This is a genomic window from Flavobacterium sp. (assembly GCF_050696275.1).
Taxonomy (GTDB): domain Bacteria; phylum Bacteroidota; class Bacteroidia; order Flavobacteriales; family Flavobacteriaceae; genus Flavobacterium.
Genome location: NZ_JBOGUT010000010.1, coordinates 1 through 109,440, shown reverse-complemented (window position 1 = coordinate 109,440; position 109,440 = coordinate 1). Strand labels below are relative to the sequence as shown.

Annotated in this window: 104 protein-coding genes, 3 tRNA genes, 1 other RNA gene and 1 pseudogene; 56 read left to right on the top strand and 53 right to left on the bottom strand. The window is 34.8% G+C overall.

Annotation, left to right across the window (positions count from 1 at the left end; genetic code table 11):
- Nucleotides 1-267 precede the first annotated feature (267 nt).
- Genes ACRDEC_RS07535 through ACRDEC_RS07505 form a run of 7 tightly spaced genes read right to left on the bottom strand, consistent with a single transcriptional unit; the run spans nt 268 to nt 6,457 of the window.
- On the bottom strand, nt 268-459 hold the full coding sequence (locus ACRDEC_RS07535) for a GldL-related protein (protein ID WP_431497724.1): 192 nt from the start codon (nt 457-459) through the stop codon (nt 268-270).
- 1 nt (nt 460) lies between these two features.
- Nucleotides 461-889: an SRPBCC family protein gene (locus tag ACRDEC_RS07530; RefSeq protein ID WP_431497723.1), complete on the bottom strand. Its 429-nt coding sequence runs from the start codon at nt 887-889 to the stop codon at nt 461-463.
- 10 nt (nt 890-899) lie between these two features.
- Nucleotides 900-1,478: a TMEM175 family protein gene (locus ACRDEC_RS07525; protein WP_431497722.1), complete on the bottom strand. Its 579-nt coding sequence runs from the start codon at nt 1,476-1,478 to the stop codon at nt 900-902.
- Nucleotides 1,479-1,498: 20 nt separating this feature from the next.
- Nucleotides 1,499-1,957 (bottom strand): SRPBCC family protein, encoded by a 459-nt coding sequence (locus tag ACRDEC_RS07520; RefSeq protein WP_431497721.1) that lies wholly within the window; start codon nt 1,955-1,957, stop codon nt 1,499-1,501.
- 20 nt (nt 1,958-1,977) lie between these two features.
- Nucleotides 1,978-2,481 (bottom strand): DUF421 domain-containing protein, encoded by a 504-nt coding sequence (locus ACRDEC_RS07515; RefSeq protein ID WP_431497720.1) that lies wholly within the window; start codon nt 2,479-2,481, stop codon nt 1,978-1,980.
- 6 nt (nt 2,482-2,487) lie between these two features.
- The gene (gene rimK / locus ACRDEC_RS07510) at nt 2,488-3,852 is read right to left on the bottom strand and encodes a 30S ribosomal protein S6--L-glutamate ligase (protein WP_431497719.1); all 1,365 of its coding nucleotides are present in this window, start codon (nt 3,850-3,852) and stop codon (nt 2,488-2,490) included.
- A 58-nt stretch (nt 3,853-3,910) separates the two neighbouring features.
- Complete coding sequence (locus ACRDEC_RS07505) at nt 3,911-6,457, bottom strand: ATP-dependent Clp protease ATP-binding subunit (protein WP_431497718.1); 2,547 nt, start codon at nt 6,455-6,457, stop codon at nt 3,911-3,913.
- Between the two features lie 264 nt (nt 6,458-6,721).
- Between ACRDEC_RS07505 and gyrA the strand changes: the two genes are divergently transcribed.
- Together gyrA and ACRDEC_RS07495 are read left to right on the top strand one after the other, a co-directional pair.
- On the top strand, nt 6,722-9,259 hold the full coding sequence (gyrA, locus tag ACRDEC_RS07500) for a DNA gyrase subunit A (protein WP_431497717.1): 2,538 nt from the start codon (nt 6,722-6,724) through the stop codon (nt 9,257-9,259).
- Nucleotides 9,260-9,280: 21 nt separating this feature from the next.
- Nucleotides 9,281-10,558, top strand: coding sequence for a tetratricopeptide repeat protein (locus ACRDEC_RS07495; protein WP_431497716.1), 1,278 nt, complete (start codon nt 9,281-9,283; stop codon nt 10,556-10,558).
- Nucleotides 10,559-10,612: 54 nt separating this feature from the next.
- Here ACRDEC_RS07495 and ACRDEC_RS07490 read toward each other — a convergent pair whose 3' ends face one another.
- Nucleotides 10,613-11,374: an NlpC/P60 family protein gene (locus ACRDEC_RS07490; RefSeq protein WP_431497715.1), complete on the bottom strand. Its 762-nt coding sequence runs from the start codon at nt 11,372-11,374 to the stop codon at nt 10,613-10,615.
- A gap of 170 nt (nt 11,375-11,544) precedes the next feature.
- On the bottom strand, nt 11,545-12,720 hold the full coding sequence (locus ACRDEC_RS07485; RefSeq protein WP_431497714.1) for an acetyl-CoA C-acyltransferase: 1,176 nt from the start codon (nt 12,718-12,720) through the stop codon (nt 11,545-11,547).
- Between the two features lie 261 nt (nt 12,721-12,981).
- On the opposite strand from ACRDEC_RS07485, the gene ACRDEC_RS07480 reads away from it, so the two are divergent.
- The 4 genes from ACRDEC_RS07480 to ACRDEC_RS07465 all read left to right on the top strand — a co-directional run bounded on the left by ACRDEC_RS07480 (nt 12,982) and on the right by ACRDEC_RS07465 (nt 14,110).
- Nucleotides 12,982-13,065: transfer RNA gene (locus tag ACRDEC_RS07480), tRNA-Ser, on the top strand.
- 12 nt (nt 13,066-13,077) lie between these two features.
- Nucleotides 13,078-13,152: transfer RNA gene (locus tag ACRDEC_RS07475), tRNA-Pro, on the top strand.
- Nucleotides 13,153-13,177: 25 nt separating this feature from the next.
- Nucleotides 13,178-13,251: transfer RNA gene (locus ACRDEC_RS07470), tRNA-Arg, on the top strand.
- 187 nt (nt 13,252-13,438) lie between these two features.
- On the top strand, nt 13,439-14,110 hold the full coding sequence (locus ACRDEC_RS07465) for a M15 family metallopeptidase (protein ID WP_431497713.1): 672 nt from the start codon (nt 13,439-13,441) through the stop codon (nt 14,108-14,110).
- On the opposite strand, the gene ACRDEC_RS07460 is transcribed toward ACRDEC_RS07465, so the two are convergent.
- The 7 genes from ACRDEC_RS07460 to tsaD form a co-directional block, all read right to left on the bottom strand.
- Nucleotides 14,107-14,679, bottom strand: a complete 573-nt coding sequence (locus tag ACRDEC_RS07460) for a hypothetical protein (protein ID WP_431497712.1) — start codon at nt 14,677-14,679, stop codon at nt 14,107-14,109. The two genes, ACRDEC_RS07465 and ACRDEC_RS07460, sit on opposite strands and share 4 nt — an antisense overlap.
- Nucleotides 14,680-14,684: 5 nt before the next feature.
- Nucleotides 14,685-15,863, bottom strand: coding sequence for a THUMP-like domain-containing protein (locus tag ACRDEC_RS07455; protein WP_431497711.1), 1,179 nt, complete (start codon nt 15,861-15,863; stop codon nt 14,685-14,687).
- Between the two features lie 2 nt (nt 15,864-15,865).
- Entirely contained in the window at nt 15,866-16,954 is a 1,089-nt protein-coding gene (locus ACRDEC_RS07450; protein WP_431497710.1) for an AI-2E family transporter, read from the bottom strand.
- Nucleotides 16,955-17,030: 76 nt separating this feature from the next.
- The gene (locus ACRDEC_RS07445) at nt 17,031-17,981 is read right to left on the bottom strand and encodes a zinc metalloprotease (protein ID WP_431497709.1); all 951 of its coding nucleotides are present in this window, start codon (nt 17,979-17,981) and stop codon (nt 17,031-17,033) included.
- Nucleotides 17,982-18,149: 168 nt separating this feature from the next.
- A complete protein-coding gene (locus tag ACRDEC_RS07440) occupies nt 18,150-18,788 on the bottom strand; it encodes a DUF4159 domain-containing protein (protein WP_431497708.1) in 639 nt (212 codons plus the stop codon).
- Nucleotides 18,789-18,825: 37 nt separating this feature from the next.
- On the bottom strand, nt 18,826-19,530 hold the full coding sequence (locus tag ACRDEC_RS07435; RefSeq protein ID WP_431497707.1) for a 16S rRNA (uracil(1498)-N(3))-methyltransferase: 705 nt from the start codon (nt 19,528-19,530) through the stop codon (nt 18,826-18,828).
- Between the two features lies 1 nt (nt 19,531).
- Nucleotides 19,532-20,554, bottom strand: a complete 1,023-nt coding sequence (gene tsaD / locus ACRDEC_RS07430) for a tRNA (adenosine(37)-N6)-threonylcarbamoyltransferase complex transferase subunit TsaD (protein WP_431497725.1) — start codon at nt 20,552-20,554, stop codon at nt 19,532-19,534.
- 132 nt (nt 20,555-20,686) lie between these two features.
- Here tsaD and ACRDEC_RS07425 point away from each other — a divergent pair, with 132 nt between their 5' ends.
- The 7 genes from ACRDEC_RS07425 (at nt 20,687) to ACRDEC_RS07395 (ending at nt 29,813) form a co-directional block, all read left to right on the top strand.
- Nucleotides 20,687-25,213, top strand: coding sequence for a translocation/assembly module TamB domain-containing protein (locus tag ACRDEC_RS07425; RefSeq protein WP_431497706.1), 4,527 nt, complete (start codon nt 20,687-20,689; stop codon nt 25,211-25,213).
- A 123-nt stretch (nt 25,214-25,336) separates the two neighbouring features.
- Nucleotides 25,337-26,323 (top strand): 6-phosphofructokinase, encoded by a 987-nt coding sequence (gene pfkA / locus ACRDEC_RS07420; RefSeq protein WP_431497705.1) that lies wholly within the window; start codon nt 25,337-25,339, stop codon nt 26,321-26,323.
- Nucleotides 26,324-26,419: 96 nt separating this feature from the next.
- Nucleotides 26,420-27,421 carry a type I glyceraldehyde-3-phosphate dehydrogenase gene (gene gap, locus ACRDEC_RS07415; RefSeq protein ID WP_431497704.1) on the top strand — a complete coding sequence of 334 codons (1,002 nt, stop codon included), beginning with the start codon at nt 26,420-26,422 and terminating at the stop codon, nt 27,419-27,421.
- Between the two features lie 189 nt (nt 27,422-27,610).
- Nucleotides 27,611-28,462: an N-acetylglucosamine kinase gene (locus ACRDEC_RS07410; RefSeq protein WP_431497703.1), complete on the top strand. Its 852-nt coding sequence runs from the start codon at nt 27,611-27,613 to the stop codon at nt 28,460-28,462.
- A 1-nt stretch (nt 28,463) separates the two neighbouring features.
- Entirely contained in the window at nt 28,464-28,832 is a 369-nt protein-coding gene (locus tag ACRDEC_RS07405; protein ID WP_431497702.1) for a methylglyoxal synthase, read from the top strand.
- Nucleotides 28,833-28,870: 38 nt separating this feature from the next.
- Nucleotides 28,871-29,038, top strand: coding sequence for a hypothetical protein (locus tag ACRDEC_RS07400; RefSeq protein ID WP_431497701.1), 168 nt, complete (start codon nt 28,871-28,873; stop codon nt 29,036-29,038).
- A 166-nt stretch (nt 29,039-29,204) separates the two neighbouring features.
- Nucleotides 29,205-29,813, top strand: a complete 609-nt coding sequence (locus ACRDEC_RS07395; RefSeq protein ID WP_431497700.1) for a hypothetical protein — start codon at nt 29,205-29,207, stop codon at nt 29,811-29,813.
- Between the two features lie 36 nt (nt 29,814-29,849).
- On the opposite strand, the gene ACRDEC_RS07390 is transcribed toward ACRDEC_RS07395, so the two are convergent.
- Both ACRDEC_RS07390 and ACRDEC_RS07385 read right to left on the bottom strand, forming a co-directional pair.
- Nucleotides 29,850-30,539 (bottom strand): carboxypeptidase-like regulatory domain-containing protein, encoded by a 690-nt coding sequence (locus tag ACRDEC_RS07390; RefSeq protein ID WP_431497699.1) that lies wholly within the window; start codon nt 30,537-30,539, stop codon nt 29,850-29,852.
- 92 nt (nt 30,540-30,631) lie between these two features.
- Nucleotides 30,632-31,678 (bottom strand): glutaminyl-peptide cyclotransferase, encoded by a 1,047-nt coding sequence (locus ACRDEC_RS07385; protein ID WP_431497698.1) that lies wholly within the window; start codon nt 31,676-31,678, stop codon nt 30,632-30,634.
- Nucleotides 31,679-31,765: 87 nt separating this feature from the next.
- On the opposite strand from ACRDEC_RS07385, the gene ffs reads away from it, so the two are divergent.
- The 4 genes from ffs (at nt 31,766) to fsa (ending at nt 34,548) form a co-directional block, all read left to right on the top strand.
- Nucleotides 31,766-31,863, top strand: an RNA gene (ffs, locus tag ACRDEC_RS07380) — signal recognition particle sRNA small type.
- A 54-nt stretch (nt 31,864-31,917) separates the two neighbouring features.
- Nucleotides 31,918-32,910 (top strand): enolase C-terminal domain-like protein, encoded by a 993-nt coding sequence (locus ACRDEC_RS07375; protein ID WP_431497697.1) that lies wholly within the window; start codon nt 31,918-31,920, stop codon nt 32,908-32,910.
- A 10-nt stretch (nt 32,911-32,920) separates the two neighbouring features.
- Nucleotides 32,921-33,724, top strand: a complete 804-nt coding sequence (locus ACRDEC_RS07370) for an SDR family oxidoreductase (RefSeq protein ID WP_431497696.1) — start codon at nt 32,921-32,923, stop codon at nt 33,722-33,724.
- A gap of 167 nt (nt 33,725-33,891) precedes the next feature.
- On the top strand, nt 33,892-34,548 hold the full coding sequence (gene fsa, locus ACRDEC_RS07365) for a fructose-6-phosphate aldolase (RefSeq protein WP_431497695.1): 657 nt from the start codon (nt 33,892-33,894) through the stop codon (nt 34,546-34,548).
- A 75-nt stretch (nt 34,549-34,623) separates the two neighbouring features.
- Here fsa and ACRDEC_RS07360 read toward each other — a convergent pair whose 3' ends face one another.
- Complete coding sequence (locus tag ACRDEC_RS07360; protein WP_431497694.1) at nt 34,624-36,015, bottom strand: TlpA family protein disulfide reductase; 1,392 nt, start codon at nt 36,013-36,015, stop codon at nt 34,624-34,626.
- Between the two features lie 155 nt (nt 36,016-36,170).
- Here ACRDEC_RS07360 and ACRDEC_RS07355 point away from each other — a divergent pair, with 155 nt between their 5' ends.
- Nucleotides 36,171-37,787, top strand: a complete 1,617-nt coding sequence (locus ACRDEC_RS07355) for an ABC-F family ATP-binding cassette domain-containing protein (protein WP_431497693.1) — start codon at nt 36,171-36,173, stop codon at nt 37,785-37,787.
- 82 nt (nt 37,788-37,869) lie between these two features.
- On the opposite strand, the gene ACRDEC_RS07350 is transcribed toward ACRDEC_RS07355, so the two are convergent.
- From ACRDEC_RS07350 to ACRDEC_RS07310, 9 genes are all read right to left on the bottom strand, one after another.
- Entirely contained in the window at nt 37,870-38,211 is a 342-nt protein-coding gene (locus ACRDEC_RS07350; protein ID WP_431497692.1) for a cupin domain-containing protein, read from the bottom strand.
- Nucleotides 38,212-38,218: 7 nt separating this feature from the next.
- Nucleotides 38,219-38,911, bottom strand: coding sequence for a DJ-1/PfpI family protein (locus ACRDEC_RS07345; RefSeq protein ID WP_431497691.1), 693 nt, complete (start codon nt 38,909-38,911; stop codon nt 38,219-38,221).
- 75 nt (nt 38,912-38,986) lie between these two features.
- A complete protein-coding gene (locus tag ACRDEC_RS07340) occupies nt 38,987-39,778 on the bottom strand; it encodes a helix-turn-helix domain-containing protein (protein ID WP_431497690.1) in 792 nt (263 codons plus the stop codon).
- A 208-nt stretch (nt 39,779-39,986) separates the two neighbouring features.
- On the bottom strand, nt 39,987-40,493 hold the full coding sequence (locus ACRDEC_RS07335) for a DUF1772 domain-containing protein (protein ID WP_431497689.1): 507 nt from the start codon (nt 40,491-40,493) through the stop codon (nt 39,987-39,989).
- Between the two features lie 4 nt (nt 40,494-40,497).
- Nucleotides 40,498-40,791, bottom strand: coding sequence for a c-type cytochrome (locus ACRDEC_RS07330; protein WP_431497688.1), 294 nt, complete (start codon nt 40,789-40,791; stop codon nt 40,498-40,500).
- An 86-nt stretch (nt 40,792-40,877) separates the two neighbouring features.
- Nucleotides 40,878-41,648: a helix-turn-helix domain-containing protein gene (locus tag ACRDEC_RS07325; RefSeq protein WP_431497687.1), complete on the bottom strand. Its 771-nt coding sequence runs from the start codon at nt 41,646-41,648 to the stop codon at nt 40,878-40,880.
- A 15-nt stretch (nt 41,649-41,663) separates the two neighbouring features.
- Entirely contained in the window at nt 41,664-42,542 is an 879-nt protein-coding gene (locus tag ACRDEC_RS07320; RefSeq protein ID WP_431497686.1) for a helix-turn-helix domain-containing protein, read from the bottom strand.
- Nucleotides 42,542-42,955, bottom strand: a complete 414-nt coding sequence (locus tag ACRDEC_RS07315; protein ID WP_431497685.1) for a DUF1348 family protein — start codon at nt 42,953-42,955, stop codon at nt 42,542-42,544. The genes ACRDEC_RS07320 and ACRDEC_RS07315 overlap by 1 nt, the downstream gene beginning before the upstream one ends.
- Nucleotides 42,956-43,021: 66 nt before the next feature.
- A complete protein-coding gene (locus tag ACRDEC_RS07310) occupies nt 43,022-43,567 on the bottom strand; it encodes a carboxymuconolactone decarboxylase family protein (RefSeq protein WP_431497684.1) in 546 nt (181 codons plus the stop codon).
- A 262-nt stretch (nt 43,568-43,829) separates the two neighbouring features.
- Here ACRDEC_RS07310 and ACRDEC_RS07305 point away from each other — a divergent pair, with 262 nt between their 5' ends.
- Nucleotides 43,830-46,571 carry a fibronectin type III domain-containing protein gene (locus tag ACRDEC_RS07305; protein ID WP_431497683.1) on the top strand — a complete coding sequence of 914 codons (2,742 nt, stop codon included), beginning with the start codon at nt 43,830-43,832 and terminating at the stop codon, nt 46,569-46,571.
- 389 nt (nt 46,572-46,960) lie between these two features.
- Here the strand turns inward: ACRDEC_RS07305 and ACRDEC_RS07300 are convergent, their stop codons facing one another.
- From ACRDEC_RS07300 to pheT, 6 genes are all read right to left on the bottom strand, one after another.
- The gene (locus ACRDEC_RS07300) at nt 46,961-47,353 is read right to left on the bottom strand and encodes an OsmC family protein (RefSeq protein ID WP_431497682.1); all 393 of its coding nucleotides are present in this window, start codon (nt 47,351-47,353) and stop codon (nt 46,961-46,963) included.
- Between the two features lie 3 nt (nt 47,354-47,356).
- Nucleotides 47,357-48,238, bottom strand: a complete 882-nt coding sequence (locus ACRDEC_RS07295; RefSeq protein ID WP_431497681.1) for a pirin family protein — start codon at nt 48,236-48,238, stop codon at nt 47,357-47,359.
- A gap of 58 nt (nt 48,239-48,296) precedes the next feature.
- Nucleotides 48,297-48,608, bottom strand: coding sequence for a GNAT family N-acetyltransferase (locus tag ACRDEC_RS07290; protein ID WP_431497680.1), 312 nt, complete (start codon nt 48,606-48,608; stop codon nt 48,297-48,299).
- A gap of 82 nt (nt 48,609-48,690) precedes the next feature.
- A complete protein-coding gene (locus ACRDEC_RS07285) occupies nt 48,691-49,569 on the bottom strand; it encodes a pirin family protein (protein WP_431497679.1) in 879 nt (292 codons plus the stop codon).
- Nucleotides 49,570-49,697: 128 nt separating this feature from the next.
- Nucleotides 49,698-50,384, bottom strand: coding sequence for a hypothetical protein (locus tag ACRDEC_RS07280; RefSeq protein WP_431497678.1), 687 nt, complete (start codon nt 50,382-50,384; stop codon nt 49,698-49,700).
- Between the two features lie 135 nt (nt 50,385-50,519).
- A complete protein-coding gene (gene pheT, locus ACRDEC_RS07275; protein ID WP_431497677.1) occupies nt 50,520-52,940 on the bottom strand; it encodes a phenylalanine--tRNA ligase subunit beta in 2,421 nt (806 codons plus the stop codon).
- A 260-nt stretch (nt 52,941-53,200) separates the two neighbouring features.
- Here pheT and fabG point away from each other — a divergent pair, with 260 nt between their 5' ends.
- Together fabG and ACRDEC_RS07265 are read left to right on the top strand one after the other, a co-directional pair.
- Nucleotides 53,201-53,947: a 3-oxoacyl-[acyl-carrier-protein] reductase gene (fabG, locus tag ACRDEC_RS07270; protein ID WP_431497676.1), complete on the top strand. Its 747-nt coding sequence runs from the start codon at nt 53,201-53,203 to the stop codon at nt 53,945-53,947.
- 56 nt (nt 53,948-54,003) lie between these two features.
- Entirely contained in the window at nt 54,004-56,031 is a 2,028-nt protein-coding gene (locus ACRDEC_RS07265) for a hypothetical protein (protein ID WP_431497675.1), read from the top strand.
- 5 nt (nt 56,032-56,036) lie between these two features.
- On the opposite strand, the gene ACRDEC_RS07260 is transcribed toward ACRDEC_RS07265, so the two are convergent.
- The gene (locus ACRDEC_RS07260) at nt 56,037-58,124 is read right to left on the bottom strand and encodes an LTA synthase family protein (protein ID WP_431497674.1); all 2,088 of its coding nucleotides are present in this window, start codon (nt 58,122-58,124) and stop codon (nt 56,037-56,039) included.
- A 133-nt stretch (nt 58,125-58,257) separates the two neighbouring features.
- Between ACRDEC_RS07260 and ACRDEC_RS07255 the strand changes: the two genes are divergently transcribed.
- The 12 genes from ACRDEC_RS07255 to ACRDEC_RS07200 all read left to right on the top strand — a co-directional run bounded on the left by ACRDEC_RS07255 (nt 58,258) and on the right by ACRDEC_RS07200 (nt 68,769).
- Nucleotides 58,258-58,926, top strand: coding sequence for a response regulator transcription factor (locus tag ACRDEC_RS07255; RefSeq protein ID WP_431497673.1), 669 nt, complete (start codon nt 58,258-58,260; stop codon nt 58,924-58,926).
- Between the two features lies 1 nt (nt 58,927).
- On the top strand, nt 58,928-60,304 hold the full coding sequence (locus ACRDEC_RS07250; RefSeq protein ID WP_431497672.1) for a sensor histidine kinase: 1,377 nt from the start codon (nt 58,928-58,930) through the stop codon (nt 60,302-60,304).
- Between the two features lie 27 nt (nt 60,305-60,331).
- Nucleotides 60,332-60,817, top strand: a complete 486-nt coding sequence (locus ACRDEC_RS07245) for a hypothetical protein (protein WP_431497671.1) — start codon at nt 60,332-60,334, stop codon at nt 60,815-60,817.
- Nucleotides 60,818-61,054: 237 nt separating this feature from the next.
- Nucleotides 61,055-61,912: an ATP phosphoribosyltransferase gene (hisG, locus tag ACRDEC_RS07240; protein ID WP_431497670.1), complete on the top strand. Its 858-nt coding sequence runs from the start codon at nt 61,055-61,057 to the stop codon at nt 61,910-61,912.
- A 12-nt stretch (nt 61,913-61,924) separates the two neighbouring features.
- The gene (gene hisD / locus ACRDEC_RS07235) at nt 61,925-63,220 is read left to right on the top strand and encodes a histidinol dehydrogenase (protein ID WP_431497669.1); all 1,296 of its coding nucleotides are present in this window, start codon (nt 61,925-61,927) and stop codon (nt 63,218-63,220) included.
- A complete protein-coding gene (gene hisC / locus ACRDEC_RS07230) occupies nt 63,207-64,250 on the top strand; it encodes a histidinol-phosphate transaminase (RefSeq protein ID WP_431497668.1) in 1,044 nt (347 codons plus the stop codon). Before hisD ends, hisC begins: the two co-directional genes overlap by 14 nt.
- Nucleotides 64,243-65,379: a bifunctional histidinol-phosphatase/imidazoleglycerol-phosphate dehydratase HisB gene (gene hisB, locus ACRDEC_RS07225; protein ID WP_431497667.1), complete on the top strand. Its 1,137-nt coding sequence runs from the start codon at nt 64,243-64,245 to the stop codon at nt 65,377-65,379. Before hisC ends, hisB begins: the two co-directional genes overlap by 8 nt.
- Entirely contained in the window at nt 65,379-65,960 is a 582-nt protein-coding gene (hisH, locus tag ACRDEC_RS07220) for an imidazole glycerol phosphate synthase subunit HisH (RefSeq protein WP_431497666.1), read from the top strand. Before hisB ends, hisH begins: the two co-directional genes overlap by 1 nt.
- 4 nt (nt 65,961-65,964) lie before the next feature.
- A complete protein-coding gene (gene hisA / locus ACRDEC_RS07215; RefSeq protein WP_431497665.1) occupies nt 65,965-66,693 on the top strand; it encodes a 1-(5-phosphoribosyl)-5-[(5-phosphoribosylamino)methylideneamino]imidazole-4-carboxamide isomerase in 729 nt (242 codons plus the stop codon).
- A gap of 1 nt (nt 66,694) precedes the next feature.
- Nucleotides 66,695-67,450: an imidazole glycerol phosphate synthase subunit HisF gene (hisF, locus tag ACRDEC_RS07210; RefSeq protein WP_431497664.1), complete on the top strand. Its 756-nt coding sequence runs from the start codon at nt 66,695-66,697 to the stop codon at nt 67,448-67,450.
- An 11-nt stretch (nt 67,451-67,461) separates the two neighbouring features.
- Nucleotides 67,462-68,061, top strand: coding sequence for a bifunctional phosphoribosyl-AMP cyclohydrolase/phosphoribosyl-ATP diphosphatase HisIE (gene hisIE / locus ACRDEC_RS07205; RefSeq protein ID WP_431497663.1), 600 nt, complete (start codon nt 67,462-67,464; stop codon nt 68,059-68,061).
- A gap of 42 nt (nt 68,062-68,103) precedes the next feature.
- Nucleotides 68,104-68,769 (top strand): DUF2461 domain-containing protein, encoded by a 666-nt coding sequence (locus tag ACRDEC_RS07200; protein WP_431497662.1) that lies wholly within the window; start codon nt 68,104-68,106, stop codon nt 68,767-68,769.
- Here the strand turns inward: ACRDEC_RS07200 and ACRDEC_RS07195 are convergent.
- The gene (locus ACRDEC_RS07195; protein WP_431497661.1) at nt 68,766-69,164 is read right to left on the bottom strand and encodes a glyoxalase; all 399 of its coding nucleotides are present in this window, start codon (nt 69,162-69,164) and stop codon (nt 68,766-68,768) included. The genes ACRDEC_RS07200 and ACRDEC_RS07195 overlap by 4 nt on opposite strands.
- Before the next feature lie 120 nt (nt 69,165-69,284).
- On the opposite strand from ACRDEC_RS07195, the gene ACRDEC_RS07190 reads away from it, so the two are divergent.
- Nucleotides 69,285-69,677 carry an acyl-CoA thioesterase gene (locus tag ACRDEC_RS07190; protein ID WP_300569141.1) on the top strand — a complete coding sequence of 131 codons (393 nt, stop codon included), beginning with the start codon at nt 69,285-69,287 and terminating at the stop codon, nt 69,675-69,677.
- Here the strand turns inward: ACRDEC_RS07190 and ACRDEC_RS07185 are convergent.
- Nucleotides 69,674-70,936 carry a mechanosensitive ion channel family protein gene (locus ACRDEC_RS07185; protein WP_431497660.1) on the bottom strand — a complete coding sequence of 421 codons (1,263 nt, stop codon included), beginning with the start codon at nt 70,934-70,936 and terminating at the stop codon, nt 69,674-69,676. The two genes, ACRDEC_RS07190 and ACRDEC_RS07185, sit on opposite strands and share 4 nt — an antisense overlap.
- Nucleotides 70,929-71,213, bottom strand: coding sequence for a DUF3817 domain-containing protein (locus ACRDEC_RS07180; RefSeq protein WP_431497659.1), 285 nt, complete (start codon nt 71,211-71,213; stop codon nt 70,929-70,931). Before ACRDEC_RS07180 ends, ACRDEC_RS07185 begins: the two co-directional genes overlap by 8 nt.
- Before the next feature lie 106 nt (nt 71,214-71,319).
- Between ACRDEC_RS07180 and ACRDEC_RS07175 the strand changes: the two genes are divergently transcribed.
- From ACRDEC_RS07175 to ACRDEC_RS07160, 4 genes are all read left to right on the top strand, one after another.
- Nucleotides 71,320-71,835, top strand: coding sequence for a DUF6155 family protein (locus tag ACRDEC_RS07175; protein WP_431497658.1), 516 nt, complete (start codon nt 71,320-71,322; stop codon nt 71,833-71,835).
- 75 nt (nt 71,836-71,910) lie between these two features.
- Complete coding sequence (locus tag ACRDEC_RS07170; protein ID WP_431497657.1) at nt 71,911-73,449, top strand: DEAD/DEAH box helicase; 1,539 nt, start codon at nt 71,911-71,913, stop codon at nt 73,447-73,449.
- A 128-nt stretch (nt 73,450-73,577) separates the two neighbouring features.
- Complete coding sequence (locus tag ACRDEC_RS07165) at nt 73,578-75,494, top strand: DUF294 nucleotidyltransferase-like domain-containing protein (protein ID WP_431497656.1); 1,917 nt, start codon at nt 73,578-73,580, stop codon at nt 75,492-75,494.
- A gap of 1 nt (nt 75,495) precedes the next feature.
- The gene (locus ACRDEC_RS07160; protein ID WP_431497655.1) at nt 75,496-76,038 is read left to right on the top strand and encodes a 3'-5' exonuclease; all 543 of its coding nucleotides are present in this window, start codon (nt 75,496-75,498) and stop codon (nt 76,036-76,038) included.
- A gap of 1 nt (nt 76,039) precedes the next feature.
- Here ACRDEC_RS07160 and acs read toward each other — a convergent pair whose 3' ends face one another.
- Nucleotides 76,040-77,950 carry an acetate--CoA ligase gene (gene acs, locus ACRDEC_RS07155; protein WP_431497654.1) on the bottom strand — a complete coding sequence of 637 codons (1,911 nt, stop codon included), beginning with the start codon at nt 77,948-77,950 and terminating at the stop codon, nt 76,040-76,042.
- Nucleotides 77,951-78,058: 108 nt separating this feature from the next.
- Between acs and ACRDEC_RS07150 the strand changes: the two genes are divergently transcribed.
- The 13 genes from ACRDEC_RS07150 (at nt 78,059) to ACRDEC_RS07090 (ending at nt 91,318) form a co-directional block, all read left to right on the top strand.
- Nucleotides 78,059-78,664 carry a flavin reductase family protein gene (locus tag ACRDEC_RS07150; protein ID WP_431497653.1) on the top strand — a complete coding sequence of 202 codons (606 nt, stop codon included), beginning with the start codon at nt 78,059-78,061 and terminating at the stop codon, nt 78,662-78,664.
- Nucleotide 78,665: 1 nt separating this feature from the next.
- Complete coding sequence (locus ACRDEC_RS07145; protein ID WP_431497652.1) at nt 78,666-80,966, top strand: FAD-dependent monooxygenase; 2,301 nt, start codon at nt 78,666-78,668, stop codon at nt 80,964-80,966.
- 5 nt (nt 80,967-80,971) lie between these two features.
- Nucleotides 80,972-82,558, top strand: a complete 1,587-nt coding sequence (locus ACRDEC_RS07140) for an AMP-binding protein (protein WP_431497651.1) — start codon at nt 80,972-80,974, stop codon at nt 82,556-82,558.
- A 7-nt stretch (nt 82,559-82,565) separates the two neighbouring features.
- Nucleotides 82,566-84,149, top strand: coding sequence for an FMN-binding glutamate synthase family protein (locus tag ACRDEC_RS07135; protein WP_431497650.1), 1,584 nt, complete (start codon nt 82,566-82,568; stop codon nt 84,147-84,149).
- Nucleotides 84,150-84,235: 86 nt separating this feature from the next.
- On the top strand, nt 84,236-84,658 hold the full coding sequence (locus ACRDEC_RS07130; RefSeq protein WP_431497649.1) for an acyl-CoA thioesterase: 423 nt from the start codon (nt 84,236-84,238) through the stop codon (nt 84,656-84,658).
- A 23-nt stretch (nt 84,659-84,681) separates the two neighbouring features.
- A complete protein-coding gene (locus ACRDEC_RS07125) occupies nt 84,682-85,662 on the top strand; it encodes a carbon-nitrogen hydrolase family protein (RefSeq protein ID WP_431497648.1) in 981 nt (326 codons plus the stop codon).
- Between the two features lies 1 nt (nt 85,663).
- Nucleotides 85,664-86,773 (top strand): cupin domain-containing protein, encoded by a 1,110-nt coding sequence (locus ACRDEC_RS07120; protein WP_431497647.1) that lies wholly within the window; start codon nt 85,664-85,666, stop codon nt 86,771-86,773.
- A 93-nt stretch (nt 86,774-86,866) separates the two neighbouring features.
- Nucleotides 86,867-87,775: a fumarylacetoacetate hydrolase family protein gene (locus ACRDEC_RS07115; protein WP_431497646.1), complete on the top strand. Its 909-nt coding sequence runs from the start codon at nt 86,867-86,869 to the stop codon at nt 87,773-87,775.
- Between the two features lie 80 nt (nt 87,776-87,855).
- Nucleotides 87,856-88,605: a maleate cis-trans isomerase family protein gene (locus ACRDEC_RS07110; protein ID WP_431497645.1), complete on the top strand. Its 750-nt coding sequence runs from the start codon at nt 87,856-87,858 to the stop codon at nt 88,603-88,605.
- A gap of 3 nt (nt 88,606-88,608) precedes the next feature.
- Nucleotides 88,609-88,977, top strand: coding sequence for a VOC family protein (locus ACRDEC_RS07105; protein ID WP_431497644.1), 369 nt, complete (start codon nt 88,609-88,611; stop codon nt 88,975-88,977).
- A gap of 5 nt (nt 88,978-88,982) precedes the next feature.
- The gene (locus ACRDEC_RS07100) at nt 88,983-90,071 is read left to right on the top strand and encodes a winged helix DNA-binding domain-containing protein (RefSeq protein ID WP_431497643.1); all 1,089 of its coding nucleotides are present in this window, start codon (nt 88,983-88,985) and stop codon (nt 90,069-90,071) included.
- A 17-nt stretch (nt 90,072-90,088) separates the two neighbouring features.
- Nucleotides 90,089-90,490 carry a helix-turn-helix domain-containing protein gene (locus ACRDEC_RS07095; protein ID WP_431497642.1) on the top strand — a complete coding sequence of 134 codons (402 nt, stop codon included), beginning with the start codon at nt 90,089-90,091 and terminating at the stop codon, nt 90,488-90,490.
- Nucleotides 90,491-90,556: 66 nt separating this feature from the next.
- A complete protein-coding gene (locus ACRDEC_RS07090; RefSeq protein ID WP_431497641.1) occupies nt 90,557-91,318 on the top strand; it encodes an SDR family NAD(P)-dependent oxidoreductase in 762 nt (253 codons plus the stop codon).
- A 50-nt stretch (nt 91,319-91,368) separates the two neighbouring features.
- On the opposite strand, the gene ACRDEC_RS07085 is transcribed toward ACRDEC_RS07090, so the two are convergent.
- From ACRDEC_RS07085 to ACRDEC_RS07055, 7 genes are all read right to left on the bottom strand, one after another.
- Nucleotides 91,369-92,016 (bottom strand): hypothetical protein, encoded by a 648-nt coding sequence (locus ACRDEC_RS07085; RefSeq protein WP_431497640.1) that lies wholly within the window; start codon nt 92,014-92,016, stop codon nt 91,369-91,371.
- Nucleotide 92,017: 1 nt separating this feature from the next.
- Nucleotides 92,018-92,998 carry a D-alanine--D-alanine ligase gene (locus ACRDEC_RS07080; protein ID WP_431497639.1) on the bottom strand — a complete coding sequence of 327 codons (981 nt, stop codon included), beginning with the start codon at nt 92,996-92,998 and terminating at the stop codon, nt 92,018-92,020.
- Nucleotides 92,999-93,051: 53 nt separating this feature from the next.
- Nucleotides 93,052-93,762 (bottom strand): NRDE family protein, encoded by a 711-nt coding sequence (locus ACRDEC_RS07075; protein WP_431497638.1) that lies wholly within the window; start codon nt 93,760-93,762, stop codon nt 93,052-93,054.
- A complete protein-coding gene (locus ACRDEC_RS07070; RefSeq protein ID WP_431497637.1) occupies nt 93,750-94,238 on the bottom strand; it encodes a DinB family protein in 489 nt (162 codons plus the stop codon). The genes ACRDEC_RS07075 and ACRDEC_RS07070 overlap by 13 nt, the downstream gene beginning before the upstream one ends.
- A gap of 2 nt (nt 94,239-94,240) precedes the next feature.
- Entirely contained in the window at nt 94,241-94,621 is a 381-nt protein-coding gene (locus ACRDEC_RS07065; protein WP_431497636.1) for a DoxX family protein, read from the bottom strand.
- A gap of 6 nt (nt 94,622-94,627) precedes the next feature.
- Nucleotides 94,628-95,083, bottom strand: a complete 456-nt coding sequence (locus tag ACRDEC_RS07060) for a YHS domain-containing (seleno)protein (protein ID WP_431497635.1) — start codon at nt 95,081-95,083, stop codon at nt 94,628-94,630.
- A gap of 87 nt (nt 95,084-95,170) precedes the next feature.
- Nucleotides 95,171-95,848 carry a Crp/Fnr family transcriptional regulator gene (locus ACRDEC_RS07055; protein WP_431497634.1) on the bottom strand — a complete coding sequence of 226 codons (678 nt, stop codon included), beginning with the start codon at nt 95,846-95,848 and terminating at the stop codon, nt 95,171-95,173.
- Nucleotides 95,849-96,213: 365 nt separating this feature from the next.
- Here ACRDEC_RS07055 and ACRDEC_RS07050 point away from each other — a divergent pair, with 365 nt between their 5' ends.
- A complete protein-coding gene (locus ACRDEC_RS07050; RefSeq protein WP_431497633.1) occupies nt 96,214-96,480 on the top strand; it encodes a hypothetical protein in 267 nt (88 codons plus the stop codon).
- A 175-nt stretch (nt 96,481-96,655) separates the two neighbouring features.
- On the opposite strand, the gene ACRDEC_RS07045 is transcribed toward ACRDEC_RS07050, so the two are convergent.
- The gene (locus ACRDEC_RS07045; RefSeq protein ID WP_431497632.1) at nt 96,656-97,300 is read right to left on the bottom strand and encodes a hypothetical protein; all 645 of its coding nucleotides are present in this window, start codon (nt 97,298-97,300) and stop codon (nt 96,656-96,658) included.
- A gap of 295 nt (nt 97,301-97,595) precedes the next feature.
- Complete coding sequence (locus tag ACRDEC_RS07040; protein WP_431497631.1) at nt 97,596-98,060, bottom strand: VapA/VapB family virulence-associated protein; 465 nt, start codon at nt 98,058-98,060, stop codon at nt 97,596-97,598.
- A 484-nt stretch (nt 98,061-98,544) separates the two neighbouring features.
- Between ACRDEC_RS07040 and ACRDEC_RS07035 the strand changes: the two genes are divergently transcribed.
- Nucleotides 98,545-98,727: a hypothetical protein gene (locus ACRDEC_RS07035; RefSeq protein ID WP_431497630.1), complete on the top strand. Its 183-nt coding sequence runs from the start codon at nt 98,545-98,547 to the stop codon at nt 98,725-98,727.
- A gap of 77 nt (nt 98,728-98,804) precedes the next feature.
- Here ACRDEC_RS07035 and ACRDEC_RS07030 read toward each other — a convergent pair whose 3' ends face one another.
- Entirely contained in the window at nt 98,805-99,344 is a 540-nt protein-coding gene (locus ACRDEC_RS07030; protein WP_431497629.1) for an ExbD/TolR family protein, read from the bottom strand.
- 234 nt (nt 99,345-99,578) lie between these two features.
- Here ACRDEC_RS07030 and ACRDEC_RS07025 point away from each other — a divergent pair, with 234 nt between their 5' ends.
- Complete coding sequence (locus tag ACRDEC_RS07025; protein ID WP_431497628.1) at nt 99,579-101,036, top strand: hypothetical protein; 1,458 nt, start codon at nt 99,579-99,581, stop codon at nt 101,034-101,036.
- Nucleotides 101,037-101,072: 36 nt separating this feature from the next.
- Here ACRDEC_RS07025 and ACRDEC_RS07020 read toward each other — a convergent pair.
- Together ACRDEC_RS07020 and ACRDEC_RS07015 are read right to left on the bottom strand one after the other, a co-directional pair.
- Nucleotides 101,073-101,420: pseudogene (locus ACRDEC_RS07020) on the bottom strand (nucleotidyltransferase domain-containing protein); the annotation flags it as partial.
- A gap of 183 nt (nt 101,421-101,603) precedes the next feature.
- Complete coding sequence (locus ACRDEC_RS07015; RefSeq protein ID WP_431497627.1) at nt 101,604-103,025, bottom strand: RtcB family protein; 1,422 nt, start codon at nt 103,023-103,025, stop codon at nt 101,604-101,606.
- Nucleotides 103,026-103,351: 326 nt separating this feature from the next.
- Here ACRDEC_RS07015 and ACRDEC_RS07010 point away from each other — a divergent pair, with 326 nt between their 5' ends.
- Nucleotides 103,352-103,969: an HD domain-containing protein gene (locus ACRDEC_RS07010; protein ID WP_431497626.1), complete on the top strand. Its 618-nt coding sequence runs from the start codon at nt 103,352-103,354 to the stop codon at nt 103,967-103,969.
- A 9-nt stretch (nt 103,970-103,978) separates the two neighbouring features.
- Nucleotides 103,979-105,022 (top strand): helix-turn-helix transcriptional regulator, encoded by a 1,044-nt coding sequence (locus ACRDEC_RS07005; protein ID WP_431497625.1) that lies wholly within the window; start codon nt 103,979-103,981, stop codon nt 105,020-105,022.
- A 51-nt stretch (nt 105,023-105,073) separates the two neighbouring features.
- Here ACRDEC_RS07005 and ACRDEC_RS07000 read toward each other — a convergent pair whose 3' ends face one another.
- Both ACRDEC_RS07000 and ACRDEC_RS06995 read right to left on the bottom strand, forming a co-directional pair.
- Nucleotides 105,074-106,423 carry a T9SS type A sorting domain-containing protein gene (locus ACRDEC_RS07000; RefSeq protein WP_431497624.1) on the bottom strand — a complete coding sequence of 450 codons (1,350 nt, stop codon included), beginning with the start codon at nt 106,421-106,423 and terminating at the stop codon, nt 105,074-105,076.
- Between the two features lie 38 nt (nt 106,424-106,461).
- Nucleotides 106,462-109,032, bottom strand: a complete 2,571-nt coding sequence (locus ACRDEC_RS06995) for a ligand-binding sensor domain-containing protein (RefSeq protein WP_431497623.1) — start codon at nt 109,030-109,032, stop codon at nt 106,462-106,464.
- Nucleotides 109,033-109,440: the final 408 nt, after the last annotated feature.

Sequence of the window (109,440 nt, the reverse complement as noted above, 5' to 3'; positions counted from 1 at the left end):
TATTTTGTTTCAAGTTGAAGACTATTTGTTTCAAGTTAGAGGATGTTTATTCTAAATGGAAGCTATTTTGTTTTAAGTTGAAACTACTTTATTTCAAGTTAGAGAATGTTTATTTTAAATAGAAGCTACTTTGTTTTAAGTTGAAACGACTTCTCTGTAATATAAAGGACTTTCTTTTTAAAAGAAAAAACGTCTTGTTCCGGAAAACATTTTTTGTATTCCGGAACAAGACGTTTTTTTCACATTAAGTAATACTTCCGTATTAAATTATTTATCCAAAAAATCGTTTTTGGAAGTGGCCAGTTTAACAATCAGCATCACTCCTGAAAAGGCTTCCATCAGCATACCAACAAGTAACAGTTCAGAGGCTCCCGTCCAATGCATTATTTTTAATAACGCTCCAAGAGTTGTAATAATCGAGGCCAAAACGAAAATAATAATAATGTGTTTGTATTTCATGTTAATTTCTTTTTTCAAATGGGGTTATAGTTCCTTTTTCTAAGTATTGCTTCATTTGGCGTAACAAATTTGCCCAGCAATAACTGGTAATCCTAAATTCTTTATCGGTGTTTTGCCAATTGGTATGGTAAAATTGCACGTAAGTCTGATTTGGTTTTTCTTCGGTTAAAATAAATCCGAAGCGAGTTGGCAACCATTCTTCCATGGCCTTGGTCATCGTAAATTCAATTTGCCCGTTGTTTTTAAGTTGTGTGATTTCGGCATACCAATCATATTCTTCCGCAAAATACAAATGATAAATAGAACCCAATTCCGGCGTTCCGCTACAGCGCAATGTCCACCAATCATTTAATTTATTAGGCAGACTGACAGCTTCAAAAACTTTCTCTTTTGAAACATTAATCTGAAAATCATGTAGTATTGTGTACATCTGAATTTTTTTATTCGTTATCAATAATTTTTTCGATTCGTTTATCCGGAATAAGCCATATCAGAGCTACTAAAAGATAAATCACACCGGAAAACAGCGGACTGAAATAAGCACATCCAATTCCAGTTAAATACAGAATAGGAGAAAGCTTCCCTTTGTAATCTTTCCCAATTGCTTTTGCCAAAATGGAATTTGGACCGTGTTTTTTTATAATGATATTTTGCAGGATAAAATAGGCAATTCCGGCCATAAGAAGGTTAACACCATACAATAACATTGGAAAAGGAGCGGTATAATTTTCACCCATCCAAGCGGTTACAAACGGAATTAAGGATAACCAAAACAACAAATGCAGGTTAGCCCAAAGAATAGCCCCAGAAATCTGCTTTACGGTATGCATCATGTGATGGTGGTTGTTCCAGTAAATACCAATATAGATAAAGCTCAATATATAACTCAGGAAAATAGGGATGAGAGGTTTTAATGAGTTAAAATCTGCTCCTTCAGGCACTTTCAATTCCAGAACCATAATGGTGATAATAATGGCTAATACACCATCGCTAAAGGCTTCCAAACGAGTTTTATTCATGATTGTATTGTCTTATTTTTTTAATGAGGAAATCGATCTCCAATTAAATTAAGCTGGATATCGTGTTCTAAATAGGCCTTTAATCCGGCTAAAACTAACGTAAAACCTTCTGTAGCATCCCGAACTTGAGAAATAAGTTGGTCCGGATCTCCTTTAAAACCATTATTTACAATACTAACGAAAGTAGCAGTAGAATTAATAGGTTTAAAAGTCCATTCTACTGTTGTGGTTTCATTATAATTTCCCCATTCAGCACTGATGAATTCATTTTGCCGGACATCTTTAATAAAAACAGAGACAGTGTGGTTATACATTTCCCACGTCCAATCAATTTTAGCACCGGTTTCAACTCTTCCCGAACTTTTGGTAAACCAGAATTTACTTGTGATTTCCGGATTAACAAAGGCTCCAAATACATCAGAAACAGGTTTCCGGATAAGCATTTCGGCCATGGCAAAATTTGAATCTACTGGTTTCATGTTACAGTTTTTTATATTATCTAACTCAATGTTTTATGAATTCTTCGCTTATGATGGGTTTGTTTTAAATCATTGTCACCCGAAATAATGCTGATATTCCCATCTACTTCAAGCATGGCTAATTTTACTTCTTTATAATATTGGACACCATGTTCTCTCATAGCTTCTTCCAATTCTTCGGAAGTAATTCCCAGTCTTGCCAGTGTTTTAAATTCAATTTTACCACTATGGATTAGAATCTCAGGCCTTTCTTGAATAAAATCATTTATAATTTGTGATTTAAACATGATTTTTTTTAATACAAAACTCATCAAAAACAATGCAAATGCTGCTAATAATCCGCCAAGAAGACTGGTATTGCTTCCCACCATGGCATTCTGAACGGAATTACTTATCAGAAGAACTAAAATTACATCGGCAGTATTAAGCTGTGATAATTCCTTCTTACCAAAAAAACGCAAAGCCAGTACCATAAAAAAATATACGGCTGCACTTCTTAGAATAATCTCAAGATAAGGATTCATAGACAATTAGGTCCATTTAAAGTTTTTTTCAATTGCTTTGATCATTTCTCCGGCAATATCTTTTTGGGTAGCGCCTTCAATCCCTTCCAGACCGGGTGAAGAGTTTACTTCAAGCAATAATGGTCCTTTTGCCGAACGGATAATATCAACTCCGGCCACTTTCAAGTTCATTGCTTTAGAAGCTTTGATGGCAATTCGTTTTTCTTCGGAGGTGACTTTTACTATAGAAGCAGTTCCTCCCATGTGAATATTCGCTCTGAATTCCCCAGGTGCAGCCTCTCTTTGCATTGCGGCAACGACTTTTCCGTCAACAACAAATAGCCGCAAATCTTTTCCATTAGCTTCTTTGATGAATTCCTGAACTAAGATATTAGCATTTAAGCTTTTAAAAGCATTAATTACAGATTCGGCTGCTTTTTTGGTTTCCGCCAAAACAACTCCTTTTCCCTGTGTCCCTTCCAATAATTTTACGATTAAAGGAGAACCACCCACCATTTTAATCAAATCGTCAGTGTCTAATGGGGAATTGGCAAATCCTGTGGTCGGAATATCGACTCCGTTGTTTAGTAATAATTGCAGTGAATATAATTTGTCGCGCGATTGCGTAATGGCTGAAGCCGAATTAAGCGCAAAAACTTTCAATGATTCGAAATGTCTGGTCAGTGCACAACCATAATACGTCATGCTGGGTCTGATTCTTGGAATTACAGCGTCAAAATCATCCAAAACTCTTCCTCCACGATAATGTATTTCGGGTTTCGTAGCGTCAAGCTTCATGTAGCAATACTTCAAATTTAGAAAATGCATCTCATGACCACGCATTTCACCTGCTTCAATAATCCTTTTATTGCTGTACAGTTCAGGATTGCTGGCTAGTAAGCCAATTTTTAAACCTTTTTTATTGGTTTCAGTATAATAATGCGTTTTTAGGTTTTCTGCAGAAGGCTGACCCAATTGAAATTTTTTTTCGGGATCAACAATTAAACGTCCCAACATGGCTTCACGTCCCAAAAGCATACGGTAACCCATTGAATCACGATTAGTTAATGTGAGTTCAACGCTCCAAGTGTCATCTCCAAGGTGAAGTTCGGTTCTGATTACGTATCTTTTTTCTCTGAATCCGCTTGAGCTTTTTACAACTCGTTGATCAATAAGCTGCGCTTCACAGTGAATAACTGCTTTTTCGTTATTTTGTAAAGGATTGATATCAAATTGAATCCAATCCGTTCCGTGTTTTTGAAATATTTTTATGTTTACTGCATGTAACGCCGAAGTTTTGGCACCAGAATCCACACGAGCTTTAATAAATGGAATTTTTAGCGTAGGGAAGGAGCACCATTCTTCGCTTCCTACAATTGCTTTTTCAGACATGATAATTAAATTTCAGCATCTAAATTAGTACTTTTTTCTTTAAAAAGAAAAAACCTACTTAATTAGTAGGTTTTTCTGCTTTTATGATAGAAACTTTGAGTTCTTGTGAGTTGGAATCTAAATCCATTTCAATTTTATCGCCTTCATGTATTTTAGAAGTGATAATCTCCTCGGCGAGTATATCTTCCACATATTTCTGAATGGCTCTTTTTAATGGACGGGCTCCAAATTGCCTGTCAAAACCTTTCTCAGCAATATAAGCTTTGGCCTCATCAGATAATGAAAGTGAGTAACCTAAATCTTTCACACGAGCATATAATTTATTTAATTCGATTTCTATAATTGAATTGATATCTTCTTTTTCAAGGGCGTTAAATACAATTACATCATCAATTCTATTCAAAAATTCAGGAGCAAAAGTTTTTTTCAATGCATTTTCGATAATGCTTTTTGAATTTTCATCTGCTTGAGAAATTTTAGCGGCAGTACCAAAACCTACTCCCTGCCCGAAATCTTTCAATTGACGGGCACCCACATTAGAGGTCATGATGATAATTGTATTTCTGAAATCAATTTTACGGCCTAAACTATCGGTTAAATAACCATCATCAAGAACTTGCAGCATCATGTTGAAAACATCCGGATGTGCTTTTTCAATTTCGTCAAGAAGCACAACGCAATAAGGTTTGCGACGCACTTTTTCGGTTAATTGTCCGCCTTCTTCATAACCAACATAACCTGGAGGTGCTCCAACTAAGCGGGATATAGAGAATTTTTCCATGTATTCACTCATATCAAGACGAACTAAAGCATCTTCTGAGTCAAATAATTCTTTAGCAAGAACTTTGGCTAATTGGGTTTTACCAACACCTGTCTGACCTAAGAAAATAAACGAACCGATTGGTTTGTTAGGATCCTTTAATCCGGCACGATTACGTTGGATAGAACGAGCAATTTTAAGAACTGCTTCATTTTGCCCAATTACTTTATGTTGAATTAATTCAGGTAAATTGGCCAGTTTATTGCTTTCAGTTTGAGCAATTCGGTTAACAGGAATTCCTGTCATCATCGAAACCACATCGGCAACATTGTCTTCGGTTACCTGGATTCGGTTGTTTTTCGAATCTTCTTCCCAAAGTTCTTGAGCCATAGCCAAATCTTTCTCCAATTTTTTCTCGTCATCACGGAGTTTTGCCGCCTCTTCGTATTTCTGACGCTTAACAACCGTATTTTTTAATTCACGTACTTCTTCTAATTGACGTTCTAAATCTAAAATTTGTTTTGGAACATCAATATTGGTGATGTGTACGCGAGAACCGGCTTCGTCAAGAGCATCAATAGCTTTGTCCGGTAAAAAACGTTCAGACATATATCTGTCAGTTAATTTTACACAAGCTTCAATCGCTTCCGGAGTATAAATTACGTTATGATGATCTTCGTATTTATTTTTAATGTTATTCAAAATGGTAATCGTTTCTTCAACACTTGTTGGGTTCACAATTACTTTCTGGAAACGTCTTTCAAGCGCACCGTCTTTTTCAATATACTGACGATATTCATCAAGAGTTGTGGCTCCAATACATTGGATTTCTCCTCTTGCCAAGGCAGGTTTAAACATATTCGAAGCATCTAAGGAACCTGTTGCTCCACCGGCACCTACGATAGTGTGAATTTCATCAATAAAAAGAATGATATCGTCGTTTTTCTCTAATTCATTCATTACCGCTTTCATGCGTTCTTCAAATTGTCCTCTGTATTTAGTTCCGGCAACAAGGCTTGCTAAATCTAAAGTAACAACACGTTTTCCGTATAAAATTCGGGATACTTTCTTTTGAATGATACGCAGTGCCAATCCTTCAGCTATCGCAGATTTACCTACTCCGGGTTCCCCTATAAGTAGTGGATTGTTCTTTTTTCTGCGGCTTAAAATTTGTGAAACACGTTCAATTTCCTTTTCACGGCCTACTACAGGGTCTAATTTACCTTCTTCGGCCATTTCTGTTAAGTCTCTTCCGAAGTTGTCTAAAACCGGTGTTTTCGATTTTTTATTCGATTTGTTGGCAGGATTATTGAAGTTTCCTTCTTTTAAACTGTCATCTTGTCCTGAATCGTCATTATAAGACGATTCGTTTTTAGGAAAATTATCCTGAAAATCTTCTTCGTTTGGCATCATAGTTAAATATTGTTCTTTGGCTACATCGTAGTCGATTTTTAATTTATTAAGCAATTTTGTTGTAGGGTCATTTTCGTTGCGTAAGATACATAACAGCAAATGAGCCGTACTTATTGAAGAGCTCTGAAAAACTTTAGCTTCTAAAAAAGTTGTTTTAAGTGCCCTCTCGGCCTGTCTCGTCAGATGCAAATTTTTCTTATCGTTTCCGGCTACAGGGTTAGGATTTGCGGGACTAAGGATTTCTACTTTTCTGCGTAAATGTTCTAAATCTACAGACAGATTATTTAAAATATTAATAGCTGACCCATTTCCATCACGCAAAATACCTAACATTAAATGTTCAGTACCAATAAAATCATGGCCTAAACGCAATGCTTCTTCCTTACTGTAAGTAATAACATCTTTTACCCTTGGTGAAAAATTATCGTCCATAATAGTGTGGTTATTAATGTAAATTTAGTGATTTATGAAACCATATGCAAAAATCGTTCCTAATCTAAAAGTACTGTCAGCTAATTGACAAAAAAATATTGAAAAAGAAAAGCTAATTTATGCTTTATTTATTAACCATTATAGCGGTTTATTTTGTTAATAAATCATTAAAATATGTTCTCTTAAAAGACAATTAAAAATTCAGAAATCCGTATATTAGCACGTTTTGAAAATAAAATAAAATAAATTAATACAGAAATACTTATGTCTGACGGAGAAAAGTTAATTCCAATTAACATTGAAGACGAAATGAAATCAGCTTACATCGATTATTCGATGTCAGTTATTGTATCGCGTGCCTTACCTGACGTGAGAGATGGTTTAAAGCCTGTTCACAGAAGAGTTCTGTTTGGTATGCATGAATTAGGAGTTTATTCAAATAAAGCGCATAAAAAATCAGCGAGAATTGTCGGTGAAGTATTAGGTAAGTATCATCCGCACGGTGATACTTCGGTTTATGATGCGATGGTTCGTATGGCTCAGGAATGGAGTTTACGTTATCTTCTTGTAGACGGTCAGGGTAACTTTGGTTCTGTCGATGGAGATAGTCCTGCGGCAATGCGTTATACAGAAGCAAGAATGAAAAAAATGTCAGAAGAAATTCTGGCAGATATTGAGAAAGAAACGGTTGACTTCCAATTAAACTTTGATGATACCCTTCAAGAGCCTAAAGTAATGCCAACACGTGTTCCTAATCTTTTGATTAATGGAGCTTCCGGTATTGCAGTAGGTATGGCTACTAATATGGCACCTCATAATTTAACGGAAGTTATCGATGGAACATTGGCTTACATTGATAATAACGATATTGAAATTGATGAATTAATTACACATATTAAAGCTCCGGATTTTCCAACGGGAGGTGTAATTTATGGTATGGATGGTGTTCGTGAGGCTTTTAAAACCGGTCGTGGTCGTGTTGTAATGCGCGCTAAAGTCGGTTTTGAAGAAGTAGAAGGACGTGAATCTATTATTGTTACCGAAATTCCTTATCAAGTGAATAAGGCTAATATGATTAAACATACAGCCGATTTAGTTAATGAGAAAAAAATTGAAGGTATTGCCAATATCCGTGACGAATCGGATAGAAATGGTATGCGTATCGTTTATATTTTAAAACGTGATGCAGTTCCAAATGTGGTTTTAAATACTTTATATAAGTATACACAATTACAATCGTCTTTCAGCGTTAATAACATTGCATTAGTGAAAGGACGTCCTCAAATGCTGAATCTTAAAGATTTGATTCATTATTTTGTAGAACACCGTCATGATGTTGTAACGCGCAGAGCGCAGTTTGATTTGCGTAAAGCCGAAGAAAGAGCTCATATTTTAGAAGGTTTAATTATTGCTTCGGATAATATTGACGAAGTGATTCAATTGATCAGAGCTTCTAAAAATGCGGATGAAGCCAGAGAAAAATTAATCGAACGTTTCAAATTATCTGAGATTCAGGCTAAAGCAATTGTTGAAATGCGTCTTCGTCAGTTAACCGGACTGGAGCAGGACAAATTGCGTGCTGAGTACGAAGAAATCATGAAATTGATTAATTATTTGAAAGAATTGTTAGCAAGCAAAGAAATGAGAATGCAGGTGATTAAGGATGAGTTAGCTGAAATTAAAGATAAATACGGAGATGCTCGTCGTTCTACAATTGAATATGCCGGAGGAGATGTAAGTATTGAAGATTTAATTGCTGATGAGCAAGTAGTTATCACAATTTCGCATGCTGGTTATATTAAACGTACTTCTTTATCTGAATATAAAACTCAAAATAGAGGAGGAGTTGGTCAAAAATCTGCAGGAACAAGAGATCAGGACTTCCTAGAACACATGTTTGTGGCCACAAATCATCAATATATGATGTTTTTCACTCAGAAAGGAAAATGCTTCTGGATGCGTGTTTACGAAATACCGGAAGGATCGAAAACAGCAAAAGGAAGAGCCATCCAAAATCTTGTGAATATTGAGAATGATGATAAAGTGAAAGCATTTATATGTACTCAGGATTTAAAAGATCAGGAATACATTAATAGTCACTATTTAATTATGGTTACTAAAAAAGGCCAGGTTAAGAAGTCATCATTGGAATTGTATTCTCGTCCAAGAGTAAATGGTGTTGCTGCTATAACAATTAAGGAAGATGATGAATTACTGGAAGCAAAATTAACAAATGGCGAGAGTCAGGTGTTGGTTGCTGTAAAATCAGGAAAACTGGTTCGTTTTGAAGAAGGTAAAACACGTCCGATGGGAAGAACAGCTTCTGGAGTTCGTGGAATTACACTAGCCGATGAGAACGACGAAGTAATTGGCATGGTTTCTGTTAACGATATGGAAAGCGAAATTTTGGTTGTTTCTGAAAAAGGATATGGAAAACGTTCTTCATTAGACGATTATCGTATCACGAATCGTGGTGGAAAAGGAGTTAAAACCTTGAATATTACAGAGAAAACAGGTGCTTTGGTTTCGATAAACAATGTTACTGATGCCGATGATTTAATGATTATTAACAAATCAGGTTTAACTATCCGCATGATGGTTTCTGATTTAAGAGTCATGGGTCGTGCAACGCAAGGAGTCCGTTTAATTAACATTAAAGGAAACGATTCAATTGCGGCTGTTGCCAAAGTATTACGTGAAGACGAAGCAGAAGATGAGGAACTTACTGAAGGAATCTCAGATGACGAATCTGGTAACGATGTTTCAGACGATATTTCCGAAGAAACTGAAACTCAAGAATAATTAAATTATAAATACCTACATATGAAAATTAAAAATTTAGTAATAGCTACTTCATTAATTTTTTCTGTGTCTACATTTGCGCAGAAGGATGAATTAAAAACAGCTGAAAAAGCCTTGAAATCTGGAAATCCAGCAGAAGCAAAAACAGCTTTGACCCAAGCAGAGTCATTAATAGCAAATGCAGATGATTCTCAAAAAGCCCAATTCTATTTCTTAAAAGGAAATACCTATTTTGATCTTGCTAAGAAAAAAGTAGACGAAGATAAAAATCTGGAAGAAGCTGTTAAAGCATTCAATATGTTGCTTGAAACTGAAAGAAAATCTGGAAAATCTAAATATTCTTCTCAAGCACAGACTTCTTTAAATGAAGTTAAAAGAGAACTAACCAATAGTGCTATTGCTGACAGTAACAGCAAAAAGTTCAAAGAAAGTGCTCTTAAATTGTATCAGGTTTATCAATTAGATAAAAAAGATTCAATTATGTTGTATTATGCTGCAAGTACTGCAATTAACGCACAGGATTTTGATTTGGCTTTAGACTATTATAACAAACTGAAAGAAATTAATTATTCAGGAAAAGGGATTAATTATTCAGCAAAAAGTAAACTTAGCGATAAAGACGAAACGTTTAATTCTAAAAAAGAAAGAGACGATGCTGTAAGAATCGGAACACATACTGATCCTAAAGTGGAAGAAGTTCCGTCAAAAAGAGGGGAAATTTATAAAAACATCTCTTTAATATACATTCAGAAAAACGATGTTCCATCGGCTAAAAAAGCAATTGTTGACGCAAGAAAGACTAACCCTGAGGATGTTTCTTTAATTGTTTCTGAAGCAGATTTGTATCTTAAAACGAATGATTTTGATACCTATAAAAAACTGATTACTGAAGTAATTGCCAAAAATCCAAAGGATGCAGATTTGTTTTATAATTTGGCTGTTATTTCTTCACAGTCTAAAGATGATAATGCAAAAGCTGAAGCTGAAAAAAATTATATAAAGGCGATAGAAATTGATCCTAAATATAAAAATGCATACATCAATCTGGCAATTTTAAAACTTTCAGGAGAAAAAGAACTTGTTGATCAAATGAATAAATTAGGAACTTCGCCTGCGGATAATAAAAAATACGATGTTTTGAAAGCAAAGCGTGAAGCATTATATAAATCAGCATTACCTTATTTAGAAAAAGCAGACGAGCTTTTTGCTGGTGATAAAGATATTAAATCAACTTTGCTAAATGTTTACAATGCTTTGGATATGACTGAAAAGTACAAAGCACTTAAAGCAAGAAATTAATTTTCTACAGAATTTATAAGTAAAAAAAACGTTCGCTAATTGCGAACGTTTTTTTTATATAATCTTTTTAATAACTCTTAATTTATGAGTATGCCTGTTGAGTTCGGCATTATAAATTCCCAGATGGTCTAATCTGTCAATTCGTACTTTACCACTGGCATGAATAATATAATTATCATCCATGATGATTCCAACATGAATAATATTTCCTTCTTCATTGTCAAAAAAAGCTAAATCTCCAGGTTCGCTTTCTTCAATAAAACTCAAAGCTTCCCCTTGATTTGCTTGCTGTGAGGCATCACGCAAAAGTTTATAACCATTGAGCTTATAAACCATTTGGGTAAAACCGGAACAATCAATACCGAAAGGAGTTTTCCCGCCCCACAAATAAGGAGCATGCATATACATAAATGCTGTATTTATGAGATTTGCCTTTGGTTTTATTCCACTTGTTTTCAATCCTTCAAACGAAAAATTACCAGTATTAATGGAGTCATTATTCAAAAATGATAATGAAGCTCCCAGCGGAATAGGCATTAATAAATTATTTGGAGAAGTAATATATTCAATCAAATCGTTATTCAAGACAATACTGTCTTTCGACAACTGCTGAAATTGATTTTCAGTAATTTCCTGAAATTGTTTACTATCAATCCAACCCTCGTACTCATCATAAGCCAATTGAATTCTGGACCATTTTGGATTGTGTTCTAAAACGGTAAAATGCTCACCAAACAAGACTTGCGAAACTAACTCGCTTCGGTCACTTGGTTCTAATCGCAAAGGAATATTGGCTAAATTACAAACTCCGAACATTCAGATTATTTTAAATTTTGAATGATGAGTTTTGAACTGATTAAAATTCAAAACCCATCATTTTTATTTCTATTTGAAGCTATTCCTGCTTTACACTTCAATCTTTTTATTTTTAAGAAAAAATAAAAAGGATTTTCGTTGCAATCAGGGCTAAGGGTATTCCGGTAAAATTAGGCTCTTTCAATAACAATTGCCGAAGCGCCACCACCACCATTACAAATAGCAGCTGCACCAATTTTAGCATTGTTTTGTTCAAGAACACTCATTAAAGTTACAATAATTCTGGCTCCTGAGCAACCCAGAGGATGTCCTAATGAAACGGCACCTCCATTTACGTTCACTTTATTGTTATCTAAACCTAAAATTTGAGCATTAGCCAATCCAACAACGGAAAAAGCCTCATTAAATTCAAAGAAATCTACATCAGAAGTCGATAAACCAGCTTTCTTTAGCGCAATTGGCAATGCTTTAGCAGGAGTCGTTGTAAACCATTTTGGTTCTTGTGCTGCATCAGCATACCCTTTAATGTAAGCAAGAGGCTTAAAACCCATCTCTAAAGCTTTTTCTTCGCTCATTAATACCAAAGCCGCAGCTCCATCATTAATAGTAGAAGCATTCGCTGCTGTAACCGTTCCGTCTTTTGTAAAAACAGGATTTAATGTTGGAATCCTGTCTAATTTCACATTAGTGTATTCTTCATCTTTAGAAACAACAATCGGATCTCCTTTTCTTTGTGGTATAGTTACAGGAACGATTTCGTTATCAAATTTACCTGCTTCCCAAGCTTTGGCAGAACGCTCGTACGATTGAATAGCAAAATTATCCTGATCTTCTCTTGTGATTTTATATTCTGTTGCGCATAAATCAGCACAAACTCCCATAGCATTGTTATCGTAAGCATCGGTTAAACCGTCTTTTTGCATTCCGTCAACCATAGTTGTCGGACCAAATTTAACTCCGTTTCTTAAATGTACATAGTGAGGAATCATACTCATGTTTTCCATTCCGCCGGCAACAACAATTTCAGCGTCACCACACATAATAGCTTGAGCTCCCATCATTACTGATTTCATTCCTGAAGCACAGACTTTATTTACTGTTGTACAGGCAACCTCATTTGAAAGGCCTGCAAAAATAGCTGCTTGTCTGGCAGGAGCTTGTCCAACACCAGCCTGAACTACATTACCCATAAAAACTTCATTAACTAAAGCTGGGTCCAGATTTATCTTACTAATTGCTCCTTTTATAGCGATTGCGCCTAATTGCGGTGCAGGAACACTGGATAATGCTCCCATAAAGCTTCCTATTGGTGTACGTACAGCCGATACGATAACAACTTTTTTCATTTTGAATGATTTTCTAAAATTATTTTTTTGCGAATTTACTAATTTTAGGGAGAATTCAAATGGGTAGATTGACATTATTTAACCGTAATTTGAAATTAATTTATCATTTATTCTAAAAATAATTTTGTTGTATAATGTTGATTTTTAACACTTTTAAAAATTATATCAAAATTTACCTAAAAAAGTGGAAAAAAAAGTTGGTAGTATAGGTTTCATGCCCTACATTTGCAACCGCAAAAAAGGGTAAGTCCTTACGTAAAAGGAGAGGTGCCAGAGTGGTAATGGAGCAGATTGCTAATCTGTCGACTGGTAACGGTCGCCAGGGTTCGAGTCCCTGTCTCTCCGCTTTTTTTGTCTCGGGGTGTAGCGTAGCCCGGTTATCGCGCCTGCTTTGGGAGCAGGAGGCCGCAGGTTCGAATCCTGCCACCCCGACAATTTTTTTTAAATTGTCGTATTAGGTCCAATAGCTCAGCTGGATAGAGCAACTGCCTTCTAAGCAGTAGGTCTCAGGTTCGAATCCTGATTGGATCACAAAAAGCTTCACATTTAGTGAAGCTTTTTTTGTTTTTATTAATAGCTGGAAAACTTCAGTTAATTGTATGTTTTTGTATTTTGAAACACGACTTATTTTCAATATCCTTTCATTTGAGTTATTCAAATACGACTTGTCTTAAAACTTTTATATTTTGTACCTTTCCTGAAATATAATTGCCGCCAAATGAATTTAAAACTTTCTATTTTATTCTTTTTTATATTAAATAGCATCTTCGCTTTTACATCAATTGATTTGAGGATAGCGCAAAATAAAATTCTTCTAACAGAAAAAGACACTATTGAAATCAGCGATACCAGCTTTGTAAATATTAATGACTACAGTTCTGATTTTATCTTAGACATGAAATATGCTTCTGAGGATAATTTTCTGAAAACAAAAGTTTACGATTGTCCTTCCTGTTATTTAAGATTGAAAACGGTGAAAGCTTTAATAGATGCAAATAAAAAATTCAATAAAAAAGGATATAGAATAAAAATATTTGATTGTTACAGACCTCTCGACGTGCAAAAGAAAATGTGGAGTATCATTCCTGATGTAAATTATGTGGCAAATCCTTCCAGAGGTTCCATACATAACAGAGGTGGAGCTGTTGATATTACCCTTGTAGATGAAAACGGACAAGAATTGAATATGGGAACTCCATTTGATTTTTTTGGACCTGAATCAAGCCATGATTATGGCAATTTGCCGGAAGATGTCCTTAAGAACAGAAAACTGCTTAGAAAAATTATGCGTAGGTTCAATTTTGAATCGTATGATTCAGAATGGTGGCATTATAATTTAGTCGGCTCCAGAAAAGACAAATTATCAAATTTCACATGGAAATGTGATTAATTGGAAATGCAGGAATAATTATCAATAAAGAAATTTTCGGGTTCAAAGATTCCTTGAATTTTTTCAGCTCGAAGCTCTTTTGGTAAAACATAATCAATAGATTCTGAAGCATATTTTATCCGCATTAGGCTTATCGGGAATTTTTTCAAGTCCTCATAATCGTCTTTTTTAAACAAAAAATGAGCATTCAATAAGCGGTTGTTTAACTTTTCGGTTTCATTATAAATTAAATTATCGCATTCGTTTTCTGTTGAATTAAGCAGTGTAAATATTTTACCGTTAGATAATTGGAAGTAAATTCTGGAGTTTTTGTCAATGCATTTTGGAGTTATAAAATCAGAGCTTTTTTGGATAACCTGCAGATTTAAAACAGGCATTCCGTCATTTGAAATTAAGGATAAAAATATAAGTTGCGATGAGTTTCCAAATACTCTCTCATAAACCAAACAACTTTTTGTTTCTTTCAGAGTTCCTAATGTATCCGTTACATTTACAACGTATTCACAGGGTTTTTGAGCAAAAGTCAAAGTTTGAAACGATAAAAAAAGAAATAGTATTGTAATTCTCATGGTTCTTAAATTTTGGCGCAAATTAAAACAATTTTATTGTTATTTACATCCGTTGTTAAAAAAGTATAGCTATCACCACCATCTTTTATTTTGTATTTTTTTCGGATATTTTCCACAGTTTCAGGAAAATTCCTCGTGGTAATATTCGCTTTTGTATCCTGCAGGTTTTCTTTCATGTTTTTCTTTGTAAATTCAAATGAGTTTACAATTTTAAAAACCCGCCCGGGAAAATCGATTATTTCGTCAGATGTGTATAAATGGGAATGCTGATGCAGTTTTTCCAACATAAATGCCCTGGAGATCAAATCGAAAGCTCCCGATTTTAAAATAGCACTATTGGGCTCGTAAATGTATTTTTTTGGAAGTGAATAAGAGGGATTCTTAGGCTTTGAATTCAAATCGAATTCAAATTTCTCTTTTTTAGTTTTCCCAAAATTAATAGTTTTTATTGAAATAGCACCCACATAATCCTTTTTAATTTCCCAAAGCAATTCTTTTACTTCATTATTTAGAGCTACAATATGTATTTTTTTTACATTTCTTAATTCTGTTAAACCAGCTGTAATATCAAGTATTGGGGCTGTTTTGATAAGAATTCTTTTTGAAAAAGTGAAATAGTATTCTAGATTTTCGGGGACATTTGGTAAGCAATCCTGAAGCATAAAAACCTTACCTTTTGCATCACTTCTTCTAGAAGGGTCGATATAAATCCAATCAAATTGACGATTTAAATTTTCTAATGTTTTAAAACTGTCACCTTGTATACAAGTGATATTTTTGCAGTTTAAAATTTTAAAATTATGACTGACAATTTCAGAGAGTTCGGGTTTTAATTCACAATGTATAACGTCGTCTATTTTTTTTGAAAAATAATAATCATCAATACCGAAGCCTCCTGTTAAGTCAATCATGCTTTCCCCTGAAAGAATAGTCGTTTTATAGTCAGCAGTAACTTCTGAAGATGTTTGTTCAATGGAAATTTTGCTCGGGTAAATTATTCCCTCATTGGAAAACCAAGTAGGAAGTTTTTCTTTGGCTTTGCTTTTTGAAGCAATTTGATTTAAAATCTCGTTCCAGGGAATTTCAGGGAAAGGATTTTTTAATAAAGCTACTTTTGTAAAATTTATTTCCAAAGAGTTATTTATAAAATCCTGAACATCAGCATTTAATATTTCTGAATTCAAAGCTAAATATCTTTAGTTAACAATTGGACTATTTTATTTTCAGGTAGAAATTCTTTGCCTACAACCTTTAGAACGGTATAGACTGGAACAGCAAAAATCATCCCTATAATTCCGAATAAATACCCGCCAATTAGGATGATAAGAAAAATCTCCAGCGGATGTGATTTTACGCTATTCGAGAAAATTATTGGCTGACTCAAATTATTGTCAATTAACTGAACAACAAAAAAGCCAATCAATACATAAACTGTTGTTGGTAAGGTTTCGGAAACAAAATCACTTCCAAGATTGCTAATCATGGTTAAAATTACTGCCAGGCAGGTTCCTATTAACGGGCCAACATAAGGTATTATATTTAGGAGTGCACATAAAAAAGCAATAATAAAGGCGTTTTGCACTCCAAAAATCAATAAAACAATCAGATATAAGATAAAAACAATAAGCAATTGTAATAAGATGCCAATAAAATAGCGGGATAACAAATGGTTTGTTTTGTCAATTGAAGCCAGAATTTTGTCTTCATGTTCGTCAGGTAAAATCCACTTAAAAACAGTATTGAATTTTCTTTTGTCTTTCAGTAAAAAGAAAGTGATAAAAAATACCGAAACGATTCCAACGCCAAGACTGCTTAAGGTGCTTAAAAAAGAATTAAAAAAAGCGGTAATCATATTCACAGCTGATTTGGAATTAAGTCCTGATTTTTCATAAATCTGCTGTATATCAATTTGATGAGTGCTTAGGTAATCGTTTAATTTCAGTACCAATGAATTGTAGTCTTCTTCCATTTTTACTGTATTAAGCAATGAAAGATTTTCTCCTTGCGAAATTAAGAGAGGAACAAAAAGCAAAATAAAACCAATAATCAAAAGTGAAAATAAAAATAGAGCCATCAGGGACGCCGTCGTATTTTTAAATTTTAAACGGGATTTCAAAAACCGGACAATAGGGCCGCCTATCAGTGAAAGCACTAAAGCGACAATAATATAGGTAATCACTGTTCGAATTTGATAAATAAAAGATAAAATCAAAGCTATTCCTGTTAAAACCAGAACAGCCCGAACTATTCCATTTGCAATTATTTTTGAAGTCATTTTCGAGTATTTTAGAACGAATATAATAAAAAAACTCGCTACTAGAGCGAGTTTTAAGGGTAACTTAATTTTTTAATTATCTGAAAGAAGCTCTAGAACCACCAACAGCAAATATTGCGTTCATTCTAGTTTTTTGTCCGTTAGAGAACATGTACATACCTCTATCATCAGTATAATCCATATAGTTCATATACATTTCAAGTGGAGTTCCTGAACAAGTACTTCTGTGACCAACAGCTGGAACACCGTAGTTTGCAGTGTTGTGAACCGGAGTATCAGATACTTGGTCGTTTCCGCAAGTTGCATCACCCCAGATATGACGTAAGTTCATCCAGTGTCCAACTTCGTGAGTGGCAGTTCTTCCTAAGTTAAACGGATAAGTTGCAGTTCCTGTATTTCCTAAATATTTAGAATCAATAACAACTCCGTCAGTAGAGGAAGAACCTCCAGGGAATTGTGCATAACCTAAAATTCCACCACCAATTGTACAAACCCAAAGGTTTAATTTAGTTGTTGGAGAAACGGCAGCCATACCGCCACCAGAAGTTTTCTTCATTGCATCGTTTGTTCCCCAAGACGATTTTGTAGTTGATTTTCTGATTACCTGATCTAATACAAAATTAATTCCAACATTCGCTCTTACAGATGAATAAGGGTTATTAGGTGTATTATAATCAGAATTTAATGCATTAAAGTCTTTGTTTAATACATCAATTTGTGATTGAATTTGTGCAAGTGAAATATTTTCAGCAGCAGTTCTGTATAATACGTTTACAACAACAGGGATTTCCATTTTACCGTTTACAATACGACCAGATGCGATAGCATTGTTTGTAAAATCTTCAATTTCAGCCATTTTTTTAGCTAACCCCGGGTTTTCTTTAAGTTGTCTTTCTAAAACTTCTTGTGAAGCACAAAATCTGCCAGCTTTAGCTGATGACATTTCTGGTTGAACATCAGTTGTGTCGTCTTTTTGACAAGAAAACATAAAAAATACTACTGAAACAGACAATAAGATTTTTTTCATAATTTGTTTGGTTTAATTAATAATTTATTAGTTTTTTATTTAATTGTTTGGCAATACTATAAAAATTATTATAATTAACAAAATTATTAACTAAAAAAATTAACAAATTAAAAAGACGCTACTTTGTTAATAACTTATTGAATACAAACACAATAGGGGGAGTGGAATTTAATTTTTGAAAATGTAGCTGATGATATTTGCGCCCATCTTTAAGGCGTTCTCTCTTACGTTTTGCGGGTCATTGTGGACTTCAGGATTTTCCCATCCGTCACCTAAATCGCATTCATAAGTATAAAGTAATGCTAATTTATTGTTAATAAATATCCCAAATGCCTGTGCTCTTTTTCCATCATGCTCATGAATTTTAGGCAGTCCGTTTGGAAAAGAGAAGGGTTTTTGGAAAATTTCATGTGAAGAAGGCAATTCTACCAGATTATCATTAGGAAAGAGTTTGTTGATTTCTTTTCTAATATATTGATCCATACCGTAGTTATCATCAATATGTAAAAATCCGCCTGAATATAAATAATTTTGAAGATTTTGTATTTCCAAATCATTAAATATCACATTACCATGACCAGTCATGTGTATAAAAGGGTAGGAAAATATATCTGGGCTTCCCGGAGAAACAGTTACCGGTTTAGGATTTATCCTTGTATTGACATTTTGATTGCAGAATCTTATTAAATTAGGTAAAGCTGTTGGATTTGCATACCAGTCGCCTCCGCCTGAATATTTTAAAAGGGCAATTTCCTGAGAGAAAGCCAATGTTGAAGTAAAAAATAAAAGATATACTATTTTTTTCATTTTGAAACCTTGAATGCCTGATATGGCTTGTTACGGGTTATTCATTTGCAAAAACCACACTATGGCAAGCTACTACTGCGGCAGTTTCTGTGCGTAAACGAGTGTTTCCCAAAGATACCGGAATATAATTATTACCCAATGCTAATTGAATTTCTTTTTCGGAAAAATCACCTTCCGGACCAATCAGAATGGTGTGCTTTTCTTTTGGTTTGATGGATTCTTTTAATAGTTTTTTATCTGTTTCTTCGCAATGTGCAATGTATAAGTTGCCGGTATGCTCCTGATTGATAAAATCTTTAAATGAAACGGGTTCGTTTAGTTTTGGCAAATAAAATTGCAAAGACTGTTTCATCGCTGATTGAATAATTTTATCAAAACGTTCGGTTTTAATCACTTTTCTTTCCGAATGATCACATATAATAGGAGTGATTTCGTGAATTCCAATTTCAGTGGCTTTTTCCAAAAACCATTCAAAACGATCATTCATTTTAGTCGGAGCAACAGCCAAGTGAAGGTAAAAACCGGTCGGTTCGGAAGTCTTTACTTCAATGATTTTTACGGTACATTTTCTGTCGGAAGCCAATATGATTTCAGTGGAAAATAAATTACCTAAACCATTAGTCACATGCAATATATCACCTTCTTTTTTGCGTAATACTTTAACTATATGTTTACTTTCTTCTTTGTCAAAAGAAAATTCTTTAGCGTCTGAATAGATATCAGGAGTGTAGAATAATTGCATGTTAAAATTCAATTCTTGCTTTAGATACTACAGTAGCATCGTTAAATATTTTTTCTAAATACTTGTGATATCCAACAATTCCAATCATCGCAGCGTTATCTGTTGTGTATTCAAACTTAGGAATAAAGGTTTTCCATCCGTATTTTTTCTCACCTTCCTTTAATGTATTTCTAATTCCGGAATTGGCAGAAACTCCGCCACCAATTGCAATTTGTCTGATCCCTGTTTCAGCAACGGCCAATTTTAATTTTTCCATTAATATCTGGATAATCGTATATTGAATGGAAGCACAGATGTCATTTAAATTCTCTTGGATAAAGTTTGGATTTTCTTTTACATTTTTCTGTATAAAATATAAAATTTGCGTTTTTAATCCGCTGAAGCTGAAATTTAGTCCTTCTACCTTTGGTTTTGTAAACTGAAACGCTTTGGGATTTCCTAATTGAGCGTATTTATCAACCAGCGGGCCTCCAGGATAGGGCAGTCCCAATATTTTTGCACTTTTGTCGAAAGCTTCTCCAACAGCATCATCAGTGGTTTCTCCAATGATTTCCATACTAAAAAAGCTATTCACTTTAACAATTTGAGTATGTCCGCCCGAAATAGTCATTGCCAGAAATGGAAATTCAGGCTTATCAAAACCTTCTTCATCAATAAAATGAGCAAGGATATGTGCATGCATATGATTTACTGCCATTAAGGGTATATTCAGTGATATTGCCATTGATTTGGCAAAGGAACTTCCCACCAAAAGTGAGCCCATTAATCCCGGACCTTGTGTAAAAGCTATGCCGGAAAGCTGCGATTTATCAATATTTGCTTTTTTTAATGCAATGTCAATAACCGGAACTATATTTTGCTGATGTGCACGTGAAGCTAATTCCGGTACAACTCCTCCATATTGCTCATGTATAGCTTGTTGCGCGACAACATTTGACAAAACTTTACTGTTTTGTAAAACGGCAGCTGCTGTATCATCACATGAACTTTCGATAGCCAGAATAAAAATTGGTTTTTGATGCATAAAAGGCACGGAATTTGCGTTATATTTGATAAACCGATTAAAAATATTTAATTTTACATCGAAGCCCAAAAATAAAGATTTTTTGTCAATTGAAATCATTTTGGGGCTTTTACCTTTTGGAAAGTAATATCCTTGGAACAAAATAAAAAAAATACAGGTCTCAAAAAGTTTAAAAAAATTGCATTATATTTCCTTTTAGGACTCATTTTGCTATTGCTGACACTTGGTATTACGCTTTCATTACCTTCGGTTCAAACCAAAATTGCACAATATGTTACCGAAAAATTAAATGAAGATTTCGGTACGGATATTTCTGTTGATCAGGCTACTTTTACCATATTTGGTGGTATTAAGCTTAAAAAGGTTTTGGTCAAAGACTATAAAAAAGATACGCTTTTCCATATTAACACTCTTCAGACAAGTATTCTTGATTTTAAAAAGTTAATTGATGGTGATTTGCATTTTGGTGAAGTCCGCCTGCATGGTTTGGATTTTCACTTGGTAAATTACAAAGGAGATAAGGAGAATAATCTGGATAAATTCATTAACCTTTTTGATGATGGAAAAAAAACAGCATCGAAGAAAAAGTTTTTGCTTACGGCTAATGATATCCACGTAATTAACGGGCACTTTATTTTAATAGATGAGAATCTCAGTACTCCAAAAATCTTAGATATAAAAAAACTAAATGCACACACAAAGAGTTTTAAAATTTTCGGACCTGATGTAAAAACAGCTATCAAAGAAATGTCTTTTGTAGATCACAGAGGTTTGATTGTTGATAATCTTACTTCCGATTTCACCTATACTAAAAAGAATATTTTATTAGAAAATCTGGACCTGAAAACATCTGAATCCGATTTAAAAGGTACTATTGCATTAAACTATAAACGAGAAGATTTTTTTGATTTCAATAATAAAGTTTTATTTAACGTGAAGGTTGATAAAGCTTCTATTTCATCAAATGATCTGATTCTTTTTTATGGCGAGTTTGGAAAAAACCAAAGATTCAACTTTAGAGGTAAATTAACTGGGACGCTGAATGATTTTTCTACTAAAAACTTAAAATTAATAGATAATAATAGCTCTGAAATCATTGGAGACTTCAGGTTTAAAAATTTGTTTTCCAAAAGGAAAAATGATTTTTACATGAAAGGGAATTTTTCTAAGATTGCTTCAACATATAATGATCTGAATGCTATTTTGCCTAGGGTTTTGGGTGAAAATCTTCCAACAACGTTTAAAAAATTTGGAAAATTTACCATTTCCGGAACAACTGAAGTTACTTTAAATACCATCAAAGCTGACATTTTTTTAAATACAGCTTTGGGTAACGCTAAATCAAATTTGAGCATGACCAATATCAATAATATTGACAATGCTACTTATGTTGGAAATGTCAAACTTGAGAATTTTAATCTTGGTAAACTGTTGAGCAGAACTGATATTGGCGTCGTAAATTTGGATTTCGATGTTGATGGTAAAGGATTTACCCAAAAATACTTAAGTACAGAGCTGAAAGGAAATATACAGAGTGTTTACTATAACAATTACAATTACCGTGACATTGTAGTTGATGGAACTATGGATAAATCCATTTTTAAAGGAGAATTAGCTGTTCACGATCCAAATCTGCAAATGAGTTTTGATGGTGCTTTGGATTTAAACAACAGGGAAAATAAGTACGATTTTCATGCCAATGTAGAATATGCAAATCTGAGAAAGCTTAAATTGTATACAGCAGATTCTATTTCTGTTTTCCGTGGTGATGTTACTATGAAATTGCAAGGAAATAGTATCGATAACCTGCATGGAGAAGTGTTTATAAACCAAACATCTTATGAAAATAATAAGGATACTTATTTCTTTGATGATTTTGTGGTTAAATCCACTTTCGATGAAAATAGAGTTCGAACAATCACTATAAATTCACCGGATATTATTGAAGGTAAAGTGGAAGGGAAGTTTCAGTTCAAGCAGCTTCCAAAATTAATTGAAAATTCTCTAGGAAGTCTTTATGCCAATTATTCTCCAAATAAAGTAAGTAAAGGACAGTTTTTAAAGTTTGATTTTAATGTTTACAGCAAACTGATAGAAATATTTTTACCCGAAGTTTCTCTGGGAGAGAACACTTTCATGAAAGGCTCAATAAATTCAGACAGCAACGAGTTTAAGTTTAACTTTAAGTCACCAAGCATAACGGCATATGACAATTATTTTGACAATATTAATATTGATATTGACAATAAGAATCCTTTGTACAATGCTTTCATTGAAATGGACAGTATAAGGACAAAATATTATAAAATTTCAGATTTGAACCTGATTAACGTAACGGCTAATGATACTTTATTTTTCAGGACAGAGTTCAAAGGTGGCAAACAAGGAAAGGATTATTTCAATTTAAACTTGTATCACACCATCAATGAAGAGAATAAAAGTGTTGTGGGGATTAAAAAGTCAGAAGTCAACTTTAAAGATTACTTGTGGTTTATTAATGAGGATGAATCTAAAGACAATAAGATTGTTTTCAATAAAAAACTAACTGATTTTTCTGTCGAAAGAATCGCTATGTCCCACGAGAATCAAGTTATGGAGCTGATGGGAGTTTTGCGGGATTCAACGTATAAAGACTTGAAACTATCATTCAAGGATGTCAATCTGGATAAAATTACCCCATCCATAGACAGTTTGAAGATAAAAGGGAAAGTTAACGGAATAGTTGATTTTAAACAAAATAAATCGATTTACGAACCTTCTTCTTCTTTGGCTATAGACAGCTTGAGTATTAATGGTTTAGCTCTTGGAAAATTGGATATTGATGTAAAAGGAGATAATTCATTCAAAAACTTTAATGTACATTCTGTTTTAAGAAACGATGGATTAGAATCATTTTCAGCCGATGGAAACGTGACCGTTGAAGGTAAAACTACTCAGCTTGATTTAGATTTACGACTGGATAGTTTCAATATGGCAGTATTTAGCCCGTTGGGAGGAGATGTTATCAAAGACATTAGAGGATTTGCATCCGGATCTGCTAAATTTGAAGGAGATTTAAAAAACCCGGATATAACCGGCCGTTTGTATCTTAATAAGGCTGGGCTTAAAATACCATATTTGAACGTCGATTACAATATGGAAAACAATGCGGTGGTTGACTTGACAGAACATCAGTTTTCGTTCCGTAACATTGATTTAATCGATTCAAAATATGGAACAAAAGGAGTCTTAACCGGAGGAATCCGACATACTAAATTTGCCAATTGGTTTTTGGATTTAAACCTCTCATCAAATAGGTTTTTGGCTTTAGATACTAAAGATTCCGATGATGCGTTGTATTTTGGAACTGCTTTTATTGATGGTGAAGCCTCAATAAAAGGGCCTATAAATGATTTGGTTATTAATGTAAATGCCAAATCAGGAAAGGGGACATCTATAAAAATACCAATTAGCGATTCTGAATCAACTTCTGAAAAAGATTATATCCGATTTAAATCATCAAAAGACGTAGCTGTTGATGGTAAGAAAGCGGCAAAAGGTAAAAAATACAATGGTGTAGAACTTAAGTTTGAACTTGCGATTACTAAAGATGCTGAAATAGAAGTTCTAATTGATAGAAATGGGCATGCGCTCAAAGGTCGAGGAATGGGAGAGTTGCTTATGGAAATCAACACACTCGGTAAATTTAAGATGTGGGGAGATTTCCAGGTCTATGAAGGAGAATACAACTTCAAATATGGTGGTATCATTGACAAGAAATTTAAAGTAAAGCCGTTAGGTTTCATTTCCTGGAACGGAAATCCGTTAGACGCTACCCTGAATATGGAAGCAATTTATACGACAAAAGCAAACCCTTCTGTTTTATTGGATAATCCTTCTTTTAACAAAAAAGTAGATACCGAAGTTGTTATCAAATTAACTGATAAATTGACAAATCCAACACCGGAGATTTCTATTAATTTCCCAACATTAGGCTCTGTGCAAAAATCGGAATTGGATTATAAATTAAACGATAATGATACAAGACAAACCCAAGCCATCGCCTTGCTTTCTTCCGGAAGTTTTCTGAGTGACAAAGGAGTAGCTGAGAATGCCATAACCGGTAACTTGCTGGAAAAAGCAAATAGTTTGTTTGATGATATTTTTTCCAGTGAAGATGATAAGTTTAAATTATCACCTTATTATGAACAAAGTGACAGAAGAAGTGCAGAATTACAGGCTGATAGTAAAGTAGGGGTAACAGTTTCGACTCAAATCAGTGATAAAATTACAATTAATGGTAAATTAGGAGTTCCTGTTGGAGGCTTAAATGAGTCCGTTATTGTAGGAGATGTTGAAGTACAATTAAGGTTAAATGAAGACGGCTCACTGAAGGCTAGGGTTTTTAACCGTGAAAACGATATCAGTTTTATTGGAGAAGGGGGAATTGGTTATACACAAGGACTGGGAATCTCATATGAGGTAGATTTTAATACATTCAAAGAGATGCTTAATAAAATTTTTGCTTCACAAAAGAAGAAAAAAGACAAAGACTCAAAGAAAGAAATTCCTGCTGATTCAGAATCTTTTCCTGACTATATCCATCCGACAGATAATCGACAGAAAAAACCGGCAGAAAAGCCTAAAATGCCTCAGGATATTGCTCCTGATCCTAATTAAAAAATCTTTTTTAAGAACTTAATACCTAAAATTTTTGGAATTATAACTATTTCTTATAATTTAACATTTGTTATCCTTAAAAAAGTAATTCTTTATTAAATTTACATAACTATAATTTGATTAATGTCTAAAACAATAAAAAAAATTGGAGTTTTAACCTCTGGTGGTGACTCTCCGGGTATGAATGCCGCTATTCGTTCTGTTGTCCGAACATGTGCTTTTCACAATGTCGAATGTATAGGAATATACAGGGGTTATCAGGGAATGATAGAAGGGGATTTTAAAGAAATGGGACCGCGTTCCGTAAATAATATAGTTAATAAAGGAGGAACAGTACTTAAATCGGCCAGATCAAAAGAATTTATGACTACTGAAGGCCGTCAAAAAGCATATAATCATCTTGTAAACAATGGTATTGACGCCCTTGTTGTTATTGGAGGAGACGGGACTTTTACAGGTGCCGAGATTTTTAATAACGAATTCAATTTTCCTGTAATGGGAATTCCCGGAACAATCGATAATGATATTTTTGGTACCAGTTACACGCTGGGTTACGATACAGCTTTAAATACTGTTGTGGAAGCAATTGATAAAATAAGAGATACTGCCAGTTCGCATAACAGACTGTTTTTTGTGGAAGTAATGGGACGTGATGCCGGTCATATTGCTTTGAATGCCGGTATTGGCGCTGGTGCCGAAGAAATTCTTATTCCTGAAGAAGATTTGGGCTTAGAAAGACTACTGGAATCACTTCAAAAGAGTAAAGCTTCTGGAAAATCATCCAGCATTGTTGTCATTGCCGAAGGAGACAAAATCGGGAAAAACGTATTCGAACTCAAAGATTATGTAGAAGCAAATTTACCTGAATACGATGTCCGTGTTTCTGTTTTAGGCCACATGCAACGAGGCGGATCACCTTCTTGTTTTGACAGGGTTTTAGCATCAAGATTAGGAGTAAAAGCAGTTGAATCATTGCTGGAAGGAAAATCAAATTTTATGGTTGGACTTCTTAGCGATAAAATTAGCCTGACACCTTTAGAACAAGCCATAAAAGGCCATTCTGAAATAGACCGGGAATTATTGCGGGTCTCAGATATCATGTCAACATAATGAACGTACTTTAGCCATTAGCTCAAAGTAAAATAGAACAATTAAAATAATTACAATCGGTGTAAAGTGCAAAGCTTTGTGCCTAAAGCAAAAAAAATGAAAGTAAAATTAGGAATTAATGGTTTCGGGAGAATTGGAAGAATCGTATTTAGAGAAACCTTCAATAGAGACAATGTAGAGGTAGTAGCCATCAATGATTTATTAGATGTTGAGCATTTAGCATATTTATTAAAATACGATTCGGTTCACGGGCGTTTTAACGGAAGTGTAGAAGTAAAAGACGGAAAGCTTATCGTAAACGGTAAGCAAATCAGAGTTACTGCCGAAAAAGATCCTTCCACACTAAAATGGGATGAAGCAGGTGTAGATATCGTAGCCGAGTGCACCGGAATTTTTACCACATTAGAAACCGCTCAGGCTCATATAAAAGGCGGTGCAAAAAAAGTCGTGATTTCGGCACCATCTTCTGATGCACCTATGTATGTAATGGGCGTAAATCATGAGAAAGCAACCGCTGCAGACAATATTGTTTCAAACGCCTCATGTACTACAAATTGCCTGGCGCCTTTAGCAAAAGTCATCAATGACAATTTCGGAATTGTAGAAGGCTTAATGACCACTATTCATGCTACAACAGCAACACAATTAACCGTTGACGGACCATCAAAAAGAGATTTCCGAGGCGGACGTGCCGCTTTATTAAACGTTATTCCGGCTTCAACAGGCGCAGCAAAGGCAGTAGGGAAGGTGATTCCGGAACTTAACGGAAAATTAACCGGAATGTCAATGCGTGTGCCGGTTGCAGATGTTTCCGTAGTCGATTTAACGGTAAAATTAGCCAAAGAAACAAGTTATGAAGAGATCATGAGTGTCTTAAAAAATGCCTCAGAAACAACCATGAAAGGCATCCTTGGTTTTACCGAAGATGACGTTGTTTCACAGGATTTTATCGGCGAAACCCTAACTTCGATTGTAGATGCAAAAGCAGGAATCGGGCTCAATTCGACTTTTTTCAAAATTGTTTCCTGGTACGACAACGAATACGGTTATTCCAGTAAATTAATTGATTTATCTGTGCATATTGCCGGATTAAAATAACCTTCCAAATGAAAAATTATCCCGTATTATTGCGGGATTTTTTATTTATATTTGGAGCCATTTCCCGCTTTCGCCTTTATCTTTTTAAATTTAGGATATAGAAGCAAAAACAAGAGAATTTGCTTAAAATTTAAAAAGGATATCGTCTCAATCGGGGCTATAACCAACACACCAAATAAACTAAAAAGAATGAAATTACTCGTAGATAGCGGCTCTACAAAAGCCGACTGGATTGCTATTGACGATGCTGGAAAAGTATTGTTTACCACACAAACATTAGGGCTAAACCCTGAAGTTCTGACCAAAGAAGAATTAATTGCGCGTCTTGACGATAAGTTTGATATTTTATACAATAAAAATAACGTTTCCCATTTGTTCTTTTACGGAGCAGGTTGCGGAACAGACAGAATGAAAAATTTTTTGAGTGGTGTATTTAAGGATTATTTTTCAAAAGCTGCAGTAACGGTTCATGAGGATACTTATGCTGCGGTTTATGCTACAACACCAAAAAACGAAAAAGCAATTGTATGCATTCTCGGCACTGGATCAAACTGTAGCTATTTTGATGGAAGAGTATTACATCAAAAAGTACAGTCGTTAGGATATATTGCTATGGATGACTGTTCAGGTAACCGTTTCGGACGACATTTACTGCGAGGTTATTATTTCAACAAGATGCCTGCTGATCTGGCTCGGGAATTTGAAACTACCTATAATGTAGAACCGGATCCTGTAAAACAAAACCTGTATAAAGAACCTAATCCGAATGCCTATTTGGCCACTTTTGCAGAATTTTTGATTAAACACAAAGACACCGAATTTTGCCAGCAATACATTCAGGAAGAAATGGAAGCTTTTGTGGAATTCTATATCAAACAATTTGATAATTACAAAGAAGTACCCGTTCATTTTATCGGATCGATAGCATTTTATCTTAAAGAGGAGTTGCAAAACGTTTTGAATAAACACGGAATTACATTAGGAAATGTTCTTCGTCGTCCTATCGACGGATTAATCGAATACCACATTTTAAACAGATAACATGGAAATTGCCATCATTGCTCATGACAGAATGAAAGCTGATTTGGTTCAATTCTTAAATAAGAATGCCGAAATCCTGCATGATGAAAATATAACGTTGATTGCCACCGGAACAACCGGAAGTAAAGCTGAGAAAGCAGGTTATAAAGTAACTAAGATGCTTTCAGGGCCTATGGGAGGAGATGCGCAGATAGCTGCCAGAGTTGCTGAAGGCAAAACGAAAATGGTACTGTTTTTTAAAGACCCTAATTCGAGTCATCCCCACGAAGTAGACATCAACATGCTCATTCGCGTTTGCGATGTGCACAACGTTCCTTTGGCCACAAACGAAGCTACGGCACAATTGCTTTTAAACGCGATTTCAAAATAACCCACAATTTTACTGTAACAGTTTACAGCGCTTCTGCCATGGCTTACTTTACTACTGTAAGCCATGATTTTTGCACTGTAATTGCTTATTTTGCTTCTGTAACAGTCCATAGCACCTCTGTAATTGTCAATTTTCCTTCTGTAATTGCTTATTTTGTTACTGTGACGGCTCATTTTGCTTCTGTAACTGAGTATTTCTTTCTGTAACAGCAATTTTCTTTCTGTAATTGCGTTTTTCCTTCTGTAATTTGCCATCTTACTATTGTATTCGGTTTCAAGAGAATGTAAATGTTAAACCTGTTCCCGAACCTGATTTTTTATTTTGAAGGCTTAAATATTTTTGTATATTGGCGCAACCAAATTACCTTAAATTATGAAAAAAACCATGTTATTAGTTTTGCTTCTTTTCTGCGGAAGCATGTATTGTCAAAAAAAGAAAGCGGCTCCAAAAGTTGCTGCTCCTTCACCTGTAATTGCTAAATCCGGAAATATTTCTGCTGAAATGGTAAAAAACAACCTTTATCTTTTTACTAAAAACGGAACTAAAAAGGATACTTTATTATTGAAAAAATTTAATGAAAAGGGAACACCTACAGAATGCAAAATAACACCATTTACCGCTAAAGGAGTTGCTATGTATTTAATTACCTGGACTGAAAAAAGCATTTCGGAGACAAAACTGAAAAAAGAAGAAACTACCATTACAGAATCTCAGATCTGGAATCCTGCTACTAAAGCATTACTGATTGGTAATACACAAACTGCCATAAAAATTAAAGAAACAGTGTTTTTAGATAAACTTAAGAATGCTTCTGAAACTCAGGAACGTATGAGAAATTCAGGTTTTGCTTTCGAATTTTTAACGGATGGAGATTTCAATCTTAAAGACAAATCTTCTTCTACGAAATACACTTATAATACAACAACTTCTAAATATGAGGCTGTAAAAGGAAATGCAGCACCTCCGAAAAAGAAGAAATAAATAATAAAAAGCCCTGTTTCATCACAGGGCTTTTTATTATCTGAACAAATTACCAATCCTATAGAATATCCTTCCTAAAAAAGTTTTGCGTTTGGCATAAATCATGGGGCCTCCCAGCATGACTCTATTATCCTCCTTCATTTTAATGGCATAAAAAGACGAACTGCTAATTTGAATATTCTCCTCTTTCATTCCCAAAAAAGAAAAAACCAAAATATCTCCTTTCTTTGCTTTGATACTGAACTTCCCTTCAAAATCGGCATAAGTTGCAATAGGTGTGTTTTTTATGACAATACTACAGCCTGGTAATGGTCCTAAAGTATCGGTAACAATTCCTTTAATTTCTCTTTCTTCATTTACAGCTTCAATAACAGAATTTTGGGAAATATCTTTTTTATCAGTCTGCACCATACTAGGTTTTCCCTGTGCAATAGCTTCATTAGTACCCAAAGCCAGAAAACTCAAAACAGCTGAAGTCGTTGTAAGCCAAATAGGGTTTTTCTCTTTTGGTTTCACCAAATCCCGGTCAAGCTGCGTATTCAAAAAACGTCCACAGAGGTTGTTGTTTTGGTTATAGGCCTCAATAATCTGCCTGTCGGAAGCATTGGTGAAGTCAAATACATTCTTTTGACAGGAGCCACAGAAACGTCCTTTTTCTGTTACAGTCATGTCCTGCCAGTTTTCATGGCATGGCTTTGGAATTGATAAGTTTATTTTTTGTGCCATTTTTATGTTACAGTTACATGTTTCTATATTTCTATAGAGACGTTTTCTGTAAAAAAGGTTGGGACAGCCTGAAATTAACTTTGAAATAAAAACTAATTCACTTTTATCTCAAATGTTTTATTCCAGTTTTTGCCTGTAACAAAAATAGTTTTAGTTTTTGAGTTGTAAGCGATTCCGTTTAGCGCATCATCAGGTGTAGCCGTCGTTTTTTTACGCAAATCAGACAAATCCAGAAAAGCCTCTACAGCACCGGTTTGAGGATTTATAATTAAAACAATATCTTTTTGCCAGATGTTGGCGTATATTTTCCCGTCAATCCATTCCAATTCATTAACACTTTTAACTTTAGTGGAATTAGTATAAATATTGATAAAATCAACCATTTTCTGATTCTCAGGATTCATTTTCCAAATTTTTTCCGTTCCGTCAGACTGGTAAATAAATTGTTTATCGTTTGTCATTCCCCAACCTTCGATATTTTTATCAAATTGGAATGTTTTTTCCAGTTTAAGTGTTTTGGCATTATAAATAAATCCTGTTTTTTCCTGCCAGGTTAATTGAAATAATTTACCATTAACAACAGTAATCCCTTCTCCAAAATATTTTGGATCAAGATTTACCTGTTGCAGTACTTTGCCGGTCTTGTAATCTGTTTTTCTAAAGTTTGAAGCTCCTTTTTGACCCGTACTTTCAAATAAATCACCGTTGTAAAATTCCAAACCTTCTGTGAAAGCTGCTATATCGTGTGGAAAAGTGGCAACGATACTATAATTTAATTGTTTTGGTTCTATTTTAGAAACCAACTCTATGCGGGTTTCAGTTTCAGATTGCTCACCTCCAAAATAAACCACTGCTTTTAAATTTTGATACCCAAGTTTTTCAGTTTTTAATGCAAAATCAAATTTAGAATTTCCTTTTACAGCACCAATTTTTTTATCATTATTGAAATAAGCAACAGAGTCAATAGTTTTATCTGAAGTGTTTTTTAAAGCCAAATTTAGAGCATCATCATTGTGATACATGACCTTAAATTGAGAATCATCTATCGAAAATAAATTTTCTGCATTTTTTTTATCATCTCCACAACTTACAACAAGTGAAACTAAAGATATGATAGAGAAGAGGTTATGGTTTTTCATTTTTAAAAAATTTGTGATTACAATATACAACACGATTTTAATAAAACAATGCGCTTGCAAAAATATAAAAAGATTGTATATTTGCACCGGCAAGTCCTACACGACCAGCTCCTGCAGACTCCTCCAGGGTGGGAACGCAGCAAAGGTATGTGGTTGAGCGGTGCGATGTAGGTCGCTTGCCATTTTTTTAAATCTGACGTAGTTCAGATTTTTTTGTTTACAGCCATTCCCATTTTTTTATGAATTTATCCTGGAAAATTGCGCGATTTGAACTCAAAGAAACTTTTTCTATTTCATACGGGAATTATTCTCATAGGGAAGCGCTTGTGATAACTTTATCACAAAACGGAATTTCAGGATATGGAGAATGTACTGTAATAGATTACTACCAGATAAATTTGGCCGATTTTATTGAAAAATTAAATTCAATAAAAACTTTAATTGAAAAACACCAAATTATTCACCCTCAAGAATTTTATATTTTTTTAGAAAGCCTTAATTTACCTAGTTTCCTGCGTTCTGCTTTAGATTGTGCCTATTGGGATTTGTTTGGAAAGTTGGAAAACAAAAGCTTTTTAGAGCTAAATGAAATCAATGTAAATAAGATTCCCGAATCATCCATTACGATTAGCGTCGCTTCCGTTGAAGAACAAATTAAAAAAATTGAAGCTTCATCCTGGACTAAATTCAAAGTGAAATGCAGTCAGTTTAACAAGGAATCAATCCAAAAACTATTAAAATTGGACAGAAGCATTGCTTTAGACTCCAACGGAAGTTTTACACCGGAAGATTGTATTTGGCTGGAAAACTTTGAAGGTTCTGGAAATTTTGATTATTTGGAACAACCGATGCAACCGGGAAATTATTCGGTTTTGCATACTAATTTATATGCAAATTGGATGGCCGATGAAGATTGTCAATCCATAGTAAATTTACGTACCTTACAACCTCATTATAAAAGTGTCAATGTAAAATTAGTCAAATGTGGCGGATTGACTCCAGCATTAGATTTAATTGCAGCTGCCAAAACATTGGGACTTCAAACGATGATAGGCTGTATGACAGAATCTACCATAGGTATATCGGCAGGAGCAGCTTTAGCGGCACTGGTTGACTATACGGATTTGGACGGAGCCAATTTAATTGCCAATGATATCGCAAATGGCAGTAAGGTTACAAACGGAAAAATTCAATTGTCTGAAAAACCCGGTTTGGGAATTTCGATACTATAAAAATATAAAAATGAGCAAAGTAGTTTTAATAACAGGCGGTTCGTCAGGAATAGGGAAGTCTGTCGGGGAGTTTTTACATCAAAAAGGATTTACTGTTTATGGCACCAGCAGAAATCCGGAAAAAATTCAAAATTCAGTATTTCCGTTAGTTGGGCTGGATGTAAGAGAGGTGCATTCGATTCAAAAGGCGGTGGCTGAAATTATCGAAAAATCAGGAAGAATCGATATTGTTATTAATAACGCAGGAGTTGGAATCACAGGGCCAATCGAAGAAATTCCGACCCAAGAAATCAAGAATAATTTTGAAATCAATTTATTTGGCCCAATTGAAGTTATAAAAGCGGTACTTCCTCAAATGCGCTCGCAAAAATCAGGGCTGATTATTAATATTACCTCGATTGCCGGATATATGGGATTGCCGTATCGTGGTATTTATTCGGCATCAAAAGGTGCTTTAGAATTGATTACGGAAGCATTACGTATGGAAACCAAATCCTTTGGGATTCATATTACAAATGTAGCACCCGGTGATTTTGCTACCAACATCGCTGCGGGACGTTACCATGCGCCGGTAATACAAGGATCGGCTTATGAAACGCCATACGGAAATACGCTCAACGAAATGAATACGCATGTAGACAGCGGCAGCAATCCTAACGAAATGGCAGAAGCGATTTATACTATTATTCAGCATCCAAATCCTAAAATACATTATAAAGTAGGAGCTTTTATGCAAAAGCTTTCGATTGTTTTAAAGCGAGCTCTTCCTGATAAAGTTTACGAGAAAATGTTAATGAATCATTATAAATTGTAATTTTGCACTCGCGTAAGGGATTGCAGTGGACATCCTTTTCTTTATAATGCTAAATACTCTAAGTTTTGGGAGAAGTGCTAAAGAAAAGATGGAAACGGAAAGCCCGACCCGACTTTTTTTGGAGGGTTACGCCCAAAGGAATACACAACTTAATTAAATAAACAAACATGAAATTTTTTATCGACACTGCTAATTTAGAGCAAATTAAAGAAGCACAAGAACTTGGAGTTCTTGATGGAGTTACAACGAATCCATCGTTAATGGCAAAAGAAGGAATTACGGGGAAAAACAACATTTTAAAACATTATGTTGACATTTGTAATATTGTTGATGGAGATGTAAGTGCCGAAGTAAACGCCATGGATTTAGAAGGCATGATTAGAGAAGGTGAGGAGCTGGCTGATCTGCACGAGCAAATTGTTGTGAAATTGCCGATGACCAAAGAAGGAATCAAAGCTTGTAAATATTTTTCTGACAGAGGTATTAAAACCAATGTGACGCTTATCTTTTCTCCTGGACAAGCTTTATTAGCTGCTAAAGCCGGAGCAACGTATTGTTCTCCTTTCTTGGGAAGATTGGATGATGTTTCTACAGATGGTTTGAATTTAATTGATGAAATCCGTCAAATATATGACAACTATGGTTTTGAAACTCAGATTCTTGCTGCATCTGTACGTCACACTATGCACGTTGTTAATTGTGCAAAAATCGGGGCTGATGTAATGACAGGACCTTTGTCATCTATCTTAGGATTGTTGAAACATCCTTTAACTGATATTGGTATTGCGCAGTTTATTGCGGATTACGAAAAAGGGAATAAATAATTTATTCTTTTACACATACAAAAAAAGCGATTTCAATTGAAATCGCTTTTTTCTTTTCTTAAAAATATGTTTGGTTTATTTAAGATATTCTTCAAACTGAGCATCAAACAAGCTCACAAATCCATTTTTTATTGTTCCGTCAGCGTTGATAAGCATTACCCTGTGAATTTTGGTGATAACCCATTTTTCTTTTAAATCTTCAAAATTTGTGGCATGTAATTCAATCGTATTTTTGAAGTTGTATTTAGAAAGCGATGTTTTCCATTTTTCTGGAGTATCATCAATGTTGACAGAAACAAAATTCCAGTTAGGATGTTTTTTAAATAAATCGGCAACCAGTTTATGAACATGCTCCATATGTGACTTTGCTTCAGTAGTCCAAAAGAAAACAACGGTATTTTTAGTAAAAACGGTACTGTTATTCACCGGTTTGTCTTGTAAATCGACTAAATCAACTTCCGGTATTTTTTTGCCTTTTGCCAGGTGTTGAATGGATTCTCCGATCTTCTTGATTTCTTTTTGTTTTTCCTTATCGGTTGAAAGCTGGAAATATTTATCAAGGAACGTTTTATTGTTCGTTACATTCTGATCTTCGAGCAGATACATAAATGTAATATTGTTTAATATGGCATTTTTGATTTTAACGTTTGTAAATATTGAATCAGCAATTTCGAGTTTTTTAACGCTGTTTTCAAGCATTTTTTTGCTGTCACTTTTACAGGTTACATTGCTCAGCATTGTAGTCAGATATCTCACAAATGGAGAGAAAGTGGTCAGTTTTTCGTTATTATAATCTATATTTTTTCTGAAACTGTAATAATCTTTAGGCAAGTCTTTGCAGACACTTTTATTGGTACGATGCTTATGAACATAAGGATACATTTCCTTTTTAGTCAGGTAGTTCATATCAAGCATATTCTTTGCAAACAAATCGAAATCCTGATTCCAGCCAATTTCTGTCTGACGTCTTAAATAAAATGATTTTTTAGCAGCGTAATCCTTGTCTATTGTAGTTGAAAAAGTTTTGAAATCCTTATCAAATAAATCAAATGAATTGCTTTTGTCTTCTTCGTTTTTAAGAAAAAGTTCCATTAAAAAGTTGTTTTTTTCATCGCCACGACCACAGAATGTAAGTGAGTTATCAAATTCACTAGTGTTAAGACGAATCATCAAACTGTCATTCTTATCGAAGTATATGTATTGGTATTCAGGATCATGTTTAAAAGTATACATGCCCGGTGCAAGGGAATCGTATTTTTTCAGAAATCTGTTTTTTTCATCCAATTTAATAGTATCAATTACTTCATTGTCTTTGCAGAGAAAAACAAACTTAGAATTTGGATTGATAATTTCACCTCCAAAATATGCCGTATAACCGTCCTCTTTTAATCCCTGATTACAGGAACAAAGCAATGCAACTGAAGTTAATGGCGATAGTAGAAGTAGTTTTTTTAAATAGGCAATCATTGAAACTTATTTATGATAGAGCAAATATATTTTTATATCTCATATAACGCTGTTAATGTACAGTTAAATTAAACTTACAGATATTATAAAGTATTAGCTTCAAAACTCCACTATTTTTTCTACTTTTGCCACACTTTTTATAAAAAAATAAATCAATGTTAACAGTTTCAAATTTATCAGTACAATTTGGTAAGCGAATTTTGTTCGACGAAGTGAATGTGACCTTTACTCAAGGGAACTGCTACGGAATTATCGGAGCAAACGGTGCTGGAAAATCTACTTTTTTAAAAATACTTTCAGGTGATATCGATCCTACATCAGGACGTGTTATCCTTGAGCCAGGAAAACGTATGTCGGTTCTAAACCAAAACCACAATATGTTTGACAAATACACAGTTTTGGAGACTGTATTAATGGGAAATAAAACGTTGTTTGCCGTAAAGAAAGAGATGGATGATTTGTACGCAGATTATACAGATGATAAGGTGGACAGAATTGGAGAACTTCAGGTTCAGTTTGAAGAAATGAATGGTTGGAATGCCGATTCAGATGCTGCAACAATGCTTTCTAACTTAGGTATTTCGGCAGATTATCATTATACGCTGATGAGTGAAATGGAAGGAAAACTTAAAGTTCGTGTCCTTTTAGCACAGGCTTTATTTGGAAATCCTGACGTATTAATCATGGATGAGCCTACCAATGATCTGGATTTTGAAACCATCGGCTGGTTAGAAAATTTCCTTGCCAATTATGAGAATACAGTATTGGTTGTATCGCACGACCGTCACTTCCTTGATGCTGTTTGTACACATGTATCAGATATTGACTTTGGAAAAATAAACCATTACTCGGGAAATTATACTTTCTGGTATGAATCAAGTCAGTTAGCCGCTAAGCAAAGAGCGCAACAAAATAAGAAAGCAGAAGAGAAGAAAGCTGAATTGGAGGAGTTTATCCGTCGTTTCAGTGCGAATGTGGCTAAATCTAAACAGGCTACTTCCCGTAAAAAAATGATCGATAAATTGAATTTGGCCGATATTAAACCGTCAAGCAGAAGATATCCTGCCATCATTTTTGATACTGAACGCGAAGCCGGAGATCAGATTTTAAATGTTCAGAATTTAAGTTCTTCTGTGGAAGGTGATGTTTTATTCAAAAATGTGGATCTAAACATGGCCAAAGGGGATAAAGTAGTTGTTTTTTCTAAAGATTCACGTGCTACAAGTGCCTTTTATGAAATCCTAAACGGAAATTTGACTGCTGATTCCGGGACTTTTGATTGGGGAATTACCACTAATCAATCTTATTTACCGGGAGATAATCACAGCTTTTTCGAAAATGACTTAACGCTAGTTGACTGGTTACGTCAATGGGCTAAAACAGAAGAAGAACGTGATGAAGTATATGTTCGTGGTTTCCTTGGAAAAATGATTTTCTCAGGAGAAGAAGCATTAAAAACCGGACGCGTTTTATCTGGAGGAGAGAAAGTACGTTGTATGTTATCCCGAATGATGATGATGCGTGCTAATGTATTGATGCTGGATGAACCAACCAACCACTTGGATCTGGAATCAATTACAGCGTTCAATAATTCATTGAAAAACTTCAAAGGATCTGTATTGTTTACAACTCATGATCATGAGTTTGCGCAAACGGTTGCCAACAGAGTATTGGAAATTACACCAAATGGAGTTATTGACCGTTATATGACTTTTGATGAATATCTTGAAGATGATAAAATTCAGGAGTTAAGAAAGAAAATGTATGCCTAATACTATAAAAATCCCGTCTCGTTTTTAGAACGAGACGGGATTTTTTATTGGTTGTATCCTAGCGTTCGTTTCTAAAATATGATTATAAGATTTGAACTTCTTCAGGAACTACAAACAACACAACACATCCTTCTTTTGAATAGACTGCATGAACTGAACCTGGCGGCGTATACAAATAATCTCCTGGCTGTAAGTGATCATCATCAAATTGGATTTTGCCTTCTAAAACAAAAACTTCTTCTCCGGCAGGATGAAAGTGTCTCGAGTAGGCTGCTCCGGGCTCAAATTTCAATAAAAAAGTAGGAGGGCGGTTTGCTGCTTCATCGAAACGCAACGTTTTTACATACAGTCCTTTTGTTTTTACACCTTCCTCAATTAATGGTTTCCATTCTGTCTGACTACTTTTTGTAATTTGTATTTTCATAATTTAGTTATTTACAAAGTTTATCAATTAACAATTCCTCTTCTACATGTTTTCTGTGCTCAATTGAAATCATTTCTTCGAGTAAATCCAATGAAGCGATATAACTTACCAGATTTCCGTTAGAAGATATTATTTTTCCGTCTTTGACTACTTTTACCTTTGTATCATCCTGAACAACCAGTTTAGGATATTCTTTTTGAAGATTTTTAGAGCCTGAGCAATAGGTAACAATTTGCTTACCGTCAGCCACTCCGGATTCGCCTAGCATAAAAGCTCCGGCACAGTGGCTAGCCATATAATCAGTAGTTTTATTTTCTTGCCTGATGAAGTTAATTAGTTCGGGATCTTTTGTTTGTTTTTCAGGATTCATTGAGCTTGGCACTACCAATACATTCAATTTTGGCGTATTGTAAATGGTGTAATCCGGGTGAACATTCAAACCTTCTTCGCTCAGATACATTTTATCCTCTTTAGCAATGAGAATCACATTAAAGAGTTTTTCTCCTTTAGTATCTTTTTTTGTAAATACATCGAGTGGAGCAGTAACTTCATTCGTTAAAAAGCCTTCAAAAATAAGGATGCCAATAGTTGGCAGATTGGGGTTGATTGTTTTTTTATTCATTTCTTTTGGTTTTGAATTGTGCTGCGCAATTGCCGTTATGGTAAGCAGAAGACAGACAAATGTTACTTTTAATTTCATATTATATATTTTTATAATGCAAAACTAAAGGGAACAAAACCGGTAAAGAATAGACAATTTCCGGAAAAGAATGTACTATTTAGATAACATGGATTCTTTGTATGATTTAGGAGATATTTTAATGAATTTCTTGAAAAAATTAGAAAAATAAAACGGGTCGTTAAAACCGAGATTATAAGCGACTTCTTTTACTGCCATTTTCTCATAAGTAAAAAGACGTTTGGCTTCAGAAATGATTAGGCCATAGATCACGTTTTGAGCGGTTTTTCCTGTGTGCAGTTTGGAAAGTTCGTTCAATTTACTTTCGGTAGTGTGCAACAAGGAGGCTATCTGTCCTACAGAAAGGTTTTTGCTAAAATTTCCTCTTATTGTTTCTAGAAATTTAAGAAACAAAGCATCCGGTTTCCAAATTTCATCGCCATGGCTAATTTTTGCACGGTTAATTTCAACCAAAATCAGTTCAATTCTACTGTGAATTGTAAGTAAATATTGGTATGGTTTTTCAGTTATTTCTTTTTCAATTAAGCCTAATTCGGCCCTTATCAATGAAGCATAATCTATTGATATGACCTCATTCATTGCAAAATGACAAAACAATCCGTTATGAAAAATTAATTCTATATCATTATCATTGTTACAGAAGAAATCATATGTAAATTCGAGTATATGTCCTTTGGCTCCAGCCGAATCTTTGATATAATGATACTGTCCGGAAGTAATGGTAATGACTTGATTTTCCTGAAGTTCAAAAGTATTTTCATCAACTGCTAAGGTTAATGAGCCTTCAGCACACCAAATCAAAACGTATTTCATGACACGTCTGGGATGTTGCAGATAATTGGCTGTCAAAGGTCTTATTTCAATCATTTGGATGGAATGTTTTGGAACAAATTGTACTATTCAAATTTAATGCATCTCTCCAAATATCGCAAGTTAGTTTTTTTAAGCTGCCTTGCTTTGTTATTCTTCATACAACCTTTCCTAAATCAAAATTCACAAATTAAATAAGACAGCATTCGATACAACAATAGAGGTACTATTTCAGTTTGAAACGACAGACTTATAAATATTTTCATTAGGATTTACGGCAAACATCGTTGTTTAAACAGGCAATAATCAATAAAATAACAGTTATCAGTGAAAAAATGGTTCTAATCGTGTTCAATGAATTCCATTTGGCTTCAAAAAGTGATCTCTGGTTCTGAATGGCTTCATTTGCAGCTCCAATTACGTTAAAGTTTTCCAAGGCATCATTTAAAGGTACATTTCCAAAAACAGTGACACCGAAAACTCCTACTGCATAAGTAAATACTGCTGCCAGAAGCAACCAGGTTTTTAGCGTTGCCTGCTGATTGAAATTTAAATAAGCACTCAATGGAATTAAAATCAGTGCCCCAAAAAAGCAAGTGAAAAATATTGGGTTTTGAATTTCTCTATTAATTGATTGCATGGCTTTGATATATTCAATATCAGAGAGTTTGCCCAAACCTAAGTTAACAGAGCAGGAATAAGCGTAAAAAAGTCCGGCAATTAATGCTGAGAATGTAGTTGTAATCAGTAGAATAAAGTCTGTTGTTTTCATCGTTTTATTTTTTTAGTTCTTTTACATAGTTAATAACCTGATTTATTTGTTCTCCTGACAATCTTCTTTTCCAGGCTGGCATAATAGATTTTCCGTTAGAAATAATTTTTAGGTATTCTGCATCGGTCAATCGGCTTTTCTGAAGGTTTTTAGCCCCGAATCTGCCTCTTGCTCCGTCTTTCCCGTGGCATTTTGAACATTCATTTTCAAATATGGCTTTACCGTCACCAGGTCCTTCTGTAATATTCGAGTAACTTCCTCTGGTTACCATTAGCATCAAAAGCAATAATGTTTTCATAGTATAAATTTTTAATGGTTTATACTGCAAAGTTGGATCTTGACGGCTCTTAAAAATAGTATAAAACCGACACATGCAAAAAAAAATTATTCTTTAAGGAAAGATTTAGGAGTTTTTCCGGTAAAAGCTTTGAAGACTTTAATGAAATGAGACTGATCTGCAAATCCGTTTTCATAAACGACATCCGTTAGTTTGTCATAATCTTTTTCAGTAAGTTGTTCCAGAGAGAGCTGAAATTGGATCATTTTTGAAAATTGTTTAGGTGTAATTCCTACTTCATTAACGAACCTTCTTTCAAAAGTTCTTTCATGAAGATTTAGTTCAGCATAGACTGAATTAATGCTTATTTGTCCTTTATTGTTTAGAATAAGTTGGATTGCTTCTCTAATCTTAAAATCCAGATTTTCCTTTTTAGAACGGAAGAGTGTGTATAAAAAATCGTTTAGTATTTCTATTCTGTCAGTTGTACTGTCGGTGGTTTGCAATAGTTTAACTGTTGCTTCAATCAGAGGATTTTCCAAAGCATTGAGATCATAACAATTATCATTAATGCTTTTCGGGTCTATATTAAAAAACTGCTTGAGTACAAAAGGATACAACTGGATAATGATAAGCTTATAATTTCCTTCCATGATGAGTTCGATGGGCTTAATTGTTTGTCCATACAGAAAAAAAACAGGCATTTCTTTATCATGAGGACTCACCAGGAGGCCATTTTCTGTTTCCTGAAAGAGTAACCCGGGGTAACCATCGGCAAAAAAAGGAAGCAATGTTTTTTCAGGGTTATTAAACTCTTCGTAAATTATAACATCTCTGATAAGTAAGGAGAGAGGGTTATCTGGATTATTAACTTTCATATTATTTCCAACTGATTACATACCTTTTGCATAACCTACCGTTTCTCGATACATTTGAGGAGATACATCGGCATTTGTTTTAAAGAACCGGCTAAAATAGTATTCATCCTCGTATCCTAAATCAAAAGCGATTTCTTTAATAGGCTTATCAGTCAAATATAACTCTCTTTTTGCTTCTATAATAATTCTTTCGGAAATGAGCTGTGTCAATGTTTTATTGAAATAGCTTTTAGTGATTTTCGCCAATGCTTTCTGAGAGATATTCAATGCTTTAGCGTAGTCATTAGGAGTATGTTTTATTTTAAAATCTTTTTCTATGGAATCTTTCAAGTCTTGTAAAATGAATGGCTCTTTATTTTTAGATACTGAAAGCGAGGCGATAGGGTTTTGCTCTGCTTTTAACCGAGAAGCTGTAATCAGAAAAATTTTAAGATAAGAAACCAAAAGCTCATGTTGGGCCAGAGCAGGTTGCTGCATTTCTGTTTTCATTTGCTGTAACAACATTTGCAGAGTTGGTGCCGTAGCTTCATCTATAATGGTAAAAGGTGGCTCGTAAATATTATTAAAAAGAACGCCATTACAAGCTACTTCTTTCTGATGCATATGAATACAGTAAAAGTCAGGGTGAAAATGCAACGTAATTCCTTTCAGTTTTTCATTGGCCGAAAACATAAAAGGCTGATAGGGAGAAAAAGCAAATAACGAATTTATTTCAAAAGAATATTCAGAGAAGTCGGAGCGAACTGTTCCATTGCCTTCCAAAATCCAAATTAAAGAATAATAGTTATTACGCTGAATATGATCAAAAGCACAGTCGTCTTCAAAAGAAAATATCTTGAATGCCAGATTCCCGTTGAGCGGATTTATAAGTGTAAATACCGTATCGTTTTTCATTATAATCTTCTGTCTTTTTCCTCTATCGGTAAATCGTTGATACTGGCCATTCGCTTTCTCATGTAGCCATCTTCATCAAATTCCCAAAGTTCGTTGCCATAGCTTCGGAACCATTGTCCCGTATGATTCTGCCATTCATATTCGAATTGAACTGCCATTCTGTTTTCACGAAAACCCCAAAGCTCTTTTTTTAACTTGTAATTTAATTCTTTTTTCCATTTTTCCGTCAGAAATGTTACTACTTCTTCTCTTCCATTAATAAATTGTGTTCGGTTTCTCCATTGTGTATCGACAGTATAGGCTAAAGCTACTGCTTCGGGATTTTTTGTGTTCCAGGCTTCTTCAGCAATCTTAACTTTTTGAAGCGCAGTTTCCATTGTAAAAGGAGGAATGGGAAATCTTTTTGTTTTCATGTTTTTAGGTATTTGATTGAATAAAGGCAACCGCCGGTAAAACAATTGCCTTTATTTAGTACTTAATTATACTGCAGCTACTTGATAAACCGGGAAATCAATTTCTGTTTTAGCAGTATTGTTAAAATAGTTTGTCAGGATGTTTAGCGCAACATGTCCTACAATTTCTCCAATTTGAGCTTCGGTTACACCTGCTTGTTTTACAATATCTACATCGGCATCGCTTACCATGCCATTTTTAGTGATTAGCGTTTTGGCAAATTGCAAAATAGTTTCTGTTTTAGGATCAGTTGAACGTGCTTTTCTCGCTGCGCTTAAAGCGGTATCATCAATTTTTAACAAATTGGCTCCAATAAAATGATGGGCAGATAAGCAATAATCACAGTGGTTATTTTCTGCTACAGTAATAGCGATAAGTTCTCCGGTTTTAGCGTTTATAGATCCTGTTGCCAAAGCACCGCTTAAGTTAAGGTAACCTTCTAATAAGGCCGTGGAGTTGGCCATGGTTCTCATCATATTAGGAACTACTCCTAATTTACTTTCAATAGCAGCAAATAATTCTTTTGTTCTTCCGGTTGCCTCTTCAGGACTTACAGTGTTAAATCGTGTCATTGTGTATCTTTTAAATTGTTATGTCTTATTGACAAGGCAAAGATGCGATGAGATGGATTGTGGCAAAATGGACTATTTCCGCAATGAGATGGACAATTTTCCCAAGCATGGTTTTATCTGGAATTGAAGGTCATGATTTGCAATAATTTAACACGCCTAACACTAAGGACTTGTAAGGATAAAAGAAGGATAACATTGTTTTAAAGGCTATCAAAAAGAAGCGGAATAATTTTGCCCAATCAAAATAACCAACTAAAAAACAATGAAAAAAATCTACTTTCTTTTATGGCTTTTAACTACCGGTATGGTAGGTCAGGCCCAAAGTTTGTTCCCGTATCTGCAAAATGCGACGCCAACTTCTATCTATGTTAACTGGAAAACGGACAGCAACACGGAATCTATTGTAGAATACGGAACTACATCTGCTAACCTTAACGTCACAGTTACTGGTAACACTAATATCTTTACGGATTCGGGCTATCCTGGTAATTATTTCTACCATAGTGTAAAACTGGTGAATCTTTCTCCAAACACTAAATATTTCTACAGAATCAAAACCGGAACTGCAGTTTCAGCTGTCACTTCTTTTAAAACATTACCTAATCCGGGACAGGCAGCTACAGCAGATGGTCATATCCGTTTTCTGATTATGGGTGACAATCAGCTGAAAGCAGTACCAAGATATGATTCATTAGTATCAGCGGCAAAAAGAAAAATCAAACAAAAATGGGGTGCTTCTTTATCTCCTGATGATAATATTTCCATGACTTTTATGGTTGGGGATCAGGTCGATGTGGGTACTTTAGATCATTACGAGCATGTTCATTTTAAAAAGAATAGGGGACTTTCCGGAAATATTCCTATTCAAACTACCGTGGGTAATCACGAAACCTATGGAACTTTGGGAATGAACTCGTATTACGATCATTTTTACATCAGCGAATTAACTTACAAAGGAATTTCTTCAGGAACTGAAAATTATTATGCGCAGCAGGCCGGAAATGTGTTGTTTATCAGTCTGAGCTCTGAGCACACAGGGGCCGCCCAACTCAATTGGTTGCAACAGGTTCTGGCAGCTGCGAATACTGATAATACAGTAGAATGGATTTTCTCTTTAAGCCACAGACCGTATCAGGCGGAGCAATACGTTGGAGACATTTCGACTTGGGTACGTAATACTGCTGTGCCACTTTTGGTAACTTCTCCTAAATATACCATGCATATCGGTGCACACCATCATTTGTACCACAGAGGGCAATTAAAAAACACGCCTACCTATAACATTATTTCCGGTGGTACGGCTTGGGATCAGTATTGGGGCTCTTCTACGGAACAGGATTTTGATGATGTGCAGAAAACAATCTGTAATTGGATTTACCAAATCGTAGATATTGATGTAACCAATGGAAAAATGGACATCGAAAGTTATTCTATCGGTAGTGTAGATAAATGGAAAAACAACCAGCTTATGGATGAATTTCATCGCTACAAAAACAAACCGGCTCCGGCAAAACCATCCATTACAAACAACTTTCCAGCCAGTATGACGTTGCCTTTAACAATTTCAGGTTCTGCTTACAGCACAGCATCAAATGAGTTATTAAACACAACTCAGTTTCAAATTTCTCAAACGCCTACATTCGATATTATCAAAAAAGAAGTATATCGTGATTTCGAAAATTTATATGGTAAATACGGCACTCAAAAGGATTCTACCGTAAATATTAATTTAGGAGTAGATATTACTAAAATGAACTTGGCTTCAAATTCGATTCCTAACGGTCAATATTACATCAAGTTAAGATATCGTGACCGTAACTTGGAATGGTCTCCGTGGAGTGATGTAAAATCGTTCACCGTTGCGGGAAGCACTACTGTCAACACAGAAATTACCACTGATGCGGTTACTTATTCTCAAAACGCGGCAATAAAAGTCAACTTTACTGATGCCCCAGCCAGCACATCTACTTGGATAGGATTGTATAAAGAGGGGCAGACTCCAGGTGGCGCATCTCCTTCTCAAACTTGGCAGTATACCAATGGAAGCGCCAGCGGCTTTATTAATTTTCCTGCAGGACTTCCTAATAAAGGACGTTATTATGCTGCCATTTTTTCTAATGGTGGTTATACCGAAATCGCTGCTAGAAAATACTTTTATGTTGGTCCGGTTCCGGTCTTAAGCACTAACCAATCTGAATATGCAGTGGGTGCTCCGGTGATTGTCAATTTCAGTAATGGCCCGCAGTTAACAAACGATTGGATTGGTATTTACAAAATGGGAATTACGCCTGGTACTGGCATTGCATCTGCTGCTTGGCAGTATGTAACGACTGTTTCCGGTGCCAAAACGTTCAATGGATTGCCAAAAGGCTACTATTATGCTGAATATTATTTACAGGATGGTTTCAATGCTGTGAGCAACAAAGTATTCTTCAAAGTAGGGGATATCGTTACCGAATTATGGATCAACAAGCCTACCTATGATTTAGGGGAACAAATTTCTGCTTCTTGGACCGATGCTCCTGGTATCGTTAAAGATTGGTTAGGAATTTATCATGAAGGAGATAACCCAAATGTAGACCCTCTGGTGAGTTATACCTATTTTGAAGGTTTGGCTGAAGGAACAAAAAATATTGCAAGTACCGAATTACCAACGCAAGCCGGGAATTATTTTATTGTAATGTTTACTAATGATTCTTATAATGAGGTTTCCAACCGAATTACTTTTGAAGTCGTAGGGGATTTAGGTAATGACGAATTCAAAATTGACAATGGTCTGAAAGTGTATCCAAATCCAACCGATACCCAAAAACAAACATTCATCCAGTCAGATTATCCTATCGATGAAATTGAAATCTTCAACACGGAAGGTAAGCTGGTCTATGCTACTAAAAACGTAAACAACAACAAGTATTCTCTGATTACTCAGGACTTACCAAAAGGGGTTTATATTCTAAAAATACATTCCAGAAAGTTATTTACGGCCAAGTTAGTTGTGGACTAAACCGTAAAATACCCTTGCATTCCCCATTCTTGGGGAGTGCCAAAAGGGACAAAACCCCATCTTGTTGTAAAACGGGATGGGGTTTTTTGTATTATCCAATTTCAAAAATAGCTGGTACCAATGATTATTTAGCTGGTACTAACGATTTCTTAACTGGTACTAACGATTCTTTAGCTGGTACCAATGATTATTAAGTGGTACTAATGACTTTTTAGCTGGTACCAATGATTATTAAGTGGTACTAATGACTTTTTAGCTGGTACCAATGATTTATTAAGTGGTACTAATGACTTTTTAGCTGGTACCAATGATTTATTAAGTGGTACTAATGATTTCTTAACTGGTACCAAAGACTTTGCAGCTGGTACCAAAACAATAGTAACACATTTTTAACCTAATGAAGTCGTAATCTCAATTGGATTAGTCAATACTTTATGAATAGGGCATTTGCCGGCAATTTTCAATAAAGCCTCTCTTTGTGCATCATCGAGTGTACCAAACAAGGCTACTTTGTTTGTTATCACTGACATCGATTTATCGGCATCCCATTCTAAATGTACTTCCACTTTGGTATCGGTCAGATCCCATCCTTTCCTGTTGGCATACATTCGCAGCGTAATTGCGATGCAGGAAGCTAATGAAGCTTCCAGTAAATCCCTCGGAGCAAATCCTAAGTCTTTACCGCCGGCTTCTATGGGCTCATCTGCAATTATGGTTTTTACCCCAGATGTAATTTCGGTCTTATACAATTCTTTTCCTATTGATGCTGTTGTTTTTGCCATGATTTAAAATTTTACTGGTGCAGGAAGCGGTACAAATTCGGTTTCTCCCGGAACTTTCGGGAAAGTTTGATGCTCCCAACGGGTTTTTGCATCCTCAATTAGTTCTTTACTTGTCGCTACAAAGTTCCAAAAGATGATTCTTTCTTCGGGAAATGCTTCACCTCCAAAGATATAAATGGTTGTATTTTCTCCTATTTCAAACTCACAGAGCTTACTGTCTTTGGCAATAAGAATTTGTTTTGATTCAAATACAGTTCCGTCACTTTTAATGTTTCCTTCCAAAATATAAAGGGCGCTTTCGCCAAATAAATGCTCTCCGAGAGCCACTTTTTGACTTGTTTTGCTCTTAATTTCAATAAAATACATCGGACTATACACCGGAACAGGTGATTTTCTGCCAAAAGCTTCTCCTGCAACCAGTTTAAATGAAAGATTGTTCTCCGTCCAATGCGGAATATCTTGCTCTTCCACATGTGAAAAAGAAGGTTCCATTTGTTCCAGGTCTTTGGGCAATGCCACCCAAATCTGTAATCCGTGCAAAACCTTATCGGAAGTTCTTAAATAGAGCGGTGTTCTCTCCGAATGTACAATGCCATTGCCTGCCGTCATCCAGTTTACGGCTCCCGGTTTAATTTCTACTTCGGTTCCCAAACTGTCTTTGTGCATGATACTGCCTTCAAACAAATAGGTTAGGGTAGACAGTCCTATATGCGGATGCGGCGGAACATCTAAATTCTGGTATTCTTTTAAATGAGCCGGTCCCATATGATCAATAAAGGCAAATGGGCCTACGGTACGTTTTTCTCTGAAAGGCAGTAAGCGTCCAACAAAAAAATTCCCAATGTTGGCAGCCCGTTCTTCTATAATAAGCTTGATATTTGACATGACTGTTTTTTAGTATTTAAATTAAGTGATTTCAGTTAAAGTAATGCTATATATTGGTTTATTCGAATCCTTTAAAACTACTGTCTACAATTCGTTTCCATTCTGGATGTCTTTTTATATAGGCAAAAACCAAAGGGCAAAGAGGAACAAGCGTGTATTTATTCTCTTCGATATAATCCAACGTCTTTTCAATTACAGCTGTTGCAGCACCTTTTCCTTCTAAATCAGGTTCCACTTCCGTATGAATGAGTGTAATGATACTTTGATGCTCTTTATAGACAATGAGGGCTTTGTGTCCTTCAACAGTGATTTCAAATTGATTGTCTTTTTCGTTTTTCAACAATGGAATGTCTAAATATTCTGGTTTCATAGTGTTTTTTGATTGTATTATTTATAGTTAATTAAAGAAAAACAGCCTGTTTTTAAACCGACTGTTTTTAGTATTAATTTATTTAATCTTCAAGATATCCAAATTTACCCAAATTTACATCATCAAAAGCCTGAATAATCTCTTCTCGTGTATTCATTACAAATGGACCGTGAGCAAAAATTGGTTCTTTAATAGGTTCGCCGCTCAAAACCAAAACGATGGCATTTTCCAGCGCTTCAACGGTAAAATCTTCCCCTTTATTTTCAAATAATACAAAATGATCTGTTGGAACAAGCTGTGTATCATTTACTTTAATGCTGCCCTCTATGACTAGTAAAGCGGTGTTATAATTGGCTGGAAAAGAAAAATCAGCCTTTCCGCCTTTGTTTAATTTAGCATTTTGCAGATTTACAGGCGTAAATGTCGACGCTGCCCCTGTAACTCCTTTGTAATTCCCAGCGATGATTTCAATAATTCCAGCATTATCAGGAAGTTGATATTTACTGATTTGATCATTGGTGATCCCTTGGTACTTTGGTGCTGTCATCTTATCTTTTGCAGGAAGGTTGACCCACAATTGTACCATTTGGAAGATACCTCCAGTTTTACTGAATTCTTCTTCGTGGTATTCTTTGTGCAAAACCCCTGAAGCTGCCGTCATCCATTGTACGTCTCCTTCACTAATGATTCCGTCGCCACCGGCACTGTCATGATGCGCTACTTTTCCTTTGTAAGCTATTGTTACCGTTTCGAAACCACGGTGCGGATGTACACCAACTCCTTTTGGAATTTCTGAAGGCGGAAAATTATATTTTGAATTATAATCTAACATAATAAACGGACTCATACGTTCCATGCTCAACCCGTCACCACTTGGAATAAAATTATGTACTCTAAAGCCGTCACCCACAAAATGCGGGGCTTTTGGTGTTGAAACAAATGCTATATTTTTTGTTGCCATTGTATTTGTTTTTTTAAATTGTTATACAAAGTTACTTCACAACAGAGGCAAAAGCACTTAATTTAGATTAAGAAATGTATGGCATAAAAAACTCCTGTTTAAAAGAAGTTTTAAGAATAAATAGTATCCTAATTGTAATATTCGCTGTTCCAGTTGTATGAACTGAAATTTTTTCCTTTCCAGAAACAATAGTAAAGCAGTATGGCACAATAGGATTTAAAAATAAACAAGAAGGTAATGAATTTGACAGTGTTATAACTTTCGTTCCCATAATTCCTGAAAGGGATAAGAGAAGTGGTAAGTAAGCTTAAAATAGCGGTAAACAAAATCAGAAAGCCCAGGTTTTTGAATGGAAGGACCAGCCATTTTCTAAAGCTGTTCAGGTTATTTCCCCATTTGTGGATCAGGTAATAATAATCATTCCCAATGGGAACAAATAGTAACGGATCGTCCGCATTTTTTAACTTTAAAGCCTTTGCAGGAGCAATAATTTTAAAACTGTGAAGTGTCGTCTGATGCTCAAGCTCTATTTGATCAATCCGAAGCAGAGCCTCTTGGGGAATGTCGAGTTTGTAATATTTCCGATCTAAAAAACGCAGGCGATAATCAATGCATATTTTTTGAATTGTATCAATATGATACATTTTATGACTTTCCAGTTTATCAATGTAAAGCTTGTTGAGTAATGTGAATTGACCGGTATGCTCCTGATTTTCTATACTGTCTTGAGCATATTGCATAATCGACTTTGAACCATGCCATTTAGTACGTTCGGCTATTAATTTTTCTTCAATATTAACATTGTGAAAAGCCATAATAGAATCTATAAGTCACATAAAATTAGTAATTTATAGATTGTGTCGCAATAAAGAAGGGAAGTTTAACACTTGACATATTCCAATAAAAAAACTCCTGCGGCTTACAGGAGTTTTTATTTATTTAAGAGGAAATTACCTTAAAGTAGCACCGAATTCAGTCTCAAAGTTTTGAGTCAGTTTACTCATGACTTTATCAATTTGCGAATCTGTTAATGTTTTAGCATTATCCTGCAGAATAAAGCTAATCGCATAGGATTTTTTACCTGATGGAAGGTTCTTACCTTCATACACATCAAAAAGATTTACTTCTTTTAATAACGCTTTTTCTGTTTTTTTAGCAGATTCAAACAACTGGGAAAATTCAATTTTATTGTCCAATAAAAGAGCAAGATCTCGTCTTACTTCAGGATATTTAGAGATTTCAGTAAATTTGATATTATTTGAAATTTGCTTTAAAATAGCACTCCAATTAAAATCGGCAAAAAACACTTCCTGCTTGATGTCAAAATGCTTCAAAACGGATTTTTTAACTGTTCCAAATTCAACCAGTGTTGAATTACCCATTTCATAAACCATTCCTTCAGCAAAAACGTCTGTATTTAGAGGTAATGAAACGATTTTATTCAATCCTAATCTCTCTAAAATGGCCAATACATATCCTTTGAATAAAAAGAAATCAGATGGTTTTTGAGGTGTCGTCCAGCTTTCTTGTATTCTGTCTCCAGTCATCAGTAACGTTAAATGATTGTTTTCCTGATAACCGGATAGTAATTTATGATATGATTTTCCGAATTCAAATAATTTTAAATCGTAATTTCTGCGATTAATATTATAAGATATAGCTTCTAGTCCAGAGAAAAGCAACGATTGTCTCATAGAAGATAAATCATTACTTAAAGGATTAAGCATTAATACGTTATTGCTTTCATTTAAACTATCGCTTAAAGCTACATAAGCAGGAGTTGTCAATGAATTGGCCATCATTTCGTTGAATCCGTTTCCAACCAATAAATTAGCAACTATATTCTGAATTTTATAATCTTCCGTTCTTGATGAATGAGAAGTTGAAGCGTTTAATTTTTGAGTGAAGCCAATATTATTATATCCATAAACTCTTAGAATTTCTTCGATAACATCAATTTCACGAGTAACATCAACTCGGTAAGCAGGAATTACTAATCCTAAACCAACTTTGGAAATACTATTTACTTTAATATCCAGTGAAACCAAAATTTTCTTGATAACATCATCCGGAATTTGTTGGCCAATTAGCTTATTTACATTTTCAAGATTTAAAAATACCTGATGATCTTCAACTTTTTTAGGATGTATGTCTACAATATCTGAAGTGATTTCACCTCCACTGACTTCCTGAATTAATATAGCAGCGCGTTTCAAAGCATATTCTGCAATACTTGGATCAATTCCTCTTTCAAAACGGAAGGAAGCATCTGTATTTATAGCGTGTCTTTTGGCTGTTTTTCTTATTGAAACAGAGTTGAAATAAGCACTCTCTAAAAATAGTGTCGTTGTATTATCAGTTACACCAGAGTTTTTTCCGCCTAGGACACCTGCAATACAAAGAGGCCCTTTTTCATCGCAAATCATAATATCTTCACTGCTCAAAGTACGCTCTACATCGTCCAGAGTGGTGAACTTTGTTCCTTCAGCTGCATTTTGTACAATAATTTTTCCGTGAATTTTAGACGCATCAAAGGCATGCAATGGCTGTCCTAATTCATGAAGAACATAATTGGTAACATCGACAATATTGTTTTTTGGAGTAATTCCGATTGCTTTCAACCTGTTTTGAAGCCAAGCCGGAGAGATTCCTACTTTTACATTAGAAATAGTAACACCGCAATATCTTGGTACCAGTTTAGAATCCTCAACTTTAACATCAATCTTAAGGGTACGCTTTTGAATATTAAAATTAGAAACCGAAGGAGTAATCAGCTCAACATTAGTTCCGTTTTGCAGCATTCCGGCTCTCAAATCCCTTGCAGTTCCCCAATGACTCATGGCATCAGCGCGGTTAGGAGTTAATCCGATTTCAAATACTTCATCATTTTCAATACTAAAAACCTTAGCAGCCGGTGTACCCGGAACTAACTTTTCATCAAGAACCATAATTCCTTCGTGGCTGTCTCCAAGACCTAATTCATCTTCGGCGCAAATCATTCCGTGGCTTTCTTCACCGCGAATTTTACCTTTTTTTATTTCAAAAGATTTACCTTCCTTATCATATAATATAGTTCCGATTGTCGCAACAGGCACTTTCTGTCCGGCTGCAACATTACTGGCACCACAAACAATTTGAAGAGGAGAGTCTGTTCCTAAATCAACTGTAGTGATTTTTAGTTTGTCTGCATTCGGATGCTGAAGACAAGTAAGTACATGCCCAACAACAATGCCTTCTAATCCTCCTTTTACAGATTGAAATTTTTCAACACCTTCTACTTCCAGACCTAAGTCAGTAAGCATTGAAGCTGTTTTTTCAGAATCCCAATCCGTTTTAATAAATTGCTTTAACCAGTTATATGAAATTTTCATACGTAAATATTTATTGTTTTTTTAATGTCCTGCGTAATTCTTAATTTAAATGCTAATCCTTAACCATTAGGAAACACCCAATTCCTGCGAATAAATTATAGAATCGCAAAGATATATATTGTTGTGCGTAGTATAAAAAAAAGTTGTCCTTTTTTGAATGCAGATATTTACAAATATTTAATTAATCGTAAGTTTTTTTTAAACAATAAACAATTTCTATATTTGTTTCAGAATTCAATTGTAAACAAACAAACTTTAAGATGAAATTATTAGAAGGAAAAACCGCTATAATTACAGGAGCGAGTAGAGGAATTGGTCGCGGAATTGCAGAAGTTTTTGCAAAACAAGGAGCAAATGTAGCATTCACATATAGTTCTTCAGCTGAAGCAGCAAAAATTTTAGAAGATGAATTAACCACTTTAGGTGTTAAAGCCAAAGGATACCAATCTAACGCAGCAGATTTTAATGAAGCACAAAAATTAGTAGATGACGTTGTGGCAACTTTTGGAACGGTGGATATTTTAATAAACAATGCCGGAATTACAAAAGACAATTTACTAATGCGTATTTCTGAAGAAGATTTCGATCATGTTATTAATGTGAATCTGAAGTCTGTTTTCAATATGACTAAAGCTGTCCAAAGAATTATGCTGAAAAACAGAGCAGGTTCAATAATCAATATGAGTAGTGTTGTTGGTGTGAAAGGAAATGCAGGTCAAACGAATTATGCGGCTTCAAAAGCTGGAGTTATCGGATTTACAAAATCGGTTGCTTTAGAATTAGGTTCCAGAAATATTCGTTGTAATGCTATTGCACCAGGATTTATTGAAACTGAAATGACGGCAAAACTAAACGAAGATGTAGTTCAGGGATGGAGGGAAAACATTCCGTTGAAAAGAGGAGGAACACCTGAAGATGTAGCAAATGCATGTGTTTTCTTAGCGTCAGACATGAGTACTTATGTTACTGGGCAAGTAATGAACGTTGATGGAGGAATGCTTACCTAGATATCAATTTCAGGCTTTATTGGGCCGAAGTTTAAAATTTTAACAACAAATTATAAATGACCACAAACACTATTTTATTGATACTGCTTTCTATTGGAGCAGCGTTTGGATTGTCATTTTATCAGTATTTATATAAAGTCAAAAACAAATTAAAATTGGTTTTGTTTTTGGCTTTTTTGAGATTTGCCTCAATTTTTCTGATTTTGCTGTTGCTAATTAATCCTATTATTTCAAGGAAAACATTTGAAACAGTAAAAACACCATTGCCTGTTATCGTTGATAATTCGGAATCGATACATTTTTTAAAACAGGACAGTATCACAAAATTACTTTCCAAAAAAATTACAGAAAACAGTCAGCTTACTTCAAAGTATGATGTTCAATTGTATTCTTTTGATGAAGATTTTTATTCCGGAAGCCCGATAGATTTTAAAGGAAAACAATCCAATATTCATAAAGCAGCACAAAATTTAAAGCAATTATACAGAAACCAAAGTTTTCCTGTTGTTTTATTATCTGACGGAAATCAGACGATAGGAGAAGATTATGTATATAGTTTTCAACAGAATACTTCAGTTTATCCTTTGATTTTAGGAGATACTACTTCATTCCTGGACTTAAGAATCAATCAGCTGAATGCCAATAAATATGCATTTCTTAAAAATAAATTTCCGGTTGAAGTTTTTTTACAATATAACGGAGACAAAAATGTGAATGCTTCCTTTATTATTCAACAAGGAAATACTACTATCCACAAACAGAATGTTTCATTTTCACCAAATAAAAAAGCACAGCAATTATCAGTATTATTAAATGCAGACAGAGTAGGAGTACATACATACAAAGCTGTAATTTCTTCTTTAGAAAATGAAAAAAACAAATACAATAACAGTAAGAATTTTGCAGTTGAAGTAATTGATCAGCGTTCGGAAATTGCTTTAATATCATCTGTAAATCATCCTGATTTAGGTGCTTTAAAACGTTCTATTGAATCTAATCAACAACGTAAGGTAAATATAGTTAAACCAAAAGATATTAGTTCATTACAAAATTATAATGTTTTAATTTTGTACCAGCCAAATGCTGAATTTAAATCTATTTTAGACCAAAACAGCAAGCTTAAAATTAACACTTGGATTATTACAGGAACCAGCACCGATTTTAATTTATTGAATCAATACCAGGATCAGATTCAATTTAAAATGTCCGGACAAAAAGAAGATTATTCAGCTGATTTTAATTCGCAGTTCAATTCATTTGCTTTAGACGATATTGGTTTTGAACAATTTCCTCCGTTAGAAAACCCTTTCGGAAATATTGTCTTAAAAGGAAATACAAATACACTTTTGCAAGCAAGGATCAGAAATATCAAAACAGATAACCCGTTATTGGTTTTTTCAGAAAACGGAATCAATCGTAATGCTTTTCTTTTGGGGGAAAATATCTGGAAATGGCGTGTTGAAAGCCATGTCAGAACGAAATCATTTGAGCAATTTGATATTTTTTCGAATAAAATCATTCAATATTTAGCTTCCAATGCTGCTAAAAAATCATTAATTGTTGCTAATGAAAGTTTTTATAATTCAGGAGAAAGTATTGAAATTTCAGCGCAATATTTTAATAAAAACTTCGAATTTGATGAAAATGCCCGTTTAACGATTCAGTTAAAGAATAAAAAAACCAATGAAACAAAAATTTTCGATTTTTTAAAAGGAAATGCAGAATATAAAGTAAATATTGAAGGGTTGAATGCTGGTAATTATGGTTTTACAGTCAAGGAAAATAATTCCAAAACATCTTATGCCGGTAATTTTGAAGTTTTGGATTTCGAAATTGAAAAACAATTTATCAATCCTGATGTATCAAGATTAAAGCAAGTGGCAAACAATACAAATGGTACTGTTTTTTACCCAAAGCAAATAGATCAATTGATTGATTCTCTGATAAAAAATAAAAATTATCTTCCAATACAGAAAGCAGTTACAACAAAATCACCTTTACTGGATTGGATTTGGCTTCTAATCATTTTGACCATAACATTCGCGGCAGAATGGTTTATCAGAAAATACAACGGACTGCTTTAAATTATTCAAAGCTTTTGGTATTTATTTTCCTTTAAAATTTCTGATGTGCTTTGATAAAAAGAAATAGTTTCTCTTATCAGATTTTGGTTCAGTACTTTTCTTGGTTTTTCCTCATAATGTGTTGAAACTCCCTTTCCTTCTGAAGAACTAATTAAATCAAATTGTTTTACTTTTTGCTTTGGAGAAATTACAGTTAAAATTTTATCCTTCACAAATCCTAAATCCTGGTATGTAGCAATAAATGCTCTAGGTTTATAATCCGATTTAAAAACATTCTGCCCGTAAAATTTGCTTTGGTACTGAAAATTCAATAATCCCATTACAGTTGGCATGACATCAATTTGCGACATTAGTGTATCATATCTTTCAGCTTTTATAAATCCGGGAGCAAAAACCATGGCTGGGATATGGTATTTTTCCATTGGTAATTCTGTTTTTCCCGAACTAGAAGCACAATGATCAGCAACAATAACAAAAACAGTATTTTTATACCATGACTGTTTTTTAGCCATAGTAAAAAATTTATTAATGGCGAAATCAGTATATTTTACACCGCCTTCACGAGATTTTGCATCGGCTGGAATATCGATTTTATTTTCAGGATAAGTGTATGGCCTGTGATTGCTAACAGTCATTATATGATTAAAAAAAGGCTTACCTTCTTTAGATTCTTTATTCATCACAGTTATTGCTTTGTCATATAAATTCTCATCGCAAACACCCCAAACATTTTGGAATGTAATTTCATTTGGGTTAAACCTTTTTTTATCGACAATATCATAACAGTTTCCGCTAAAGAAATCTTCCATATTATCAAAAAAAGCATCTCCTCCATAAAGAAATTTCACATTATAACCTTTCTGTTTAAAAATGCTTCCAGTTGAGAATTTATTTTTATTATCTTTTCGCTTTATAACACTCTCGCCAGCTGTTGGAGGAATTGACAGTGTAATCGCTTCCAATCCTCTAACTGTCCGGTTTCCTGTGGCATATAAATTAGTAAATAGCAGACTTTTTGTTGCTAATGAGTCTAGAAAAGGAGTAATGTTCTGTTCGTTTCCGAAGGTTTTCATAAAATCTGCACTCAGGCTTTCAACAGTAATCAGCACTACATTTTTGTGAGATTCTTTGCCATCAGATACAATACTTCTTATTGAAGAATCGTTTGAAATACCTGGAAATTCTTGTTTCAAAAGGGCTAAAGTCTCTTTCTTAGGCAGTGTTTTATAGAATTTGAAATAGTCCAATTCACTATTCATAAAGGCAAGGTAAAATTTGTAAATACCATTTGCTTGTAATTCATTCTTAAATATATTTTGGGAATTTTCGGCACTTGCCAAAAAAGGAACAGCAATTAAAGAAGCTATAAATAATACGCTATAAATTGCCGTTATCTTTAATTTATCAATAAAACCAGGGAGATTTTTCAAGTAGACTTTTGATTTTTTGACAATAAAATAAGTAGTTAGGAAAGACAGCATTCCAATGGTTAAAAATAGAGGAAGTACTGGATAAGATTCCATAATGTTTCCGATAACAGTATTGGTATAAACCAAATAATCTACTGCAATAAAATTGTATTTTACCCCAAATTCATTCCAGAAAAAGTACTCACTGACTGAATTTTGAATAATTAATAAGACGAAAATAAAAATTGTAATTGAATATAATGCCAACCTGATTTGACTGCGGTATTTTGGTAAAAAGAGCAATAATCCGAATAAAACAGTTTTTAGTCCTATAAAACTCATTCCTATTTCCGGTAAAACACCTCCATATTCATTCAAAATAGTATTAAAAAAAGTAACATAGACCAATAATCCTACTAATATCCCAAAAATGATGTAACCCCAAGGTTTCTGAAATTTTTCATTAGATAAAAAAAGCAAGTAGATCCATAGAATTGAACCTGAGATAAGAAAAATAAAAAAATCAGATATGGCCCCTAAACCAAAAATTTTAAGGGTATCAAAAAAAGTGAAATTTGTCTGAGTAATGGGATTAAAAAGAAGTGTCAATCTCAAAATGACATTTATAATTCCGTAAAAAAGAATTAAATATAAAAAAGGAGCTATTTTGTTTAGGGCTTTCATTGTAAAAAATAAATGTCAACAAACCTATAAAATGAAAAATGTAAAAAACTTAAGTTTTGCTTAAGAACTGTATATTTGTATAGAGTAAATGGTTTTTGCAAAAAATAGTTTGTTAATAAATCTTTAATAAGCAATGCGTATTTTAATTATCGAAGACGAAGCAGGGATTTCAAATTTTTTAAGGCAAGGTCTTGAAGAAGAAGGATATGAGACTACTGTAGCTGTCGACGGTTTACAAGGAATTCTGTTGGCAGAAAAGCAAAAACCGGATTTAATTCTACTCGATTGGATGTTGCCAAAGCTTACCGGTATTGATGTATGCAAAGCAGTCCGGGAAAAAGACAAAACAACTCCTATATTATTCCTTACTGCAAAAGATACTGTTCAGGATACTATTGAAGGTTTGAAATCAGGAGCTAACGATTATATAAAAAAACCATTTAATTTTGAAGAGCTTTTGGAACGGATAAAAATTCATTTTCGGAATACCGGCAAAAATAAAATTCTGAAGTTAGGAGGAGTTGAAATCAATGTATTGAAACATACTGTTTTAGCAAATGATAAGGAGATAAATTTTACCCAACGTGAGTTTGATTTATTGAAATACCTAATCGAAAATAAAAGACGCGTTTGCACCCGAAATGAAATTATAGAAAACGTTTGGGGAATACATTTTGAATACGATACAGGAGTTATAGATGTATTTATGAACGCAATCCGGAAAAAACTAAATTTTAAAAAAGAAGAAGAATTTATAAAAACAATCCGTGGAGTAGGCTACATTGCGGATGATAATAATTGATATGCCGCAACTTTCATTTAAAAACAGGATTGCATTAAATTATATGATTTCAACAGCGCTACTTGTGGCTATAGTTTTCATTTTCATATTTTCTATTGTTAGATGGAGTGTTTTCAGTGATGTAAACGCAGATATCAGAAATGAAATTAAAAATCATTTCAAGGAAATGAAGCTGAATGAGAAGAAAATCGTATGGATTAATGAAGAAGAATGGAAAGAACGGGAACATAAAGAAATTAATATCGATCCGGTATTTGTTCAGATTACAGGAATAGATGGAGTTTCAATTGAAAAATCACCTAATCTTAACGGCCACAGCTTAAATTTAAACAAAGAAGTTTCTGAAATTTTTTATACGACAATATTTAAAGATCAAATTATACGACAGGCACAAGTCCCCATTATTATAAAAGGAAAAACGGAAGCCTATCTGCTCATTGCAATGTCCTTAGAAGATGCTACTTCGGTATTGAATAATTTAAGCCGGGTGCTATATATTTTGTATCCGATTGTACTTTTAATATTATTCATTTTTGCTCGTTTTATTGCAGGAAGGAGTATAAAACCAGTAAATTCTATTATCGAAACATCCAATTTAATTACAAGAGATAATTTAAAATACAGAATTACTTTACCGCAAAATAAAGACGAATTATACCAACTTTCAAGTAACATAAACAGCCTTTTGGATCGGATTGAAAGTGCCGTTCAAAGAGAAAAGCAATTTACATCCGATGCTTCTCATGAATTACGCACTCCATTAGCTATAATTAAAGGAACACTTGAAGTTTTGATTCGTAAACCTCGTGATAAAGAAGAATATAAGGATAAAATAACTTTTTGTATCTCAGAAGTTGACCGTCTAAACACATTAGTTGATGAACTACTTTTATTAGCCCGTTTTGAAAATCAAAAGCAGAACATCAAACAGGAATCGGTTTATTTGAATGCATTAGTTTTGGATACACTTACCAGATATTCAAGAGAAACCAATTTGCTTAAAATCAATTGTAAAACTTCTTTTGAAGATGATTTTTATGTTACTTCCGATTATGATATGATTACCATTATTGTATCCAATTTAATTTCAAATGCTTTAAAATACTGCAATGAAAATGGCAGTTTGTCATTGTGTCTTTCAAAAGAAAATGGTAACATTATATTTCAAATTTCAAACTCAGGAATTGGAATTCAAAAAGAAGAAATAGAGAAGATATTCAATCCCTTTTTTCGTTCAGACGCGACTAAAATATCAAGAATAGAAGGAACCGGACTTGGATTATCAATAGTGAAACGCCTTTGTGATTTACTTAAAATTGAAATTCTGATAGAAAGTGAAATCAATCAGAATACTACTGTAAGACTGATTTTCAAATAAAATTATTATATTTATCAAAAAAAACGTATGAATGATGCACATTTACACATGGTAGTGAACCATTTTCCAATTATCGGATTATTTTTTGGAATCGGTATTTTGCTTTATGGGATTATCAGAAAAAATACAACATTGATTAACACAGCGTATAGTATTTTTATTATTTGCATGATTATGGGCAAAATATCTATGTTTACAGGTGAAAAAGGAGAGGATATCGTTGAAAATTTAGGTATTTCACACGATTTGATTCACGAGCATGAAGAATTGGCCGAAGGGTTTATGAAAGTAATGTATGCTTTAGGATTAACTTCAATTTTAGGCTTGTATTTCAATCGAAAAAAACACCCAAAAGCAATATTTCTTGCTTATTTAGTGATTACTTTGTCTATTATTTCAGCTGTATTATCTAAATCTGTGGGAACTTCCGGTGGAGAAATCCGTCATACGGAAATTAGAGAAGCTTCAGTAAACACAGTCAATTCGACTGAACATGAAGAGGTTGGAAAATAAATAAAAATATTTTTTTAAATAAATTTGTTTCTTTCAAAAGAATCCGCTTACATTTGTACCCAACAAAAAAAATTATGTTTTTAAATCAATTACATCATCATCATCTTTCCCACGCTCGAGCGAGGTAGTGATGATATTGTAATAAATCATATAACTAGTAACCCGTTTGAGTATATCAAACGGGTTTTTTATTTTCAGCACTTCCCAGTTGGTATACTCATTACATTAATTAAAACAATGAGTATGTTAAAAATTGCCATTCAAAAATCAGGACGTCTCAATGAAGACAGTGTTCAAATTCTAAAAGATTCCGGAATTTCCATCAATAATGGAAATGACCAATTAAAAATAACTGCTTCTAATTTTCCGCTTGAGGTTTATTTTCTGCGAAATTCAGATATTCCCCAATATTTAATCGATGGAGTAGTAGATGCTGCTATTGTTGGGGATAATCTTTTGGTTGAAAAAAAGCAGCACATTCAAACGATAGAAAAATTAGGCTTTTCAAAATGCAAAGTATCAGTTGCTGTGCCTAAAAACTTTGCCTATAATTCAATCGAAGATTTAAATAGGTTAAAAATAGCTACATCATATCCCAAAACCGTTTCAGATTATTTCCGTTCCAAAAATGTCGAAATAGAAATTCACCAAATTTCCGGATCCGTTGAAATAGCTCCAAACATTGGACTTTCAGATGCCATTGTTGATATTGTTTCCAGCGGAAGCACATTGTTTAAAAACAACCTGAAAGAAGTCGAAGTCATTTTTAAGAGTGAAGCTGTTTTAGCTGTTTCGCCTTTAATTTCTGTTGAAGCCAAAATCATTTTAGACAAACTTCAGTTTCGAATTCAGTCAGTTCTGCGAGCTCGAAAATCTAAATATATTTTGATGAATGTCCCAAACAATAAAATTACAGAAGTGAGTAAGATTCTTCCGGTTTTAAAAAGTCCAACAGTAATGCCTCTTGCTGATGAAGGCTGGAGTAGTGTACATTCTGTAATTGATGAAGAAAAATTTTGGGAAGTGATAGATCAGCTTAAAACAGCTGGAGCCGAAGGGATTTTAGTATGTCCAATTGAAAAAATAGTATTGTAAATAAGTCAGATAATGAAAAAAATAATAAATCCTGCCCAAGACATTTGGTCTGAAATTTTAAAAAGACCAACTCAATCCTATGCGGATATTGAAGAAACCGTCAGGGAAATTTTTAAAGAAGTAAAACTGAAAGGAGATATCGCCATTGCAAAATACACTTCTTTTTTTGATGGCATTACTTTGTCTGACTTTACCGTTTCAACTGAAGAAATAGACGAGGCAATTACTTTAATATCAAATGATTTGAAGGAAGCTATGGCTAAAGCAAAAAGGAATATTGAGACTTTCCACATCGCTCAAAAAACCAATAAAATTGAAGTTGAAACGACAGATGGAGTAACTTGCTGGCTGGAAAAAAGATCTATTCAAAAAATTGGATTATACATTCCGGGAGGATCGGCTCCTTTATTTTCTACAGTCTTAATGTTAGCTATTCCGGCCAAATTAGCAAACTGCAGTGAAATTACTTTGTGCACACCTCCTGATAAAAACGGAAAAATAAATCCTGCTATTTTATTTGCTGCCTATTTATGCGGCATTGATAAGATAATAAAAATAGGGGGAATCCAGGCAATTGCCGGAATGACTTATGGCACAGGTTCCATTCCAAAAGTAGATAAGATTTTTGGTCCGGGCAATCAATTTGTAACTACAGCAAAGCAAATGGCAACTCAGTTTGGAGTTGCAATCGATATGCCGGCTGGCCCAAGCGAATTACTGGTATTTGCTGACGAATCGGCCAATCCCGCATTTGTTGCCTCAGATTTATTGAGTCAGGCAGAACACGGATCTGACAGCCAGGTAATTCTGATTACTACTTCTAAGTCTATTTTAGATCAAGTTGAAAAGGAAATTGTAATTCAGTTAAATGACTTACCTCGTAAAGAAATTGCTCAAAAAGCGATAGCTAATTCAAAATTAATTTTAGTTGAAAATGAGCAGAAAGCCATGGCTATTATCAACGAATATGCACCGGAACATTTTATTATCTGCAGTTCAAATGAAAGTTTCTTTATTGATAATATTGCCAACGCCGGTTCAGTATTCATTGGGAATTATACTCCTGAAAGTGCTGGAGATTATGCCTCAGGAACAAACCATACACTTCCCACAAATGGTTATGCAAAAAGCTACAGTGGTGTAAGTTTAGATAGTTTTTTGAAATCGATGACCTTTCAGAAAATTACTGAAAAAGGAATACAAAATATAGGCAAAACTATAGAAATTATGGCAGATGCCGAGGGTTTACAGGCTCACAAAAATGCAGTTTCAATCCGATTAAAAGCAATTAAGAATGGAAATCAATAAATTAATCCGAAAAAATATTGCAGAAATGCAACCGTATTCCTCTGCAAGAAGTGAATTTGAAGCATTTGATCAGCAGATGATTTTTCTTGATGCTAACGAAAATCCGTTTGAAAATGGTGTAAACCGTTATCCTGATACTGAGCAAAGGCAATTAAAGGAAGCTTTGTCTGTCATCAAAAAAGTACCTGTAAGTCAAATTTTACTGGGAAATGGAAGTGATGAAGTGCTCGATTTACTATTCAGGGCATTTTGCGAACCAAATAAAGACAATATAATCACCCTTCCTCCAACGTATGGAATGTATGATGTATTGGCAAATTTGAATGCTATTGAAAATAAGGAGATTTTACTGACGAAAGAATTTGATCCTAACATCCCAGAAATAATAGAAAATATTGATACCAATACAAAAATTATCTTTTTATGCTCTCCCAATAATCCAACGGGGAATTCTTTTTCAAATGAAACTATAATAGCTTTGTTAGAAAGTTTTAAAGGATTAGTAGTTTTAGATGAAGCTTATATCGACTTTTCAGATTCTGAAAGCTGGCTACGGAAATTAGACAAGTATGCTAATTTAGTTATTATTCAAACTTTATCAAAGGCATATGGAATGGCTGGAATCCGATTGGGAATTTTATATGCTTCAACGAGTATTATTTCTGTTTTAACTAAAATTAAACCTCCGTATAATTTAAATATTCTGACGCAGAGCAAAGCATTGGAGCGATTAAGCCAAAAAAAATCATTCAGTACTGAAGTTAGTACTATAAAAAGAAGTAAGGATAAGTTATCTAAACAATTACTTGAGGTAAATTTTGTTTTAAAAATATATCCTTCTGACGCTAACTTCTTGTTAATCAAAGTAGATAATGCAGATTTTCGCTATAGGCAATTAACAGAAAAAGGAATTGTAATTCGAAATAGGAGTAAGAATCAACTTTGCCATAATTGCCTGAGAATAACCATTGGAACAGATGATGAAAATTCACAATTAATCAACACATTAAAATCACTAACAAATGACTAAGAAAGTTTTATTTATTGACCGTGATGGAACTATCATAAAAGAAGCCGCCAATGGGCAGATAGATGCTTTTGAAAAATTGGTTTTTTATCCAAAATGCATTCTTTATCTGAGTAAAATAGCTACAGAACTCGATTACGAATTGGTAATGATTACGAATCAGGACGGACTTGGAACTGAAAATTTTACTGAAGAATCCTTTTGGCCGGTACATAATTTCATAATAAATGCCTATGAGAGTGAAGGCGTTATTTTTGACAAAGTTTTTATCGACAGAAGTTTTCCGCATGAAAATAAAAGCACACGTAAACCTGGGATTGGCTTGCTGTCCGAATATTTTTCAGAAGAATATGATTTATCCAAATCCTATGTGATTGGTGACAGGCTGACCGATGTCGAGCTGGCGAAAAATTTAGGAACTAAAGCTATTTTCATTCAGGATAATACTAATTTGGGTACTGCTGAAACGTCTTTGGAGCAAGAAGAACTACAGGCTTGCATTGCTTTGGAAACCAATGATTGGCAAAAAATCTACACCTTTTTAAAATTAGGCTCTCGAGAGGCATCGATTGTGAGAAAAACAAACGAAACGGATATTACTATTAATTTGACTCTTGATGGAATGGGAAAAAGTAAGGTTTCAACCGGAATTGCTTTTTTGGATCATATGTTAGATCAAATCGCCCGCCATGGTCAAATGGATTTGGAAATTGATGTTAAAGGAGATTTAGAAATCGATGAACATCACACTATTGAAGATACTTCAATTGCGCTGGGAGAAGCTTTTGCGAAAGCACTCGGAAATAAACTTGGAATTGAAAGATACGGTTTCTGTTTGCCAATGGATGATTGCTTAGCCCAAGTTGCCATTGATTTTGGCGGAAGAAATTGGTTGGTTTGGGAAGCCGATTTTAAACGAGAAATGATTGGTCAAATGCCCACTGAAATGTTTTTTCATTTCTTCAAATCGTTTACGGATGGTGCAAAATGTAATTTGAATATTAAAGCCGAAGGAACAAACGAACACCATAAAATTGAAGCAATTTTTAAAGCTTTTGCTAAAGCTATAAAAGCTGCAGTAAAGCGAGATGCCGAAAAAATGATTTTACCAAGCACAAAAGGAATGTTATAATGAAAATTTCAATAATAGATTATGGGGCAGGAAATACACAAAGTATTCTACTTGCTTTAGAAAAATTAGGACATAATGGATTGGTAACGAATGATTTGGAAATAATAAAATCATCCGATAAAATCATTTTTCCAGGAGTTGGAGAAGCTTCAAGTGCCATGAAAAAATTGCGTGAATCGAAATTAGACCTGGAGATTCCATCGTTTAAGCAGCCAGTTTTAGGAATTTGTCTCGGCATGCAGCTTTTATGCAATTCAACCGAAGAAGGAAATACAAAAGCTTTAGGCGTTTTTGATGTAGATGTAAAACGGTTTTCAAATGAGGTAAAAGTGCCGCAAATGGGCTGGAATACTGTTTACAATTTAAATTCGGTATTATTTGAAGGAATCAAATCCGAGGAATATATGTATTTGGTGCATAGTTATTATGCGCCTATTTGCAACGAAACCATCTCTATTACAAATTATGGTTTGGAGTATGCTTCTGCGTTGCAAAAAAACAACTTTTACGGCGTACAATTTCACCCTGAAAAAAGTGGAGTTTATGGTGCACAAATTTTAAATAATTTTTTAAAACTATAATGCAATGAGAATTATTCCCGCCATTGATATTATTGATGGAAAATGTGTCCGTCTTTCCAAAGGAAATTACGATACAAAAAAAATATACAATGAAAATCCGCTAGAAGTGGCTAAGCAGTTTGAAGGGCATGGAATTCAGCACCTGCATTTGGTCGATTTAGACGGTGCCAAATCCAATAAAATCATCAATCACAAAGTCTTAGAGCAAATAGCTTCCAAAACAGGTTTGAAAATTGATTTTGGCGGCGGATTAAAAAGCGATGATGATTTGAGAATTGCCTTCGAATGTGGAGCCGGTCAGATCACAGGCGGAAGTATATCGGTTAAAAAGCCTGATATTTTTTTTAATTGGTTAAAAATCTATGGTCCGGATAAAATTATTTTGGGAGCTGATTCAAATAATAAAAAAATTGCAATTTCAGGTTGGTTGGAACAAAGCGAAGAATCGTTAATTCCGTTTATCAATAAATATCAAAGCAATGGAATTCAATATGTTATATGTACGGATATTTCTAAAGACGGCATGTTACAAGGTCCTAATTTTGAATTATATAAGGAAATTATAGATTCTTCAAAAGGCATAAAGCTGATTGCTTCAGGTGGAATTTCAGATTTTGATGAATTACCAAAATTAGCTAATTTAGGTTGTGAAGGAACTATCATTGGAAAAGCAATTTATGAAAACAGAATTTCACTGAAACAACTGGAAAAATTCATTTTAAATAACAAATAAGATGCTTACAAAACGAATTATACCCTGTTTAGATATTAAAAACGGCAGAACTGTAAAAGGGGTCAATTTTTTAAATTTAAGAGATGCTGGCGATCCTATTGAATTAGCAAAAAAATATGCTGAAACAGGAGCTGACGAACTGATTTTCCTAGATATTTCTGCCACGGAGGAACGAAGAAAAACACTAATTCCTTTAGTCCGGGAAATTGCTAAAACAATTAATATTCCTTTTACAGTTGGTGGTGGAATTTCAACTATTGAAGATGTCAGATTGTTGCTTCAAAATGGAGCTGATAAAGTTGCTGTGAATTCTTCGCTGGTTAAAAATCCAGATTTAATTAATGAATTAGCAGCAACATTTGGAAATCAATGCATAGTGGCCGCCATTGATGCTAAGCAAATTAACGGCATTTGGAAAGTGCATTTAGTTGGAGGAAAAGTCCCTACGGGTATTAATTTATTCGATTGGGCAAAAGAAGCTGAACAACGAGGAGCAGGTGAAATTTTATTTACTTCCATGGATCACGATGGAGCCAAAATTGGATTTGCTAATGAAGCGCTGTTCCAGCTTTCAAAAAAAGTAAATATTCCGGTTATTGCCTCAGGCGGAGCAGGAAAAATGTCGCATTTTGAAGATGCTTTTATTTTAGGAAAGGCAGATGCCGCTTTAGCTGCGAGTGTTTTCCATTTTAATGAAATTAAAATTACGGAACTTAAATCTTACCTTAAAAATAAATCAATTCCCATACGAATTTAAATCAAGAACAAATGATTATCAATTTTAATAAAAATCCTGACGGATTAATTCCTGCAATTATTCAGGATGCAACAACCAAAAATATTTTAATGCTGGGTTATATGAATCAGGAAGCATTAGACAGAACTTTGGAACTAAAAAAAGTGACTTTCTTCAGTCGTTCTAAGAATAGATTATGGACAAAAGGAGAGGAGAGCGGTCATTTTTTAAACTTAGTTGACATCAAGGAAGACTGCGATAAAGATACCTTATTAGTGTCTGTAAATCCTATTGGAACAACTTGTCATAAAGGAACAGCTACTTGTTGGCAAGAGTTTAATAATCAATCATTTGGCTTTTTATCAAAACTAGAAAAAACCATTAATGAACGGAGAGAAAAAGGCAATACTGAAAAAAGCTACGTTGCCTCATTATTTGCAAAAGGAATTAATAAAATTGCTCAAAAAGTAGGAGAGGAGGCAATTGAAGTCGTAATTGAATCTAAAGATAAGAACGACTCTTTGTTTCTAAATGAAAGTGCTGATTTACTGTTTCATTACCTCATTTTATTACAGGCAAAAGGCTATCAGCTGGAAGATGTTGTCTCAGTTTTAGAATCAAGAGGAAATTAATTGAAGACAATAACCAAAAAATTGTATTTTTAAAATAAAAAGATGAGTTTAAAAGGAGCGTTGGATTTTCTTTCAGAATTAGAGCAAAACAATGACAGAGACTGGTTTGCAGAAAATAAAAAACAATTTGAAAAGCATCAAAAAGAAATTAAAACACTTTTTCAGGAAATCAACGACGCATTTGCGGTACATGATAGCATTGAAAAGATGCAGATTCACCGTATTTACCGCGATATTCGGTTTTCTAAAGATAAAACACCTTACAAGAATAATTTCAGTGTTAGTTTTGATAGAACAAAACCGTATTTAAGAGGCGGATATTATTTGCATATTCAACCCGGAGCAAGCTTTATTGGCGGTGGTTTTTGGGAACCTAATGCCGAAGATCTGAATAGGATTCGGAAAGAATTTGAATTGGATGATACTGCAATACGTTCGATTATTTCGGAAGAAAATTTCTCTAAAAATTTCGGTATGCTGCAAGGACAGGAGTTAAAAACAGCTCCGAAAGGTTTTGATAAAAAACATCCGGCTATTGATTTAATCAGGAAAAAACAATACCTGGTTTACCGTCGTTTCACTGATAAAGAAATACTTGACAAAGACTTCAAAAATGAAGCATTGCATACTTTTTTAGCCATGCGCCCGTTTTTTGACTATATGAGCGATGTTCTCGGGACAAATCTAAACGGAGAGACTATTTATTAATACTCTTCTTCTAAAAGTTGTACCTGGCTTTTTAATCTTTCTATCAATAAATTCATCATTCTTTTATTTAAGTTTGATGAATTTTTTATGTATTCCAAATATTCTTCAACTGTAAAAAGCCCAATTATCATGCCTTTTAGTGAGTTTCTAAATTTAATATCACGTTGGATTACATTCTCGATATAATTCATTTTTTTCTCTGGTGTAAGGATAAAAAAACCGCCTTTCTGCTTGACGGCGTAATTTATGAATACCTGAATAAACAAGTCATTTTGTAATTTTAAAATAGGACGCAGGGTTTTGTTTTGAAAAATCTCTTCATTAGACGATTGCAATGTGATATTTCCAATACTTTCCCTTCTTAGGTCTATAATACTTTCATCACGATTTTCCATATCTTTTTCTTTTAAAGTTAGCGAATATCAATGTTGAAATTCTTCCTGATTTAAAAAAGTTATTAGTAATTTAGTGTTGAAAACATGTTTTGTAAGAATTTAAAATAACACATTCAAATTATGAGATTTCACACCAGAAAATGGGTTAAACCCGAAGATTTAAATGCTAATCATACGCTTTTTGGCGGGCGCCTTTTAGCATGGATTGATGAAGAAGTAGTTCTGTATTGTATTGTTCAATTGGAAAACCCAAAGGTTGTAACCAAGCATATTTCGGAAATTAATTTTGTAAGTTCGGCTAAACAAGGTGATATTGTCGAAATTGGTATTGAAGTAGTTAAGTTTGGAAATACTTCAATGATCGTAAAATGCGAAGTCCGTAATATGATGACTAGGGAAACTATTTTAAAAGTAGATTCTATAACTATGGTAAACCTTGACAAAGAAGGAAAACCGGCTGCTCACGGAAAAACACATGTAGAATACGTCAGAAACAGAATTAAAAATGATTAAGCTTCTGACGCGGAGTTTTTATTTGATGGTATTTCGAAAATTTCCAGATCAAAATAGGAAACCGAAGCTATGATATGATCAAAAATATCACTCATGATGTATTCGTGGTTTACAAATCTTTTGTCTGTTGAAAACGCATAAATTTCTAATGGAATACCATGTGCTGTTGGCTGTAAATGCCTGCACAGCAAAGTCATATCTTTATTAAGTCCAGGGTAATTTTCAAGATAATTAGTCAAGTATTTTCTAAATAATCCGAAATTGGTCAAATTCCTTCCGTTAATAGGAAGTGATTTATCAATGGAATTAATCTGATTGTGTTTATTAATGTCAGATTGCTTTTTCTCAATATAAGGCTTTAGCAATTGAATTTTTTTAAACCCTTCTAAATCTTCCTCCTGAATAAAATGAATACTGCTTGTTTTGATTAAAACATGTCGTTTTATTCGTCTTCCATCGGAATTAATCATACCGCGCCAATTTCTGAAACTGTCTGAAATTAAACTGTAAGTAGGAATTGTTGTGGTAGTATTGTCAAAATTTCGGACTTTAACGGTGGCTAAATTGATTTCAATAACATCACCATCGGCTCCAAATTTATCCATCGTAATCCAATCGCCAATTCGAACCATATCATTAACAGAAACCTGAACACTTGCCACAAAACCAAGTATTGTATCTCTAAAAATTAAGATAAGTACAGCAGAAACAGCTCCAAGAGTTTTTACTAATGTGTCAGTATTAATATCGAAAATTTTGGCTACAATAATAACAACGCCAAGAATCCAAAGGGCAATCATAATTACCTGAACATAACTGTCTATAGGCTTATCACTGTATTCAGGAATGTTCTTTAAGTGATCCCGAAGCGCATTCAAAATAGATCTGACAATCCATAAAATCAGTAAAATAATATAAACAGCTACCAATCGGCCAAAAATACCTTCCCAATAAATAAAATGCTTTAAAATTATTGGAACAGATTTATAAATAAAAACCAAAGGAATAAGATGCGAAATGTATTTAGCGGTTTGGTTTGAAACCAATAAGTCATCAAATTTTGTCTTGGTTTTTTTAGCTACAATAGCCATAATAGTAACCAATACGAACCTAAAAATAACGTATACAAAATAAGCTATAAAACAAAGGATTGCAATATTTACAAACAGACTCAAATAGGCAGCAATAGTTTCGTTGAAATCAAATTTCATCAAGAGCTTATAGCACCATCCAAAGAGTTTTTCAGTGAATTTAAGCATTTTTTAAATATTTTTTCTCGATGTAAAAAGTACCAAAAGGGATAACTGAAGCCGCTAAAATCTCTGCAAAAGATTTGAATTTCCAATTTTGAGCATTTTTAAGTAAAATAGCCAGTAAAATATATCCAATAAATAACAAACCGTGGGACATTCCTATTGGAAATAATAATTTTTTATACAGTTCAAAATTGGTTGGTTTAATAAAAAGCATATTCGAAAATAAAACCAGGTATGAAATTCCTTCTAAAATCGCTGTAACCTTAAAAATTTTAATCATTTTCAGTTGAGATAAAGTGTGTATGCCTGCAAAATTAAGAATTATCATTGATAATTGGGGCATGGAAACTCAAAGTAATTTACATTTGTATTTATAATTCCTTATAATGAGCAAACGAGATTTAAAAAAGTACATTTCAGAGTTAAACCAAGAACAACTTCAGGAACAAATTATCGAATTATATGATAAATTTTCCCCTGTAAAGACGTATTATGACTTTGTTTTTAATCCGAAAGAGGACAAACTTCTGGAAGAATGCAAGCTTAAAATATCCAACGAGTATTTTCCGGTAAGAAGCAAAAAAGCAAAGCTCAGAAGATCTGTAGCACAAAAATACATCAAGCACTTCATATCCTTAGGTGTCGATTCTTATATTGTTGCTGATGTTATGCTTTACGCTATTGAAATTGCTCAAACGTATGCTTCTGAAAAAGTTATAAAACAGGAATTGTTCTATAAAAGTATGCTGAATTCATTTGAACAGACAATAAGTTATTTAATTCAGGCTGGGATTTTATCCGATTTTAAGAGCAGGGCAGTGGCAATAAGTGAAAAAACCATAGCACTAAATTGGGTTAATTCTTATGAATTTAATGCAATAATTGAACGCCTTGAATATTAATTTTTGCCAATTTTTAAATTTATTAGTCAAATAACTCTTTTTTAGACGTACTTTTGCAAAAATTGAAAAGCAGATATGTCTTACAACGAGCTAGAGCAGGAAATAGAAGAAAAAAAAGTACTTTACGACTACCAGGCTCGTGATATCAACGCTATTTTTAGCCGTATGGACACTGTTAATGGGAATTACCATCTGTTATACCAATTGCCTACAGGTGGCGGAAAGACCGTTATTTTCTCTGAAATTGTACGAAGATACATTGAAACTCACAATAAAAAAGTAGTTGTTTTAACGCATAGAATTGAGCTTTGTAAGCAAACTTCAAAAATGCTTAAGGGTTTTGATGTAAAAAATAAAATCATCAATTCTAAAGTAAAAGAACTTCCTGATCAGAATGAATATTCCTGTTTTGTTGCGATGGTTGAAACCTTGAAAAACAGGTTAAATGATGAAAAACTGCGTATTGATAATGTAGGATTGGTCATTATTGATGAGGCGCATTATAATTCGTTCCGAAAACTTTTAAGCTCGTTTAAAAATTCGTTTATTTTAGGCGTAACTGCCACACCTTTAAGCTCTAACATCAAATTGCCTATGTATGAAAATTACAAAGAATTGATCGTTGGAGATCCCATTAATAAACTTATTGAAAATGGATTTTTGGCAAAAGCAACAACATACAGTTATGATGTTGGATTGTCCAGCCTGAAAGTTGGAATTAATGGTGATTATACAGTGAAATCTTCTGATGAATTGTATTCTCAATTAGATATGCAGAATAAATTGCTGCATGCTTATGAAGAAAAATCAAAAGGAAAGAAAACGTTGATTTTCAATAACGGAATCAATACTTCATTATATGTCCACGATACTTTTAAAGAAGCAGGATTTCCGATAAGACATCTTGATAATACAACAAGTTCCGAAGATAGAAAAGAAATTTTACGCTGGTTTAAACATACGCCGGATGCAATTCTGACATCTGTGGGGATTTTGACTACCGGATTTGATGAGCCAACTGTTGAAACTATAATAATTAACCGTGCCACAAAATCATTGACTTTGTATTTTCAAATGATTGGTCGAGGATCCAGAAAATTACCACATAAGAATCAATTTACTATAATCGATCTGGGCAATAATGCTGCACGTTTCGGATTATGGAATGAACCGGTTGATTGGCAGCATATTTTTAAATCTCCGGAATATTACTTGGATAATTTACGTGATGATGCAGAAATTGAAACACATTTTAAATATGAAATGCCTTCAGAATTACGAGCTAAGTTTAAAAACAGTTTAGACATTACGTTTGATATTGAAGCCGAACATAAATTAGCCATTTCATTAAATCTGCGTTCGAAAGTTGTTTTAGAAAAATCTTTGGATCAGCATGCAGCTATGTGTGTTGATAATACTGAAGAATTAATTGATGCAAAAAATCTTTCTAAAGAATTAGCTGACGATATTGAATATCGTATGAAAATTTATACGAGATGTTTAAGTCAATGCAGTAAAAATTACCGTGAATGGCTTGTAGATGACTACAAAGTACGCTTACAATTACTGATTGGCAAGAAATACAGGGAGAAAATATTTGATCAGGAAGACTAAAATTTCAGCTATTTTAGTTTATTGTTTTTGAACTATAATTTATATTATGTAAAATAGATTATTTCAAATAACACTTCTTTCTTACAAATTTTGTCTGTAAATTTACGCTTCAGTAATTTGTACAGCTTATGAACAATTCCATTGCAGAACGTGTCGCCACCTTTTTAAAAGCTTATAAACCTTTTAATTATTTAAGCTTTGAAGATTTAAAAAAGATAGCAAATTCTACTCGGGTTATTATTTTGGAAAAAGACAAAACTTTGTTTCAAATAAATGACTCGCTACATGATTCATTTTATGTCTTAAATTCTGGTGTTGTGCATCTTACAGTAATTTCTGATGCTGAAGAATCTCTTTTAAATAAATGTTATCCGGGAGATATTTTTGGATTGCGTCCTTTTTTCGCCAAAAATAATTATCAAATGACGGCAAAAGCTCGTGAAGAAAGTGTTGTTTATGCTATTCCAATTGATGCTTTCAAGCCATTTGCTTTGCAAAACTCTGAAGTTTTAACCTTTTTGTTAGAAAGTTTTGCTACAAACACAAGAAATCCTTCAGATAAAGAAAACACCCATAAGCTGTTACCGGATAACATGAATTTATCTGATAATCAAGCCGATGTATCCTATTTTCAGTCCCTAACATATAATAAAAACCCGCTTAAGGTTAAACGAGAAGATTCTATAAAAGAAGTTGCACAGCTAATGAGTGATAATCTGATTGAAAGTGCTCTTATTGCTGAAAATAACTTAGCAAAAGGCATTGTAACCGATGCAGATTTCAGATCAAAAGTGGCAACAGGTAAACATGGAATTCAATCCTATATTGATAAGATAATGACTTGTCCTGTCTTGACTGTTCCTGAAAATATTTCATTGGCAGAAGCACAATTAGTTATGATTACTCACAATTTAAATCATTTGTGTGTTACTGAAGACGGTACCGATAAAACACCTATTAAAGGAATTATTTCTCAAAATGACTTAATTGCGGCACAAGCAAATAATCCCGGTGTTTTATTAAAAGAAATTAAGCGTTCTCTTAGTGCGCTGGAATTGAAGCATGTTCGGGAAAGCTTAACAGATATTATCCAAACGTCTATTTCAAAAAATATTCCGCTTAACCATATAAACGCCATTGCAGGCGAAGTTACGCTGGCAATAGTAAGAAGAGCGGTTGAACAAGCTATTTTAGAGTTAGGCTCCCCTCCTGTCCCTTTTGCTTTCCTTAGTATTGGCAGCCAGGGGCGTAAAGAGCAGTTATTATATACAGATCATGATAATATTTTGGTTTTTGAAGATGTTTCTGCTGAAAAATACCGAGATGTCAAAGATTATTTCTTACAACTAGCTAAAAAAACAACAGCAACTTTAGAACAAGTTGGGTTTCTTCATTGCCCTTTTGGCCACGTTGCTAATAACACAAATTTATGTAAATCACTGACAGACTGGACAAAACAATACAATAGCTGGATAAATACTCCAGGTGAAAATACAAATGAAAATTGTACAATTTTCTTTGATTACGAATTAGCATTTGGTGAACAAAGCATTGAAAATGCCATTACCGAGAATATCTTCAAAAATGTCAAAAACAACACGCTGTTCTACGACTATTTAGGAAATGATGCACTGAAGAAACCTACACCGCTTAATTTCTTTAAAAAATTCAATTTAGAAGAAGAAGGCGAACACAAGGGAAAATTTGATATAAAAACAAAAGGATTAATGCCTTTAACAGAATGTGCACGGCTATTAGTTTTGAGTTTTGGCATAAAAGGAATTAACAATACCTATTTAAGGTTCAAACAATTAGGAATTTCCGATCCAGCACATGCAGAAATATATTTAGATTGTGCAGAAGCCTTTCTGACGCTGTCAAAATTTAGAGCCATGGAAGGCTTAAAAAATGACAATACCGGTGAATTTATTGATATTGAAGAGCTTTCTAAAGCCGATAAAGAAAAACTGAAACATGCTTTAATTCCTTTTCGTAATTTGGAAGAATTAATTAAAGACAAATTTCAACTAACACAATTTTCATAACATGTTCGATTGGATTAAAAATATAAACAAACCATATCCTGAATTCTGGAAAGAGTATTTGTCTAAATTTGATGAAAAATCAAATCGATATATTGCGTTAAGTGTTGAAACAACTGGGATTGACCCTAAAAAAGATGTAGTTATTTCCTTTGGAGCTGTCGGAATCATTAATGACACCATTTTGATTAGTGACAGCCTTGAAATTTCCATAAACGAAAACAGATACGAAACAGAAGCAGCAATGATTGAGCACTTCGTAGAATATATCGGGAATAGCATTCTGGTAGGACACCGAATCCATTTTGATATCGATATTATTAACGAAGCACTGGATAAATTAGATTGCGGTCGCATAAAAAATGAAGCTTTAGATATTGAAATCATGCATAAAAAATTGAATGATATCAACGATAAAAGCTTTTCATTATTGGAATTGATTTCACAATACAAAATTCAAAAACCAGACAGAGTATCCAGTGCTGAAGATGCTTTTTCTATTGCTTTATTATTCTTGAAATTAAAAAGTAAATTAGGTTTAAAATAGGTTATAAAATCTTTTCATTAATAATTTCATCAACAATTTCAGGGTTTAAAAGTGTTGAAGTGTCTCCAAAATTAGAAAAATCACCTTCTGCAATTTTCCTTAAAATTCGACGCATGATTTTTCCTGAACGGGTTTTTGGTAAACCAGGTACAAACTGGATTTTATCCAACTTCGCGATTGGACCTATCTGATTAGAAATTAACTGATTAATCTCTATTTCTAAATTTTCTTTTACACGGTTTTCTCCTATTTCTTTTAAAATAATAAATCCGTACAAAGCATTTCCTTTAACATCATGGGGAAATCCAACAATAGCACTTTCAGCTACAGCCGGATGCTCATTAATCGCATCTTCAATCGGGGCAGTTCCTAAATTATGACCTGAAACAATAATCACATCATCAACTCTTCCTGTAATTCGGTAATAACCGACTTCATCCCGTAAAGCACCATCACCTGTAAAATATTTTCCAGGAAAAGCAGTAAAATAAGTGTCTATAAATCGCTGATGATCACCCCAAATAGTCCTTGCCATTGACGGCCATGGAAATTTGATACACAAACTTCCCGTTACCTGATTTCCATCTATTTCATTTCGTAATTCGTCCATTAAAACAGGTTGTATTCCTGGCAAAGGCAATGTAGCATAAGTCGGTTTCGTTGGAGTTACAAAAGGAACCGGAGAAATCATAATACCTCCTGTTTCTGTTTGCCACCAAGTATCTACCAGCGGGCAGCGTTTTCCTCCCACATGGTCGTTATACCAGTGCCAAGCCTCTTCGTTTATAGGTTCTCCTACTGAGCCAATGACTTTTAAGGATTTTAAAGGAAATTTTTGAACATAATCCAGACTTTCTTTTGCCAAAGCCCTAATAGCTGTTGGTGCCGTATAAAACTGGGTAATTTTGTGTTTTTCAATTACTTCCCAAAATCGGCTTGAATCCGGATACGACGGAACTCCTTCAAAAATAACGGTTGTTGCTCCATTTAAAAGTGGTCCGTATAAAATATAGGAATGTCCTGTTATCCAGCCTATATCGGCAGTACACCAGTAAATATCGTTTTCTTCATAATTAAAAATATTTTTAAAAGTATAGGCTGTGTATACCATATATCCGGCAATAGTGTGCAGCATTCCTTTTGGTTTTCCTGTCGAACCCGAAGTATATAAAATAAACAAAGGATCTTCTGCATCCATGATTTCAGCTACATTATTTGGAATAGCTTCATCAAGTAACGGTTGCAGCCATTGATCTCGTCCCTCTTTCATATTGATAGACGAATTGGTTCTTTTGACTACTAAAACGGTAGAAACAGAAGGGCATTTTTCTAAAGCTTCATCCACAATTCCTTTTAAATCGATTGTTTTATTACCTCTAAATCCTCCATCAGAAGTTATTACCATTTTACATTCACAATCACTGATTCGTGCTGCTACTGCCGAGGCGGAAAATCCTGCAAAAATTACAGAATGAATAGCACCTATTCTCGCACAGGCAAGTACTGAAACTGCCAGCTCAGGAATCATAGGCAAATAAATACAAACTCTGTCCCCTTTTTTAATGCCTTGTTCCCGAAGTACGTTAGCCATTTTTGCAACACGAGCATATAACTCATTATAAGTAATATGCTGGGATTCTTCATCCGGATTGTTAGGTTCAAAAATAATAGCTGTTTTTTCTCCTCTTCTGGCTAAATGCCTGTCAATACAATTTTTAGTAATATTAACTTTTGCATCAACAAACCATTTAAACTCAGCTTTTTGCATATCAAAATCAAATACTTTGTCCCATTTTTGATACCAAACAAAATTTTCATCAGCAACCTTATCCCAGAATTTACGAGGCTCTCGGACAGATTTTTTATACATTTTAAAGTAATGTTCTAAGTTTTCAATTTTATAATAAGACATGATTTTTGTAATAAATGATTTTTTGTAAAATTATGATAAGTTAGCCGAAAAATATTTCAAAATCCCCATTTTTTTTAGTTTATTTGTACAAATACAACACAAAATTCAATGGAATTTGATCCACAGCTAATTGACCAAAAAGCAACTTATAAATTATTAACCGGAGCCGTAATTCCGAGACCCATCGGATGGATTTCTACGGTTAGTGAAGAAGGAATTCCAAACCTTGCCCCTTTTTCTTTTTTTAATGCTGTTGGAGAAGACCCTCCACATGTTATGTTTTCTACAGTTCGTCCCAATAATTCTAACAAAGACACATTAAATAATGTATTGGCAACCGGACAATTCGTGGTAAACATGGTTGTAGAAAGTGTTGTTGAGCAAATGAATACTACCTCTCAATCAGTTCCATCAGATGTTAACGAATTTCTGCTTGCAGGCCTCACTCCTATTCCATCAGTCAAAGTAAAAGCACCAAGAGTTAAGGAAAGTCCTGTGAATATGGAATGTGAGCTGGTTCACCACTATACTTTGGAAGATAATAAACACGGAGGCGCAACTATTATTATAGGGCGTGTCGTTATGTTTCATGTAGATGAAAGTGTTTTATTAGATGATTTCAAAATCAATATGGAAACGTACAAGCCTGTTGCTCGTTTAGCAGGCTCCAATTATGCTAAATTAGGAGAGATTTTCTCCATCAAAAGAAGTTAAAATGAAAATAACAGTAATTGGTGGAGGTCCAGGCGGTCTCTACTTTTCGATATTAACAAAAAAAGCTATTCCGGATTGTCAGATTGATATTTACGAACGTAATAAGTCAGATGACAGTTTTGGTTTTGGAGTAGTTTTTTCTGATGAAACACTTGGCGAATTCCTTACCAGAGATACACAATCGTATGAATTAATCCGAAGCAAATTTGCCTACTGGGACGATATTGTCGTTGCTCGTGATGGTCAAAATGTAAGTGTTTCAGGTAATGGATTTTGCGGCTGCTCCCGAAAAACATTACTTCAGTTATTACAGCAACGATGTACAGAAGAAGGAGTTAATTTGCATTTTGAGCAAAACATTACTGATTTATCCCAATTTAAAGACAGTGATATTATCGTGGCGTGTGACGGAATCGGAAGTGTTGTCAGAACGCAATTTGCTTCTGATTTTGAGACCAAAATAGTACTGCAAAAAAACCGTTTTGTATGGTTAGGTTCTACAAAACCGCTAGATGCTTTTACTTATTTTTTCAGAACAACTCCTTTTGGAACTTTCGTAGCACATACTTATCAATACGAAGCAGGAATGAGCACCTGGATATTCGAATGTTCTGATGAAACCTGGAAAAAAGCCGGATTTGAAGTTGAAAACGAAGCTTCAACAGTTCAAAAAATTGCTGAAATATTCAAAGAAGAACTTGACGGGCATCCTTTAATAACAAATAAATCACATTGGCGACAATTTCCACAGGTAACTAACGGAAAATGGCATAAAGACAACATTGTTTTATTAGGCGATGCGAAAGCGACAGCCCACTACTCTATTGGCTCAGGAACAAAATTAGCTATGGAATGTGCAATCGCTCTTTCAGATGCTGTGGTTGCAAATCAGAATGATAGTACTGCTGCCTTTGAACAATACGAAAAAAGCAGAAGAAACCGTGTTGAAATGATCCAGCATGCTGCTAATGTTTCTCTGGATTGGTTCGAACATATGGATCGTCATGCGCAACATAATTTTATGCAGTTTGCCTTCGGATGCATGACCCGATCCAAAAAAGTAACTTTTGAGAATTTAGCTATCCGAGATGCTTCATTTCCTGAAAAGGTATTAACCGAATTCAATGCCAAAATTGAAGATTCAAATCCAAAAACTCCGGCTGCATTTACACCATTTCAATTACGGGAAATGGTATTGCAAAACCGAATTGTAATGGCACCAATGGGTCAATATTCTGCAGAAAACGGACTTGTAAATGATTGGCATTTTTCGCATTATACTTCCCGCGCTCTTGGCGGCATCGGATTGATTTTAACCGAAATGACTGCAGTTTCAGAAACCGGCAGAATCACTTTAGGCTGTGCTGGCATTTATAATCAGGAACAAATCACAAATTGGAAGAAAACAATCGATTTTATTCATCAGCATTCGCAGACAAAAATAGGAATCCAACTAGGTCATTCCGGACCAAAAGGTGCAGTAAAAAAACCATGGGAAGCTTCAAATGAACCTGTTGATAAACCATGGGAACTTATTGCTGCCTCTCCAATCCCGTTTAACCAAAAAATGGCTATTCCTAAAGAAATGTCATCAGGAGATATGAATAAAATTGTCTCAGAATTTGTTCAAGCTGCTAAAAACGCTAATGAAGCCGGATTTGATATGATTGAATTACAAGCACATCATGGCTTTTTATTAGCCTCTTTCTTATCTCCTCTAACAAATATCCGTACAGATGAATTTGGCGGAAGTATCGAAAATCGCTTAAAATTCCCTTTACGTGTCTTTACTGAAATGCGTAACGTATTTCCAGAAAATAAGCCAATGTCAGTACGAATTTCTGCATCAGACTGGGCTGAAAACGGAATTACTGAAACCGACGTGATTGCTGTTTGTGAAGCTTTCAAAAACGCAGGAGCTGATATTATTAATGTCTCGACAGGAAATACTGTAGTGAATCAAATGCCTCAAGTGGGCAGAATGTGGCAGACTCCTTTTTCGGATGCTGTTCGAAACACTGTTCATATTCCAACAATTACAACCGGTTACATTCAGGATATTGACCAAATTAATACTATTTTATTAAATGGAAGAGCCGATTTGGTTGCTTTGGGAAGACCGTTATTAATTGATCCTAATTTTGTGAGAAATGCTCAGGCTTACGAGCAATTTAAACCTACTGACATCCCAAAACAATACATGGCTGGAACTTCTCATTTATATCCTTTAAAGGCTTCTGAAAGAAAAATGACAGAAGGAATGAAAAAAGCATTGAAGCCGGAAAGCCATAAGAATAATTAAGTTTTATGAAGCATTACGAAGATAATTTCGCCCACAATAGCTTACCTAATCCAGAATTACAGCCGGATTATATATTAGATTTACCGCAATTCCAACATCCTGAAATGTTGAATTGTGTCGAACGATTACTCGATTATCATATCCAAAACGGGCATGGAAATGCTGTTTGTATTCAGACATTTGATGAGAAATGGACGTATAATGATTTGTTTGAAAAAGCCAATCAGATTGCCCATGTTTTAATAGATGATTTAAAGCTAAAATCAGGAAACCGTGTGTTAATACGTTCGGCAAATAACCCTATGATGGTGGCTTGCTGGTATGCCGTTTTGAAAGCCGGAGGAATTGTAGTGGCAACAATGCCTTTATTGCGTTCAAAAGAATTAACAACCATTATTGATTGTGCTGAAATTTCACATGTGCTCTGCGATAGCTCCCTAACTGATGAAATGGAATTGGTTTCATCTCCATTTCTAAAAAGAACCTGTTATTATCGTAAAGCCGAGTTAGAAACTTTAATAGCTGATAAGGCCAAAACATTCATAAATTATCACTCAAAATCAGACAGTATTGCATTAATAGGTTTTACATCAGGAACGACTGGATTGCCAAAAATGACAGCACATTTTCACAAAGACATCTTAAATATTTGTGAAGCTTTTCCGCAATACTCTTTACAACCTACTGCAAACGATATTTTTACAGGAAGTCCGCCTTTGGGGTTTACTTTTGGTTTGGGCGGATTGGTTTTGTTTCCAATGTATTTTGGAGCATCTACTTTTTTAATTGAAAAACCTTCTCCTGATTTATTACTTCAAGCAATTCAAACCTATAAAATAACCATTTGCTTTACGGCACCAACCGCATGGCGAATTATAACAACGAAAGCCCGCGAATACGATATTTCCAGCTTACGAAAATGTGTCTCTGCTGGAGAAACGCTACCTTTAAAAGTTTGGGAAGATTGGTACAAAGAAACCGGATTGAAGATTATTGACGGAATTGGAGCTACTGAAATGCTTCATATTTTTATCTCTTCAACTGAAGAAAATATGAAGCCGGGTTCAACCGGAGTTGCCGTTACAGGTTATGAAGGTAAAATCATTGATCAATATGGGAACGAATTACCTGTTAACCAGCCTGGCCGTTTAGCTGTTAGGGGAATTACAGGATGTAAATACCTGAACCGAGAAGAAAAACAAAGAGAATATGTAGAAAATGGCTGGAATCTTACCGGAGATATTTTCAAGCAGGACGAAGATGGCTACTTTTGGTTTGTAGCTCGCGGTGATGACATGATTATTTCTTCAGGATATAATATTGCTGCAATTGAAGTAGAAAGCGTACTTTTAACACACGAAGCTATTTTGGAATGCGCTGTCGTCGGCTTACCTGACGAAGAACGCGGCATGCTGGTTTGTGCGCATATTGTTTTAAAAGATAAAGATAAAGCATCGGATCAATTTGCAAGTGCTATTCAACAATGGTTCAAAGAAATAGCTGCTCCTTATAAATACCCAAGAGTAATTAATTTTATTGACGCTTTACCTAAAACCGAAACCGGAAAAATTCAGCGTTTTAAGTTAAAATAGAAATCATATGAGAAAAGCATTTGTTATTTTTAGTATCACAGTTTTGTCAATCTCAGCAATGCTTATTTACGTGAATTGGAAATTCAGCTTGTTACTGCTCATTTTTATCCCTTTAATTGTCATGGGATTGCATGATATGTATCAGTCCAAGCAAACCATCAAAAGAAATTTTCCATTATTAGGAAGAATGAGATACCTGCTGGAATCTATTGGTCCTGAAATGCGCCAGTATTTTGTTGAAACTGATACTGATGGAAAACCTTTCAACAGACTACAAAGAAGCTTAGTTTACCAACGAAGTAAGAAAGAAACTGATTCTATGCCTTTCGGTACACAATTAAATGTATACGAACCAGGATATAAATGGATTAATCACAGTATAAAGGCTATTCCTTTTTCAGAAGTTAATGCAAATCCAAGAGTTAAAATTGGCTCTTCACAATGCGAAAAACCCTATATGGCAAGCTTATTTAACATCAGTGCCATGAGTTACGGCTCTTTAAGTAAGAACGCCATTTTAGCTCTAAATTCCGGTGCAAAGCAAGGCGGTTTTTATCATAACACAGGAGAAGGCGGGCTTTCCCCTTACCATTTAGAACCGGGTGGCGATGTAGTTTGGAATATTGGTACCGGATATTTCAGTTGTCGAGACAGTAATGGCAAATTTTCTTATGATGAATTTACCAAAAGAGCTACTTTGGATAACGTAAAAATGATTGAAATTAAATTTTCACAAGGTGCAAAACCTGGTCATGGTGGAATTTTACCAAAGCAAAAAGTAACGGATGAAATTGCTGCCATTCGTTTAGTTGAAAAAGGAAATGATATTATTTCTCCTCCAAGACATTCTGCTTTTTCAAATCCATTAGAATTAATGGATTTTATCCAATTATTACGAAAAGGTTCCGGTGGAAAACCTATAGGAATGAAAATATGTATTGGAAACAAATCAGAATTTATGTCTATTTGTAAAGCCATGGTACAAACCAAAACCTATTTTGATTTTATTACAGTGGATGGTGGTGAAGGAGGAACTGGAGCAGCTCCTCAAGAGTATTCCGATCATGTAGGAATGCCGCTGCGTGAAGCATTGGCTTTCGTTTACGATTGTTTGAACGGTTTCGGGATTAAAAATGAAATAAAGATAATCGCCAGCGGAAAAGTAATTACTGGTTTTGATATTATAAAATGTCTTTCCATTGGTGCCGATGTCTGTAATTCGGCACGAGGAATGATGTTTGCCCTTGGCTGCATCCAAGCTTTAGAATGTCATGCCAATACCTGTCCAACCGGTGTAGCTACACAAGATCCGAAACTAGTTAAAGGTTTAGTTCCTGAAGAAAAAAGTGTACGTGTAGCAAGATTCCAGCATGAGACAGTTAAAAGTGCTATGGAATTGATGGCTTCGGCCGGACTGGAGCACCCGGATGACGTTGACAGAACGGTAATCAGTGCCCGTGTAAGCGGTACAAAAATAGAAACTTATTACGAAATGTATCCTGAAATTGAAGCAGGTTGCCTTCTAAATGAAAATACGGTTCCACCCTCCTTTTTATTTTTCTGGAAAAAAGCATCAGCAGAAAATTTTTAGGAGCTATTTCCCGCTTTCGCCTTTATCTCGCTCCGTTTCACTGCGCGAGGATACCGGCTTTATCGGGGCTAAAACATACTATACAAATGAATAATTATTTTACAAAACAAGAAAAAATACGTTTCAAGCATGTTGATTATGCTGGTATTGTTTTCTATCCCCGATTTTTAGAAATGCTGAACGATTTGGTTGAAGATTGGTTTGAAGAAGCCTTAGACAGACCCTTTTCCAAAATACATGAAACCAATGGTATTCCGACAGTCGATTTAAAAGTTCAATTCAAAAAAGCCGCCCGTTTAGGAGAAATCCTGACTAAAAAGCTTTGGGTAACAAACCTTGGAGGTGCTTCGGTAAATTGCAGTTTTCGTTTTGAAGACGAACACGGAAAAACATGCCTTGAAGGTGAAGTTACACTGGTTAATGTAGCAATAGCTGAAGACCGCAGCGGTATAAAAGCAGAACCATTTTCGGATGAGATGAAGCAAAAAATAAGTAAATTCGTTGTTTAAAATTTATAATTCAATCAATTATCATGGATTTCCCAAAGTTCAAAGCTGCAACAGTACAAACTTCTCCAGTTTTTCTGAACGTAGAAAAGACAATCGACAAGGCCCTATCTTTTATTAAAGAAGCCAGTTCAAACGGAGCGAAACTAATCGCTTTTCCCGAAGTTTTTATCGCAGGATATCCTTATTGGAACTGGGTAATGACCCCTGTTCAAGGAAGTAAGTGGTATGAGGAATTATATAAAAATTCGGTTACTGTTACAGATCCGGAAATGGAAAGATTGTATCAAGCCGCTAAACAATACGATATCCATATTGTTATTGGTATTAACGAGCGAGGCAAAAGCTATGGAGAAATCTTCAATACTAATTTAATCATTGACAATAAAGGTATAATTATTGGCAAACACAGGAAATTAGTCCCTACATGGGCTGAAAAGCTAACCTGGACTTCCGGCGATGGTTCTTCTTTAAAAGTATATGATACTGAAATTGGCCCCATCGGAACATTAGCCTGTGGCGAAAACACCAATACTTTGGCACGATTTACACTTTTATCACAAGGAGAATTAATTCACATTGCCAATTATATTTCACTGCCTGTTGCTCCACCCGATTATGACATGGCTGAAGCAATCAAAATAAGGGCAGCGGCACATTCGTTTGAAGGAAAATTGTTTACAATTGTTTCCTGCTCTACAATTTCAAAAGAAATTATGGACACATTGCGTCCTGATGTTCCTAATATTGATGAACTTTTAACTCGTAAAAATTCTGCTTTTTCAGGGTTTATTGGCCCAAACGGAGCAGTTATTGGCGAACCGTTAATTGATGATGAAGGAATTGTTTATGCCGAAATTGATTTGCAGAAATGCATCCAGCCAAAACAAATGCATGATATTTTAGGGCATTATAACCGCTTCGATATTTTCGATTTACGGGTAAATATTGCGCCAACAAGAAAAATTACATTTATTGATAATCACGAAGAATTCAATAAGAAATAATATGGAAGATAAATATAGTGACGATCAGATCGGTAGAGCAAGAGTTCAGGATTCCCCCGAATTACAAGCTTATTATAAAGAACTCGAAACATTAGGTGCCGGTGCTTTATGGACTGTCGCGAACGACATTGAACCTTGGGAACCTCGTTCTTCTTCTGTTCCAATGCTTTGGAAATATGAAGATTTACGCGAATTAGTACTCAAATCATCTGAACTCGTTACTCCGGAACAAGCAGGAAGACGAGTGGTTTATTTGGTCAACGACAAACGTAAAGATGTTTCTGCCGCCGTGGGTTGGTTATATACCGGAATTCAGGTAACACGCCCTGGCGAAAGCACTTCGGCTCATCGACACAGAGCTTCGGCCTTACGTTTTATTATGGAAGGCGAAGGTGGTTACACAGTAGTAGACGGAAATAAAGTTACGTTTGAAGTAAATGATTTCGTAATTACACCAAATTCTGCCTGGCACGAACACGGAGTGGCTGAAAACGGAAAAACCTGTATCTGGCAAGATGGTTTGGATATTCCACTGGTGAATGCTTTAGAAGCTAATGATTATGCCGTTTTTGACGGAAAACAGCCTCTTAAAGCGCCTACAAACTATTTACCATTAACCTATAGCGGTGCCGGGTTGATTCCTCAAGATGCCACTTGGGGAAAACCCTATTCTCCCCTATTCAAATATGCGTGGAAAGATGTTTATCCTGCATTACTGGAAGCGGCAAAAGTCAATGAAGGTTCTCCTTACGACGGGATTATCATGCAATATTCCAATCCGTTAACTGGTGGCCACGTCATGCAGACAATGGGTGCTTCAATACAGTTATTACAAGCCGGATTTAAAGGAAAAGCTCATAAACACACAGGTTCTTTTGTGTATCAATGTGCCAAAGGAAAAGGATATTCTATTATTAATGGAAAACGATTCGACTGGAAAGAACGTGATATTTTTTGCGTTCCATCCTGGGCTTGGCATGAGCACGTAAATTTGTCTGAAACCGAAGATGCCTGCCTGTTTTCATTTAATGATTTGCCTGTAATTGAAAAACTCGGTTTATATCAGGAAAAAGAATATCCAGAAAATAATGGTTATCAAATTTTAGTTTAGAAGAAAGAAAATTGAATCAAAAAAAAATAGAATAAAGACTTTGCAAACTTTGCGTAAACCTTTGCGAACTTTGCGGTTAAATAAATAGAAAAAATGAAATTAGCTACATACACAATAAATCACATTGTACCAAGATTAGGCGTTGTTCTGGATAACCATATGATTGATCTGGAAGATCTTGCCAAAATTAAAAAGGAATCTCTGCCAAGTACAATGCTGGATTTAATCGATTTAGGGTTACCTGAAGTGGCAAGAATCCAACTCTTAATTGACAGTTTGACTGCAGAAGAAAAAAGCAATTGTGAATACCCGCTTTCAAACGTAACATTCCTTGCTCCTATCCCTAAACCGCGAAAAAACATCATCGGTATTGGATTAAATTACACGGAACATGTAGCCGAAAGCGCAAGAACATTGGATACTTCAAATGAATTGCCGCAACAACCGGTAATTTTCTCTAAGCCGCCAACAACCGTTACAGCAACCAATACTGAAATTTTACACAATACAAAACTGACACAGCAATTGGACTGGGAAGTCGAATTAGCTGTGATTATCAGCAAAAAAGGAAAATATGTATCAAAAGCGGATGCTATGGATTATGTTTTCGGATATACTGTAATCAATGACATTTCTGCCAGAGATTGCCGTCGTTCGGGTCAATGGATTGTTTCTAAAGGACAGGATACTTTTGCTCCTATGGGACCAATTTTAGTAACTAAAGATGAAATTCCAAACCCACACAATTTGAACTTATCTTTAAAGGTAAACGGTGTTGAAAAACAAAATTCAAACACCAAATTCATGTTATTCAATATCAATGATCTGATTGAAGATTTGAGTACGGTTTTCACTCTTGAAGCGGGAGATATTATTGCCACTGGAACTCCTGCAGGTGTTGGTGCCGGCAGAAATCCTCAGGAATGGATGTGGGACGGAGATGTAGTAGAAGCTACTGTTGAAGGAATTGGGACAATTGTAAATACAGTTAAAGAGATTTAGTTTTCGTTTTAGAAAAACAATAAAGACTTTGCGAACCTTGCGAAAAACTTTAGCGAGCTTTGCGGTTAAAAAGAAAGACAATGAAAAAATTTAGAATAGGTCAAATAGTTCCATCTTCAAACGTAACGATGGAAACCGAAATACCAGCCATTTTCCGTTCTCGTGAAACCATTTTACCGGAACGTTTTACCTTTCATTCCAGTAGAATGCGAATGAAAAAAGTAACCAAAGAAGAATTAGAAGCCATGGATGCCATGAGTTTAAAATGTGCTCAGGAATTATCCGACGCTCATGTAGATGTCATGGGTTATGCTTGTTTAGTTGCTATCATGAGTATGGGCCGTGGTTATCACTGTGTTTCGGAAATTAATTTACATCAGGAAACCATTGCCAACGACTTCCCTACTCCTATTGTAACCAGTGCCGGGGCTTTAATTAACGGGTTGAAAGTTCTTGGTGCCAAAAAAGTGGCTATCATTACACCTTATATGCGTCCGTTAACGGATATGGTTGTTGATTATATCGAACACCAAGGTTTTGAAGTAGTAGATTCTATTGCTTTGGAAATTCCTGATAATTTAGAAGTAGCGGCACAAGATCCGATGAATTTATTAGAAATCTACAAACGATTGGATTTAACAGGTGTAGACGTTTTAGTTGCTTCGGCTTGTGTTCAAATGCCTTCTTTGGAAGCTATTGATCAGATTCAAAAGGAAATAGGTATTCCTGTCACTTCTGCTGCAGTCTGTACGACATACGAAATGATGAAAAAACTAGGTATCGAAGCTAAATCTTCTATTGGAGGAGAATTACTAAACGGAAAATATTAAGTTATGAAAACTTCTATTCTAGGCCTGCGTACCACAATTTACAAAGTAAGCGATATTAGCAAGGCTAAAGAATGGTATGCCAAAGCTTTTCAAACGCTTCCTTATTTTGATGAACCTTTTTATGTAGGCTTTAATATTGCCGGGTACGAATTAGGTTTACAGCCTGAAGAGCAGTCTGGTCAGAAAACGGATGCTGTGGTAAGTTATTGGGGAACAAATGATGTTGAAACTGATTACAACCATTTTCTAAGTCTGGGAGCAAAAACCCACGAAGCACCACAAAATGTAGGCGGCGAAATTGTAGTTGCTGCCGTAACTGATCCTTGGAATAATGTAATCGGATTGATTTATAACCCGGAATTCAGGCTCTAAACAGTATGACGTCTATAGAAATTTCTAATATCCGTTTAAACAATCAGCAAATCACAGGTTCAAAGTTTGAAACTGTAAAGGATTTGGCCGGTTGGATGGGTGCATTACAGGCACAGGATTATGCCATGTCAAAATGGGCATTAGGAGTTCGATTGCCTGGTTTTAGTGATTTTATAGTGGAAGAAGCGATCAATAAAGGAGAAATTATCCGAACTCATTTATTAAGACCTACATGGCATTTTGCCTCTTCTGACGATATTTATTGGATGCTGGAATTGTCTTCTCCTCAAATTAAGGCTTTAATGAAGTCAAGGCTGAAAGAATTGGAACTTTCTGAAGCAATACTGTCCAAAAGTAATGCAATCATAGAAAACGCATTATCGGGAAACAATCATTTAACCCGTGAAGAATTAGCGACTCTATTCAATACATCAGGAATTGCTACTAACGATAACCGCCTGTCCCATATCATGACACATGCTGAAATGGAAGGGATTGTATGTAGCGGTGCTGTTAAAGATAAAAAGCAAACTTTTGCCATCCTTTCGGAAAGAGTGGTAAAAACAAAAAGCTTTACAAAAGAAGAAGCATTAGCTAAATTGGCACGGAATTATTTTTCGAGCCACGGCCCAGCTACATTACAGGATTTTATCTGGTGGTCCGGTTTGCCTGTCAGAGATGCCAGAGCTGCTTTGGAAATGGTAAAACAGGAATTTATTTCTGAAACAATTGATTCCGAAATGTATTACCTTCCCAATGCTTTTTCCATTCCAAAAGATAAAACGAATAGTATTCATTTACTGCCTGCTTTCGACGAATTTCTTATCAGCTATAAAAACAGAACAGCCTCACTCCTGCCTGAAAATCATGGTAAAACGATTTCAAAAAATGGAATATTTAACCCGATTATTGTAATAAACGGAAAAGTAGTCGGTTTATGGAAAAGAACAGTCAAAAAAGACACGGTAATTATAGAAACTGATTTTTTCCAGCCCACTAATCCTGAAATTGAAGTGCTTTTCAATGAAAAAAAAGAGGCCTTTGGTATTTTTTTAGATAAAAAAACAGAATACAAAAATAAAACGGGTACATAATCTTAAAGACTGGGCAAATGGTTTACAAAATTCCAAAGAAAATACTGGCTCGGAAAGATGAAATAACCATCGAATATTTTGCTATAGTCGAACAGCATATCAATGATTTTTTGTCTGGTAAAGCAACTGATTTTTATGAAATTCGGGATTTCGCAGAAAAAATGTTCATCCATCCCACACATTTAAGCAATACAATAAAATTGACCACAGGAAAATCACCGTGTTATTTTTTCGAAGAACGTATCGTCGCTATTGCCAAAAGTAAATTAGAAGAAAATAAAATGTCAATTACCGAAATTGCTCATTTCCTTACTTTTGATCCTTCTAATTTTACCAAATTCTTCAAACGCTTTGTTTATCAGACACCTAAACAATACAGAGAAACCTTCCTTACTGCTGCTTCAAAAGCAAAAAACTGAAACTGTCACCATTTTGTAAGCCTCTTCAGTCCCTAACTTTGCATTGTTAATTAAAAACACATAACAATGACAAAAAATAAAATAGCTCTGGTAACCGGTGGTAGCCGTGGACTTGGAAAAGAAATGGTATTCGCTTTAGCTAAGAAAGGACTGGACATTATCTTAACCTATAACAGTAAAAAAGCAGAAGCAGAAGAAGTGGTTAGCCAAATTAAGGCTCTGGGACAAAAAGCCACGGCAATTCAATTAAATGTAGCTGAAGTAAGGACGTTTGAAGCTTTTTTCGAGGATGTCAATGATGTCTTATCCAAAACATTTCAGACAAATACTTTCGATTATCTGGTAAATAACGCTGGAATTGGTATTCATGCTTCTTTTTTGGAAACAACAGAAGAACAGTTCGACACTTTAATGAATATTCAGTTTAAAGGAACTTTCTTTCTGACTCAAAAAGCTTTACATTTTATGGCTGACGGCGGGGGAATTGTAAATATTTCTACAGGATTAGCCCGATTTTCTTTCCCGGGATATGCGGCTTATGCTGCTATGAAAGGTGCTGTAGAAACACTCACTAAATATGAAGCAAAGGAATTGGGTAGCCGACAAATTAGAGCAAACGTCGTCGCTCCTGGTGCTATTGAAACCGATTTTGGCGGTGGTGTAGTTCGTGACAATGCCGATATGAATAAATCTATTGCAGCAGCTACTGCTCTTGGACGTGTAGGCCTTCCTGACGATATTGGCAGTGTTGTCGCTTTCCTGTGTACTGATGATGCCAAATGGGTCAATGCACAGCGAATTGAAGTTTCGGGTGGTATGATGTTGTAAAAAAAGCTCTTTAAAGAGCTTTTTTTTATTGAATTTTTATAATTATCAGTCTATTTTAAAGCCAATTTTCTTTTATTTATAATAAGCTGAAACACCTGAAACAACGCTAATCCTATAAAAAGTAAGGGGATATATTTTGAAAGCGTATTCTGATGGATAATTCCGGAATAAGAAATACTTCCAATACCTAAAATTAAGACTAACATCCCAAAAAATGTTCCCAAAAGTGTCCCAGCGATATAAAACCAACTCAAACTACGTCCTTTAAAAATATAATTACCATTAACTAAATACAGGTTCCAACTCATCCAAAAAGGAACTTGGGCAAAATTAATACAGCTGAAAAACAGGCCGGTGAGTAGCGTAGGATATTGCAGTAGTGAACTGTAATTATTCCTATCTTCGCTAACATCAGTATTTGAGGTGTAGAAATAATAGGCCAGAAAAAGCAGAAAGAAAATGGAGAAAACAGAAATTCTTTGCTTCCATTTTGCATTCAATTCTAATCTATGGGCAAATTGCAAAGTGGCATAAATCACCATCACTTCAATAAGAACAACCCCAAATAAGTAATAAACCAATTGGGTCAGGTTTGTTTTCAAATAAATCTGGAAACCAATAAGATTCAGATATCCCAAGGGTATCGAGCCTTCGAAGCTTACTGCGAAACCGATAAAAATGTTTTTTACTGGTTTCATGTTAAAAATTTAAAATCTTACTGTTTTGTTCCAAATGTTGGCGGTATTGTTCCATTCCTTCCTTATGACTCAAAAATGTAGTTCCTCTTTTATTATTGGCCACACTGATTTCAAACATATACGAAATGTGTCGGGCCAATTCCTTCCAAGCGAAGAATATAGAATGGTTTGGATCATAAATATGGGTAGGTTCGCTGGCAGCTCCGTTCAATTCGACCACAGCAAAGTTTTTACCTTGTTCCAGATCAGAAGCAGATTGGTACATAATGTCCATTCTTCCAAAATAAAACCCAGGAATCTGAAGGCACATTTCATTGATACTTTCATTCAATTCCGGTGTAATCAAATGGCTGGCATCTATAAATTTAGCGCCTCTGCAATGATTACCATATGGAACCATATTTTGTTTTTCTCCTTCGTCTAAAACTTTAGATAATTGCTCCTTATTCTCTTTTTCTAAGGATTTTAACTGTAATTCATATCTAGGGTTTTGTTTCAGTAAATCAGTAATTGTGGAAACACCGTCTCCGGTAACTATTAAATATTCTTTGCTTACAATTCCGGTAATTCTTCCTTTAGCTTCGTGAGGATAACGAACATAAAAAATACCTATTTCGTTTTGATAAGGAATAAGATCTTGTATCAGGTAATCGAAATTGGCCTTGTCATGGTATTGCTTCAATTCTTCTATAGAATGGATTTTTTTTACTGCCGAACCTCTTAAACCTATATCCGGTTTTGCAATTAGTGGGAAGAAAAATTTAGAATGGTCCAGTAGTTCTTCAATGGTTGCAAATGGTGTGTTTTCTTTAACAAGTTCCGTTTTTGGATAATAACGCTGCGGAATCAAGTCGTAAATCTCTTTTTTACTGTCCATGATAAATCCACCGTTTTTCATCCCCGGATTAGAGGCATTAAAAAAGAATATCGTTTTTACTTTTAAAGCATAATAAGCCCACAAAAAATAAATCGGAATGTACACTATTTTGTACGGCCAATATTCCCAATTCGTAAGTTTATGTAAAAATAACCGCATCAGACGACAATAAATGAATTAGTAAATTGCTTTTCTTGAATTAAGTCAAGATGATGAAGCACCACTTTGTTTTTTTCAACGATAGTTTGTGTAATACTTAGTGTTTTCAATACTTCATTTCTGTTTATAACCAATCCGTTTTCAGAATTTCCTTCTTCTGTATAACGATGAAAATTCATCATTTCTGCTTCCGAAACGGTCACTTTGGTTTCAAAAAAAGCGAAAAACCAACTGGCTCTTCTTTCCCTTATTTCCAAAGGATATAACGTAGCCGATGACCAGATATGGCTTTTTGTTTCGTCCAGTTGTATGGTCTCTTTATTTTCTCCATCCCAACGCAATTGAAATAACATCAGGTTTTCGAAAACCACGAGTGTAAAAGGTTCAATAGCATCTAAATCAATAGAATGCCAATATTTTAATATCAAATCAGAACCTATGAGATCCAAAACAATAAGTCCTCTGCTTTTTCTGTAACACTCTTTTGGAACGTGTTTCTCTTTAGCTCCATTAAGCAGGACAATCACATTTGCGTTTTCATCTACTGCATACCAGGTTCCTCCTGCTTTGGAATCTTTTGGAAAAAAAACATTCTTATGATGGATCAGATAATTTCTGGGTTCAATTGCTTTGGGCCGCAGCACTTTTTCATCTCTGTTGGAAGTAATGATATATTTACCGTTACTATTTACAAAACTTACTGTACACATTGTTTTCTATATTCAATAGTGGATGGAGCAACACCAAAATTCTCATGAACTGTGATGTTTTCCAAATGGTAGGCTGCTACTTTAATCAGTGCCTGGTGATGGATACAGTGCTCCAGATTGTAGAGTACTTCTCTGAAATAATTGGTTTCTATAACAATACAATTCCCTGAAATAGTCTGTTCCAGTGCTATATTTTTGTTCTCTTTCTCGATAGATTCCAAAATAGCATCAATACAGGTAATGGCATAATGGGTCTCTGTTTCGATTTGTCTGTTTCTGCTTCTGTTGTCATAATTCAAAATCCCTTTCTGGTAGGAAATTAACAAACATTGAAAAAGTTCAATAATATGTCTTGTGTGTTCTCCCACAGTGGAATCTCCCAAAGAACATACCGGAAAAATATATTCCGCATCCGATAGCTGGTTTAGTAAATCTTTTAAATCGCAAAGGGTATGTTTTACAGCACTGAAATCCATAATTACTTTCTTAAAAAATTAATATCGTTTTTATAGCGGTACATCAAAATCAGACTGAAAGAAAACGTAACTAAAGCTAAGGTGAATAAAGTTCCGTTATCGTCATTAACTTCTATTCCTAATATAAAGAGATGTGATAGTATGGCAACAAACATGGTTCCCATTGCGGTAAATGCGGCATAAAACCTTGTTTTGTCAACAAACAACAGCACCGAAGCTATCAATTCAATAATACCGGAACTAATTCTTCCAAACGGTTCTGCTCCCAGTTTCGTAAATATATAAACGGATTCCGGTCTGGCAGTAAATTTAAAAAATAATGTCTGAAGTAAGATAACTGCTACAATTATTTTTAAGGCTCGATTGATATAAATGGCTTTCATAGCTGCTTAATTTTGAATTTTTTTCCAATTAACATCGGCACTGGCTTTCAGTCTTTTCTCATCCTTATTCCAGCTTTTCAGTGTATTGGTTAAAAAAGCATTGTAAAAAAGATAAAGCTTGCCATCCGTTATTTTAAATGTTTCGGGATTAATTTCCACTTTTTTGCCGTAATCACCCATTGCAAAGGCACACCATCCGCCATATTGCGGCTCGTAATCTGCCGGGTTTTTCGAAAAAGCAGCGGCATTTTCTTTGGAAGAAAAATAATAGGTTACTCCTAAATAATCTGAAGCTAATTCTTTCTTGCCTTTTATTGCTTTATGCTGTTTAAAATAAGCTACGGGATCGTAACCTTGAATGGCAATTTTATTTTCTAAATTAAAATGAGCTGCTTTTCTCGCTGTTTGGGAAAAGCCGGAAAAGGTTAAGAAAAGGGTAACAAGTAACAATGCATTTTTCATAATAAATAGTATTTAAATTAATACTGTAAATGTATAACGGGCTGAAAAATGCTTTTGTCGGCTACTTTACAAACAGACTGAATTTTATTAAAGCCCTGTAATGTTGGGTATTACTATTTCTTTTCTGTTGTATTCTAAAAGACCGTTTTCAACCAACTCGTTTAGCAATGTAGTGGCAGTTTGTCTCGAAGTACATATAATCTGAGCAATATCGTTTTGAGTCAGGTAATTTTCAACAGTCACTTTATTATCGTTAAATACACCTTCTTTTTCAGCCCAGTCTTTCAGGAATGTAATAAGCCTTGTTTTGGCATCTTTAGAAACCAGGTTGGTGTAATTGTTTTTTAAGCGTTTCATTTTCAACCCTACAAATTTGGTATAACCTAAAGCCAGATTGGGGTTTTTCAGCATTAAGTCTTCAAAATCGGATAAAAGGAAACTGCAGATAGAAACTTCATCGGTTAATACCTTAGCATATTCATTGACCATGCTGTCACTTTCCAGAGTAAGCTCGCCAAATAAATCTCCTTTTTGGATTATATCTTTAATTGTTTCATTACCATCTTCATCCAAAGAGACGATTTTTATGGCACCTCTTTTCAAAAGGAAAATTCTAGGGACTTCAGAATTTGAAAAGTAAATAATCTCTCCTTTATTGGCTTTTTTAAACCCTACAATGATACAAAGCTGCTTTATTTGAGCAAAACTCAATGCTCTAAATAATTTATGATCTCTTAAATACCAATATTTTAATTCTTCATACATAGATAAAAAGGTAAATTCTCAGGCTGAAACATCTTAAAAACAAGTTTGAATATACGGAATTAATATGAAAAATCAATCCTGAAAAAGTAAAATGATTTCCAAAATAAAGGTTCCTATCGAATTATTAGTATAAGTAAAGCCAAAAGTAATCACTTGGTAAAGAGTAGTATGTCAGCTGGTTTACATTTGGCAATAATCTTATCTCATCTGCAATAATTAAGTGTTTAAGCCTTTTTTTAACATTTAAAACACTGATTATCAGTAAAAAATTAACAAATGATACGGTTTTATTGTACTAATCAGCTGATTATTTAATGTAATTTTATCCCATTGTTTCCTAAGATAATACCACAAGATTAACCCTTATGAAAAAGAATGTATACATACAAATGTTTTGTATGATTGTGCTTTTTTGCACGTTTCAACTAAATGCCCAATCAGGGACAGTGACTTTGGCTGTTAACCATGATTTGGATAGCACATCTCCTATTACATCCACACTTCAACAATTTTTAACATCAAAAATGGCTGCCGAACAAAGGCTTGTCAATACAACTGCTGCTTCTCCGGAAGTTAATGCAGGCACAAACGTACAATCTGAATTTAACCTCAAAGAACTGGTCAGGATTTAAAAACAACTGTAAAACATATTCTTTAGGTCTTTCTATGAAATAAATACCACTATCATATTTCATAGTTTTAATTGAAACCACGGATGCACTTCTCCGTGGTTTTCCTTTTATTAGGAAGCCATAATAGCAAAAGCGCCCTGAAAACAAGGCGCTTTTTTATAAAATACAATTTGTATTATTCTCTGGTCAGCTGAAAAGAATTAGGATTATTCAGTACCTGAACAGTAGGATCAAAAGGAGCCCCGGCTTTTGCAAATCCTGAAGCATCCGGTCTAAGGTATTTATCCCATACAGATTCTAAAGAAACAAATGCCATATAATTTACTGAACTGTAAAAGATTGAGTTTCCTGCCGTAGTATTACTTGGTGCATAGATTCTCCATTTTTCCCATGGCCCAACAGCTGTTCTGTTTACACTTACATCATTATCCCATGATTCAGCAGTCACATAAAGATTGTTCTTAAGACATTGAAAAACAACTTCGTCTCCTGTTTTTACTTCTGCTGTTGAAGAAGGATTGTTTGGGTTTATAATTTTAAATCTGGCCCACGGCATCCAAACATCGTTTAACCAAGGTGAAGATGTATTCCATGCTTTATTGATTGTAGCATCACCATTAGCTTCACCTGTCATAAATTTTCGGCTCTGTACATGAGAAATAGTCATAATATCTCCGTAAGCCATAAAGCGGCTGCCAGTTTTTGATTCTGTAGCAGCGTTAGCATTTTCATTAGAAGTTGTAGTTGATACATCGTCTTTATCACAAGAGACAAAGAATAAAAAAGCAAAAGCAATGGCTAGTTTTGAAAGTTTTTTCATTATAATTTTGTTTAAAAGTTATGGGGCAAAACTAAAATGGAATTCTTCCCAAGACTACTAAAAATAGGGTTTTGTGACGAATCCCCACTATAATAGTGACGAATTCTGTATTTCTTATCTTACATTCAATTACCGCTGTGACGAAATCCTATTTTTATGGGATGACTTTTTTTTAACATGTTTTTACTTTCAAAAGAGTTAACGTATACTAACATAGTAAACCTCTTGTTTATCGGTTAAACCAAATAAAAAACGCCTCGTTAACCAAGGCGTTTCTATTTAAAATCGATTAGATTTAAGACCATGAACCTGTTCCTCCTCCAATTCCGGCTACTGTAGAAACCGAACCGGATTGAAAACTTCCAAGTAAATTTGAACTGCCGTCAAAAAACAAGATACTGGTGTAGGCAAAAGCACAATTGAATTGCATGCTCTGTGTATTGGCATACAAAAGATTGATATCGTCTGTATAAACGTCTCCAAATAAAGCACCACCACCTGGAGAAGAGATTCCTCCCCCTTTTCCATTAAAAGTTTCACCTCCATCTACGGTAACCTGAAATTTAAGAAAAAATATCATACTGACTACGCTGCCGGTAGCCGGATAAGAAGTAGAAGCAGTTAAGATTTGTTTTTTTACGGATGAAATAACTTTATCATCTAGTTTGCCGGTCATTGCAGTGTGAAAATCATGTGCTATGATTTCTCTGCTCACTTTTTGCTGAACTGACGTATCAGTTCCATTTAGGGTGTTTGACATGATGTTGTGTTTTGTTTACCTACTCTTTGTTAAGCTTTTCGGTTTCCGCTATAGTTAATTAGTTACTATAAAATTACATTTCATCTTGTATACTTATAAGAGTAATAGTACCCTATTAAAACTCAGGTAGATTCACGTAGCTCCTATGCATCTAATTTGTAACTAGTTACATAAAACCATATCAAATGTTAAGAAAGTTTACTAGAGAGGTGATACAGCCTGAACAGTAGGTGTTTTTAGTAAAAAGACAACAACGGCAAGCTCAATGCGATAAAATACGGTTGCATGAGAAATATTTTACAAGATAACTGTTCAACTTATTTGAATTTTAAACAGAAATAAATACATTTATAAAATAATTCCTACGTTAAGTTGTTTTGGATTACTGCCTAAAAACAGGCAAAGCAACCTTAACAGGAAACAGACAGATACCCCAACTGTCTTATTATTATTATTGGGATAACTAACACAAAAAACTTAAGTTATGTTAAAGAACATTTTAAAATTGCAAGGAGCAAAAGAATTAAGCAAAAACGAACAAAAAGCAATCAATGGTAAAGGCGAAGGCGATCTTCTGGCTTGTCGTTGTCCTGATGGTCAGCTTGTCGTTGCTCACGGAGACAATTGTGCTCAGGTAATCAACGCTTTTTGCGCTCAGGAATCTTAATTCTCCGCTTTTGGAATAAAAGAAATCCCCGAGTACTTGGTATTCGGGGATTTTTTATTTGATAAGCCTGCTTCAATTTATTTATTAACTAACAATTCTTCTTCAGTAGTGATATCTACTACTGCATAAGTTGGAACTTTCACTATTGCCATTTCATCAAGAACATCAACTAAATTCCCATAATTAGACTCTTTGCTTGGTTTGATAATTACAATGAGCCCTTTTTTAGGATCACCAGTTTGGCTTACAACAAGATTACTTTTTTTTAGTAATTCTTTACGTAATGCGTTTTTCACGGAAGTTAATAATTTAGGCTCCTCCAATGGATTAAATAAATTTCCAGAATAAGTTACAATACGATTATCTTTTCCAATCAAAATTGTCACAACCCTACTACCTCCAGATCCAAAACCACAAATAATATCACCTCCGCAATTTGATCCGCCAGGCATTCCCAAATCCATTATATTGGGTCTGGATAGAAAAGAGGTTAAAATAAAAAATATAATGAGTAAGAACGAGACATTTACCATTGGTGTTAAATCTACTCTTGGATGTAGTTTTTTACACTTTGGTGTAATTGATTTTCTACCAAAATCATTGCTTCTTTCGCTCATACTATTATTTTTTGTTATATAAATATATCAAAAATAGTGGTACTTAAATGCTAAAAAACAAAAACTACTACTAACTGTATAGCATCTTTCTCATAGTCACTAAAAAAGTTTCTTCTTTTTCTTTATCAGGAACCTTTATCTTAGGGGTTATTTAACAAAACATACGGTTTTTATGTAACACGTCTTTTTTTTAAAAAGTAACTTTATAGAATCTTCAGTTTAAAAGGCTTCATTATGAAAAAAAAACAATTTTCATCGCTATTAATTTGCTTTTTAGCATTTTTTTTAACAATCCAATTACACGCTCAAGTGGGTATAGGAACAGTAACACCTAATGCAAGTTCAGTTTTAGAGTTACAATCAACCACTCAAGGACTTCTTACACCTCGGATGACTACAGCTCAAAAAGCAGCAATTGCATCACCTGCAAATGGTTTATTCGTTTATGATACGGATTTAAAAGCGTATAGTTATTATGATTCCTCATCGACAACTTGGGTTAATATAACACAAGGAAGAACAAATTTTAAAAGAATAAAATCTACTGATGTTTTGGCTACTGTTTTAGCTGCCGAATTAGCTGCAGGAGGTGGCTCTAAATATCTTTTAAACACTTCAACTTTGTATGAGATTAATGGAACCATTGCAGTTAATTTTCCTATTGAATTAAATAACGCTTATGTCGTTGGTTTGGATTCCAATGAAGATAAATTAGTGAGAACCACAGGAGATTTGTTTACAGGAACCACTGGCGGTACCATTAAGGTACTAACATTAGTGGCCTCTACTGGTAATGTGTTTAATATAAATGGTGGAGGTACACAAAATTTAATTTTTAGAGATACAGTAATTGCAAGTTCTGCCAATGTTGGTGTACTTCAAAGTTTTTCTTTAATCTTTGCTAGTGTAATTCAGTTTGTCGGTAATACAAATGGAATTATATATAGAGACGTTTCAAAATTATTATTAGACAATCAGGCATGGTTTGGAAATAACACAGGAACTTTTGAAAAATATGAAGGGACTTTCGCGACCATTCAAAAGCAGGGTGGTTTTTCAGATGTTAACGGAGCAGCTATAGGGGTTGATGTATCTTCCAATCCATCAGTTGCAAACGGAATAATGTATAGTGTTAATTTTACTGGTACACTTACCACCGGTCTTTATGTAAAACCATATACAGTAGGCACTTACACAGGATACGGCTTTGACAACAAATGGGAGGTTAACAGTTCGGGAATCCCTTTGGAACGCGATATTTCTGCTGTTGGAGATGTCAATTTTGATTTAGCCGTTGGCTCAGGGGTGTTGACTACATTAACGACAGGCGTACCTGTTAAGATAGCAGGAACAACTACTGCAAATAATTTTTTCAGAGCTTCAAACGGAAGTACAGACAATAGATTGTTGTACTTGGGAAATAAAAAAAGATTTTTTACCGTAAATGCTACTGGTTCTTTTCAGGCTACAAACGCTGCTAATACCATTTATGTTTTTTACATTGCCAGAAACGGGACGGTTATAAGTCGTTCAAAAACATACCTTTTTACAACTAATACTACCGATCTTTTTGCTTTTCCTTTGCAATGCGCAGTAGAATTATCACCAAACGATTACGTAGAGGTTTTTGCTGAAAGATTTAGTGGAACAAGTAATATGCTTACCGTTTCATTAAGTCTTTTTATGAAATAAACCAAACTACTTCACTATAGGTGAAAAGCACTGCTATGCCAACTTTTGCATCTCGTACAAGAAAGCATCGTCCTGATAATACACCACGGGCGAGTACAACCACTCCAACAAAGGTGCATTCGATTTGGCTAGTAATTTTACGGCTTTCCGCAAATCCCATCCAGAACCGTCCAGATCATCTTCCGTCATAAACTCGATCACATCAGGTTGCTCCCAAAGCGAAAGGTAATAATCAGCCTCGTGTTGGTATATAAAACGAATGTCATAATCGCTGTCTGGAGAGGCAAATCCCCAAGCGCGACTTCCTGATTCTACAGCATAGAGCACTTTTACGTTGTGTAGCTTTTCTATTTCCTGTAATTTCTGTAGTATTTTTTCTTTCATCGTATCTTCTCAAATTTATTAAAAAAAGAACTACAAAACCAGGTATAAATACGGTTTTGTAGTGAAGTTATGCACAATAGCATCATAATATACCCAAACGTTTTCCCAATTTAAACTACAAAGTCTTACTGTCGCTAAGGGAGTGATTTGAACCTCCATCTTTTGGATATTTTTGTATTCTCATTAATCCTCTCTACTCCCGTCATCTGCCATTCTCACCATCTTAGGAGTAAATTTGGCCACAACATCCACTAAATCCTGCTGTGAGGCCATTACTGTGTTGATATCTTTATAAGCCATTGGAGCCTCGTCTAATCCAGCACCAATTAATGTCACACCGTGATCTCTTAAAATGGTCTGCATCTCCGTTTTAGTAATGCTTTTTATCGCTTGCGTTCTGCTCATTTGTCTTCCCGCTCCATGTGATGCCGAATTGATAGCTTCCTCCTCCCCTTTTCCTCTCACTAAAAATCCTGGTGCTGTCATACTTCCCGGAATAATTCCCATCACACCTTTTCCAGCCGGGGTTGCTCCTTTTCTATGTACAATCACTTCTTCACCATTCCAAATTTCTTTCCAGGCAAAATTGTGGTGGTTTTCTATTTTGGCTAAAACAGCAGCTCCCAATGCTTTTTGCATTTTAGTATGAATAACTTCATGACAGGCTGAAGCGTAATCTCCGGCCAAATTCATTGCAATCCAATACTCCTGACCTAATTGGGAAGACAAATCTAAATAAGCCAGGTTTCTAGCCTGATCTGGCAGCTTACAGTTGTCTTTAGCCAATTTAGTATAGTGTCCGGCAATCATGGCTCCCATTCCTCTGGAACCGGAATGTGTCAATAAAGCAACATACTTTCCTTTTGGAATGTTTAAGACAACATCATCTTGTGTGAATTCTAAAATACCAAATTCTACAAAGTGATTGCCACCACCGGAGCTTCCTAATTGAGACCAGGCTTTATCTTTCAGGTTTTTGATGAAAGGATTTTCGTTAAATTCACCTCTTTCCAAAACAGCATGATCTGATTTATACTGACCTTGAAAACCGTGTCCAGCCCCAAATCTTGAATGAGCAATCAATTCTCTTTTGAATTTAGCTTCATTTTCATAATAAAACGTTTCCGGTATATCATATACAGATAAAGCCATTCTGCATCCAATATCAACACCAACACCATAAGGAATAATTGCGTTATTAGTGGCTAAGACTCCTCCAATAGGCAATCCATACCCTTGATGTGCATCAGGCATCAAAGCTCCGGCTACTGTAACAGGCAACTGCATGGCAATATCCATTTGTTTTTTGGCCCCTTCTTCAATATGATTGGCTCCAAACAAACTATAGGCTTTTGGGTTCGGGTTTAAGACAATTAAATCTTCAGGTTTTTCGTTTGCTTTTTCGATGATAGCAATAGCTAATGGACTAAAAACAGCATCTTCTATATAGTTTTCCGGCGTTTCCAAAATATTTTTATAATGGGATACCATCTCTTCATAGGTGTAACCGTTTCTTTTTCTGTTTATTTTTAATGCAATTCCTATGATTTCTCCTTGAGCATATCCTAATGCCATTAAATCGTTTCCGTTGATTGGTGTTTTCATAATTCTAAATTTAATTCTTTTTTGTAACCTTGATGAGATTCGAACTCATATTCCCTCACGGGCATTGCGGCTCTAAATACGCTTCCCTACTTTCCCTAACGATTTCGGTGCTTCTGTAAATTCTACCCATTAGTCCGCGCGGGTCTAACCGGAATATCCGCAAACACTACAGTAAGTCAATTTTGCTGTAGGCTTTTCCTTTTAAGCTACAAGATCATTTTGATGGTACAAAGTTGAAAACCTCCTGCGCAATTATTTTGCGTAGTAAAAAGGAATGTCTATTTTTGATCAGCAGGAACATAAAAATTAAGAAAGGAATATTACGAATGAGTCTACAGCAAAAATTCACGGAATTACTTTTAAACATAGGCTTTTCAGAAGCAGAAACAAAAACCAACTGGATACTGGTAGAAAAGGCTTATTCCAAAAAATCAAGGCAGTATCATAACTTAAACCATCTCATGGAAATGATGGCATGTTTCGATACGTATGTTTCCGCGTATCAATTTCCAAATGAGCTGCTGTATGCCATTTTCTACCACGATTATGTATACAATAGCACTAGGAAGGATAACGAGCTTAAAAGCGCCGAATTTGCCCTTAGCATACTGCCGCAAAATGCCGCCATCGATAAAAAGAAGGTCTTCGATATGATTTGTGCAACCAAAGACCATCAAAACAATGGTATTGAAGAAGAAAAGTGGCTCATCGATTTCGATCTGAAAATATTGGCCAAAGATTGGGAGGACTATAAAGTATACTTTGAACAAATCCGAAAAGAATACCGAATCTACCCTGATTTCCTTTACAAACCGGGAAGAGCCAAAGCATTACAGCATTTTTTAGAGAATGACTTTATCTTCCAAACGGAAGAATTCAGAGCGTTATACGAAGCAAAAGCAAGGAAAAACATCCAAACGGAAATTGAATACCTTACCCAATAATTCCTAAAAATGGCTCAAAATAAAAACGCACTTATCCGCTATAAAACTATTGATAAATGCCTTCAGAATCAATACAGAACCTGGACGCTGGAAGATTTAATGGAAGCTTGTTCCGAAGCTTTATACGAATACGAAGGGAAAGAAAGCCCGGTCAGTAAAAGAACCGTTCAATTGGATATCCAGCTTATGAGAAGCGAAAAACTGGGGTACAATGCCCCTATAGTGGTATATGATAAGAAATACTATAAATACGATGATGAAGACTATTCCATAACGGATATTCCATTAACAGAAACGGATATCAATGTGCTCACAGAAACGGTTTCGATGCTCAAGCAGTTTAAGGATTTCTCATTATTCAGCGATGTTTCGGATATCCTGCAGCGCTTGGAGGATAAAATCTATGCGGAGAAATCACATACACAGCCAGTAATTCATTTAGACAAGAATGATAGTTTAAAGGGCTTACATTTCTTAGATGAAATTTATCAGTCCATTATTAAAAAAGTAGTTCTGGTAATCACCTATAAGTCATTCAAAGCCAAAGAAGAACAAAAATTCAATTTCCATCCTTTTATCCTCAAAGAATTTAATAATCGTTGGTTTTTAGTAGGTCGTAAAAAAGGAAGTCAGCCCATAGCAAACTTAGCCCTGGATCGAATCATTGCTGTCGATTATGATTTCAACATGCCGTATCTGGAACAAAAATTTGATGCCGAAAGTTTTTATAGAAATGTCATCGGAGTAACTGTAAATACAGGGGTAAAACCAAGACGTATCGAACTTTGGATAGATCGCCTTAATGCGCCTTATGTACTCACCAAACCCTTGCATAATTCACAACGTTTAATCAAGGAAAATGAAGACGGCAGCATCATCATTCATCTCTTCCTGATAGAAAACTACGAATTCGAACGTATCCTATTGGGTTTTGGTAACGGATTAGAAGTGCTAAGACCCAAAAATTTAAGAAAACGAACAATCCAGACACTGCAAAAAACAGTCAGAATGTATGCCGAAAAACAGGAACTACAACAGGAACAGCAAGAATAAAGAAAGCGGCTATTTTGCCGCTTTCTTATAGTAATTAATCGTAAGAATGGATTATTCTTTTACTAGTTTATTTCTGATCAGACCGGTAGTCGTTTCTATGGCAATAAAATAAATGCCTTTTTTTAATGAATTTACATTCATCTGCTCTTTATTTCTTTTTCCTTCGAATTTCTCTTCTTTAACCAGGTTTTTATTAATGTCGAAAACAGAAACATTCGTAATGAACTGATTGTTCTCTAACTGGATGTTCAGGTTGTCTTTTACAGGGTTTGGATACAAGCTCACTTTAGAAAGTTCCTCTTCTTTCGATATTCCGTTTGGATCTTCTGTTTCAAGCACCGTCACCTTACAGGTATCATCTACCCTGATCAAGGCTGATTTACTATACCAGGTAGGCTCACCTGTAGCAATGGTGATCTTGTAATAACGGGTTGTGCCAGCTTTAGGCCCATTTGTAATGATCCCAGACATTAAATTTTTGCTTGGAAAAGGCGCTATAGTAAACCCACCGTCACCTACAAAAGGATACGCATCGATAATGGCCTGGATGTTTCTGTTCCCTGCAGGAGCCGAAGTCAAATACCAGTGCCCCCAATCAAAATTACCGCTCACACCCCACCAAAGATCACACTCAGCCACTCCCATATAATATTTGGTTTCTAATTCACATGAGTCCGTATTAACATACAAATCAGAAAACATGCATAAGTTAACCGGTCCGCCAAGGTTCGGTACCACAGTTCCTGAGGCTCCTAATGTAAAGTCAGGTTTCGCACCGGAAAAAGTAATAAAGCTACTTGTCTTTAAAGCGTTCTGGTCCGTACCACAATTTGATCCTCCAGTGCTTGGATCAAAGGTAATAATGACTTGATAATCATATTTTGTACCTGCAAGCTGCTGGACAGTGGCAAGCCCTGAATAGGTATTCTCAGGATCCTGGTGTATCGGGAAATGCGGATTTCCTGTTATATTTGTCCAGCCGGTTTGTGGAAGAGGAGAAATCTTTCTTCTTTGTAAAACCACAGTAAATTTACCATAGCATACTGTATTATTCAGGGACAGGGCATGCAATACTACATCGTAATAGCCTGGATAATTCGTACTTGTTGTAGCACTGCTAACACTTACACTTGCCGTAATCGCAGCAAAAAGATTGGAACTCGTAAACATCAGAAAGATGCTGATGGTCAATAATGTTTTTTTCATGATTATTTTGTTTAAAGTTATTCCTACAAAAGTATTTTCAATCAAAAAACTAACGACCTCAAAATAGGCACTTTGTGATGAACCCCCTGCATAATAGTGATGAATTTGTATTTCTTTACTTACATTATTTTTCTGCAGTGACCAATAAGGAGATTTATGGGATGCTTTTTTGAAGAGGTTTGAATTACCATTCATTTTAAAAATTACATCCCTGAAATAAACTTCGATATAAATCAGAAGACTATTTTGTCTAATTCCGGCAAATACGTCTCTCCTACCGGGATTTCTTCTTGTTGAATGTAGACTGCTTTCCTGCTTTTCTGTTCTACTTTGTCAATTCTGACAATATAAGAGCGGTGTATTCTCAGAAATTCCAACGGATCTTGTACCAAGGAAAGAAAATCACCTATTTTTCCTCTTACCGTATAGGTTTTCGCTACTGTAGCAATGTCAATATAATTGCCCGAAGATCGCACAAACAGTATTTCCGATGTCCTGACCCGAATATCTTTCCCGGATTCCTTAAACGTAAAGTAATTGTCCTTCATCTTGATTCTTTTCAGCAGCAGGCGCAGCAATTCCCTTACGATGTCTTTGTTATAGCTCAATACTCTTATTTTGAAGAAGAAGTAAATAATGGCTCCTACGGCTAGTGTCATAAAACCCAAAAACCAAAACGTTTTCCAGAAAGGCTTGTCAATGTGAATGGGCAGGACAATGCATTCTTTCGAAAAATCCCGGCCATCCTCCATTACTTTTACTCTTAAGGTATAATCACCAGGTGGCATATAGGCATAGGAAAACTTCCTTTCCCCTGTTGTCTTCCATCCTTTATCAAGTCCTTCCATTTTGTAGCGGTAGGCTATGGCCTTCTTGCCGGAAAAGGAAACCGCTTCCGCAACAAAATCAATCTGGTTTTCGCTAGGGCTTAACTGCATTTTTCTCCTGTTGCCTAAATAAGACGTATTATTAATGTAAATGTCTTTGAGCCTCAGAAAATAGTTTCTTTCAGATAATAAGGCAGCATATTTTTCCTTAGAAATAACACTAAGTCCTTTTGCCGTGCCTATATAAATGGAATCTCCAATGACTTCCAAATCTTTAATCTGATTACTCAGCAGTCCATTGGCCGTCGTCAGATAGTCTACTTTATAGGTCGTAGGAGAAGAAAATCGAATCCTGTTCAGGCCGTAATTCGTGCAGGCCCAAATGGTATTGGAGTTTTCCACATATACTTCAGTAACAATGTCACTAGACAATCCCTTTGCCTTATCTATAGCATAAACACTATTTTTCAGCGTATTGTAAACCACCACACCCTTGCCCAATGTAGCAGCATACAAAACACCATTATACGGAGTGTAATCAATGTCGTCAATGCGATAATTGAATAAAGGGCCTTTTTTTCTGTAAATCTTACCGCCTTCCAGAATCTTTAATCCATCCATGGTGGCCAAATAATTTTTACGTCCAACATGCGAAATGTCATGGATTCTGAAGATCATCGTATCTGAAAACACCTTATTCTTTTCCCAAATCGTAATCACACCATACTGGATAAGGCTTAGTACTGATGGGTTGTCATCCGAAATCTTGGTCACTTGAATATAATTGTTGTCTTTTAAGGTATTTCCTAAAAGCAGTTTGCCGTTATGGGAAAAAACAACCTCGTTTTTGTCTTCATAAAACTGAGCAAAGGCAGGAAAACTAGCGGTGGCTTTTTTAATCTTGACCACGGGTCCTTTTTTTTCCTTCTTATAGATATCGCCGTTATAAGTGCCTATATAAAGATTTTGATTGTTGTCTTTTGTCAGCGAATTAACTACTTTGTTTTCCATTTTCAGGGTTCTTACCTGATTTGGATCGGCATAATATACGCCGTAATCAGTCGTAGTGACCCACAACCCTCCATAGCAGTCCTTCGCAACATTAGTGATAGTGGCATGAGGCAAAAACCGGGCAATGCATTTCCCTGAAAAATCAAAGATCTTCAATCCATTGCTTCGATAGCCAATCCAAAAATGGTCTTTGTCCAGCTTCCCTCCGGATATTGGCTGGGCATCTCCATTGGTAATTTTTATTGATGGGGCGTTGGCTCTGAGGATTTCAACCAGGTTTTCTGTAACCAGCAAATGGCATCCTGGTTGTAAACAAACGGTATTTCTGTAAACACCCTGTTTAGAAGGCAAAAGAATAGGAGATGCTTTTTTATTGGATCTAAAATAGACCCGTTGTTTGTTATTAGCAACAAAACTGTGCAGGTAGGTGATTAAAGCACTTTCTTTGATTCTTTGATTTCTGTTGAGAATAGGCTTGCTTATTTCTGTTATTTTTCCTGTTACACTGATAGAAAATAACCAATCCCCGTTAGACAAATAAAGCGTACCGTTTTTAGCTACAGCCAGGCTCTTAATGTAAAAAGATATTTTGCCGTATTTGTTAAGAATGGAATCTACAAGATGGTTGTACTTATAGGGCACGAAACGATTGCTGCCGTTTTCAAAATAGAATATCTTTTTGTTGAAAGTACTGCACCACACCTGCCCGTTCTCCTGCGGATAAAAATCAAAAACGGTAATATCGGTCAAACCGTCTTTGGGTTCGTATTTTTTAAACTCATACCCGTTGTATTGGCAAAGACCTCTGTCAGTCGAGAACCACATGGCTCCGTTTTTATCCTGAAAAACACCGTACACTTCATTGCTCGGCAGTCCTTCTTCTGTGGTGAAATTTTTAAATTCCTGTGCTTTTACTGAAAAATAATGAACAAATAAAAGAATAAAAAGAGCGTGCTTTAATTTCATGGCAGTGTGTCGGTTAAACAGAAAAAGGGGCTTTTGAGCCGTTTAAAGGAATTCGGTTTTATTACAAAAATTCCTCTAAAAGATGTCGCTCAAAAATAACAATAAAATTCTTTCAGAAAAACAAACATCGCTGTCAACAGTGTTAAAATATTAAAGAAAATGCAAGCATTCCAATTCTCTGAAAAAAAACAACAAAGAATCATCCGCCCCACTCTTTTACTTTTTAAATACTTCTTCCAAAAGCCATACCAAAACCTGTATAGTTATTTTAGGACGATACAGTCTGAAATATCAATCATGGTGTTAAGGACAGTATTCTTTAGCTTCTCATCGGCTAATTCTTTCTCTAATCTTTTAATACTTTGGGCTGGAGTTTCTTTAGATTTAGCCATAAACAAAAGGTTGGGT

Excerpts from the sequence above, each read along its gene's own strand:
- ACRDEC_RS07535 (WP_431497724.1), bottom strand. The coding sequence starts at position 459 with ATGAAATACAAACACATTATTATTATTTTCGTTTTGGCCTCGATTATT.
- ACRDEC_RS07530 (WP_431497723.1), bottom strand. The coding sequence starts at position 889 with ATGTACACAATACTACATGATTTTCAGATTAATGTTTCAAAAGAGAAA.
- ACRDEC_RS07525 (WP_431497722.1), bottom strand. The coding sequence starts at position 1,478 with ATGAATAAAACTCGTTTGGAAGCCTTTAGCGATGGTGTATTAGCCATT.
- ACRDEC_RS07520 (WP_431497721.1), bottom strand. The coding sequence starts at position 1,957 with ATGAAACCAGTAGATTCAAATTTTGCCATGGCCGAAATGCTTATCCGG.
- ACRDEC_RS07515 (WP_431497720.1), bottom strand. The coding sequence starts at position 2,481 with ATGAATCCTTATCTTGAGATTATTCTAAGAAGTGCAGCCGTATATTTT.
- rimK (WP_431497719.1), bottom strand. The coding sequence starts at position 3,852 with ATGTCTGAAAAAGCAATTGTAGGAAGCGAAGAATGGTGCTCCTTCCCT.
- ACRDEC_RS07505 (WP_431497718.1), bottom strand. The coding sequence starts at position 6,457 with ATGGACGATAATTTTTCACCAAGGGTAAAAGATGTTATTACTTACAGT.
- gyrA (WP_431497717.1), top strand. The coding sequence starts at position 6,722 with ATGTCTGACGGAGAAAAGTTAATTCCAATTAACATTGAAGACGAAATG.
- ACRDEC_RS07495 (WP_431497716.1), top strand. The coding sequence starts at position 9,281 with ATGAAAATTAAAAATTTAGTAATAGCTACTTCATTAATTTTTTCTGTG.
- ACRDEC_RS07490 (WP_431497715.1), bottom strand. The coding sequence starts at position 11,374 with ATGTTCGGAGTTTGTAATTTAGCCAATATTCCTTTGCGATTAGAACCA.
- ACRDEC_RS07485 (WP_431497714.1), bottom strand. The coding sequence starts at position 12,720 with ATGAAAAAAGTTGTTATCGTATCGGCTGTACGTACACCAATAGGAAGC.
- ACRDEC_RS07465 (WP_431497713.1), top strand. The coding sequence starts at position 13,439 with ATGAATTTAAAACTTTCTATTTTATTCTTTTTTATATTAAATAGCATC.
- ACRDEC_RS07460 (WP_431497712.1), bottom strand. The coding sequence starts at position 14,679 with ATGAGAATTACAATACTATTTCTTTTTTTATCGTTTCAAACTTTGACT.
- ACRDEC_RS07450 (WP_431497710.1), bottom strand. The coding sequence starts at position 16,954 with ATGACTTCAAAAATAATTGCAAATGGAATAGTTCGGGCTGTTCTGGTT.
- ACRDEC_RS07445 (WP_431497709.1), bottom strand. The coding sequence starts at position 17,981 with ATGAAAAAAATCTTATTGTCTGTTTCAGTAGTATTTTTTATGTTTTCT.
- ACRDEC_RS07440 (WP_431497708.1), bottom strand. The coding sequence starts at position 18,788 with ATGAAAAAAATAGTATATCTTTTATTTTTTACTTCAACATTGGCTTTC.
- ACRDEC_RS07435 (WP_431497707.1), bottom strand. The coding sequence starts at position 19,530 with ATGCAATTATTCTACACTCCTGATATCTATTCAGACGCTAAAGAATTT.
- tsaD (WP_431497725.1), bottom strand. The coding sequence starts at position 20,554 with ATGCATCAAAAACCAATTTTTATTCTGGCTATCGAAAGTTCATGTGAT.
- pfkA (WP_431497705.1), top strand. The coding sequence starts at position 25,337 with ATGTCTAAAACAATAAAAAAAATTGGAGTTTTAACCTCTGGTGGTGAC.
- gap (WP_431497704.1), top strand. The coding sequence starts at position 26,420 with ATGAAAGTAAAATTAGGAATTAATGGTTTCGGGAGAATTGGAAGAATC.
- ACRDEC_RS07410 (WP_431497703.1), top strand. The coding sequence starts at position 27,611 with ATGAAATTACTCGTAGATAGCGGCTCTACAAAAGCCGACTGGATTGCT.
- ACRDEC_RS07405 (WP_431497702.1), top strand. The coding sequence starts at position 28,464 with ATGGAAATTGCCATCATTGCTCATGACAGAATGAAAGCTGATTTGGTT.
- ACRDEC_RS07400 (WP_431497701.1), top strand. The coding sequence starts at position 28,871 with ATGGCTTACTTTACTACTGTAAGCCATGATTTTTGCACTGTAATTGCT.
- ACRDEC_RS07395 (WP_431497700.1), top strand. The coding sequence starts at position 29,205 with ATGAAAAAAACCATGTTATTAGTTTTGCTTCTTTTCTGCGGAAGCATG.
- ACRDEC_RS07390 (WP_431497699.1), bottom strand. The coding sequence starts at position 30,539 with ATGGCACAAAAAATAAACTTATCAATTCCAAAGCCATGCCATGAAAAC.
- ACRDEC_RS07385 (WP_431497698.1), bottom strand. The coding sequence starts at position 31,678 with ATGAAAAACCATAACCTCTTCTCTATCATATCTTTAGTTTCACTTGTT.
- ACRDEC_RS07375 (WP_431497697.1), top strand. The coding sequence starts at position 31,918 with ATGAATTTATCCTGGAAAATTGCGCGATTTGAACTCAAAGAAACTTTT.
- ACRDEC_RS07370 (WP_431497696.1), top strand. The coding sequence starts at position 32,921 with ATGAGCAAAGTAGTTTTAATAACAGGCGGTTCGTCAGGAATAGGGAAG.
- fsa (WP_431497695.1), top strand. The coding sequence starts at position 33,892 with ATGAAATTTTTTATCGACACTGCTAATTTAGAGCAAATTAAAGAAGCA.
- ACRDEC_RS07360 (WP_431497694.1), bottom strand. The coding sequence starts at position 36,015 with ATGATTGCCTATTTAAAAAAACTACTTCTACTATCGCCATTAACTTCA.
- ACRDEC_RS07355 (WP_431497693.1), top strand. The coding sequence starts at position 36,171 with ATGTTAACAGTTTCAAATTTATCAGTACAATTTGGTAAGCGAATTTTG.
- ACRDEC_RS07350 (WP_431497692.1), bottom strand. The coding sequence starts at position 38,211 with ATGAAAATACAAATTACAAAAAGTAGTCAGACAGAATGGAAACCATTA.
- ACRDEC_RS07345 (WP_431497691.1), bottom strand. The coding sequence starts at position 38,911 with ATGAAATTAAAAGTAACATTTGTCTGTCTTCTGCTTACCATAACGGCA.
- ACRDEC_RS07340 (WP_431497690.1), bottom strand. The coding sequence starts at position 39,778 with ATGATTGAAATAAGACCTTTGACAGCCAATTATCTGCAACATCCCAGA.
- ACRDEC_RS07335 (WP_431497689.1), bottom strand. The coding sequence starts at position 40,493 with ATGAAAACAACAGACTTTATTCTACTGATTACAACTACATTCTCAGCA.
- ACRDEC_RS07330 (WP_431497688.1), bottom strand. The coding sequence starts at position 40,791 with ATGAAAACATTATTGCTTTTGATGCTAATGGTAACCAGAGGAAGTTAC.
- ACRDEC_RS07325 (WP_431497687.1), bottom strand. The coding sequence starts at position 41,648 with ATGAAAGTTAATAATCCAGATAACCCTCTCTCCTTACTTATCAGAGAT.
- ACRDEC_RS07320 (WP_431497686.1), bottom strand. The coding sequence starts at position 42,542 with ATGAAAAACGATACGGTATTTACACTTATAAATCCGCTCAACGGGAAT.
- ACRDEC_RS07315 (WP_431497685.1), bottom strand. The coding sequence starts at position 42,955 with ATGAAAACAAAAAGATTTCCCATTCCTCCTTTTACAATGGAAACTGCG.
- ACRDEC_RS07310 (WP_431497684.1), bottom strand. The coding sequence starts at position 43,567 with ATGACACGATTTAACACTGTAAGTCCTGAAGAGGCAACCGGAAGAACA.
- ACRDEC_RS07305 (WP_431497683.1), top strand. The coding sequence starts at position 43,830 with ATGAAAAAAATCTACTTTCTTTTATGGCTTTTAACTACCGGTATGGTA.
- ACRDEC_RS07300 (WP_431497682.1), bottom strand. The coding sequence starts at position 47,353 with ATGGCAAAAACAACAGCATCAATAGGAAAAGAATTGTATAAGACCGAA.
- ACRDEC_RS07295 (WP_431497681.1), bottom strand. The coding sequence starts at position 48,238 with ATGTCAAATATCAAGCTTATTATAGAAGAACGGGCTGCCAACATTGGG.
- ACRDEC_RS07290 (WP_431497680.1), bottom strand. The coding sequence starts at position 48,608 with ATGAAACCAGAATATTTAGACATTCCATTGTTGAAAAACGAAAAAGAC.
- ACRDEC_RS07285 (WP_431497679.1), bottom strand. The coding sequence starts at position 49,569 with ATGGCAACAAAAAATATAGCATTTGTTTCAACACCAAAAGCCCCGCAT.
- ACRDEC_RS07280 (WP_431497678.1), bottom strand. The coding sequence starts at position 50,384 with ATGGCTTTTCACAATGTTAATATTGAAGAAAAATTAATAGCCGAACGT.
- pheT (WP_431497677.1), bottom strand. The coding sequence starts at position 52,940 with ATGAAAATTTCATATAACTGGTTAAAGCAATTTATTAAAACGGATTGG.
- fabG (WP_431497676.1), top strand. The coding sequence starts at position 53,201 with ATGAAATTATTAGAAGGAAAAACCGCTATAATTACAGGAGCGAGTAGA.
- ACRDEC_RS07265 (WP_431497675.1), top strand. The coding sequence starts at position 54,004 with ATGACCACAAACACTATTTTATTGATACTGCTTTCTATTGGAGCAGCG.
- ACRDEC_RS07260 (WP_431497674.1), bottom strand. The coding sequence starts at position 58,124 with ATGAAAGCCCTAAACAAAATAGCTCCTTTTTTATATTTAATTCTTTTT.
- ACRDEC_RS07255 (WP_431497673.1), top strand. The coding sequence starts at position 58,258 with ATGCGTATTTTAATTATCGAAGACGAAGCAGGGATTTCAAATTTTTTA.
- ACRDEC_RS07250 (WP_431497672.1), top strand. The coding sequence starts at position 58,928 with ATGCCGCAACTTTCATTTAAAAACAGGATTGCATTAAATTATATGATT.
- ACRDEC_RS07245 (WP_431497671.1), top strand. The coding sequence starts at position 60,332 with ATGAATGATGCACATTTACACATGGTAGTGAACCATTTTCCAATTATC.
- hisG (WP_431497670.1), top strand. The coding sequence starts at position 61,055 with ATGAGTATGTTAAAAATTGCCATTCAAAAATCAGGACGTCTCAATGAA.
- hisD (WP_431497669.1), top strand. The coding sequence starts at position 61,925 with ATGAAAAAAATAATAAATCCTGCCCAAGACATTTGGTCTGAAATTTTA.
- hisC (WP_431497668.1), top strand. The coding sequence starts at position 63,207 with ATGGAAATCAATAAATTAATCCGAAAAAATATTGCAGAAATGCAACCG.
- hisB (WP_431497667.1), top strand. The coding sequence starts at position 64,243 with ATGACTAAGAAAGTTTTATTTATTGACCGTGATGGAACTATCATAAAA.
- hisH (WP_431497666.1), top strand. The coding sequence starts at position 65,379 with ATGAAAATTTCAATAATAGATTATGGGGCAGGAAATACACAAAGTATT.
- hisA (WP_431497665.1), top strand. The coding sequence starts at position 65,965 with ATGAGAATTATTCCCGCCATTGATATTATTGATGGAAAATGTGTCCGT.
- hisF (WP_431497664.1), top strand. The coding sequence starts at position 66,695 with ATGCTTACAAAACGAATTATACCCTGTTTAGATATTAAAAACGGCAGA.
- hisIE (WP_431497663.1), top strand. The coding sequence starts at position 67,462 with ATGATTATCAATTTTAATAAAAATCCTGACGGATTAATTCCTGCAATT.
- ACRDEC_RS07200 (WP_431497662.1), top strand. The coding sequence starts at position 68,104 with ATGAGTTTAAAAGGAGCGTTGGATTTTCTTTCAGAATTAGAGCAAAAC.
- ACRDEC_RS07195 (WP_431497661.1), bottom strand. The coding sequence starts at position 69,164 with ATGGAAAATCGTGATGAAAGTATTATAGACCTAAGAAGGGAAAGTATT.
- ACRDEC_RS07190 (WP_300569141.1), top strand. The coding sequence starts at position 69,285 with ATGAGATTTCACACCAGAAAATGGGTTAAACCCGAAGATTTAAATGCT.
- ACRDEC_RS07185 (WP_431497660.1), bottom strand. The coding sequence starts at position 70,936 with ATGCTTAAATTCACTGAAAAACTCTTTGGATGGTGCTATAAGCTCTTG.
- ACRDEC_RS07180 (WP_431497659.1), bottom strand. The coding sequence starts at position 71,213 with ATGATTAAAATTTTTAAGGTTACAGCGATTTTAGAAGGAATTTCATAC.
- ACRDEC_RS07175 (WP_431497658.1), top strand. The coding sequence starts at position 71,320 with ATGAGCAAACGAGATTTAAAAAAGTACATTTCAGAGTTAAACCAAGAA.
- ACRDEC_RS07170 (WP_431497657.1), top strand. The coding sequence starts at position 71,911 with ATGTCTTACAACGAGCTAGAGCAGGAAATAGAAGAAAAAAAAGTACTT.
- ACRDEC_RS07165 (WP_431497656.1), top strand. The coding sequence starts at position 73,578 with ATGAACAATTCCATTGCAGAACGTGTCGCCACCTTTTTAAAAGCTTAT.
- ACRDEC_RS07160 (WP_431497655.1), top strand. The coding sequence starts at position 75,496 with ATGTTCGATTGGATTAAAAATATAAACAAACCATATCCTGAATTCTGG.
- acs (WP_431497654.1), bottom strand. The coding sequence starts at position 77,950 with ATGTCTTATTATAAAATTGAAAACTTAGAACATTACTTTAAAATGTAT.
- ACRDEC_RS07150 (WP_431497653.1), top strand. The coding sequence starts at position 78,059 with ATGGAATTTGATCCACAGCTAATTGACCAAAAAGCAACTTATAAATTA.
- ACRDEC_RS07145 (WP_431497652.1), top strand. The coding sequence starts at position 78,666 with ATGAAAATAACAGTAATTGGTGGAGGTCCAGGCGGTCTCTACTTTTCG.
- ACRDEC_RS07140 (WP_431497651.1), top strand. The coding sequence starts at position 80,972 with ATGAAGCATTACGAAGATAATTTCGCCCACAATAGCTTACCTAATCCA.
- ACRDEC_RS07135 (WP_431497650.1), top strand. The coding sequence starts at position 82,566 with ATGAGAAAAGCATTTGTTATTTTTAGTATCACAGTTTTGTCAATCTCA.
- ACRDEC_RS07130 (WP_431497649.1), top strand. The coding sequence starts at position 84,236 with ATGAATAATTATTTTACAAAACAAGAAAAAATACGTTTCAAGCATGTT.
- ACRDEC_RS07125 (WP_431497648.1), top strand. The coding sequence starts at position 84,682 with ATGGATTTCCCAAAGTTCAAAGCTGCAACAGTACAAACTTCTCCAGTT.
- ACRDEC_RS07120 (WP_431497647.1), top strand. The coding sequence starts at position 85,664 with ATGGAAGATAAATATAGTGACGATCAGATCGGTAGAGCAAGAGTTCAG.
- ACRDEC_RS07115 (WP_431497646.1), top strand. The coding sequence starts at position 86,867 with ATGAAATTAGCTACATACACAATAAATCACATTGTACCAAGATTAGGC.
- ACRDEC_RS07110 (WP_431497645.1), top strand. The coding sequence starts at position 87,856 with ATGAAAAAATTTAGAATAGGTCAAATAGTTCCATCTTCAAACGTAACG.
- ACRDEC_RS07105 (WP_431497644.1), top strand. The coding sequence starts at position 88,609 with ATGAAAACTTCTATTCTAGGCCTGCGTACCACAATTTACAAAGTAAGC.
- ACRDEC_RS07100 (WP_431497643.1), top strand. The coding sequence starts at position 88,983 with ATGACGTCTATAGAAATTTCTAATATCCGTTTAAACAATCAGCAAATC.
- ACRDEC_RS07095 (WP_431497642.1), top strand. The coding sequence starts at position 90,089 with ATGGTTTACAAAATTCCAAAGAAAATACTGGCTCGGAAAGATGAAATA.
- ACRDEC_RS07090 (WP_431497641.1), top strand. The coding sequence starts at position 90,557 with ATGACAAAAAATAAAATAGCTCTGGTAACCGGTGGTAGCCGTGGACTT.
- ACRDEC_RS07085 (WP_431497640.1), bottom strand. The coding sequence starts at position 92,016 with ATGAAACCAGTAAAAAACATTTTTATCGGTTTCGCAGTAAGCTTCGAA.
- ACRDEC_RS07075 (WP_431497638.1), bottom strand. The coding sequence starts at position 93,762 with ATGTGTACAGTAAGTTTTGTAAATAGTAACGGTAAATATATCATTACT.
- ACRDEC_RS07070 (WP_431497637.1), bottom strand. The coding sequence starts at position 94,238 with ATGGATTTCAGTGCTGTAAAACATACCCTTTGCGATTTAAAAGATTTA.
- ACRDEC_RS07065 (WP_431497636.1), bottom strand. The coding sequence starts at position 94,621 with ATGAAAGCCATTTATATCAATCGAGCCTTAAAAATAATTGTAGCAGTT.
- ACRDEC_RS07060 (WP_431497635.1), bottom strand. The coding sequence starts at position 95,083 with ATGAAAAATGCATTGTTACTTGTTACCCTTTTCTTAACCTTTTCCGGC.
- ACRDEC_RS07055 (WP_431497634.1), bottom strand. The coding sequence starts at position 95,848 with ATGTATGAAGAATTAAAATATTGGTATTTAAGAGATCATAAATTATTT.
- ACRDEC_RS07050 (WP_431497633.1), top strand. The coding sequence starts at position 96,214 with ATGAAAAAGAATGTATACATACAAATGTTTTGTATGATTGTGCTTTTT.
- ACRDEC_RS07045 (WP_431497632.1), bottom strand. The coding sequence starts at position 97,300 with ATGAAAAAACTTTCAAAACTAGCCATTGCTTTTGCTTTTTTATTCTTT.
- ACRDEC_RS07040 (WP_431497631.1), bottom strand. The coding sequence starts at position 98,060 with ATGTCAAACACCCTAAATGGAACTGATACGTCAGTTCAGCAAAAAGTG.
- ACRDEC_RS07035 (WP_431497630.1), top strand. The coding sequence starts at position 98,545 with ATGTTAAAGAACATTTTAAAATTGCAAGGAGCAAAAGAATTAAGCAAA.
- ACRDEC_RS07030 (WP_431497629.1), bottom strand. The coding sequence starts at position 99,344 with ATGAGCGAAAGAAGCAATGATTTTGGTAGAAAATCAATTACACCAAAG.
- ACRDEC_RS07025 (WP_431497628.1), top strand. The coding sequence starts at position 99,579 with ATGAAAAAAAAACAATTTTCATCGCTATTAATTTGCTTTTTAGCATTT.
- ACRDEC_RS07015 (WP_431497627.1), bottom strand. The coding sequence starts at position 103,025 with ATGAAAACACCAATCAACGGAAACGATTTAATGGCATTAGGATATGCT.
- ACRDEC_RS07010 (WP_431497626.1), top strand. The coding sequence starts at position 103,352 with ATGAGTCTACAGCAAAAATTCACGGAATTACTTTTAAACATAGGCTTT.
- ACRDEC_RS07005 (WP_431497625.1), top strand. The coding sequence starts at position 103,979 with ATGGCTCAAAATAAAAACGCACTTATCCGCTATAAAACTATTGATAAA.
- ACRDEC_RS07000 (WP_431497624.1), bottom strand. The coding sequence starts at position 106,423 with ATGAATGGTAATTCAAACCTCTTCAAAAAAGCATCCCATAAATCTCCT.
- ACRDEC_RS06995 (WP_431497623.1), bottom strand. The coding sequence starts at position 109,032 with ATGAAATTAAAGCACGCTCTTTTTATTCTTTTATTTGTTCATTATTTT.